Below are 113,271 nucleotides of genomic sequence, written 5' to 3' on the forward strand. Positions count from 1 at the left end.
GGTCGGCCTCGGCGGCCGGGAGCGGGCCTGGCCGGGCGAGCTGTCCGGCGGCGAGGCGCAGCGCGCCGCGCTCGCCCGCTCCCTGGTCCGCGAGCCCGAACTGCTCCTCGCCGACGAGCCGTTCGGCGCGCTCGACGCGCTCACCCGCATCAAGATGCACCACCTGCTGCGCGAGCTGTGGCAGCGGCACCGGCCGTCCGTGCTGCTCGTCACCCACGACGTCGACGAGGCGATCGTCCTCGCCGACCGCGTCCTGGTCCTGGAGAACGGCCGGATCGGCCTCGACCTGACCGTCGACCGCGGCCGGCCGAGCGCCCTCTACCGGAAACAGCTGCTCACCGCCCTCGGTGTCACGGAGGACCCCGCATGACCCGCCCGCTCCACCTCAACGCCTTCCTGATGAACACCGGCCACCACGAGGCCTCCTGGCGCCTCCCGGAGAGCGACCCCTACGCCCACACCGACCTCGCGCACTACGTCCGGCTGGCCAGGACCGCCGAGCGCGGCACCTTCGACTCACTGTTCCTCGCCGACGGCCCGCACCTGTGGGGCAGTGTCGAGCAGCGGCCCTCCGGGGCGCTGGAACCCCTCACCCTGCTGACCGCGTTGGCGACCGCCACCGAGCACATCGGCCTGATCGCCACCGCCTCCACCTCCTACAACTCGCCCTACAACCTGGCCCGCAGGTTCGCCTCCCTCGACATCGTCAGCGGCGGCCGGGCGGGCTGGAACATCGTCACCACGGCGGGGGCGGAGGCGGCCCGCAACTTCGGTCTGGACGCGGAGCCCGCGCACGCCGAGCGGTACGCCCGGGCCGCCGACTTCCTCGACGTGGCGCTCAAGCTCTGGGACAGCTGGGAGGACGACGCGATCGTCGCCGACAAGGCGGCCGGCGTCTGGGGCGACGACGCGAAGATCCACCCGCCCCGCCACCAGGGGCCGTACTTCAGCGTCGAGGGCGCCCTCAACGTGCCGCGCTCCCCGCAGGGTTACCCGCTGCTGGTGCAGGCGGGGTCCAGCGAGGACGGCAAGGCGTTCGCGGCCCGGTACGCGGAGGCGGTGTTCACCGCGCAGCAGACCATCGAGGACGCCCGCGCCTTCTACGCCGACCTCAAGGCCCGCACGGCCGCGGCCGGCCGGGACCCGGACCACATCAAGGTGCTGCCGGGCATCGTCCCGGTGATCGGCTCGACGGAGGCAGAGGCTCAGGCCAACGAGCGGCTCCTGGAGGACCACATCGTGCACCGGCACGGTGTCGACCGCCTGGAGCGGCTCCTGCAACTGGCCCCCGGCACCCTGGAGCTGGACGCGCGGCTGCCGGCCGACCTGCCGTCCGAGGACGCCGTCGAAGGGGCCAAGAGCCGCTACACGCTCGTCGTCGAGCTGGCCCGCCGCGAGCGGCTCACCGTACGGCAGCTGATCGGCCGGCTCGGCGGCGGCCGCGGCCATCTGACCTTCGCCGGGACACCCGAGCAGATCGCCGACGCGATCGAGACCTGGTTCACCCAGGGCGCCGCCGACGGCTTCAACATCATGCCGCCGGTGCTGCCCTCCGGCCTGGAGGCCTTCGTCGACCACGTCGTACCGATCCTGCGCGCCCGCGGCCTGCTGCGCAGGGAGTACGGCCCCCGCCGGACCCTGCGGGAGCGCTACGGCCTCCCCCGCCCCGCCAACCAGTACGTCGGTCCCGTGCTCGTCTGAAGCTCATCCGAAAGGAACCGCGATGTCCCTCGAGATCACCAAGATCACCGCGAACATCGGCGCCCGGATCTCCGGTGTCGACATCTCCCGGCCGCTCGGCGCCGAGACCGCCGCCGCGATCCGCGAGGCCCTCAGCACGCACAAGGCGCTCGTCTTCGACGACGTGAACCTCGACGACGACACCCAGCAGGCCTTCGTCCGGCACTTCGGCGAGGTCACCACCGCCCATCCGACGGTCTCCTCGATCGCCGGCGTCCCGAACGTCCTCCCGGTCGACAGCGAGCGCGGCCGGGCCGCCAACCACTGGCACACGGACGTGACCTTCGTCCTCAACCCGCCGCAGGCCACCACCCTGCGCTCGGTCACCGTCCCGCCGTACGGCGGCGAGACCCTGATCGCCAGCTCGGCCGCCGCCTACCGCCAGCTCCCCGAGCCCCTGCGCCGGCTGGCGGACACCCTGTGGGCGGAGCACACCAACGACTACGACTACGCCGTACCCGACGAGGAGATCGACGAGGAACAGGCCGCCCAGCGCGCCCAGTTCACCTCGATCACCTACCGCACGGTCCACCCGGTGGTCCGCGTCCACCCGCTGACCGGCGAACGCGGCCTGTTCATCGGCGGCTTCGCGCAGCGGATCGCGGGCCTCTCGCCGTCCGAGTCCCGCAAGATCCTCGACCTGCTCCAGGCGTACGTCACCCGGCCGGAGAACATCCTGCGCCACCGCTGGTCGCCGAACCAGCTGGTGATCTTCGACAACCGGATCACCCAGCACTACGCCATCGACAACTACGACGGCCTGCCGCGCCGGCTGCACCGGGTGACCCTCGCCGGTGACGTCCCGGTGGGCACCGAGGGCAAGGAGAGCTACTCGATCGCGGGCGACGCCTCGCACTACACGACCGTGGCCGCGTGACCGCGGTGCGTTAGCGGGTCGTCCGGATGGTGGGCGGCCGCTCCCCGCCAGTGGAGCGGCCGCCTGGCGCGGGAGACCGCGCGGCGGCCGGTCGTCCGGATGTGGGCGTTCCCGTGTCTGACGTGGCCGGCGCGCCGGCCGGCATGACGGCGGTCTTCGTCCTGGTGGCCCGTGAGGCGGACACCCGGGTGCAGCTGTACTACACGGGCGGGATGGCCGCGGTGCTCGCGGCGCTGGGCTACGTCCGGCAGCGGCGGCGCGCCGGCGCCTGACGCCCCGTTCCCTCCCCCGAGGCCCTCACGTGACGACACGTGGGGGCCTTGTCTGTTGCCCGCGCCCGGCTTCTTGTTGCTAACGTGTAGTTGCAAGTTATTTGCAACAAGAGGTCCGGAGGGGACTCACGCCCATGCCCGTCTACACGCTCCCTGAACTGCCCTACGACTACTCCGCGCTCGCGCCCGTGATCAGCCCCGAGATCATCGAGCTGCACCACGACAAGCACCACGCCGCCTACGTCAAGGGCGCCAACGACACGCTGGAGCAGCTCGCGGAGGCACGGGACAAGGACAGCTGGGGCTCGGTCAACGGCCTGGAGAAGAACCTGGCGTTCCACCTGTCCGGCCACATCCTGCACAGCATCTACTGGCAGAACATGACCGGACCGAAGGACGGCGGCGGCGAGCCGCTGGCCGCCGACGGCGTGGGCGAACTGGCCGACGCGATCGCCGAGTCCTTCGGCTCCTTCGCCGGCTTCAAGGCCCAGCTCACCAAGGCCGCCGCCACCACCCAGGGCTCCGGCTGGGGCGTCCTCGCCCTCGAGCCGCTCAGCGGCCGGCTGATCGTCGAGCAGGTCTACGACCACCAGGGCAACGTCGGCCAGGGCTCCACCCCGATCCTGGTCTTCGACGCCTGGGAGCACGCCTTCTACCTCCAGTACCGGAACCAGAAGGTCGACTTCATCGACGCCATGTGGGCCGTAGTCAACTGGCAGGACGTGGCCCGCCGTCACGAGGCGGCGAAGTCCCGCGCGGATGTGCTGCTGCCGGCTCCCTGAGCCACCGATACGCCCTGCCTCGTGATCGTCTTCTCACCGCTCACGGGGGCGGGCGGAAAAAGAAGGCCCCCGCGAGGACGTGACTCGCGGGGGCCTTCCCGTAGGGGTTCGTCAGGGCGTGCGCCCGCGACCTGATCGGGTCTACAGGTTGCTGAAGTCGGGGCCCTTGGTGCGGGTCCGCTTGATCTCGTAGAAGCCGGGGACGGAGGCGACCGCGAGGGTGCCGTCCCACAGGCGGGCCGCCTCCTCGCCCTTGGGGGCGGGGGTGACGACCGGGCCGAAGAAGGCGATCTGCTCGCCGTCCGGGCCGGGGACCGCGATGACCGGGGTGCCGACGTCCTGGCCGACCTTGTCGATGCCCTCCTTGTGGGAGGCGCGCAGCTCCGCGTCGAACTCGAAGTCCTCCTGCTCGGCGTAGTCGATCAGGTCGGCCGGCAGACCGACGTCCGCGAGCGCGCCCGCGACGGCCTCCACGGTCGGGCCCTCGCCGTTGTTGTGGATACGGGTGCCGAGCGCGGTGTACAGCGGGCCGAGGACGTCGGCGCCGTGCTTCTGCCAGGCCGCGGTGACCACGCGGATCGGCTTCCACGCCTTGGTCTCCAGCAGCTCGCGGTACTCCTCGGGCAGCTCGTCGAGCCTGGGCTCGTTGAGCACCGCGAGGCTCATGATGTGCCAGCGGACCTCGATGTCGCGGACCTTCTCCACTTCCAGGACCCACCGGGAGGTCATCCAGGCCCAGGGACACAGCGGGTCGAACCAGAAGTCGACGGGGGTCTTGCCGGAACTCGTCACGCTCTCGGACATGGTTCTCCTCGGAATACGGTCCTTTTCCAGCCGCAACACCGACACCGGCCACCCCATTCCCGGGTGCCCGCGGTCAGGTGCGCATGGGAGGATCGGTGCTGTTCCGGCGTACCGACAACCATGAGGGAGTGCCGCCCGTGCCCGGTGAGAATCTGTCCCGCGACGAGGCCCGCGAGCGGGCCGCCCTGCTGTCGGTGGACGGCTACGACGTGTCGCTGGACGTGCGGTCGGCCGTCGGCGAGGGCCAGGGCGAACCGCGCACCTTCCGCTCGGTGACCACGATCCGCTTCCGCTGCAACGAGCCGGGCGCGGCGAGCTTCGCCGACCTGATCGCACCGGGCGTGACCGCGGTGACACTGAACGGCAAGGACCTGGACCCGGGCGAGGTCTTCGACGGCACCCGGATCCTCCTGGAGGACCTGGCCGCGGAGAACGAGCTGGTGGTGGACGCCCGGTGCGCCTACTCCCGCACCGGCGAGGGCCTGCACCGCTTCGTCGACCCCGAGGACGGCGAGGTCTACCTCTACACGCAGTACGAGCCGGCCGACTCCCGCCGGGTCTTCGCCAACTTCGAGCAGCCGGACCTCAAGGCGCCGTTCCGCTTCGAGGTGCGGGCGCCCGAGGAGTGGACGGTGTGGAGCAACGGGGCCGGTGAACTCGCCGACGGGGTGTGGCGGTTCGCGGAGACGAAGCCGATCTCGACGTACATCACGTGCGTGGTGGCGGGTCCGTACCACTACGTGACGGACGCGTACGCGCGCACGCTCCCCGACGGGACGACGCTGGAGATCCCGCTCGGCGCGATGTGCCGCAAGGGTCTGGCCCCCTACTTCGACGCGGACGACGTCTTCCTCGTCACCAAGCAGGGCCTGGACTTCTTCCACGACCACTTCGACTACCCGTACCCGTTCGGGAAGTACGACCAGGCGTTCGTGCCCGAGTACAACCTCGGCGCGATGGAGAACCCGGGTCTGGTGACGTTCCGGGAGGAGTACATCTTCCGGGGCAAGGTGACCCAGGCGTCCTACGAGGCGCGCGCCAACGTCATCCTGCACGAGATGGCGCACATGTGGTTCGGCGACCTGGTCACCATGGTGTGGTGGGACGACCTGTGGCTGAAGGAGTCCTTCGCGGACTTCATGGGCACCTTCGCGAACGTCAACGCGACCCGTTTCACCAACGCCTGGACCACCTTCGCCAACCGCCGCAAGGCCTGGGCCTACCGCGCCGACCAGCTGCCGTCCACGCACCCGATCACCGCCGACATCCGCGACCTGCAGGACGCCAAGCTCAACTTCGACGGCATCACCTACGCCAAGGGCGCCTCCGTCCTCAAGCAGCTGGTGGCCTACGTCGGCCAGGACGCCTTCCTGGAGGGCGCCCGCCGCTACTTCAAGCGCAACGCGTACGGCAACACCCGCCTCGGTGACCTGCTGTCGGTCCTCGAGGAGACCAGCGGCCGGGACATGAGCGCCTGGGCCGGGAAGTGGCTGCAGACGGCGGGGGTGAACGCGCTGACCCCACAGGTGCTGCTGGACGGGGACGGCAGGGTGGCCGAGCTGGCGGTCATCCAGGAGGCCGCCGAGTCCCATCCCGAGCTGCGCCCGCACCGGGTCGCGATCGGCCTCTACCGCCGCACGGCCGAGGGCACGCTGGAGCGGTACGCGCGCGCGGAGACCGACGTCGACGGCCCGCGCACGGTGATCGCCGACCTGGCCGGCGCCGAGGCCCCGGAGCTGGTCCTGGTCAACGACGACGACCTCACCTACTGCAAGATCCGCTTCGACGACACCTCGCTGGCGACGCTCAGGGACCACCTGGGCGCCCTGACCGACCCGCTCGCCCGCGCCCTGTGCTGGTCGGCGCTGTGGAACCTGACCCGGGACGCGCTGCTGCCGGCCCGGGACTTCGTCGACCTGGTGCTGCGGTTCGCGAGCCGCGAGTCGGACATCGGGGTGCTGCAGATGCTGCACGCGTGGGCGAACTCGGCGCTGGTGAACTACGTGGCGCCCGAGTGGCGGGAGACCGCCGGGCGGCGGCTCGCGGAGGGTGCCCTGCGGGAGCTGCGGCAGGCCGAGCCGGGCAGCGAGCACCAGCTGGCCTGGGCGCGGTTCTTCGCGTCGACGGCGGCGGACGGGGCCGACTTCCAGCTGCTCCAGGAGCTGCTGTCGGGCACCGCCACGATCGACGGCCTGGACGTCGACCAGGAGCTGCGCTGGGCGTTCCTCGAACCCCTCGCCGCGCACGGCGTGGCCGACGACTCCGCGCTGGCGGCCGAACTGACCCGCGACGACACCGCGTCCGGCAAGCGCCACCAGGTGCGCTGCCTGGCCGCCCGGCCCTCGGCGGCCGTGAAGGCGCAGGCCTGGGCGCAGGTCGTGGAGTCGGAGGCGCTGTCCAACGCGCTGGTGGAGGCGACGATCGCGGGCTTCGCCCAGTCGTCGCAGCGGGACCTGCTGGCGCCCTACGCGGAGAAGTACTTCGAGGTCATCGCGCGGATCTGGGAGGACCGTTCGATCCAGATCGGCATGGACGTGGTCCGGGGTCTGTACCCCTCGCTCCAGGACCGTCCGGAGACGCTGGAGGCGACGGACGCCTGGCTGACGGCGCACGCGGACGCGCCGCCCGCGCTGCGCCGGCTGGTCCTGGAGGCCCGCGACGACCTGGCCCGGACGCTGCACGGACAGGAGTGCGACGCGCGGGCCGTGACCGGCTGACCTTTGGCCTTGGGTTTCCCGCCGCGTGACCGTTACGGAATTCAGTCAATCATGACCGTAACCCCTGGTCCGCACCCGATCGGACCAGGGGTTTTCGTCTCCTACTCGGCACTCGAACACCTGACCTTTAGCACCGTCTTGTCCGCATTCTTCAACAGGAACGTAACAGCGGTTAAGGGTCAGACCGGACAAGGGAATCTCCGGTCCATGACCCACAACACCCCGCTCTCCCCCCGCCCCCTCCGCCACCTCTCCGACGTCCACCGCCGGGTGCTGACGACGGCTCAGCTCCGTTCCCACGGCGTCCCGGCCACCGAGATCGCCGAGCAGTGCCGGGCGGACGGCCCCTGGCAGCAGCTGCTCCCCGGGGTGATCCTGCTCCACCCCGGCCCGCCGACCAGCGAGGAACGCCTGCACGGAGCGCTGCTGTTCGCCGCCCGTGAGCCGGCCCCCGGCGTCCCGGTCCAGCCGGGCGCCGACGCCCCGCACCGCACGGTCTACCCGGAGGCGATGATCACGGGTCTGGCGGCGCTGACCCTCCACGGCTTCTCCGCCACCCCGCCGCTCCTCTCCCTGGACCACGTGGACGTGCTGGTCCCGCGCCTGCGCCGGATCCGCTCCACCTCCTACGTCCGGGTGCTCCGCACCTCGGCCCTGCCGACCCCCGAGCCGGTGACCGGCCTGCCCGTCGCCCCGGTCCCCCGCGCCCTCGCGGACGCGGTGGCGGACCTGACCGACGGGGAGGCGGTACGACGGCTGCTGACGGAGGCGGTCCGCGGCCACCACTGCGAACCGGCCGCGGTGGTAAGGGCGTTGAACGAGGCGAAGCTGCTGTCCCGACCGCATGTGGTGGACGCCGTCGACTCGCTGGTCGCCGAGGGCCGGGCCATCGCCGAGGACCGCCTCTACCGGATGGTCCACGAGTACGGCCTGCCCGACCCGGTGTGGAACGTGGACCTGCGTCTGCCCGGCGGCCCGCACCTGGGCGGTCTGGACGCCTACTGGCCCGAGCAGGCGGTGGCGCTCGAACTGGACACCCGCGCCCCGCGCCAGAGCGATCGGCAGGAGGAGGACGCCCTGTGGTCCGAATACGCCTGCAAGCGCGAGCACCTGGAGCGGCTGGGCATCACCGTCGTCCACCTCACCCCGAAGAAGCTCCGCGACGCGATGGAGCAGCAGGCGGCGGTGGTCCGTACGGCACTGATGGCGGCCGACGACCGGGACCCGGCCGCGCATGTCGTGGTGCTGCCCCGGTAGCGAGGGGGGTCGCCGCCAGGAGGGGAGAGGAGGGGCCGCCGGTCGGAGGGGGACCGGCGGCCCCTCCTCACGTCGCGGCGGCCCCCCAACCGGCGCGCTCTCCTACTGCCCGCTGACGCCTGGGCGCAGTTCGTCGCGCACGTCGCCGACGACGCGGTCGAGCAGGTCGGCGTACGCGGCGATCATCCGGGTACGGCTGAACCGCTCGCGGCTCGCCAGCAGCGCCGGTGCGAACGCGTCCCGCTCGGCCACCGCCGCCGACCACGCGAAGGCGATGGCGTCGGGGTCGAAGGGCGTCACGAGACCGTGCCCCGCCACGATCGACGCGCTGTCGCCGACGTCGGTCGTCACCGGTACGGCGCCGCACATCATGCCCTCGATCAGGCAGAGCGGTGCCGCCTCGCCGGAGACGGAGGTGAGGGCGACGACGTCGGAGCCGGCGTAGACGGCCTCCATGTCGTGCCGCACGCCCAACAGGTGCACGCGGTCGCCGAGGGCGGCCCGGTCGGCGCCGAAGGCGATCTCCATGTCGGCCCAGAGCGCGGGGTTGTCCTCGGTCATCCCGGCTCCGCACATGACCACGTGACCACCGCCCTCACGGGCCAGCCACGCCCGGGCCGCCCGCAGGAAGAGCGGCACGTTCTTCATGCCCGCGTACCGGGCGGCGAAGACGACGACGGGAGCGGTGGCCGGGATCCCGGCGGACTCGCGGAAGGCGAGGCGCACCGCGGCGTCCGGGCGGAAGCGGAGCAGGTCGACCCCGTTCGGGATGACGTGCAGCAGCTCACCGGGGATGCCGGCGGCCTGGTACGCGTCCCGCGTCGACTCGGCGCAGCACACGCAGGCGACCACCGTGCCGTCCGCGATGGCGGCCTTCAGCTCGTCCAGCGCCGGGCCCTGGTTCTCCGGGTCGGACCGGTGCAGGCAGACGACGACGGGGCGACGGGGCAGCCCGGCCTGGTTGAGGAGCGCGAGCGGCTGCTCCTTCAGGGAGAGGATGACGTCCGCGCCGGCCATCGCCCGCGCGGTATCGGCCAGCTCGGGCCCGCTGAAAACCGACGCCGCGACGGTGCCGTCGACGAGGCCCGCGGTACGGCCGAGGGAGGTGACGTCGATGCCGCCGGCGGTGAGCGCGCGGTAGCAGGCATCGTCCTCCATCCGTTGCGTGGTGGCTTCCCGGTGGACCTCACCGTGCAGACTCAACACGCGATGCCACTGCTGACCGCCCTCGACGAGGCCCAGCAGCACATCACTGTGCACGATCCGGGCTCCCCCGGAGAAAAAACCCTCGTAGACCGAGAGCACACGAAGTCCGAGCCGAGCGCCCACACGATCACCAACCTTGCACCATATCGAGCCATCCCCGGGAACCGCGGGTTAGCCGATATGAGGCGGTACGGACGTTTCATTCGGATGAACGGTATGTCTCGTATCGGAGTCCGATTCATTTACACGGCGGGTACCGGGACCGTCACTCCCGGCATCGTCCGACGCCCCGCGTCGCCACCCCTCTGACCTGCGGTTTTACGGGACCTTGTCGGGGCGGTGGGAGGCACGGGACCGACCCGGGCGACGGCAAAAAAATCGGCAAGCGCGCCACCCGAACGTACGACGGTGTCAGTGACGGCCGCGGTGGGCGTTGAGCCGGGCGGCCTGACGGGTCAGGTGGTCGCGTTCGGCGAGGTGGGTCGCCTTCCGGGCCGCCTCGGCGTACAGCCGGGCCGCGGTCGGCAGGTCGCCGTCGCGCTCGTGGAGGTAGGCGGCGACCGCGGTGTGCCGGGGCAGGGCGGCGTCGAGCACCGCGAGCGCGGCGAGGCCGGCGCGGGGTCCGTCGGCCTCGCCCACGGCGACCGCGCGGTTGAGCCGGACGACCGGGCTGTCGGTCAGGCGCGCGAGTTCGTCGTACCACTCGACGATCTGCACCCAGTCGGTCTCCCCGGCGGTGGGCGCGTCCGCGTGCAGGGCGGCGATCGCGGCCTGGGCCTGGAACTCGCCGAGGCGGTCGCGGGCGAGGGCCGCCTGGAGGATCACGACGCCCTCGGCGATCAGGCGGGTGTCCCAGCGGCTCCGGTCCTGCTCGGCGAGCGGCACCAGACTGCCGTCGGGCGCGGTGCGGGCGGCACGGCGGGCGTGGTGGAGCAGCATGAGGGCGAGCAGGCCGGCCACCTCGGGGTGGTCGATCGAGGCGGCGAGTTGCCGGGTGAGCCGGATGGCTTCGGCGGCGAGGTCGACGTCGCCCGAGTAGCCCTCGTTGAAGACGAGGTAGAGGACGCGCAGCACGGTGGCGACATCGCCGGGCTGGTCGAAGCGCACGCCGGAGACGGTGCGCTTGGCCCGGCTGATGCGCTGGGCCATCGTCGCCTCCGGCACCAGGTAGGCCTGGGCGATCTGCCGGGTGGTGAGCCCGCCGACGGCGCGCAGTGTGAGCGCGACCGCCGACGACGGGGTCAGCGACGGGTGGGCGCACAGGAAGTACAGCTGGAGTGTGTCGTCCACCGCGGGCGCCGGCCCGGGGGCCGGTTCCTCGTCGACGAGGTCCTCGCGCCGGCGGCGGGCGGTGTCCGCCCGGGTGGCGTCGAGGAACCTGCGCCAGGCCACGGTGACCAGCCAGCCCTTCGCGTCCCGCGGCGGGTCGGCGGGCCAGACCCGGACCGCCTCGACGAGCGCGTCCTGCACGGCGTCCTCGGCCGCCGCGAAATCGGCTCCGCGGCGGACCAGGATCCCGAGCACGCTCGGCGTGAGGCTCCGGAGCAGAGCCTCGGTCACCTCGGAGGTCATTCCGTGATCGTGGGCCGCACGCCGTAGAACGGGCGCAGCTCCAGCCACTCGTGGATCGGCCTGCCCCCGGCCCCGGGGGCGGCCGACAGCTCCCCCGCCAGCTCGACGGCGCGCTCGTAGCTGTCGACGTCGATGATCATCCAGCCGGCGATGAGGTCCTTGGTCTCCGCGAACGGTCCGTCGGTGACCGGCGGACGCCCCTCACCGCCGTACTGGACGAACGTCCCCTCCGGAGCCAGCGCCTGGCTGTCGACGAACTCGCCGCTCTTCTCCAGCCGCGCCGCGAAGTCGTTCATGTACTGCAGGTGGGCCGAGATCTCCTCGGGCGTCCACTGGTCCATGGGCACGTCGTTGACCGATGCCGGGGCGCCTCGGTAGTGCTTCAGCAGCAGGTACTTGGCCATGGTGGTTCTCCTCGGTGCTCGTGCGACCCATTGTGGCCGCGCTCGCCCCTGGGACGGAGCCGGCCGCGCGTTCTCGACATCGCCGCGGGATTTTTTTCCGGCGCCCGCGGAAGGCGCTCAGTTCCCGCAGAACTCCGCGTCCAGGACCGGGCCCGGGTCGCCCGTCCAGTCGCCGTTGAAGTTCACGGCCAGGGCGTGCCGGCCGTCGGCGGTGGTGCCCGCCGTGGAGGTGGAGCCGTGGATGCCGCCGTCGTGGCCCCAGACGTGGACGCCGCAGGAGAGGGTGTGCTCGATCAGGCCGAGGCCGTAGGTGCTGTTGGGGTCGCCGGGGACGGGGACCGTGCTCTTCATCTCCTTCAGCTGGTGCGCGGGGAGGAGGCGGCCGCGCAGCAGGGCCTCGTAGAAGCGGGTCAGGTCGGCGGAGGTGGAGATCATCTCGCCGGCCGAGGAGGCCATCGAGGGGTTGAGGGTGGTGACGTCGTAGGTGGGGCCGGCCGGGTCGGTCAGTTTCGAGTAGGCGCGGCTGCTCGGGCGCGGGAGGGTGGTGCGGATGCCGGGGAGGGACGTGCCGGTCAGGTGGAGCGGCTCGATGACCCGGTTCGTGATCTCCTGAGCGTACGAGTGGCCCGTCACCGCCTTGATCACCATGCCGGCCAGGACGTAGTTCGTGTTGGAGTAGGACCAGCTCGTCCCCGGTGCGAACCCGGGCTTGTGCTTCATCGCGATGCCCACCAGTCCGGCGGGTGTCAGGGTGTCGTAGCGGTGCTGGAAGAAGCCGTCCTTGAGGAAGTAGGCGCGGCCGAAGTCCTCGTCCGCCGTGTAGTTGAAGATGCCGCTGGTGTGGTCGAGGAGCTGGCGGACGGTGACGCGGCGGCCGTCGTTGCCGTGGCCGCGGACCACTCCGGGCAGCCACTTGTCCACCGTGTCGTCCAGGGACAGGCGGCCCTCCGCCTCCAGTTGGAGCAGGACCGTGGAGACGAAGGTCTTCGTGAGGCTGCCGACCCGGTAGTGGTCGGAGGCGGAACGCGGGGCGCCGGTCCGGGTGTCGCCCACCCCGGCCGTCGTCGACCAGGTGCCGTGCGGGTCACGGGCCGTGGCCGTCACCCCGGGCACGCCGGCCGCGACCGCGGCCCGCACCGCCTTGCGGGTGGCCTGGTGGCCGGCGGCGGGTGCCGCCACCGCCGGTGCCACCAGTGCCGCCGACAGGGCCAGTGCCGTGGCCGCCACCAGTGTCGTTCGTACGTGCATGTCTCTCCCCAGTTGGTCACGGTCGAGTCGAGGCGTCGTCGCACTCGGTCGGGGGAAGGGACACCGCCGTGATCGGGCGGGTTGCCCGACTGTGGGCCGGTTGGGTGAGTTTCAGCCCTTCTTGAGGACCAGCTCCGTGTTCCGGTCCGCCGGGTTGCCGCCCAGGACCTTGCTGGAACCGGGGGCGTTGAAGGCCAGTTCCCGGTAGAGGGCCGCGAGGCCGGTCTGGGAGAGGTCGGAGAAGTCCGTGCGGTGGGGTGCGGCGGACTCGATCAGGGTGGTGAAGAGGGAGACCGTGCCGTCCTTGTTGTCCGCCAGCTCCACGACCCGGGCCAGCTGCGGGTAGTCCACGTGCGAGGCGGTGGTGATCTCCCAGAAGGAGTTGCCGTTCGAGGCCTTGTGCGGGGTGATGAGGTTGCGGTGGATGTGGCCGTTCACCCAGGCGAGCACATTGGCGTGCCGGTTGAGGAGGGTGACCAGCTCGGCGCCCGAGTGGCGGCGGTCGCCCGGGTGGGCCGGGTCGGGGCGGGTGTTGGTCATCGTCTGGCTGGTGTGGTGGCTGAAGACGACGGCGTAGGAGTCCTTGTTCTCCCTCAGGGTCTTCTCCAGCCAGGCCAGCTGGGCCGTTCCGATCGATCCGTCGTAGTGGCCGCCGGCGTCCGTCGTGTCGAGGCTGATGCCGATGACGTCGTCGGAGATACGGAAGACGTAGTACTGGGTGCCCGCGGCCACGTTCGCGCTCGAGTAGCCGTGGCCGACCGGACCGAGGCCCTGGTAGGCCGGGTCCAGGTGGGCCTTGAGGTAGTCCGAGGCCGTGTAGGGGGCGCGCTTCTCGTCCGCCGTGACCGAGCGCGCCGACCGGGCGTGGGCCTTCAGGAAGTCGCGGTAGCCGCTGCCCTTGGGGTCCCGGGCGTTGCGGATGGAGTCCTGGAGCTTCCTGGCCTCGGCGTCGGTCACCGTCATCAGCTTCTTGCCGGCGATGGCGGCCGCCGCCAGGTAGGGGTCGGCGTGGGAGCCGAAGCAGCCGAGCGGCAGCGCGTCGTGGTTGCCGACGGTGGAGTACCAGGGGAGGTTGAGACCGGGGCTGTTCACCTCGCGGATCGCGGCGGCGAGGAAGCCCGCCAGGTGCGGGAAGCCGAGTGCCTTGTCGCCGTCGCGGACGGTGGAGCTCGCCTGCCAGTACAGCTTCAGGCCGCTGTTCTGCACACCCTCGTAGTGCTTGGGGTCACCGCTGTTGGGGGTGATCCGGCCGCCGCTCATCACCTTCATGAACCACTCCAGCTCGGAGTGGGCGTTGTTGTCGGTGTTGTCGCCGGTCGTCATCACGAAGTGCAGCGCGGAGCCGGTGACGGGGGCGCCGCGCAGCGCGTTCACGCGCTCGACGAGGGAGATGGCGCCGGGCACGGTGAGCGCCTCGTGGGGGCGCCAGGCGTGCGGGTCGTGGGCGCGCAGGTACTCCAGGCGCAGCGGGTGCTGGACGTCCATCAGATGCAGGTCGGTGAACTGCACGAACGCGGCCAGGGCGGTGCGGCGGCTCGCCCGGCCGGACTTGGCGGCGGCCAGGTCGGAGCGGAGCACGCGCGACCACCCGGCGCCGTCGCCGAGCCGCCGGTAGCCGGAGCCGGTGCGGGGCGCGGCGACGGAGGCGACGGTGGTGCCCTTGGTGTACGGCGCGAGGGGCGCCGCGGCGGCCTTTCGGCCCTCGGCGACCGGCTGCGGCTCGTCGGCCGCGGCGGGCGCGGCCTGGCTGTCGGTGGGGCGCAGGGCGTAGCCGACGCCCGCGGAGAGCGAGACGGCTCCGGCGGCGGCGAGCACGGTACGACGGTTGATCTCCAGTGCCTCGCGGCCCTTCTGGGCCGCGGAGGTGGCGACTGAGCGTATGCGCGGCATGGCGCGGTCTCCCCGAGTGCGAACGCGTCCGACAGTGGTCGCGGGCGATCGCTTCCGCGAACTTCCCGCTCACTCTGGATCGTTGGCACCGGGGATGGCCTGTGCGTGAACGCGGCGGCAACGTGCAACGCCGATCACCGTACGTGGATCAGGTGAGGTGGGGACCGGTCATGGAGCGGATTGCGGGCGGCCGGGGGCCGGTTACTCCGCGTTCATCTGCCGGGGAAGGGGAGGGTCTTTGGCGCTTACGACTGCGACGAATGCTCTGACGCGAAACGTCCCGCCGCCGGCCGCTCCCGCCACAGCCGCAGGGCGACGTCGACCAGCCGGATGCGCCTCAGGCCCGGTACGGCGTCGAGGTCGTGCCAGGCGGCCATGTCGGTGGAGCCGTTCACCTCGTTGCGCAGCTCGCCGCCGGCGATCTCACCGGTGTAGACGATCCGCACGCCGTGGTGGTCGGTGGGGAGGCGCAGCGGGCCCTCGGCGGTGAAGCGGTGCCGGAAGGAGTCGATACCCAGCAGGCCGGTCACCTCGATGTGGTAGCCGGTCTCCTCCAGGAGTTCACGGCGGACCGTGTCGTAGGGGTCCTCGCCGTGCTCCATGCCACCGCCGGGCAGGACCCACTCGGGGGTGCCGTCGTCGGCGGGTGACCGGGCGAGCAGGATCTGTCCGTCACGGACGCACACGGCGTAGGCCGCCACCCTCAGCTTCTCGCGCACATCCGCACGTTAGAGGCGCCGGGCGGCGACGGCCAACAGGATTTCCGCGCACAGCAAGGACACAGATAGGGGGTTTTCCCCATACGTTCATATCGATTCGGTCAACGTTCCCAAAAGGCGGTTCCCTTGGGTAAAGCTGTGCGCCTGCGTGCCGGTTCTTGACCAGGTTCCGGCCGCTCCATGCTCGTTCCTTTACCTACAAGGGATGCAGATGACCCTCAGCCCCCAGCACGACCCGATACCGGGCCACAGACGCATGGGCCGCATAGCCCTGGCCGTCAGTGTCGTGGCCGCGCTCTCCGCCGCCGGGCCGATACCCCTGGCCGCCGCCGCGACGCCGACCCCGGCCGCCACCGCCACCGCGGACGCCAAGTCGGCCCACGACAAGCTCGGTTCGGACGACGCCGAACTGCTCGCCGAGGCCAAGGCCGACGGCACCAAGAACGTCACGATGATGATCGCGACCGCACCGGGGCAGACCGCGCAGGTCGCCCGGGAGCTGGACGGCGTCAAGGGCGGCTCGGTGGGCCGTACGTACGACAAGCTCGGCTATGTCCGCGCCACCGTCCCCACCGGCCGGGCGGACTCGGCGATCGCCGCCGCCGCGAAGCTGTCCTCGGTGCACGCGATCGACCTGCGCCAGGAGATCCAGCTCGACGACCCGACGGTGTCGGACACCGCCAGGTCGGCCAAGGCCGCGAAGACCTACCCGGCGCCGGGGAAGAACACCCCCGCCGAGAACCCCTACAACCCCTCCTTCGAGACGGGCGCCGTCGACTTCGTCAAGGACCACCCGAAGGCGGACGGCCGGGGCATCACGATCGGCATCCTGGACTCCGGTGTCGACCTCGGCCACCCGGCGCTGCAGAAGACCACCACGGGCGAGCGGAAGATCGTCGACTGGGTGACCTCGACCGACCCGATCGTCGACAGCGACCAGACCTGGCGGCCCATGGTCACGGCCGTGTCCGGGCCGAGCTTCGGCTACGCGGGCAAGACCTGGACGGCGCCCGCCGGGTCGTACCAGGTCAGCACCTTCAAGGAGTCGTACACCACGGGTGGCGACGCGGCCGGTGACGCCAACCGGGACGGGGACACCACCGACAGCTGGGGCGTGCTCTACGACCCGGCGGCCGGCACGGTCACCGTCGACCTGAACAACAACAACGACTTCTCCGACGACACGCCGATGAAGCCGTACAAGGACGGCTACCAGGTCGGCTACTTCGGCACCGACAACCCGGCGACCGACGTCGTCGAGCGGCAGCCGTTCGTCGTGCAGATCCGCAAGGACGTCCCCATGGACCCGTTCGGCGGGGACTGGGTCGGCAAGACGGCCGACTTCGTCAACATCGGGGTCATCGAGTCCGAGCACGGCACCCACGTCGCCGGCATCACCGCCGCCAACGGCCTGTTCGGCGGCAAGATGAACGGCGCGGCTCCCGGCGCGAAGATCGTCTCCTCCCGGGCCTGCACCTGGACCGGCGGCTGCACCAACGTCGCGCTCACCGAGGGCATGATCGACCTGGTCGCCAACCGGGGCGTCGACATCGTCAACATGTCGATCGGCGGCCTCCCGGCCCTGAACGACGGCAACAACGCGCGCGCCGAGCTGTACACCCGGCTCATCGACACCTACGGCGTGCAGCTGGTGATCTCCGCGGGCAACTCCGGCCCGGGCGCGAACACCATCGGTGATCCGGGACTCGCCGACAAGGTCATCTCGGTCGGCGCGGGCATCTCCAGGGACACCTGGGCCGCCAACTACGGCTCCCAGGTGACCACGAAGTACCAGCTGCTGCCGTTCTCCTCGCGCGGTCCGCGTGAGGACGGCGGCTTCACGCCGACGCTGGTCGCCCCCGGCGCCGCGATCAACACCACCCAGACCTGGCTGCCGGGCTCGCCGGTCGCCGAGTCGGGCTACTCGCTGCCGGCCGGCTACTCCATGCTCCAGGGCACCTCGATGGCCTCCCCGCAGGCCGCGGGAGCCTCCGCCCTGCTGCTGTCGGCGGCGAAGGAGAAGGGGATCAGCCTCTCCCCCGCCGACCTGCGCACGGCCCTCACCTCGACCGCCGACCACATCAAGGACGTGCAGGCGTACGAGGAGGGCGCGGGCCGCATCGACATCGTCGACGCGTGGGACGCCATCCGTGACCACGCCACCGCGCACGATTACACCGTGAAGGCGCCGGTCGACACCGCGATCGACTACGCGCTGAAGACCCCGGGCTACGGCACCGGCCTGTACGACCGTGAGGGCGGCCTGAAGGCCGGGGAGAAGAAGACGTACGACGTCACCATCACCCGGACCTCCGGCGCGGACAAGGCGGTCCGGCACGAGCTGCACTTCGAGAACAACGCCGGGCACACCTTCAAGATCCTCGGCTCGGACGAGGTGAAGCTGCCGCTGAACCAGCCGGTGACGGTCAAGGTGCAGGCGCGGGCGAAGAGTTCGGGCATCAAGTCGGCGATCCTGGAGGTCGACGACCCGAAGACCGAGGGCGTCGACAAGCAGATCCTGACGACGGTCGTGGTGTCGGCGCCCGTCGACTACACCTGGGCCACGTCCGGTTCGGTGCAGCGCAACAGCTCCACGTCGTACTTCGTGACCGTGCCCGAGGGCGCCAAGTCGCTGGAGGTCGCGATCAGCGGGCTGGCCGCCAAGAGCCAGACGCGGTTCATCTCCATCCACCCGTACGGCGTCCCGGTCGAAAACACCGGCACCCCGTACTGCTACAACAACTACCTCGACGGCAACGGCTGCAAGCCGGACGTCCGCTCCTACGCCGACCCGCAGGCCGGGGTCTGGGAGATCGAGGTCGAGGCGCGCCGCACCTCGCCGCTGCTCGACAACCCCTACCGCCTGGACGCCACCGTGCTCGGCGCGGCCTTCGACCCGGAGACCGTGACCCTGCCCGAGGCCAAGGCCGGCGTCCCGGCCGACGCCTCCTGGAAGGTGACCAACAAGTTCGCCGCGCTCGACGGCAAGCTGGTCGGCGGCCCGCTCGGCTCGTCGAAGACGACCCGTCCCTCGATCAAGGAGGGCGAGGTCCAGAGCACCACGGTGACCGTGCCGGCGGGTGCGCAGTCGCTGGACGTGGCCATCGGCGGCGTCTCCGACACGGCCGCCGACCTCGACCTGGCGGTGTTCGACGCGTCCGGCAAGCAGGTCGCGCAGTCCGCCGACGGCGACTCGGAGGAGGCGGTGTCCATCGCCTCGCCGGCCGCCGGCACGTACACCGTCAAGGTCACCGGTTACTCGGTCCCGTCGGGCACCACCGACTACGACTACCGGGACGTGTTCTTCTCCGCCGCGCTCGGCACGGTCTCGGTCGACGGGTCGACGCCGGTCAAGCTCGGCACGGGTGCCTCGGCCACGGTGACCGGCCGGGTCACGGCGGCCACGGCGGCCCCCGAGGGACGTGAGTTCTTCGGCCGGGTCCAGCTGGTCGACGCACGCGGCACGGTCGCGGGCATCGGCAGCGTGAAGATCGAGAAGGTCACGCAGTAGCGGCAACGGCCGCGGTTCCGGGGCGGGCGTCCTGCGGGGCGCCCGCCCCCTTCCCATTTCCGGTTCTCACTTCCGGCAGCTCAGGGTGCGCGACTCGGGCAGGTCGTGGACGATCCAGGACCGCTCCGGGGCGATCTCCGCCTCGCCGACCGCGTACCGGTCGGGCTCCTGCTGTCCGGCCGTGACGCCGACGAGGAGGCGGACGCCGGTGCGGATCCGGGGGTCGGCGCCGGCCCTGAAGAGGACGTCGACCTCCTCACCGGTCTTCGCCGGTTTGTAGGCGTGGGTCACCTCGAGGGTGACGCGTTCGCCGCCGCCCTGCGGGAGCCGGCGCACACCGGTCACCGTGCCCTCGACGACCAGCCGGGCGCAGGCCAGGTAGCGGGCGCCGCCCAGGGCCTTTTTGCCCGGCGCGCCCACCGCCGCGCTACCGGCCGCGCTGTCGGCGCTGCTGCCGGACGCCTTGTCGTCGACGCCGTTCGCCGTGAGCCAGCCGATACCGAACACGGCCGAGACGAACGCGGCGGCGAGCGCACCGACCAGGCCGAACGAGCGGACCTGGGGGTGCTGCCAGGGGCGGCGGCGCGGCCGGGGCTTCGGGCCGGGCCGGGGTTCCGGGCGCGGCGGCTCGGCCAGGGCGTCCGCGATGCTCCCGAGCTGCGCACGCAACAACGCCACGTCGGCGGCGGCGGCCCTGTGCTCGGCCATGAAGCCGGGGTCGGCACGCTGCCCGTCGGAGAGCGGCTCGTCCAGGAGAACGGCGAGCAGGGCGTCGGCGTCGCCGGCGGCACCGGAGAACCCGTCCTGCGTCTCGCCCCGGCCGTACCCGTCGCGGCGGCCGTGGTCGCCGTCCCGGATCTCGCCGTCGTGGCCGTCGTGTTCGGCGGGCATGGTCACACCACCTCGTCCTCGTGCAGGCGGGCGCGCAGGGCGCGTACCGCCGTGTGCAGCCGGCTCTTGACCGTGCCCTCGGGGATGCCGAGTTCCTCGGCTATGCCGCGCACCGGCAGGTCGGCGTAGAAGCGCAGGACGAGGACCTGGCGCTGGGCGTCCGGCAGTTCGTCCAGGCCGCGGGCGACGGCGACGGAGAGCACGCTGCTGTCCTCGCCGGAGGTGTGGTCGGGGATGCGGAGAGCGGCCAGGCGTTCGCCGAGGCGTTCCTGGCGGCGCTTGGCGCGATGCCAGTCCATGGCGAGGTTGGAGGCGACCACCGCCGCCCACGCCGAGACGTCCCGCGGTGCCTCCCGGCCGCTCGCGGCCCGCTCCAGCAGCCGCAGGCGTACCTGCTGTACCCCGTCCAGCAGGTCCGCCTGCGGTACGCCGCCCAGCGCGAGCACCGCCCGTACCCGACGCTCCTGGTCCGCGTCCAGAGGATCACCGTGCTGGTCCCCCTGGGCCCGGCGGGCCTTTCTGCGCAGCACAACCCACCCCCCTCACCGCGTTTCCCCTACGACGCCGCGGCCCCCGGAAACGTTCGGACGGCTCCCGGAAATCTTTTCCGAGGCGTACGTCACACCGGCGCGCCACGCAGCACAGCTTGCGGCACGAAGGCCACGGAGAGGTAATTTCTGCAGCTCAGCGGGGGTGCCGACGGGAGTTCCACGGGCCGTGAGGTCCGCTCGGCGAGCATGGCGGGCAAAGAATTGGACAGGCTGACCCGGGTCGGCCGCATGATGGAAAGGCCGAAGTCACACGTCAACGTCTGCAGAGGGAGTCACCGTGAGGGTCGGAATCGTCGGAGCCACCGGTCAGGTCGGCACGGTCATGCGCAGGATCCTCACGGAGCGCGACTTCCCCGTCACCGAGCTGCGGCTGTTCGCCTCGGCCCGCTCCGCCGGGACCGTGCTGGACGGCGTGACCGTGGAGGACGCGGCGACCGCCGACTACACCGGCCTGGACATCGTGCTGTTCTCGGCGGGCGGGGCCACCTCCAGGGCGCTCGCGGAGCAGGTCGCCGCCCAGGGTGCCGTCGTCATCGACAACTCCTCCGCCTGGCGCAAGGACCCCGCGGTCCCGCTGGTCGTCTCCGAGGTCAACCCGCACGCGATCGCCGACCGCCCCAAGGGCATCATCGCCAACCCGAACTGCACCACGATGGCCGCGATGCCGGTCCTGAAGGCGCTGGACGCGGAGGCGGGCCTTCAGGCGCTGGTCGCCACCACCTACCAGGCGGTGTCCGGCTCCGGTCTGGCGGGCGTCGCGGAGCTGCACGGGCAGGTGCAGAAGGTCGCCGCCGACGCGGACAAGCTCACCCACGACGGCGCGGCGGTCGACTTCCCCGAGCCGCAGGTCTACAAGCGGCCCATCGCCTTCAACGTCCTCCCCTTCGCCGGCAACCTCGTCGACGACGGTCTGAACGAGACCGACGAGGAGCAGAAGCTGCGCCACGAGTCCCGCAAGATCCTGGAACTTCCCGAGCTGAAGGTCTCCGGCACCTGCGTCCGCGTCCCGGTGTTCTCCGGCCACTCCCTCCAGGTCAACGCCCGGTTCGCCCGCCCGATCAGCCCCGAGCGCGCCACCGAGCTGCTCGCGGACGCCCCGGGCGTCGAGCTCTCCGACATCCCGACCCCGCTGCAGGCGGCCGGCCAGGACCCGTCGTACGTCGGCCGGATCCGCCGCGACGAGACGGTGGACAACGGGCTCGCGCTGTTCATCTCCAACGACAACCTCCGCAAGGGGGCCGCGCTGAACGCCGTGCAGATCGCGGAGCTGGTGGCGGAAGAGCTGTCCGCGAAGTAGGGGGGCCGGGCGCCTCAGGGGGTGCCGCGTCGTGCCGTCGCGCGGGTGCGGCGCCGTCCTGGCCGGTCGCGCAGTTCCCCGCGCCCCTTCGGGCGCGTTGCAGCAAGGTTCGTCATCGAAGGGGAACCCCGACACCATGAGTAAGAGTCAGCCGTCATGTGACAGGTCGCTTGTCCTCGACGGCAAGGTCGCCATGATCACCGGGGCGTCCAGCGGGATCGGGGCGGCCGCCGCGCGGCTGTTCGCGCGGGAGGGTGCGGCCGTCGTGCTGACGGCCCGGCGCGCGGACCGGCTGCGGGCGCTGGCCGAGGAGATCGGCGCCGGCGGCGGCCGGGCCCTGGCCGTACCGGCGGACGTGGCGTCCGCCGAGGACGTCGAGCGGGTCGTCCGTACGGCCGTAGCCGCCTTCGGCCGCCTGGACTGCGCCTTCAACAACGCCGGGTTCGGCACCGCCGGCACCGAGCTGCACGAGACCGGCCAGGACGTCTACGAGCAGACCATGGACGTCAACGTGCGCGGGGTCTGGAACTGCCTGCGCTTCCAGATCCCCGAGATGCTCGGGTCCGGCGGCGGCACGATCGTCAACACGTCGAGTGTCGCGGGGCAGCGGGCGACCGGGGCGTCGGCGGCGTACGTGGCCGCCAAGCACGCCGTCCTCGGGCTCACCCGGGCCGCCGCGGCCGAGTACGCGCAGCGCGGTATCCGCGTCAACGCGCTGGTGGTGGGCAGCACCCGCACCGAGATGATGGACCGGGCCGTGCGGACGCTGCCGGAGCTGCGGGAGCGGTTCGAGGGCGAGACCCTGCAGAAGCGGATGGCCGGCCCGGCCGAGGTCGCCGAGGCCGCGCTGTGGCTGTGCAGCGACCGTTCCTCCTTCGTCACCGGCGCGGCGATGCCGGTCGACGGCGGCACGACCGCCGCCTGACGCCCCCCGTCCGGGCGATCTCTGGGGTTTTCCCTCGTCGCCCGGGGCCGGGCCGCCGTGGAAGGATGGCGCAACCCACACATAACGAGGAGATGACCGCGTGCCTGGCACAAACCTGACTCGCGAAGAGGCACAGCAGCGGGCGAAGCTGCTCACCGTTGACTCGTACGAGATCGATCTCGACCTCTCCGGCGCGCAGGAGGGCGGTACCTACCGGTCCGTGACCACGGTGCGCTTCGACGTCGCCGAAGCAGGCGCCGCTTCCTTCATCGACCTGGTGGCCCCGGCCGTCCACGAGGTCACCCTGAACGGCGACCCGCTCGAGGCCGCCGAGGTCTTCGAGGACTCCCGGATCGCGCTGCCGGGCCTGCTGGCGGGCCGTAACGTCCTGCGGGTCGTCGCCGACTGCGCGTACACCAACACGGGCGAGGGCCTGCACCGGTTCGTCGACCCGGTCGACGAGCAGGCCTACCTCTACACCCAGTTCGAGGTGCCGGACGCGCGCCGCGTGTTCGCCAGCTTCGAGCAGCCGGACCTCAAGGCGACCTTCCAGTTCACGGTGAAGGCGCCGAGCGGCTGGACCGTCATCTCCAACTCGCCGACGCCCGAGCCCAAGGACGACGTCTGGGTCTTCGAGCCGACGCCGCGCATCTCGTCGTACATCACCGCGCTGATCGTCGGCCCGTACCACTCCGTGCACAGCGTGTACGAGAAGGACGGGCAGAGCGTGCCGCTCGGCATCTACTGCCGGCCCTCGCTCGCCGAGTTCCTGGACTCGGACGCGATCTTCGAGGTGACCCGGCAGGGCTTCGACTGGTTCCAGGAGAAGTTCGACTACGCGTACCCGTTCAAGAAGTACGACCAGCTGTTCGTGCCGGAGTTCAACGCGGGCGCGATGGAGAACGCGGGCGCGGTGACCATCCGCGACCAGTACGTCTTCCGGTCCAAGGTGACCGACGCGGCGTACGAGACGCGGGCCGAGACCATCCTGCACGAGCTGGCCCACATGTGGTTCGGCGACCTGGTCACCATGGAGTGGTGGAACGACCTGTGGCTGAACGAGTCGTTCGCCACCTACACCTCCATCGCCTGCCAGGCGTACGCGCCCGGCTCGCGCTGGCCGCACTCGTGGACGACGTTCGCCAACTCCATGAAGACCTGGGCGTACCGGCAGGACCAGCTGCCCTCCACGCACCCGATCATGGCCGAGATCCGCGACCTGGACGACGTCCTCGTCAACTTCGACGGCATCACCTACGCCAAGGGCGCGTCCGTCCTGAAGCAGCTCGTCGCCTACGTCGGCATGGACGAGTTCTTCAAGGGCGTGCAGGCGTACTTCAAGCGGCACGCGTTCGGCAACACGCGCCTGTCCGACCTGCTGGGCGCCCTGGAGGAGACCTCCGGGCGTGACCTGAGCACCTGGTCGCAGAAGTGGCTGCAGACCGCCGGGATCAACATCCTGCGGCCGGAGATCGAGACAGACGGCGAAGGAGGGGCCGGTGTCGTCACCTCCTTCGCGATCCGCCAGGAGGCCCCGGCGCTGCCCGCCGGCGCCAAGGGCGAGCCGATCCTGCGCCCGCACCGGATCGCGATCGGCCTGTACGACCTGGACGAGACGAGCGGCAAGCTGGTCCGCACCGACCGGATCGAGCTGGACGTGGACGGCGAGCTGACCGCCGTACCGCAGCTGACCGGCCGCCGCCGTCCGGCGGTGTTCCTGCTCAACGACGACGACCTGTCGTACGCGAAGGTCCGCCTGGACGAGCGGTCGCTGCAGTTCGTGACGGAGCACCTGGGCGACTTCGAGGCCTCCCTGCCCCGCGCGCTGTGCTGGGCGTCGGCCTGGGACATGACCCGCGACGCCGAACTGCCCGCCCGGGAGTACCTGTCCCTGGTGCTGGCCGGGATCGGCAAGGAGTCGGACATCGGTGTCGTGCAGTCGCTGCACCGCCAGGTGAAGCTGGCCGTCGAGCTGTACGCCGACCCGACCGCCCGCGAGGCCCTGCTCACCCGCTGGACCGACGCCACCCTCGCCCACCTGCGGTCCGCCGCCCCGGGGAGCGACCACCAGCTGGCCTGGGCCCGCGCGTTCGCGGCGACCGCCCGCACCCCGGAGCAGCTGGACCTCCTGGACAGCCTGCTGGAGGGCACCCACACGATCGAGGGCCTGGCCGTCGACACCGACCTGCGCTGGGCGTTCGTGGAGCGGCTGGCCGCGGTCGGCCGGTTCGACGAGGCGGAGATCGCGGGCGAGTACGAGCGGGACAAGACGGCCGCCGGCGAGCGCCACGCGGCCACCGCCCGGGCCGCCCGTCCGACCGAGGAGGCGAAGGCCGAGGCGTGGGCGTCGGTCATCGACTCCGACAAGCTGCCGAACGCCGTACAGGAGGCGGTGATCGGCGGCTTCGTCCAGACCGACCAGCGTGAGCTGCTGGCGCCGTACACGGACCGGTACTTCGAGGTCCTGAAGTCGGTGTGGGACACCCGCTCCCACGAGATCGCCCAGCAGATCGCGATCGGCCTCTACCCGGCCCTCCAGGTCTCCGAGGAGACCGTCACCAAGACGGACACCTGGCTGAACGCGGCCCAGCCGAACGCGGCCCTGGCCCGGCTCGTCTCGGAGTCCCGCGCGGGCGTCGAGCGCGCCCTGCGGGCCCAGGCGGCGGACGCGGCGGCCGAGTAGCCGACGGTACGACGAAGGGGGCGCCCGGGGCCGAGGCTTCGGGCGCCCCCTTCGTCATGCCCCCCTGTCGGCCCTTGGGTGGCAGGGCCGCCGGGAGGACGGTGTCCGCACACCGGTCTCCGGTCAGGTGCCGTTGGCGTTGCTGTCCCCGGTGGTCTCCTTCTTGTCCAGCGGGCGGATCTCGATCTTGGTCGGCATTTCAACTCCCTTTTCGGCAAGGACGTTGAGCGTCCCCATGGGAACTCCCGGCGCAAGGACTGTCAAGGGTGCCCCCGGGTCGCCTACTCCCCATCACCTAGCCGGAGTTGAGTACCCGTGCTCACGCCCGGGGTGGCCGCGGGTTGCGAGCATCGGTGCAACGGCGCGGCACAGAGCGCCGGTTCGGCCAGTCGAGGCACTTCTCAGTTACGGAGAAACCGTCATGTCCCGTCGTATCGCTCTGTCCATCGCCGCCGGTGTCGTCGTCCTCGGAGGCGCCGGGGCCTTCGCCCTCGCTTACGCGGGGGACCAGCCGCCCGCCTTCGCGCACAGCACCGCCCGCTACACCGCGCCCGACGGCGGCCGGGACGGTTCGGTCACCTTCTCCACCGAGGTCACCGCGTCCTCCGGGGTGAAGAGCCTCAAGGTGCTGGCCTGGCCGGAGAAGTCCCAGTTCGCGAAGAAGCCGCTGACCGCCAAGGACATGGCCGGGGTGGAGTCGGCGACCTGCGCGGCGGCCGAGAAGGACACCACGCGGTGCGTGTACAAGGCCGTGGTGCCCGCCGCCGACGCCGCGTCGACCCCGCACGGCACCTGGCACATCGCCGTACTCGCCACCGCCAGGGACGGCCGCACCACCCTGGACACCAAGGTCACCGACTTCACCGTCGGCTGATCCGGTCCGCCGCCGATGACGTCCGTTCAGCCGACGTGCGCGGCCAGCGCCGACCCGATGTCCGCGGCCCGGGCGCCCTCCGCCGCCCAGGCCGCGTACCCGTCGGGCCGCACGAGCAGCGTCGTACCGCGGTCGCTCGCCCAGTGCGCCACCGCCAGCCGGTCCGCGCGCCCCTCGCCCGCGTCGTACGCATCCGGGGTCACCAGGACGAACCGGCCGCCGCGCAGGGCCTCGTAGAGCCGGCCGCCGCCGGCCAGGGGGAGGTCGGGAACGCGCGCGCCGGTGAGGGGGTGGGCGCCCCTCGGGGCCGGGTACCGGTAGCCGACGCCGGTGATCCGGCCCATGATCCTGGCGCGGACGGGGGCCAGCCGGTCGAGGGCGGTCACGAGCACGGAACGCACCGGCAGCTGCCAGCCCTTGGCCATCGCCAGGCGGACGATCGCGCCGCTGCTGCGCAGTACCGACCTGCCGACCGGGTGCCGTTCGGTCTGGTAGGTGTCGAGCAGGTCGGGGGTGGCGTGGCCGTGCAGCACGGCGGCGAGCTTCCAGCTCAGGTTGGCCGCGTCCTGCAGACCGGTGTTCATTCCCTGCCCGCCGGCCGGGGTGTGCACATGCGCCGCGTCGCCGGCCAGGAAGACCCGGCCCACCCGGTAGCCGGGCGCCTGCCGCTCGTCGCTGTGGAAGCGGGACATCCAGCGGGCCTCGCGCATCCCGTAGTCCCGGCCCAGGGCCAGCCGGGTGATCTCCCTGACCTCGTCGAGGTCGACCGGCTCGTGGTCGGGGACGTCACGGCCGCGGTGCCAGCAGATGACACGGTGGTAGCCGTCGCCGAAGGGCGCGAGGAAGGCGAACGCGTCGCCGACCGCGGCGGCCGTGATCAGCGTCTCGGGCTTCTCGTCGAGCAGCACGTCGGCGAGGACGACGGACCGGATGGCCGACCTCCCCGGGAACGGCAGCCCGATCGCCTCCCGCACGGCACTGCGCATCCCGTCGGCGCCCACGACGTACCCGGCGCGCAGCTCCGCGGCGCCCCTGACGTGCACGGTGACCCCGTCGGCGTCCTGCGTCAGTCCCGTCACCTCGGACTCGTAACGGAAGTCGACGCCCGCCTCGACCGCGCGGCGCTCCAGCACCTTCTCCACCTCGTACTGCGGGATCACCAGCACATGCCGGAAACGGGAGGGGAGGCCGCCGAGGTCGAGGGTGAGCCCGTCGAAGAGGTTGAGCCGGGCGAGCGGCTTGCCGACGGCCTCCAGTTCGTCGGCGACGGCGCGGGCGTCGAGCTGCTCCAGGGCGCGGGCGTGCAGGACGAAGGCGCGGGAGAGGTTGCTGATCCGGTGGGGCCGCTTCTCCAGGAGGGTGACCGGGACGCCGGCGACGGCGAGGTCACCGGCCAGGAGCAGGCCGGTGGGACCGGAGCCGACGACGATCACGCGGGAGTTTTCGGGGGCGGGGGTCTTGCCGTTCATGGGGGGCCTCCTCTGGATGCCTTCACGCGTTGGCCAACATCCGTTGACCAGCTGGCTCGGGCCAACAGCTGTTGGCCAACGCTTGTTGACAACGGTAGGCCGGGGTTGTCGCGCGCGTCAACACCCGTTGGCCTACATCTGTTGGCCTACGTTCGTCGGCATACGCTTGTTGGCCCACATTTGCTGGCGCACACCTGCTGGCACACACCCGTGGGCACACACCTGTTGACCAACAGACGTTGGCCCACACTTGTTGGCCCACGCATGTTGGCCTACGCTCGTTGACATGACCGGCACCCCCAGTAGAAGCACGGAGCCCACGACCGGCTCGGCGACGCGCCGTTCCGACGCCAGCCGCTCCGCCATCCTGGCCGCGGCCCGCGAGCGCTTCGCCACCGACGGCTACGAGCGCGCCACCATCCGCGCCATCGCCAAGGACGCGCGTATCGACCCGTCCATGGTCATGCGCTACTTCGGCAACAAGGACGGCCTGTTCGCGGCGGCCGTCGCGCTCGACCTGCGGATGCCCGACGTGTCCGAGGTGCCGCGCACCGAGGTCGGGCGGGCGCTGGTGGCCCACTTCCTGACCATCTGGGAGGCGAACGAGGAGCTCACCGCGGTGCTGCGGGTCGGCATCACCAACAAGGCGGGGGCCGAACGGCTGCAGGGCATCTTCCGGGACCAGGTGGTACCGGTGGCCCAGCGGGTGTGCCCCGACCCCGAGCAGGTGCAGACACGGGCGGGGCTGTGCGCCGCGCAGCTGATAGGGCTCGCACTCACCCGTTACGTGCTGCGGTTGCCGCCGGTGGTGGCGCTGGCGCGGGAGGAGGTCCTGGCGTGGCTGGGGCCGACCCTGCAGCGGTATCTGACCGCGCCGAGCCCCTGAGCGACGCACCGAGGGCGCCGGTCAGCTCCCGTACGCCCCGTCTCGGGTCTACGGAAGGCGACCGGCGCCCTCGGTGGAGAAGCGGAGGTCAGGCCTTCGCCTTGGCCTTCGTCGTGCCCGGCTTGGTGACCCGGATCTTGGACTTGTCCAGCACCATGACCAGGCCCGCGATGACCGCGAACAGCACGAGCGGGATCAGGACGTAGAGACCCAGCGTCTCGATGACGCTCAGGCCCTTGCCGGGGTCGTCGCCGTCGTCACGCGTGAGCGCGAGGGCAGGGGACGACAGGAGCAGCATCATCAGCGTCGTACCGGCAGCCAGGGCGCCGGCGCGCAGGGCGTTCTTCTTGTCCACGCTGCCCAAGTTAGCGGGCCGACTTGAGGGGCGCGCGTCCGGGGTACCTCTACGGCCCGCCGCACACTGCCGTGACCGCCCCCCGAGAGCTGCCGGCCCCCGGAAGGCGCTACCGGTCTCACACCCCGGACGGGCTGGATTCTCACGCCCCGGACGGGCTGAGTCTCACGCCCCGGACGGGCTGGAAAGGGATACCGAGCGGCCGTCGTCCTCCGGGTCGGGCGGGTTGTCCGGCCGCAGTACCTCCAGGAGCGCCCGCACCCTCGCCGACGTCATCAGCTCCTCCAGGGTCACCGGGCGGCCCGTCGCGTCGGCGATCGGGAGGCGCCAGTTCGGGTACTGGTCCCAGGTGCCGGGGAGGTTCTGGGGACGGCGGTCGCCGACCGTGTCGGGGAGCCAGACGCCGACCATGCGGGCCGGGGTGCGGAGCAGGAAACGGTGGACGGCCCGGATCTCGGCCTCCTCGTCACCGGCGTCGGACGCGGCCAGCAGGCCCAGCCGGGTCAGCAGGGCCAGCCACTCCGCCGTGTCGGCCGCCGCGTCCGCCCGCTCCTCGGACAGCGGGCGGGTCAGCAGGCCCAGCCGGTCGCGGAGCTCGACGTGTTCGCCGGTGAGGCGGGCCGCGGTGGGCGGCAGGTCGTGGGTGGTGGCGGTGGCGAGGCAGTCGGCGCGCCAGCTCTCCGGGGGGAGCGGGCGGCCGTCGCCGTCCCAGTCCCGTTCGAACCAGAGCACCGACGTGCCGAGCACTCCGTGCCGCTGGAGCGTCTCGCGGACCCCCGGCTCCACGGTCCCCAGGTCCTCCCCGATCACCACCGCGCCCGCCCGGGTCGCCTCCAGGGCCAGCAGGGCCAGCATCGCCTCGGCGTCGTAGCGGACGTAGGTGCCCTCCGTGGGCGGCCGGCCCTCCGGGACCCACCACAGCCGGAACAGGCCCATCACGTGGTCGATGCGCAGGGCGCCGGCGTAGCGGAAGAGGGCGCGCAGCAGCTGGCGGTAGGGGGCGTGGCCGGAGGCGGCGAGGCGGTCGGGGCGCCAGGGCGGCAGGCCCCAGTCCTGGCCGCGGGCGTTGAAGGCGTCGGGCGGGGCGCCGACGGACATCCCGGCGGCGAAGAACGCGCGCTGCGCCCAGGCGTCCGCGCCCGCGGGGTGCACGCCGACGGCGAGGTCGTGGACGATCCCGACCGGCATTCCGGCCTCGCGGGCGGTGCGCTGGGCGGCGGTGAGCTGGGTGTCGGTGAGCCAGGCGAGCCGGGAGTGGAAGGCGACCCGGTCGCTCAGCGCGGCGCGGGCGCGGGCGGTCTCCGCCGAGCGGGGGTCGCGCAGGGCCTCGGGCCACCGGTGCCAGTCGGAACCGTGCTGCTCGGCGAGCGCGTACCAGGTGGCGTGGTCCTCCAGGGCCTGGCCCTGTTCGGTGCGGAAGGCGTCGTAGGCGGCCTGCCGGGCGGCGGTGAGCGGTACGGCGGCCAGCGCCTCCAGTGCCTCCCGCTTCAGCTCCCAGACCGCGTCCCGGTCGATGTGGGCGTCCTGGTCGAGGACGGCGGCGCGCAGCCGTCCGGCGCGTTCGGCGAGCGCGGGGTCCGGGACGTACTCGGGGACGGACTCCAGCCGCAGATGCACCGGGTCCGGGAAGCGGCGGGAGGAGGGGCGGTACGGGGAGGGGTCGGTCGGGGGTCCGGGCACGGCCGCGTGCAACGGGTTGACCTGGACGAATCCGGCGCCCGCGGTGCGCCCGGCCCAGTCGGCCAGTGCGGCGAGGTCACCGAGGTCGCCCATGCCCCAGGAGCGTTGGGACAGGAGCGAGTACAGCTGGACGAGAAGTCCGTGCGAGCGGCCGGCGGGGGTGGGCAGCCGGTCGGGGGCGACGATCAGGTGGGCGCGGGCGGTACGGCCGTCGGGCGCGGCGGCGGTCAGCAGGTGCACGCCGGTCGGCAGGTCCCGTACGTCGTCCAGGGTCTGCCCGTCCTCCGTCCGCACCTCCACCCGGGTGCCGGCGGGCAGGCCGAGGGCGGGGGCGCCGGAGCCGGCCCAGTGCACGACCGTCGGCGGCAGCAGCCGTTCGGCGAGGTCCCGTTCCCGTTCGGCGAGGGCGGTGCGAACGGCTTCCGGGCCGCTCGCGTCGACGCCCAGGGCGGCCAGCGCGGCGGTCACGGCACCGGCCGAGGCCGCGACCGTACGGTCCGGGGAGGGGCTGTAGGAGGTGGCGACGCCGTGCAGCTCGGCGAGCCGGCACAGCCCCCGGTCCAGGCCTTCGCTCATCTACAACCCCGGCTCACTGGTCAGCGGGGCCAGGTCGGCGAGCGGGGGTTCGCTGGTCAGGGGCTCGGCGTCGGGCAGCGGCGGCTCGCTGGTCAGCGGCGCCTGCGCGCAGACGGTCTCGGCGCTGAACACGCACAGCCGGGACTCCTCCCCGGTCGGCACCGGGGGTTTGAACTGGGCCGGGATCGGATGGTGAACCGTTGCGGCCACGGTGGCCTCCTTGTCTGACGTCGGGTACGGCGGCGGAAGCCGCGTCCTGGCAGGCCTACCCCGTCGTGGCGAGCGCACTCCCCACGGCCGTCCCCGCACCGGGTGAACCGACCGCGTCCGGGTGATCGATAAAGAGGCTGTGAGACTGTTCCGCCCCATGGGGGGCCACCGGGATAACGACGAGACGGCCGGCGGGGACGCGGCGCTGCTGCGGGCCGTGGCGGCCGGCGACGGCTCGGCGCTGGCCGTCCTGTACGACCGGCACGCGGGCTGGCTGTACGCCCGCCTGACCCGGCGCTGTGCCGACCCCGAGGTGGTGCGGGAGGTGCTGCAGGACACCTTCGTCGCGGTGTGGCGGTCGGCGGCCGGGCATCGCGGGCAGGAGGCCGGCGGCTGGCTGTGGACGATCGCCGCCCGCCGGCTGGTGGACGCCCGTCGGGTGCAGGAACGGGCCGCACGGGTGGAGCCCCTGCCCGACCCCGCCGTCACGCCCTCCGCGGAGGACCGGGTGCTCGCCGGCCTGGAGTACGGCGATGTCGGCACCGCGCTGGACCGGATCTCCCCCGAGCTGCGCGAGGTGCTGCGGGCGACGGTCGTGGACGGCCTGTCCACCCGGGAGACCGCGCGGCTGCTCGGCATACCGGAGGGCACGGTCAAGTCCCGCGCACTCCGGGCACGGGCCGAACTTCGCGCCGCCCTGGCCCAGTTGAACCCTTCGCCGGCGGGAGGCGCGGCATGACGACACCCTGGCACGCCTCCGAGGACCTCACCCTGCGGTACGCCGACGGCTCCCTGCCGGAGGCGGACGCGTGGTCCCTGGAGAAGCACCTGGAGGGCTGCCCCGACTGTGCGACCCGGGTGTCGGCGGCGGTACGGGAGACAGCGGCGGGACCGGTCCTCGAAGAGGTACGGGACTTGGTGCTGGCAGCCGCGCCACCCGCCTCGGGGGCGCGCGGCTCCGACCTGTGCGGCGCCGCCGCGTGGGCGCGACCGGCCCCCGCCGGCCGGCACCTGACGCGCCGCCTCCAACCCGCCCTCTGGACCCTGGGGCCCGCCCTGCGCGGCACCTGGCTCCTCGCCCTGCTCACAGTCGTCGTCGGCGCCCTCCTCCTCGACCACGCCGCCGGCTACGAAGCCACCCGCACCCTTCTCCTCACCATCGCCCCGGTCGTCCCCGTGGCCGGCGTGGCCCTCTCCTACGGGCCGCATGCCGACCCCCTGCACGAGATCACGGCGGCCACCCCCTCCGGCGGCCTGCGCCTCGCGCTCACCCGCACCGCCGCCGTCCTCGCCGTGAGCCTCCCCGCGCTGACCGTCACCGGCGCCGCGCTGCCCGCCTCTGGTGCCCCCGGTGCCGCCGCCTGGCTGCTGCCGGGCCTCGCGCTGACCCTCGGCTCCCTGGCGCTCACGTCCTACGCCGGTTGCCGTACCGCGACCGCGGTGACCGGCGGCTGCTGGCTGGCCGCCGTCCTCGTCCCGGCCGTCGCCGCCCACGGCGGCCCGTTCACCGCACGGCTGGCGGGACAGCTGTCCGCCCGCTTCGACGGCACCCAGGCCGGCTGGGCCGCGGCCGCCGTGGCGTGCGCCGCGTTCCTGGCCGTCCGCCGGGGCGCCTACGACCACCTGGAGAACCGTTGAGCATAAGAGTGGCCGGCCTGTGTGTCCGGCACCGCCGGACCGTCGCCCTGGACTCGGTCGACCTCGCGCTCGGCACGGGTGTGCACGGGCTGCTGGGCCCGAACGGTGCCGGGAAGACGTCCCTGATCAGAGTGCTGGCGACGGTCGCCAGGCCGGCCGCGGGCCGGGTGGAGCTGCTCGGCCGGGACACCGCCGGGCATCGCGCCCTCGGCGAGGTCCGCGCCCGGCTGGGCTATCTGCCGCAGGAGTTCGGCTATTACCCGGGGTTCACGGTGCGGGAGTTCGTGGCGTACGTGGCCTGGCTGAAGGAGATGCCGGCCGCCGAGGTCCCGGCGGCCGTGGAGCGGGCGGTGGCCCGGGTCGGGCTCGCCGGGCGGGCCGACGCGAAGATCCGGACGCTGTCGGGGGGCATGGTCCGCCGGGTCGGCATCGCCCAGGCCGTCGTCAACGAGCCGCAGGTCCTGCTGCTCGACGAGCCGACCGCCGGACTGGATCCCGAACAGCGGGTGGAGTTCCGGGAGTTGCTGCGCGAGCTGGGTGCCTCGGCGACCGTGGTCGTCTCCACCCACCTGGTGGAGGACGTGGCGGCGGCCTGTACGGAGGTCACCCTGCTGGACAGGGGCCGGGTCGCCTACCGGGGCACTCCCGAAGCGCTGGCCGCCCTGGGCGAGGTGTCCGGCGGCCCCGGGGACCATCCGATCGAGCGCGGCTACACGACGGCCCTGCGCACCCACCGCACCGTCCAGGAGGCATCGCGATGAGCGTCGTGACGGCGGCGAAGGCCCCGCTGTTCGCGGAGGCGCGCCGGGGCTTCGCCCCCTGGGCCGGGCTGACCGTGCTGCTGACGCTGGGCGTGACGCTCGCCGCGTCCGCCGGCAGATGGCAGGGCGGCTGGGCGGAGACCGCCGCACAGCTGCACAACGCCGTGCTGATCACGGTTCCGGCGGCCGCGGCGGCGGGCTGCTGGCAGGGCGGGCGGGAGCGGCGGCGGCGTACCCGGGAGCTGTGGGGGACGGTCGTACGGCCGCCGCTGGTCCGGTTCCTGGTGTCGGCGCTGCCGACGGCGCTCTGGGTGGCCGCCGGGTACGCGGGTGCGGCGGGTCTGGCGCTGCTCGCGACCTGGCCGTACGCCTTGGGAGACGGCCCGCGGCTGACCCTGCTGCCCACCGACGGTTTCGTGTCGGGGGCCGCGGTGCTGGTCGGTCATGCGGTGGGGCGGCTGGTGCCCTCGCGGCTCGCGGCTCCGCTGCTGGCGACGGCCGGGTATGTCGGGCTGGGGGTGACGGCGGCGGCGCATGAGGGGTCCGGGCGGTATCTGAACCCCGCGTTCTCGATCACGGAGACCTGGGTGCCGGTGTGGTGGCAGCCGGCGGCGATGGCGGTCTGGACCGGGGGCCTGGCGGGGGCGGCCGTACTGGCGTACGCGGCCCGGCGCCGGTGGACCGCGCTGCTGCCGCTGGCCGCCGCGACGGCCGCCGCCGTGCTGCTCACGCAGACCGGGGACGGACTGTGGCGCACCGACCCGCTCGTCCGCCGGCAGGTGTGCGACACGTCCGTCACCCCGGCGGTGTGCGTGAACGCCCGGTACGCGGGTGCGTTGCCGCAGCTCACCGAGGCGCTGTCGGGTGTCACGGGCAAGCTGAAGGGCGTCCGGAACCTACCGGTGCGCTGGTCGGACCGGTACGGCGGGCCGCGTGCCGGCGAGGCCGGCCTGCCGTCGCTGACGCCGCTCGGCTGGTCGTTCGTGCGGGGGCGGCTGACCGATCCGGAGCAGTTCGCGTCGGAGGCGGTGGGGGCGCTGCGGCTGCGCGGCGACTGCCCGGACGACACGGTTTCCACGGCCGACGACGCTGTCGAGAACTACCTCTCGCCCCAGCCCGCGCAGGAGGACTTCGACCGCCTGGACGCCCACGGGGACGCGCGGGCCCGGGCCGCGCTGGCCGGGCGGCGCGCCGCCCGGGCCCGGCTGGCGGCGATGGGCGGCGCGGAACGCCGGACCTGGCTCTCGGCGTACTTCGCGGCCCGGGCGGCGTGCGATGCGAAGGAGGTGCCGGCCCTGTGACCTCCGTCCGAAAGCCGCTCGTGCTCTACGCCCGCTCCCGCACCGTCCCCGCCACCCTGGCCGCGCTCGCCGTCACCACCGCCTTCGCCGTCTGGGCGGCGGCCCGCCTGGACGGTTTCCTGGACCCCGACCGCCGGGTCCCGGTGGTCGCGCTGGCCCCGCTGCTGGCGGCCGCGGTGATCGGGGTGAGCCTGTACTCGCCCTGCGACGAACTGGACCGTACGGCGGTACGGCCGTGGTGGCCGCGCCGGCTGGCCCAGCTGGCCGGGCTCACCGCGCTCGCGGCCGTGCTGCTGCCGCTGGCGGTGCTGGGGCATCCGGAGACCTTCGGGCCGCCGGCCGTCATACGCAACACGCTGGGCTGTACGGGAGTGACGGCCGCGGCGGCGGTGCTGCTCGGCGCCCGGCTGAGCTGGCTGCCGGCCTTCGGTTACGTCAGTGCCGTGTACCTGGGCTCGGTGGGGGCGCACGGAAGCGCGGCGACGGTGTGGGCGTGGCCCGTGCAACCGGGCGCGCAACCGGGCGCCTGGGCGGCGGCGCTGGGGGCGTTCACGGTGGGCGGCGCGCTGTATGTCGTACGCGGTGCGCGTGCCGAAGGGCCCCGTGGCTGAGGCGGACAGCCACGGGGTATGCGAAAGCCCGGATCGTCAGGCGGAGATGCCGTCGATCCGGGCCAGGGCGTCATCCGCGCCGTACGGTTGCAAGTACGGCAGCCAGCGCGGGTCCCTGTGGCCGGTCCCGATGATGCGCCAGGCCAGGCCGGTGGGCGGGGCTGGTTTGTGCCGCAGCCGCCAGCCGATCTCGAAGAGGTGGCGGTCGGCCTTGACGTGGTTGCAGCGCCGGCACGACGCCACCACGTTGTCCCAGACGTGTTGACCCCCGCGACTGCGCGGGATGACGTGGTCGACGCTGGTTGCGACGCCACCGCAGTACATGCACCGGCCCCCGTCGCGCGCGAAGAGCGCCCTGCGGGTGAGAGGAACGGGCCCCCGGTAGGGAACCCGTACGAATCGCTTGAGCCGGACCACGCTGGGTGCGGAGACTGTGACGGTTGCGCTGTGCATATAGGCGCCGGATTCCTCCAAGGCGACTGCCTTGTTCTCCAGGACGAGGACGAGCGCGCGGCGGAGCGGTACGACGCCGAGCGGCTCGTACGACGCGTTGAGGACCAGGACATGCGGCACGGGGGCCTCCTTGGGCGTCGGCGGCGCGTGGCTCGCGCCGGGACGATCTGTGGCCAGTCTCCCCTCTTGCCTGGTGGACGCGCCACCATGTCCGCGTAACGGCCTGGGAGTGTTTTCGACCACAACGCATTCATCCCCCGGATACCCCCCTTTTCAAGCGAGCCTGTTCAACCGGGAGGCCCGCGAAGTGAGCACGGTCTCTCCTTCTCGTACTGGTCGGGTGCACACGCGATGCCCCGTTAGTGTGGTGATCCTGCCCGTCCGGTGACCTTTTCGTGACCTTGAACGCCGTACGTGACCGTGAACGCCGTGCCGGAGGGCAGTACCGCACCGCCTGGAGGTACCCGCCGTGTCCTTGCCCGCCGTCCTACTGGCCGCCGGTCCGTCGCCGTCGCCGACCCCCTCGGGGTCGTCCACTCCGGCGGTGCCCACGCTCCAGGACGCCCAGGAGAGCGCCACGAACGCCGCGAGCTGGGTCGAGCAGAACTGGTCGACCTGGCTGGCGATAGGTCTGAAGGTGCTGCTGATCCTGGTGATCGCGGTGGTCCTCAGAAGGGTCGTGCTGCGGGCGATAACCAAGCTCATCGACCGTATGAACCGGACCGTCGAGTCGGCGGAGGGCACCACCCTCGGCGGACTGCTGGTCAACGCCGAGCGGCGGCGGCAGCGCTCGCAGGCGATCGGGTCGGTGCTGCGGTCGGTCGCGAGCTTCGTGATCCTGGGCACGGCCGCGCTGACGGTGCTGTCCGCCTTCCAGATCAACCTGGCGCCGCTGCTGGCGTCGGCCGGTGTGGCCGGTGTGGCGATCGGTTTCGGCGCCCGCAACCTGGTCACGGACTTCCTGTCCGGCGTCTTCATGATCCTGGAGGACCAGTACGGCGTCGGCGACTCGATCGACGCGGGGGTCGCAGCCGGTGAGGTGGTCGAGGTCGGCCTGCGGGTGACCAAGCTGCGCGGTGACAGCGGCGAGATCTGGTACGTCCGCAACGGCGAGATCAAGCGCATCGGCAACCTCTCGCAGGGCTGGGCCACGGCCGGTGTCGACGTCACCCTCCGGCCCAGCGAGGACCTGGACCGGGTCCGGGCCACCCTGGACGAGGTCGCCGAGAAGATGGCCAAGGAGGAGCCCTGGAACGAGTTGCTGTGGGGCCCGATCCAGATCCTCGGCCTGGACTCCGTCCTCATCGACTCGATGGTGGTCCGCCTCTCCGCCAAGACCATGCCGGGCAAGGCGCTGACCGTGGAGCGCGAGCTGCGCTGGCGGATCAAGCGGGCCTTCGACGAGGCGGACATCAGGATCGTCGGCGGCGCCCCCGTCGCGCTCTCGGAGGACGAGGCCCCGGACCCGACGGCGGCCGTGGCGGCACCGTCGGCGTTCGCCAACGCGGATTCCCCGCAGGTGGCGGCGACGACACCGATCGCCGCGCAGCGGCCGACGACGGCGGGGAAGTAGCGGAACGGTTCAGCACACTCGTTCGAGCGAACAGGCGGGGCATTCCGGCGCCGGACGGGCGCTGGGTGCCCCGTCGTTCTGTCGGGGCGCCCGGCGCGGTGGCCTACTACCAGACCGACGAGAAGGTGAGCCTCGGCGACCCGCTCCCCCTCCCGGCGCCCTACCCCACCCTCGACACGGTCCCCTTCCTCGGCGACTGAGCGGCCCTCGGCTCAACGGGCTTCGAGCGTACGCACGACCTGGCAGAGCGCGATGAAAACGGCGCCCCGGAGGAGGACGGCATCGCCCCCGAGCCCTTTGCCGGCGCGGACCTCGACGCGAGCCTGATCTGTGGACTCGTCGTAGGCGACCGTCCCGTCGGCCGACGCCCGCGCCCGGAACGGACGCCACCGGAACCAGACCGGGTTGCCGCCGCCGACCTCCAACGCCCTCGGGGCCGTGCCCAGGGCGGCACGGACGTGGGAGAGCGTGACACCGGTGAGGGTGTGTGTCTGGATGCCGTCGAGGGCGTTCCCGGAGACCTCTACGTCCAGCCCGCGTGCCACCCGCACCAGCGAGCGGGTCCGCCAGGCCGCCCACAACAGGGCGAGCAGCCACCACGTCAGAGCGAGCAGCGCCGCCTCGCCCACGGCCGACCAGGTGATGCCGTCGTCGACGAAGGCGAGGACCCACATCACCAGCAGCGGGGGTACGAAGTCGATGAACGTGCTCCACAGCAGCCGCAGGAACAACCCTTTCAAAGGGGTCATGTCTCAGCCGCCGCTCTCCTGGTCGGTATCGGGATACAGGAGCAGGAAGCCGCACCCGGGGCCCGCTTGACCAGAGACGACGAAGATCGTGACGGAGTCGTGATCGCGGAGCGGGAGCGGGAGCGGGACCGGGCCGTACCCGGATGCCCTTCACAGGTCCCCCGCATTCTCCGCGCGTCGCACGGTGATCTAGGGTCGCTCCACCACGGGTCCTTGATCTGGAGCGCGAAGCCGCCCGGGGACCCGTTGCGAATGTGGGGACACATGAGAAAGCTCGCCATAGGCGCCGCCCTGTCCGGCGCCCTGGCCCTGGCCGGTCTCGCGGCGCCCGCCGCCTCCGCGGCCCCGAGCACGCCCGACCTGAAGTTCACCGGCATCAAGGTGAACAACGGCAAGGCGATCGTGGTCGGCACCACCAAGACGGTGAGCGTGCCGGTGACGTACACCCTGACCCGGCCCGTGGACGTGGACGTGGACGGCGACTCGTCGTTCGCCGGCGTGATCCTCTACCGCGGCACCCTGAGGTCGGTGCAGAACATGGTCGGCCCCGACGACCTGCCCACCTGCACGACGACGGCGACGACGGACACGACCGTCACCGCGAGCTGCTCCGAGAAGATCGTCATCGCCGAGGGCGACCTGTTCGAGGCCGCTGACGCCACCACCTGGAAGGCCGGCGGCTTCTACAGCTACGTCGACGGCACCGTCTCGGACGACTTCCTCAGCTCCAACTCGGGCACCGCGATCTGGGGCAACCTCGGCACGGCCAAGGTGCAGCGCGCGGCCAGGCTGACCGCCGACGCCTCCCCGGAGCCGGTGGCCAAGGGCAGGACGATCACCGTCAAGGGCAAGCTGACCCGGGCGGACTGGGACGCCTTCGCGTACAAGGGCTACCAGGGGCAGAAGGCCGTCCTGCAGTTCCGCCCCGAGGGCACCAAGACGTACACGAACGTCAAGGGCATCACCTCCGGCACCGGCGGCGCCCTGTCCACCACGGTGAAGGCGTCGAAGAGCGGCTACTACCGCTACGTCTTCGCGGGTACGACGACCACCGCGGCGGCGACGGCCACGGGCGACTTCATCAAGGTCAAGTAGCACCTGCGGTCGCCTCACCACAAGGGCCCGTCCGGTCTTCCGGACGGGCCCTTCGCGCGTCCGAGCCCAGGTAACGAGTGGGTTGCCGCGCAGTCGGGCTATTGACGCTCTCCTTCCGGCGGCCTACGTTTTCCAGCCAACAGGAAACTTTCCTAACAGTGATCATGGGTGAGCGGTCCCGGGGCGGTTGACCCCCGTGCGTGATCCCGAAGCGTCACCCGGGGTGGACCGATCACCCGGGTCACTGGGAAACTGAGCGGCTGGAAAGGCAGGTGTCGAACCGCATGGCAGGAACCGCCGGTACGCCGGGCACCCCGCGCGTACTCCGCGCCATGAACGACCGCGCCGCACTGGACCTGCTGCTGGAGCACGGCCCGCTGTCGCGGACCCGGATCGGCAAGCTCACCGGCCTCTCCAAGCCGACCGCCTCCCAGCTGCTGGCCCGCCTGGAGGCGGCCGGGCTGGTGCTGGCGACCGGCACCAGCGAGGGCCGGCCGGGTCCCAACGCCCAGCTGTACTCGGTGAATCCGGGCGCCGCCTACGCCGCGGGACTCGACGTCAACCCGGCCCGGATCCGGGCCGCCGTCGCCGACGTCACCGGCCGTACCGTCGGCGAGTTCGAACTGCCCACCCCGGGGCGGCGGTCGGCCCAGTCCGTCGTACGGCAGGTCACCGACGCCCTCGACGGTGCCGTGAAGGCGGCCGGGCTGGCCCGGGACGACGTCCGCCGGCTGGTCATCGGCACGCCCGGCGCCTTCGACCCCAACACCGGCCGGCTGCGCTACGCCTCGCACCTGCCCGGCTGGCACTCCCCGGCGCTGCTCGACGACCTCGCCGCCGCGCTGCCGATGCCCGTCGAGTACGAGAACGACGTCAACCTCGTCGCGATCGCCGAACAGCGGCTCGGCGCGGCCCGCGGCCACGGCGACTTCGTGCTGCTGTGGAACGAGGAGGGCCTCGGCGCCGCCCTGGTCCTCGGCGGCCGGCTGCACCGCGGCTGGACCGGCGGCGCCGGGGAGGTCGGCTTCCTGCCGGTGCCGGGCACCCCGCTGGTCCGCCAGGTCATCAAGGCCAACAGCGGCGGTTACCAGGAACTCGCCGGCGCGCAGTCACTGCCCAGGCTGGCCGGCGCGCTCGGCATCGGGGACCTGCCGGCCGGCTCGCACTCCGAGGTGGCCGCCGCGCTCGTCGCCCGCGCCGCCGACCACGGCAGTGGCCCGCACCACGAACTCCTGCGGACCTACGCGACCCGGGTCGCCACCGGTCTCGCCTCCCTCGTCTCCGTCCTCGACCCCGAACTCGTCGTCCTCAGCGGCACCGTCCTGACCTCCGGCGGCGAAGTGCTGCGCGCCCTGGTCCAGGCCGAGCTGGAGGAACTGGCGGCAGCCAGGCCACGGCTCGTCGTCGGCGACGTCCAGGAACACCCCGTGCTGCGCGGCGCGCTGGAGAGCGCGCTCGCGACCACCCGCGACGAGGTCTTCGACACCTCGCGCTGACCCGCCCCAGCCCCGCACCAGCCCCTTTCAGCCCCCGCACCGGCCCCTTCCCTCACCGCCCGTCCTTGGGAGACCTTGCCATGCCCATACCTTCCGCTGCCCGAAAGACGGCTTTTGCCCTGACCGCCCTGACCAGTTCGCTCGCCCTTCTCACCGCCTGTACCGGCCAGTCCTCCTCCGGCGCCACCGACGACGCCTCCGCGAACACCACCATCAACTTCTGGCACGCCTGGAGCGCGCCGAGCGAGGTCAAGGCCGTCAACGCGCTGATCGCCGGCTTCGAGAAGGCGCACCCCAACATCCACGTCAACGTCGTCGGCAACATGACCGACGACAAGATGAACCAGGCGCTGCGCACCGGCGGCGACAAGGCCCCGGACGTCATCTCGTCCTTCACCACCAACAGTGTCGGCAAGTTCTGCGACTCGGGCGCGCTGGTCGACCTCAACCCCTTCTTCAAGAAGTCGGGCGTCGACCCGCAGACGACGTTCCCGAAGGCGATGAACGAGTACACCCAGTTCGACGGCAACCGCTGCTCGGTGCCGCTGCTCGGGGACGCGTACGGGCTCTACTACAACAAGACGGCGTTCGCGAAGGCCGGCATCACCACTCCGCCGAAGACCTGGTCCGAATTCAAGGCCGACGCCAAGAAACTGACGATCACCCAGGGTGACAGCTACCAGCAGCTCGGTTTCATGCCGGACTACCACGGCTGGGAGACCACGACCGAGCACTACCTCGGGCAGTTCTCGCCGACGTACTTCGACAGCGAGGGCAAGTCGAACGTCGCCAAGGACCCGGCCTTCGAGAAGTCCTTCACGCTCCAGAAGGACCTCGTCGACACGCTCGGCGGCTACAAGAAGCTGGAGACGTTCCGCGCCACGCTCGGCGACGAGTGGGGCCCCAAGCACCCCTTCCAGACCGGCCAGGTCGCCATGCAGCTCGACGGTGAGTGGCGCCTCGGCATGGCCCTGGACGCCAAGCCGAAGTTCGACATAGGCGTCGCCCCGATGCCGGTCCCCGACGACCAGGCCGCCCAGTACGGCAAGGGCTACATCACCGGCACCATCGCCGGCATCGCCGCCACCAGCAAGAAGCAGAACGCGGCCTGGGAGTTCGTGAAGTACATCAGCACCGACACGGACGCGGTGGTGAACTTCTCCAACGCCATCCACAACGTGCCGTCCACGCTGGCCGCCCTGAAGTCGCCGAAGCTGAAGTACGACCCGCGGTTCAAGACGTTCCTGGACATCGCCGCGAACCCGGACTCCACGACGGCACCCGCCTCCGTCAACGGCGGTGTGTACCTGGTGACGATCCAGCAGCTCGGCTACGACTACGAGAGCGGCAAGGTCACCGACCTGAAGGCGGGCCTGAAGCAGGCCGCCGCGCAGATCGACACGGACATCGCGCAGGCGAAGTGACGATGAGCACCATCACCTTGGCGTCGGAGCGCCGCCGGTCCGGCCTTGTGGCGAAGCGCAGGAAACAAGCACTTCGGACGCTCGCCTTCATGTCGCCCTGGCTGATCGGCTTCGCGGTCTTCTTCGCGTATCCGCTGATCTCGACGGTCTACTTCTCGTTCATGCACTACGACGGTTTCAAGCCGCCGACGTGGAGCGGCACGAAGAACTGGACGTACGTCTTCGAGCACTATCCCTACTTCTGGCCCGCGATGCGCAACACCCTGTGGCTCGTGGTCGTGATGGTCTCGCTCCGGGTCGTCTTCGGCCTCGGCATCGGCATGCTCATCACGAAGATCAAGACGGGCACGGGCGTCTTCCGCACCCTCTTCTATCTGCCCTACCTGGCCCCGCCGGTCGCGGCCACCATGGCCTTCGCCTTCCTCCTCAACCCCGGTACCGGCCCGGTCAACTCGATCCTGGAGAAAATCGGCATCCCGGCTCCGGGCTGGTTCAACGACCCCACCTGGTCCAAGCCGGCGCTGACCCTGCTGGCGCTGTGGGGCATCGGCGACCTGATGGTCATCTTCATGGCCGCGCTGCTCGACGTGCCGGCGGAGCAGTACGAGGCGGCGGAGCTGGACGGCGCGTCGGCGTGGCAGCGCTTCCGGTACGTGACGCTGCCGAACATCTCGCCGATCGTGATGTTCGCAGTCGTCACGGGTGTCATCCAGACGATGCAGTACTACACCCAGCCGCTCATCGCCGGGAAGGTCGCCTCGGGGGTCATCCAGGGGGCGGGCACCCAGTTCGAGCCCGGGTATCCGGAGAAGTCGACGCTCACCCTGCCCCAGCTCGTCTACAACCTCGGTTTCCAGCGCTTCGACTACGGCTCCGCGTGTGTCGTCGCCCTCGTCCTCTTCGTCCTGTCCATGGTGTTCACGTCGTTCCTGATGCGGCGCCGGGGCGGTCTCATCCAGGCAGGTGACTGAACATGGCCCAGGTACTGGACCGGCCGGTGGACGTGACCCCGCAGCCGATGACCTCGGCCCAACGCACCGCCCGCCGCAAGGCGTTGCTGAACTGGGTGGCGGTCCACTCCCTCGGCGTCGCCGCCGCCCTCTTCTTCACCCTCCCGTTCGTGTTCGTCTTCCTGACCTCGCTGATGAGCGACAGCCAGGCGCTCAGCCGGGACCTGATCCCGCACACCTGGGAGTGGGGCAACTACCGGAAGGTCTTCGACACCCCCGGCTTCCTGACCTGGTGGCGGAACACGCTGTTCTACGCCGGTCTGGGCACCGTCCTGACGGTCGTCTCCTCGCTGCCGGTGGCGTACGCGCTCGCGAAGTTCCGCTTCCGGGGCCGCAACCTCTCACTCATGCTGGTGATCTCGATGATGATGCTGCCACCGCAGGTGGTCATCATCCCGATGTACCTGTTCTGGGCGAAGCAGCTCGGCCTCTCCGGCACCCTGTGGCCGCTGATCGTGCCGATGGCGTTCGGCGACGCGTTCTCCATCTTCCTGCTGCGCCAGTTCCTGACGACGATCCCGAACGAGTACCTGGACGCGGCGAAGGTGGACGGCTGCGGGGACCTGCGGACCCTGCTGCGGGTGGTGATCCCGATGGCGAAACCGGGTATCGCCGCCGTCGCGCTCTTCCAGTTCTTCTACGCCTGGAACGACTACTTCGGACCCCAGATCTACGCCTCGGAGAACCCGGGCGCCTGGACGCTGTCCTACGGCCTGGAGTCGTTCAAGGGCATGCACCACACCGACTGGAATCTCACCATGGCCGCGACCGTACTGGTCATGGCCCCCGTGATCCTCGTGTTCTTCTTCGCCCAGAAGGCGTTCGTCGAGGGCGTCACGCTCACCGGAGTGAAGGGTTAACCACGTATGAAACTCACCGTGGTCGGCGGAGGCTCGACCTACACCCCCGAACTCATCGACGGCTTCGCGCGGCTCAGGGACACCCTGCCCATCGAGGAACTGGTCCTGGTGGACCCGGCCGCCGAACGCCTGGAACTGGTGGGCGGACTGGCCCGCCGGATCTTCGCCAAGCAGGGCCACAGCGGCCGTATCGTCACCACCTCCGACCTGGACGCCGGCGTGGAGGGTGCCGACGCGGTGCTGCTCCAGCTGCGCGTCGGTGGCCAGGCGGCCCGGCAGCAGGACGAGACCTGGCCGCTGGAGTGCGGCTGCATCGGCCAGGAGACCACCGGCGCCGGCGGCCTCGCCAAGGCGCTGCGGACCGTCCCCGTCGTCCTGGACATCGCCGAACGCGTCCGCCGGGCCAACCCGAACGCCTGGATCATCGACTTCACCAACCCGGTGGGGATCGTCACCCGCGCCCTGCTGCAGGCCGGGCACCGGGCGGTCGGACTGTGTAACGTGGCGATCGGCTTCCAGCGGAAGTTCGCGAACCTGCTCGGTGTCATGCCCGCCGAGGTCCACCTGGACCACCTCGGCCTCAACCACCTCACCTGGGAGACGGCGGTCCGCCTCGGCGGCCCCGAGGGCGAGAACGTGCTGCCCAAGCTGCTCGGGGAACACGGCGACACCATCGCCGCCGACCTGAAGCTGCCGACGGCCCTCCTCGACCGACTGGGGGGCGTGATCCCCTCCTACTACCTGCGCTACTACTACGCGCACGACGAGGTCGTGCGGGAGCTGCGCACCAAACCGTCGCGCGCCTCCGAAGTGGCCGCGATGGAACAGCGGTTGCTGGAGATGTACGGCGACCCGGCGCTCGACGAGAAGCCCGGGCTGCTCGCCAAGCGGGGCGGCGCGTACTACTCGGAGGCGGCCGTGGACCTGGCGGCGGCGCTGCTCGGCGGCGGGGGCAACCCCTACCAGGTGGTGAACACCTACAACGGCGGCACCCTCCCCTTCCTCCCCGACGACGCGGTGATCGAGGTGCAGGCGGCGCTCGGCAAGGGCGGACCCGTGCCGCTGTCCGTCCCGGACGTCGACCCGCTCTTCGCCGGCCTGGTGGCGAACGTGACGGCGTACGAGGAACTGGCCCTGGAGGCGGCGCTGCGCGGCGGCCGTGACCGCGTCTACAAGGCCCTTCTCTCGCATCCCCTCGTCGGCCAGTACGAGTACGCCGAGGCCCTGACCGACCGACTGATCGCGCACAACCGGGAGCACCTCGCGTGGGCCTGACCGCAAGTGTCCTCGCCATCGACGCGGGCAACAGCAAGACCGACGTCGCGGTGGTGGCGGCGGACGGCGAGGTCCTCGCCACGGCCCGCGGCGGCGGCTTCCGGCCGCCGGTGGTGGGCGTGGAGCAGGCCGTGGACGAGGTGGCGTCGGCGGTCGCCGAGGCGTACACCGCCGCCGGCGTCACCTCGGTCGCCCATGTCTCCGCCTGCCTCGCCAACGCCGACCTGCCGGTGGAGGAGGAGCAGTTGGCCGCCGCGCTGGCCGCCCGCGACTGGGGCGGTTCGGTGACCGTCCGCAACGACACCTTCGCGATCCTGCGGGCGGGCGTGGCCGAGCCCCGGGGTGTCGCCGTGGTGTGCGGGGCGGGCATCAACTGCGTCGGCATGCGCCCCGACGGCCGCACCGCCCGTTTCCCCGCCATAGGGCGCATCTCCGGTGACTGGGGCGGCGGTTGGGGACTGGCCGAGGAGGCCCTCTGGCACGCGGCGCGGGCGGAGGACGGGCGCGGCGAGCCGACGGCCCTGGTCCGCACCCTCCCGGCGCACTTCGGGCTGACGTCCATGTACGCGCTGATCGAGGCGCTGCACCTGGAGCACGTCGAGTACGGCCGCCGGCACGAGCTGACGCCGGTGCTGTTCGCGACGGCGGCCGACGGTGACCCGATCGCCCGCTCGGTGGTGGACCGGCTGGCCCAGGAGGTCGCGACGATGGCCACGGTCGCCCTGACCCGCCTCGACCTGCTGGACGAGGAGACGCCGGTGCTGCTGGGGGGCGGCGTGCTGACGGGCGGTCACCCGCTGCTGGACGACGGCGTACGGGAGCTGCTGGCGGCGCGTGCGCCCAAGGCGGTGCCGAGGGTGGTGACGGCGCGTCCGGTGCTGGGGGCGGCGCTGTTGGGGCTGGATGTGGTGGGGGCGGGGGTGTCCGTGCAGGAGAGGGTGCGGGCGTACTTCGAGGGGTGACCCGGGACGGGGGCTCGCGGCGGGTGGGGACGCTGACCGGCGCTTGCAGGGTGCCGCCCGCGCCCACCCGTGCCGCCCGGGGGTCCCCCCAGGCCTTTCGGGCTCTGGGGAGGCACGACTGCCCGCGGCTACGACGAGCCCCGTCAGGGGCGCGGGGAACTGCGCGACCAGCCCCCACCGGCCCGCGCCCCGAACACCATCGATTCACCCCTCCGGAACCGAACCGATTCCCCCGGCGTATTCATGGGCAGGGGTTCCGCTGCGATCGGATCAAGATCCAGTGACGGCCGGTGCCGAATGTCAGTCCGGGCGGCGATACTGGGCGGCGACCGGATGACCATGGGGGAGGTCAAGTGACACACCCGCCGACGAAGAGCGCGGCACCGCCAGGCGCAGGCACCGTCCTGCCCGCACAGCGGACCGGCTCCCCCACACCCGAGACAACGCCCCCGCGCCGCAGCGCCTTCGCGGAGGGCGTCGAGCAGGTGCGCGCCGCCGTCACCACCGAGCCCGGCCGGCTCCGGCTCATCGGCGCCGTCCTGGCCGTGCTGATCGTCGCCTTCGGTGCCGTCACCGCCTGGCAGATGACCGACCGCGCGGCCGCCGCCGACGACGTGCTGCACCGCAGCCAGCCGCTCAGCTCGGGCGCGGCCGACATCTACCGTTCGCTGGCGGACGCCAACACCGCGGCCTCCAGCGGCTTCCTGGCGGGTGGTCAGGAGACCGCGGCCTCCCGCGCGCGGTACGAGACGGACATCCGGACGGCCGCCGCCAGGCTCGTCACCGCCGCCGCCAACTCCGAGCCCGGCTCCCCCTCCGAGGCGGCCGTGGCGAAGCTGAACAAGCTGCTCCCGGAGTACAAGGGGCTCGTCGAGCGGGCCAGCGTCTACAACCGGCAGGGCTACCCGGTCGGCGGCGCCTACCTGCGGTACGCGAACGAGAAGATGCAGAAGGAGATGCTCCCGGCGGCGGAGGATCTCTACACCAAGGAGAACGCGCGGCTGTCGTCCGACTACGCGGACGCGACCCCGTACCCGTGGGCGGCGATAGTCCTCGGCCTGCTCGCCCTCGCCGGGCTCGCCTGGGCCCAGTTGCGCCACTACCGCCGTACCAACCGCGTGCTCAACCACGGCCTGGTCGCGGCCTCCGCGGCCACCGTCGTCACGCTGCTGTGGCTGGTCGTCGGCCACACCTTCGCCCGTGCCGGCCTGGACGGCTCGTACGACCACGGCGTCCGCTCGCTGAACGTGCTGCACGACGCCCGGATCGCGTCCCTGAAGGCCCGGGGGAACGAGAACCTCAGCCTGGTCGCGCGGGGCGCGGAGACGGTCACGGTCGACGGTGAGACCTACGACGCGTACTACTACGACTTCGACCAGGACATGGCCGCCCTCGGCAAGGGACTCACCCAGGCCGCGGCGCTCGCGGACGACTCGGCGGGCAGCAAGCCCGTGCAGGCGGCCGAGGGGAACATGAAGGTGTGGAAGGAGCGGCACGCCGACGCCCGCACCGAGGACGAGAACGGCGACTACCAGGCGGCGCTGGACAAGGTGATAGGCGCCAAGGGCGCGACCGCCGAGTGCTTCGACAGCGTCGACGCGAACCTGAAGAACGCTCTCGCCCACGAGGAGACCGAGTTCCAGGAGCGGGCCACCGACGGGCGGGACGCGATGTCCGGGCTGCCGATCGGTGCCGCCATGCTGGGCGTTGCGGCGGCGTCGGGCGCCCTGTTCGGTATCGGGCGCAGGCTTTCGGAGTACCGGTGAGAGGGGGCGTGGCGGTGTTCGCGCAGAGGATGCGGGCCTCCCTGCGGGGCTGGGGCGGAGTGGGCGCGATGGCGGTCGGCTGCGCTCTGGCGCTGGCGTTCGTCCTGCTGCTGCCCCTCACCCAGTCCGCCGGGGGGAGCGACACGGACGAGGGGCTCGGCGGTCCGGGGCTGGCCACGGCCGGCCCGGCGAGGGCCGACAGCTGTGTCGACTCCCAGGCCCAGAACGAGACATGGTCGCCGTCGAGCGCGGACGGCCCGACGATCGACGCCATCAAGGCCCGTACGGGCGCCAAGCGGAAGCTGATCGTCGGCATCGACCAGAACAGCTACCGCTGGGGCTACCGCAACCCGAACAACGCGGGCGCGGAGCTGGAGGGTTTCGACATCGACCTGGTGCACCGGATCGCCCAGGACATCCTCGGCGACCCCGACGCCGTGCAGTTCAAGGCGATTCCGACCAGCCAGCGGATACCGGCGATCCAGGACGGCCGGGTCGACATGGTCGTCCGCACCATGACCATCAACTGCGACCGGCTGAAGGACGTGGCGTTCTCCGCGCCGTACTTCAAGACCGGCCAGCAGGTGCTGGCGCCCAAGTCGTCGCCGATCACCGGCTACAACGGCACGCTGGCGCACAAGAGGATCTGCACGGCGGCCGGTTCGACGGCGTACGCCAAGCTGGACGCGGACCGGAAGGCAGGGAAGCCGGCCGCCTCGGCCGACATCTCCACCACCGTGCCCAACCAACTCGACTGCCTGGTGCGGCTGCAGCTCGGTGAGGTGGACGCGGTGGTCACCGACGGCGCGCTGGCCGCCAGCCAGGCCGCGCAGGACCCGACGGTCGAGCTGAAGGGCGCCGCCTTCACGACCGAGTACTACGGCGTGGCGATGAAACAGGGTGCGACCGATCTGGTACGCCGGGTCAATCAGATCCTGGTCGGTTACCGGGCCGACGGCTGGCAGGCGTCGTACGACAAGTGGCTGTCGGCGACACTGGGAGCGGACTCGGCGGCGTCGAAACCGTCGGCGCCGCAGTACCTGCGCACGAGCTGACCCGCATCCGCAGGGCCGGTCCCGACAAGCAAGCGAGAGGTGATCGATGGGCGTCACGGACCCCGCCGGGCCGGTGATGGACCGGGACGAGGTGGACCGTGCGCTGGCGCGGCTCGGCGCGGAGCACGAGGCGATCGAGACCTCGCTGCTCGCCCTGCAGGACCACGCGGGCCGCAGGCTCCTGGAGGGCGCCGAGCTCACCGGGACGACCCGGGACCGGTGGACGTCCGCCGACGCCTCGATCACCCTGCTGTGGGCGTACTTCGACGCCTACACGGACACGCTGCGCTCGGCCCGGGAGATCCGGGCCCGGCGCCGCTGGTCCAGCCGTGAGGACCTGGTGGAGCTGACCGAGCTGCTGCGCGGCGAGTCGGTGACGGTGGCGGGCAGCGCCACCGCGACGGCGAACGCGCCGACGCTGCTGTCCGCGGCCGGCCGGCTCAGCGAGCGCTTCTCGCTGGTGACCCTGGTCGACCGGATGAACGAGCTGTACGCGACCTCGCTGGACATGGTCGTCACCGCCGACGCGGTGTGGTCGGCGCTGCCCGCGCGGATCGATTTACTCGCCGCCGAGCTGCAGCGCACCCGCAAGCTGGCGCACTCCGTCGGGGTGCGCCCCGGCGAGCACCCGGCGGGCGACGACCTGGAGCGGATCACCCGCATACTGACGAAGCTGCGCGAGGACGTCGTCTCGGATCCGCTGGGCTTCTGGGTTCCGGCGCAGGGGAGTTCGGCGCCGGGCGGCGGCCGGCCGGACACCACGGTGTACGACCGGGAGGCGCGGGCGCTGGAGGAGGTGCGGCGGGAGATCGACGCCGTGCTGACGGTCCGGCAGGACGCGGAGACCCGGCTGATCAAGCTGCGGGACGTGCTCTCCCGGGCGGACCGCACCCTCGCCGAGGCGCGCACCGCGCGCGGTGAGGTGCTGGCGAAGATCGCGGCGACCGAGGTGCCGGTGGTCAGCGGCCCGCCGACCGCGCTGCAGGAGCAGCTGGCGACGGCCGCCGAGTACCGCAGAATGGCCCAGTGGCACCGGCTGTCGCCGCTCCTGGAGTCCCTGGAGCAGAAGGCGGAGGACGAACTGCTGCGCGCCCGTGAGTCGTTGACGGCGGTCACCGCGCCGCTGGCGGTACGCGCGGAACTGCGCGGCCGGCTGGACGCCTACAAGGCGAAGGTGGCCCGCCATGGCCTGGCCGAGGACCCGTTCCTGATCGAGCGGTACGACGCGGCCCGGCGGATGCTGTGGAGCGCGCCCTGCGACCTGCGGGTCGCGGAGCAGGCGGTGCTCCGCTACCAGCAGGCGGCGGCCGAGGCGCTGGGCGCGCCGCGGGTGCCGCAGCAGAGCGGTCCCGAGGACCGGAGAGGGCCCGGAGCGTGAGCGACAAGGGGGATGCGGCGGCGATGAGTCAGGCGGGACAGACGTGCCAGCGGCCGGACTGCGAGGGGACGTACGAGGACGTCGGCGACGGTGAGCTGTACTGCGACACCTGCGGTCTGGCCCCGGTCGTCTCGGCGAGCGGGCTGGTCGGTTCGCCGCCCACCGGGATCACGGCCGGCGGCCGTTCCTCGTCGAGCGGCGGGAGTTCGCGCTCCAGCAGCCGCAGTTCGCGTACGTCCTCGCAGTCGTCGAAGTCGCGGCGCTCGGTCTCCGGGCGGCTCTCACGGTCCCTGTCGGGCAAGTCGACGGGCCGTTCGGTGTCGGTGCGCAGCTCCGGTTCGTCGACGAGCGGGTCGGGGCGCAGCCGGCTGGGCGCGGGGCTGGTCGCGGTCCCGCAGGTACCCAGGCCGGACCCGCGCGAGATGGTCCTCGAGAACCCGGAGGTGCCCGAGCGGAAGCGGTTCTGCTCCCGCTCGGACTGCGGGGCGCCGGTCGGGCGGGCCCGCGGGGACCGGCCGGGCCGGACCGAGGGGTTCTGCACCAAGTGCGGCAACCCGTACTCGTTCGTGCCCAAGCTGAAGGCCGGGGACGTCGTGCACGGCCAGTACGAGGTCGTGGGCTGTATCGCGCACGGTGGCCTGGGCTGGATCTACCTGGCCGTGGACCGCGCGGTGTCCGACCGCTGGGTGGTGCTCAAGGGCCTGCTGGACACCGGCGACCAGGACGCGATGGCCGCCGCCATCTCCGAGCGGCGCTTCCTCGCGGAGATCGAGCACGCCAACATCGTGCGGATCTACAACTTCGTGGAGCATCTGGACCAGCGCACCGGCTCGCTCGACGGCTACATCGTCATGGAGTACGTCGGCGGCAAGTCCCTCAAGGAGATCGCCAACGACCGGCGTACCCCGGAGGGCCGCCGCGACCCGCTGCCGGTGGAGCAGGCCTGCGCGTACGGCATCGAGGCGCTGGAGGCCCTCGGCCACCTGCACAGCCGCAACCTCCTCTACTGCGACTTCAAGGTCGACAACGCCATCCAGACCGAGGACCAGCTCAAGCTGATCGACATGGGCGCGGTGCGCCGCATGGACGACGACGAGTCGGCGATCTACGGCACGGTCGGCTACCAGGCCCCGGAGGTCGCCGAGGTCGGCCCGTCGGTCGCCTCCGACCTGTACACGGTCGGCCGCACCCTCGCGGTCCTCACCTTCGACTTCCAGGGCTACACGACCGTCTTCGTGGACTCGCTGCCCGACCCGGACAACATCGAGGTGTTCCGGCAGTACGAGTCCTTCTACCGGCTGCTGGTCCGGGCCACCGATCCCGACCCGGCTCGCCGGTTCGCCTCCGCGCAGGAGATGACCGAGCAGCTGACAGGGGTGCTGCGCGAGGTCGTTTCGGTGCAGACCGGCAGGGCCCGGCCCGCCCTGTCGACGCTGTTCGGGCCCGAGGTGAAGGTCACGGACACGGAGCTGTTCCCGAAGCTGGCCGGGGACGTGTCCCGGCTGGGGGCGCGGGCGGTGGCCTCCAGAACGCTCGCCCTCGAACCAACGGGAGCGGCCGGAGCCCCGGCCGGCGACGGCCGCCCGGCGGGCGCCCAGGCCGGCGCGGCGGCCCCGGTCTCCCCCGCCTTGGTGCGGCCCGTTCCCACCCCGGCAGCCGCGCTCGCCCTGCCGGTCCCGATGGTCGACCCGAACGACCCGAACGCCGGATTCCTGGCGGGGCTCACGACCTCGGGGGCGGGCGAGGTCAGCCTGCTCAGCGCCCTGGCCTCGGCACCGACGCAGACGGTCGAGACCCGGCTGCGCCAGATCCGCGCCCGGCTGGAGAACGGCGACTTCGAGGCCGCGCTGGTGACCCTCGGCGAGCTGGAGGACGAGCAGCCCGACGACTGGCGGGTGGTCTGGTACCGGGGCGTGACCGCCCTGGTCACCGGGGACTTCGAGGGTGCGGCGCTGTCCTTCGACGCGATCTACGACGCCTTCCCGGGCGAGACCACGCCCAAGCTGGCGCTCGGCCTGTGCGCGGAGGTGCTCGGCCAGCTGGACAACGCGGCCGAGTACTACCGGCTGGTGTGGGCGACCGACCCGAGCTTCGTCAGCTCCGCCTTCGGTCTGGCCCGGGTGCAACTGGCGGCCGGGGACCGGCGCGGTGCGGTGCGTACTCTGGAATCGGTGCCGGAGGCGTCGATCCACTACACGGCGGCCCGGGTGGCGGCCGTACGGGCGCGGCTGCGGCACCGGACCGGGACGCCCGACGACACGCCGTTCCTGGACGATCTGACGGCCGCCGCCGGGCAGATCGAGGCGCTGGACGCGTACGGTCTGGATCCGGCACGGCGCGAGCAGTTGTCGGCGGAAGTCCTCGGCTGCGCGCTGGACTGGATACTCTCCGGAGGCCAGGACTCCCAGCCCGTCGTCGGCGGCCGGGTGCTGCTCGGCAGCGGTCTGGACGAGCGGGGCCTCCGTTTCGGCCTGGAGCGCTCGTACCGCACGCTGGCCAGACTGGCGACCGGCGGTGAGGAGAGGATCGACCTGGTGGAACGGGCCAACCGTTACCGCCCCCGGACGTGGGTGTAGTTGATGTCGCAGATGCCCCAGCAGGCCGCACCGGCGAAGTGCCCGAGCTGCGCGGAGCCGCTCGAATCGGGTGACCTGTTCTGCGGTGCGTGCGGGTACGACCTGTCGGCCGTGCCCGCCGCGCCGCAGGACCACCCGACCCTCACCATGGGCGCCTCCGGCGTGGCCTGGCCACCGCCCGAGCCGGACAGCTCCGGGCCACCGTCGGCCCCGCATCTGCCGACGGACCTGCCCGGCACGGACTCGGGCGGCAAGCCGCTGCCGGGTTCGCCGCCGCACGGTTCGCCGGGCTCGCCGGGTTCGCCGCCGCACGGTTCGCCGGTGTCGCCGGCCTCCGGGGTGCGGTTCGACCGGCCGCCGGAGCCCGACGACGACTACGCGCTGCAGGCGCCGGACCCGCGGTTGGCCGCCTCCGCCGCGGAGAACACCGAGACGACCGGGAGCGCCGAGACCACGGAGCTGCCGAAGGTGTGCGTGGCCTGCCGGGCGGGCCGGGTCGACGACGACGGCTACTGCGAGAACTGCGGGCACGCCCAGCCGCGCGAGCGCGACCACATGGAGCAGGAGGTGGGCCCGGTGGCCGCCGTCAGCGACCGCGGGCTGCGCCACCACCGCAACGAGGACGCGTTCACCGTCGGCCGCACCGCGCTGCCGGACGGCACCCCGGCGCTGCTCGCGGTGGTCTGCGACGGCGTCTCCTCGGCGACCCGCCCCGACGAGGCCTCGCTGGCCGCCTCCCGGGCCGCGAGCGAGGCGCTGCTGGCCGCGCTGCCGCAGGGCACGCATCCGCAAGCGGCGATGCACGAGGCGATCGTCGTCGCCTCCCAGGCCGTCAACGCCCTCGCCGAGGAGCCGCCGACGGCCCGCGAGCACAGCCCGCACCAGAACGCCCCGGCGTGCACGCTCGTCGCCTCGATCGTCACCGCGGGCCTGCTGGTGGTCGGCTGGGTCGGCGACAGCCGCGCCTACTGGGTGCCGGTGGACCGCGGCGCACCGCCGGCCCGCCTCACCGAGGACGACTCCTGGGCGGCACAGATGGTGGCCGCGGGGCTGATGAGCGAGGCCGAGGCGTACGCCGACGAACGGGCCCACGCGATCACCGGCTGGCTCGGCGCGGACGCGTACGAACTGGAGCCGCACACCGCTTCCTTCAAGCCGGACCGGCCTGGTGTGGTGGTGGTGTGCACGGACGGCCTGTGGAACTACGCGGAGTCGGCCGAGGAGATGTGCGAGGTCGTTCCCGCCGACGCGGCCCTGCGGCCGCTGCACGCGGCCCGGGTCCTGCTCGGCCACGCCCTGGACGGCGGGGGCCACGACAACGTAACAGTGGCGCTGCTCCCGTTCCCGGCGCCGCCGCAGGGGGCAGGATCCGCCTGAGGCCGCGCAAAACGGCCGTAAACGGAGGGTCAGGAGCGGGGCACGGGGCAGCACAGGGAAACACCGGCGGACCGGAGGGGACCGGTCCGCACACCGTCAGCACCCACCACGCGTGGGGTGGAGGGGGACCAGAGCAGTCATGGCCAATTTCTCGAAGTCGAACGTGCCGCAGTTCTCGGTGGACGTCTACCAGAACGAGTACCTGCCGGACGGCGGCCGCGAGGTCAACGCGATCGTCACGGTGACGTCGACCGGCGGCGGCACCGTCGGGAGCGTGGCCGGGACGTCGTACGCGCCCGGGCAGGCGCCGGCCGCCGGGGTGGCGATCATGGTCGACTGCTCGGGCTCGATGGACTACCCGCCGACCAAGATGCGCAACGCCCGGGACGCCACGGCGGCCGCGATCGACACCCTGCGCGACGGCACCCACTTCGCCGTGATCGGCGGTACGCACGTCGCCAAGGAGGTCTACCCGGGCGGCGGCCGGCTCGCGGTGGCCGACCGCACCACCCGGGACCAGGCCAAGCAGGCGCTGCGCAGACTGAGCGCGGGCGGCGGTACGGCGATCGGGACCTGGCTGCGGCTGGCCGACCGGCTGCTGTCCTCGGCGGACGTCGCGATCCGGCACGGCATCCTGCTCACCGACGGCCGCAACGAGCACGAGTCGCCGGAGGACCTCAGGGCCGCCCTGGACTCCTGCGCCGGACGGTTCACCTGTGACGCCCGCGGCGTGGGCACCGACTGGGAAGTGAAAGAAGTCACAGGGATAGCCTCCTCGCTCCTCGGCACCGCCGACATCGTCGCCGACCCCGCGGGTCTGGCCGCCGACTTCACGCAGATGATGGAGACGGCGATGGGCAAGGAGGTCGCGGACGTCGCGCTGCGGCTGTGGACCCCGGTCGGCACGACCATCAAGTTCGTCAAGCAAGTGGCGCCCACGGTCGAGGACTTGACCGGCCGCCGCACCGAGGCCGGGCCGCGCGCCGGGGACTATCCGACCGGCTCCTGGGGCGACGAGTCCCGGGACTACCACGTCTGCGTGGAGGTCCCCACGGCCGGTCTCGGCCAGGAGATGCTCGCCGCCCGGGTGTCGTTGGTGGTCCCGCAGTCCGACGGCAGCGTCCAGAACCTGGGCGCGCAGGGACTGGTCAGGGCGGTGTGGACGGACGACATGGTCGCCTCGACCTCCATCAACCCCCAAGTCGCCCACTACACCGGGCAGGCCGAACTGGCACAAGCCATCCAACAAGGGCTCGATCTCCGCAAAGCGGGCGATATGGATGGAGCAACAGCCAAACTGGGCCGGGCCGTTCAGCTCGCCAGCGCCTCCGGGAACGCGGATACTGCGAAACTGCTTGCGAAGGTGGTGGACGTGGTCGACGCCGCGACAGGTACTGTGCGATTGAAAGCGAAGGTTGCGGAGGCCGACGAGATGACTCTCGAAACACGGTCCACAAAGACTGTTCGTGTAAAGAAGTGACCTGGCAGCACACGGTGACCCGGCGGCACACGCAGGACACCCAGACAGGCTCAGGACGAACCTGACAGAGAGGGAACCACCGACATGCCGACCTGCCCGAACGGACACCAGTCGGGTTCCGACGACTGGTGCGAGGTGTGCGGTCACCGCATGGCCGGTGCCGTGCCCCCGCCTCCGCCCCCGCCGACCGCCGGCGGCTACGGTTTCCCGCCGCCCGCGCCCGGCGCCCCGGCCGGCGGTCCCGCCGGTGGCCGGCATCTGTCGGCCGTGCCGAACGCCCACGAGCCGGAGCTGTGCCCGCAGTGCCGTACGCCCCGGGAGGGCGGTGCGCCGTTCTGCGAGGAGTGCCGCTGGAACTTCCTGACCAACACGGCCACCTCGTACACCCCGGCCGCCCCGCGCCCGCCCGCGGGCGGCGGCCCGGCCGCGCCGACCTTCCGGCCGCCCACCCCGCCGTCGTACGGCGGGAACACCGACTCGTACGAGTACCAGGGCTCGCGTCCCTCCCAGATGAATCGTCCGGCCGAGCCGATCCCCTCCTTCGGCAGCGAGCCCTCGGGCCCGACTCCGTTCGCGAACGAGCGCGGCGGCGGCCCGTCGGGTCCGCCGGCCCCTCCGGCCTTCGGCGGCGACCGCGGCCAGTCCGGACCGCCCGCCTTCGGCAACGACCGCGGCCAGTCCGGGCCCCCCGCGTTCGGCGGCGACCGCGACCCCGCCGCCCCGCCCGCTCCCCCGGCCTTCGGCAACGACCGGAACCCTTCCGGCCCGCCCGCGTTCGGCGGCGACCGCGACCCCGCCGCCCCGCCCGCTCCCCCGGCCTTCGGCAACGACCGGAACCCTTCCGGCCCGCCCGCCTTCGGCGGCGAACGCGGCCAGTCCGGGCCTTCCGGGTTCGGCGGCGAGCGGGGGCAGTCCGGGCCGCCGCCCTTCGGTGGTGAGCGCGGCCAGTCCGGACCCCCGCGTGGCCAGTCCGGCCCGCCCGCCTTCGGTGGTGAGCGTGGTCCCTCGGCTCCGCCCCCGTCGTTCGGTACTGCTCCGGGCCAGAACTCCGGCGGCCCGTCCGCCTTCGGCAGCGCCCCCGGCGCCGGCCCGGCCTCCGGGCCGTTCACCCGCGACCCCTCCGGTGGCCCGGCCGCCGGTCCCTTCGGTGGCGGGGACCCGTCCCGGCCGCCGGTTCCGCCGCCGCCCGGCGGTGGCGCTCCCGGGGCCTTCCAGCAGTCGGCTCCGCCCGCGCCGCCCGGCTTCCCGCAGGAGACCGGCAGGCCCCCGGCCGGCGGCCCGTCCTTCGGCGGCGCCGACGACGACTGGGTGATCTCCCCGCCGGCGGCCGGCCCCGGCGCGCCCCCCGCCCCCGCCCAGGGCGCCCCTCCCGGTGGCTACGGTTACCCGCAGCCCGGTGCCCCGGCCGGTCCCGGCTTCCCGCAGGCCCCCCAGGGCCCGGCGACCTGGACGGCGACGATAGGCCCGGACCGCGACTACTTCATGGCGATGATGCAGCGCTCGGGCCCGGAGGCGGCCGGCCTCAACCTGCCCGCGTACTCCCCCGAGCAGCAGCGCACGCTCGCCGGCAACCAGGTGACCATCGGCCGCCGTCGGCACTCCACCGGTGACACCCCCGACATCGACCTGTCGGTGCCGCCGGAGGACCCGGGCGTCTCGCACCAGCACGCGGTCCTGGTCCAGCAGCCGGACGGCAGCTGGGCGGTCGTCGACCAGAACTCGACGAACGGCACGACGGTGAACGGCGGCGAGGAGCCGATCCAGCCGTTCGTCCCGGTGCCGCTGCAGGACGGGGACCGGGTGCACGTAGGCGCCTGGACAACGATCACCGTTCGACGGGGCTGAGCCTTGGCGCCCCCGTCAGGGGCGCCGGGCGGTATCGATCCGCGGCTGCCGTCGCGCGGGCGCGCGCAACCCCCGTCCGCGGCTGCCGTCGCGCGGGCGCGCGTAACCCCCGTCCGCGGCTGCCGCCGCGCGGGCGCGCGGGCGCGCGCAATCCGCACCGGCCCGCAGCCGAGAACAGCGCTCAGACCGGGAGAGGCCAGACCCAGGGCCCCTCCCGGTCGTCCAGCCACACCCACTCCCCGTCTTCCGCCACCGTGACCCCGTACCGCTCCCGCCCGGGCATCCCCGCCCGTTCCCACACCTCGTGGGCCTCCCGAGGGCTGAGCACCCCCTGGGTCAGCTCCATCATGAACTGGAACAGCTCGTCCTCGAGGGCCCGGGACGGCACCCCGCTCACATCCCCCGCGCCGGCCCGCTCCACCCCGCGCAGCGGCACGAAGAACGCCGCCGAGGGCAGGAACCGGCCCTCGGCGCGTCCCTCGCCCCACACGGTCAGCGCCAGCAGCCCGGTGGCGACGGGCGCGAGAATCCGTGCGCCCGGCGCGCTCTGTGTGATCCACGCCCGCGGCACACTCGGCAGCGCGCAGGTCGCGATGATCCGGTCGTACGGCGCACGCTCGGGCACCCCGCGCGCCCCGTCACCGGTGACGACGGCCGGCCGATGCCCGGCCGCGGCCAGATGCAGCCGCGCCGACTCGGTGATCTCCGGATCGACATCCACCGTGGTGACGAGATCGTCGTCGCCGAGCCGATGGGCCAGCAGCGCGGCGTTGTACCCGGTCCCGGCGCCGATCTCCAGCACCCGGTCGCCGTCGGCCACCCGCAGCTCGACCAGCATCCGCGCCATCAGCGAGGGCTGGCTGCTGGAGGACAGCAGCTCGCCGTCGCGCAGCCGGGTGGCCAGCGGAACGTCCTCGTAGGCACCCCGCACCCAGCGTTCCCGGGCCCCGGGATCGGCGCTCTCGCCCCACCGGCGCTCATAGCCGCGCGCCCCGGCGACGTAGTAGTACGGCACGAACAGATGCCGGGGCACGGCCTGGAAGGCCTCCCGCCACACCGGCTCCGCCGCCCAGACCCCCTCGGCGTCGATCTCCCGCACCAGCTCGGCCCGTGCCACCGCGGCCAGCCCCTCGATGTCCGAGATCTCCGCGTCGTGGGCGCCCATGCGTCCACCCTAGAGCCCCGCCTCCGTACCGGGTCCTAAGCCTCGGGTCCTCGGTCACCGCGTCTGAGACCATGTAGGGGTGAGAGAGATTCGGCGCGGCACGCTTCAGGAGAAGACCTTCTACGAGCAGGTCGGCGGGGAGGAGACCTTCCGGCGGCTGGTGCACCGTTTCTACGAGGGCGTCGCCGGGGACCCGCTCCTCAAGCCGATGTACCCGGAGGAGGACCTGGGTCCGGCCGAGGAGCGGCTCACGCTGTTCCTCATCCAGTACTGGGGCGGCCCGACGACGTACAGCGACAACCGCGGTCACCCCCGGCTGCGGATGCGGCACGCCCCGTTCACCGTGGACCGGGCGGCGCACGACGCCTGGCTGCGGCACATGCGGGTGGCCGTGGACGAGCTGGGCCTCTCCGAGGAGCACCGGGAGACCCTCTGGAACTACCTCACCTACGCGGCCGCCTCGATGGTGAACACCCCGGACTGACCCCCGACCGGCCGCGGGCGCCGGCTCAGCGGACGCTGACGTCCAGCGCCCCGAGTCCCGCCCGCCGTACGGCGATCGACCCGAACGGCGTGCGCAGCCGCAGCCACGCCCCCGCGGAGAGCAGTACGGCCTCGTCGGCCGGGCGCAGGAAGCGCAGCGACTGGGCCGCGTGCACGGCCCGTACCGGAAGGCCGGTGCCGCCCACGGTCCGGGACCAGATGTCCCGCCCGATCCGGTCGAGTTCGGCCCGGGTACGGCCCTCCGGCGCCAACTCCGCCGTACGGGACCGGAATTCACCCACCGCGGCCGCCACCGTGGCCTGCAGCGCCCGCGGCGCGGGCAGTCCCGGCTCGGGCAGCCAGCCACCGCGTGGCGGCAGCACGCCCGCCCACGGCGGCCCGGTGACCGCCCCCGGCACTCCGGCCGTGGCGGCCTGCTCGTCCACCGACTCCAGCAACTCCCCCGCGGAGACGGTCACATCGAGCGTGACGTCGAGACCCCGCTCGTACGGCTTGGCGAGCCGCACCGCGCGGATCGCCAGTACCTCGAAGGACGGCGGCCGCCCGAAGACGGCCAGCGCGGTGCCGGCCGCCTGGAGGCGTACCGCGGCCGAACGGTCGTAGTGGAGCAGCCGGGAGAGGAAGGCCGCGAGATACGCCGCCTCCCCGTCGTCCGCGAGGTGGAGCACCGTCATGCGGCGACGGCCTCCTCCTTGTCGTCCCGGTACTCCTCCAGGAAGTCCCGTTCGTCGGCGGTGATCCGGCGCGGCCGGCCCGTCTCGAAGTCGAAGGGCACGACCACCGTGGAGGCCCGTACGTAGACCAGGTCGTCGTCCTTCACCTCGTAGGTGATGGTGAAGGACGCGGCCCGGATCTCGGTGATCCACAGCTCGATGTCCACCGGGTGGTGCCGGTGGACGAGCTGCCGTTTGTAGTCGATCTCGTGGCGGGCCACCACCGACCCCTGCTTGAAATCCTTTTCCGGCCGGAACAGGAAGTCGATGCGGGCTTCCTCCAGGTAGCGGATGAAGACCGCGTTGTTGACATGGCCGTAGGCGTCCATGTCGGACCAGCGCAGGGGGCAGCGGTAGTGATGACGCAAGTCGGATCAGCCCCGGGTCAGCTTCTTGTAGGTGGCGCGGTGCGGACGGGCGGCGTCCGGTCCGAGCCGCTCGATCTTGTTCTTCTCGTACGACTCGAAGTTGCCCTCGAACCAGAACCACTTGGACTCGCCCTCGTAGGCGAGGATGTGGGTGGCGACCCGGTCCAGGAACCAGCGGTCGTGGGAGACGACCACGGCGCATCCCGGGAACTCCAGCAGGGCGTTCTCCAGGCTGCTGAGGGTCTCCACGTCGAGGTCGTTGGTCGGCTCGTCGAGGAGCAGCAGGTTGCCGCCCTGCTTCAGGGTGAGCGCGAGGTTGAGACGGTTGCGCTCACCACCGGAGAGGACACCGGTCGGCTTCTGCTGGTCCGGGCCCTTGAACCCGAACGCGGACACGTACGCCCGGCTCGGCATCTCGACCTGGCCGACGTTGATGTAGTCGAGCCCGTCGGACACGACCTCCCACAGCGTCTTCTTCGGGTCGAGGTTGGAGCGGCCCTGGTCGACGTAGGAGATCTTGACGGTCTCGCCGACCTTGATGTCACCGCCGTCCGGCGTCTCCAGGCCCTGGATCATCTTGAAGAGGGTGGTCTTGCCGGCGCCGTTCGGGCCGATCACGCCGACGATGCCGTTGCGCGGCAGTGTGAAGCTCAGCCCGTCGACCAGGACCTTCTCACCGAAGGCCTTGTTGAGCTTGTCGACCTCCACGACCACGCTGCCCAGGCGCGGGCCCGGCGGGATCTGGATCTCCTCGAAGTCCAGCTTCCGCATCTTGTCGGCCTCGGCGGCCATCTCCTCGTACCGCGCGAGACGGGCCTTCGACTTGGCCTGCCGCCCCTTGGCGTTGGAGCGCACCCACTCCAGCTCCTCCTTGAGGCGCTTCTGCCGCTTGGCGTCCTTCTGACCCTCGACCTTGAGACGGGTGGCCTTGGTCTCCAGGTAGGTGGAGTAGTTGCCCTCGTACGGGTAGGCGCGGCCGCGGTCGAGCTCGAGAATCCACTCGGCGACGTTGTCCAGGAAGTACCGGTCGTGGGTGATCGCGACCACGGTTCCCGCGTACTTGGCGAGGTGCTGCTCCAGCCAGTTCACCGACTCGGCGTCGAGGTGGTTGGTGGGCTCGTCGAGGAGCAGCAGGTCGGGGGCCTCCAGCAGCAGCTTGCACAGCGCCACGCGGCGCCGCTCGCCACCGGAGAGGGTGGTGACGGGCCAGTCGCCGGGCGGGCACCCGAGCGCGTCCATGGCCTGCTCCAGCTGGGCGTCGAGGTCCCAGGCGTTGGCGTGGTCCAGCTCCTCCTGGAGCTTGCCCATCTCGTCGAGCAGCGCGTCCGAGTAGTCGGTCGCCATCAGCTCGGCGATCTCGTTGAACCGGTCGAGCTTGCCCTTGATCTCGGCGACACCCTCCTGGACGTTCTCCAGGACGGTCTTGTCCTCGCTGAGCGTGGGCTCCTGCATGAGGATGCCGACGCTGTAACCGGGCGAGATGAAGGCGTCGCCGTTGGACGGCTGCTCCAGACCCGCCATGATCTTCAGCACGGTCGACTTACCGGCGCCGTTCGGACCGACGACGCCGATCTTCGCCCCCGGCAGGAAGCTCAGGGTGACGTCGTCGAGGATCACCTTGTCGCCGTGCGCTTTGCGCGCCTTGCGCATGGTGTAAATGAACTCAGCCAAGAGAAACCGTCCGGCAGCTTGAATCTGGCAGTGGGCAGATACACCCCATCTTGCCTGACGTCCAGCCTTGGGTGTTAACCCGTTTGGTCCGGGGGCTGTGACCTGGGGGTTCGCTGGTGGTGGCGGTGGCAGCGGTGGCCTGTCTGTCACTGCCGGTCGCTGTCGAGTGGCCTCGGGGAACCTCGGACGACCCAGGGACGGCCCAGAGGTGATCACTCGACAGAGAGCTCACTGATGCGGTCGGCACGGAGGAAGGGGGGGCGCATGCCACGTCGGCGGCAGTCGCGCAGCAGGTCAGCCCACGACTCAGTGGACTCCCGCAGGCCCTCGGCCAGGGCGATGAGCTCTTTGGCGCCGTCCAGCCGCACGCCGAGCAGGACCAGCACGCACGAGTGGGCCTGCACGAGTCGGACCTTGGGGTGCACGCCGTCGGCCCAGACGTAGACGTAGTCGCGGTCGGACAGGTCACGGGCCTGGAAGGCGGCGTGGTCGTCGCTCCACTGCTTGGTCAGCCGGGTGACGGTGGCGGGCGACAGGCCTGCGGTGCCGCCGAGGAACTGCTCCAGGGCGGGGACGAAGTCCCCGGACGACAGGCCGTGCAGGTAGAGCAGCGGCAGCACCTCGGAGATCTTCGGTGACTTGCGGCACCACGGCGCGAGGATCTTGGAGGAGAACCGCTTACGCTCGCCGGTGGCGCCGTCGACGCGTCGGTCGTTCACGGTGCCCGTGCTCGTCGGTCTCGGCAGTCAACTCGGCTGTGTACTGGTTGACTTCCGCCTCCAGCGCGGCGGCCGGCATCCGGCGAGCCCCCTCCCGGACGATCTCGTCGATCAGGGAGCCGGACTGAGTGGAGCCGTCGTCGGTGACTACGCTGAGCACGGGCGCGCCTTCCCGACCCGCGCTGGAACGCGGGCCTACTCGGAAACCATACGGATCATTCGGGAAGACACGCGGTCCGCATGCCCTCCCGGAACCGATCAGCAAGTCCTGAGCATTGCTCCCGTTAGTCTCCTTCGGGCAAGCCACCGGACTTGTCCGTGCGCATGAGGATTCCGGGACAGTCTGGATCGACTTCGCCCGTGTAGTGGTTTGGCCAGAAGTAGCGACTGGTGCGCGGCAGCGGCACCTCCACAAGTCGGCCGTCGTGCATCATCCACAAGCCAAAGCAGTCATCTTCCTCGTCGTGGATCAGCACCTGCACGGAGTGCGGGGACGGCCAAGGCTGAGACTCCAGGTGTTCCAGGAGTCCGACCCAGTTGCTCCGTCGTGTGAACTCAATGGCCCAGCCACCGAACATGCCATGCCCGATATTTGCGAATTGGCCATGCCACTTTCGGGTGGGATCCGGCTGCGTCAGCGGTTCCATGACCTCTTCGGCGCTGCTGGCCAACACGATGACCTCGGCGAATCTGCTCATGGCTGAGTATCGCCGGAGTCATGGGAGGAACTGCAATCGAGTTCCGTCTCTGGAATCGACACCCGCGATCCGAGGGCGACGATGGCGAGATGGTTGGCTCCGAGACTTTGGGCTGGAACTGCCATGAGGCGAGTGATCACGGCCCCGTAAGCTTCTGGCGAGTCGGGCAGTCAGTGGACCTGCAACGACGAGAGCCACCACGACGACCCCGCGCACCACGACGCGCCACAACGAGAACGTGCCGCCGGCGCTCGCACAGCTGTGCAGGGGCGCTACCGGGCGTGCCGCGTTGCTGATGATGCGGCGTACCTCAGCGGAGGGTGGCCACGACTCCGTGTCGGGCGGAAGGCAGGAGGTCGACGGCGAGGTGGAAGCACAGCTCGGCGCTCAGGGCGAACAGGGCCATCAGCAGTGAGTTGAGGGTCTTGCCGTTGGCGAGAAAGCTCCCGCCGAAGGCCGCGGCGCCGATGACCAGGAGCGCCCCGAGCACGGTCCAGAACGCGACCGCGCGGCGGCGGAGCAGCACGGCGCGCGCTGCCGTGACGATCGACAGCAGGACGAGCGTGAGGCCGAGCGCCGTGTGCACGGCGAGGGCGAGGGAGCCGTGCCCGACCGCCCAGGTGAAGCTCTCGTAGGTCCTGATGCGATGGGGCTCCGCCGGAGATCCCCGATGGTGAACCGGAAAGAGGCCGTAGAGATTGATGACCAAGCCGACCCCCGCCTGCACAAGCACCAGAAAGCCGGTGGCGAGCAGGAGGCGGCGGACGGCACTGGAAGCGCCCATGAGGAGACCATACACAGAGTAGTCAGCGGATGCGGACAGTGACGATCCGGCATCCGCCGCGCTGCCGGCGCCGTCGATCAGGGCAAGCCGCTGCGGTCGGCCCGTTTGGACCGCGTCAGCGGAGGCCGGGGGAAGGCTTCTGGAGTGTTCGGTGGAGCAGGAGGGCGGTTGCCGCCGCCGTGCCCACGACTCCGGCCGCGCGGAGGGCGTGGGAGGAACGCCAGGAGAGGACCGCCCAGCGGGACTGGGCCGACAGGAGGGATCCTGTGCTCAGCCACGAGCCTGCCGAGACAACGGACAGCGCCGAGCCGATCGAGCCGGCCGAGAGGGCGCTGCCGATCGAGCCGACGGACAGGGCCGAGCCGACCGACCCGATGGACAGGACGGATCCCACCGAGCCGATCGAGAGGACCGAGTCCTGCGACCACAGCGACAGCACCGAGTCGGAGGAGGTGGCGCGGGGTGACTTGGTCATGGGGTCATACTGCCCTGCGGGGCCCCTCCGCGGGGGTCAGTCGCCCGTCGGGTTCTCGCGGCGGCGGAGGATCACCAGGACCGCGCCGCCGATCACCACCAGGCCGATGGCGACGCCCGTGATCACGCCGGTCGCCGAGTCGCCACCGGTGGCGGCGAGGTTGACGTCGGAGGCGGCGCCACCGACCGACGCGGGGCTGGGCTCGCTGAGGGTCTGGGTGGTGAGCCCGCTCTCCACGGCCTGGGTCCTGCAGTCGAAGACGCCGGTGAAGCGCCGTTCGAGGCTGTTGGCGCCGGTGATCGTGAAGTCGTAGACCTGGTCCTCCTGGAGCGGGATGGTCACCGTCCGCGAGGTGTTCGCGGGGATGGTGTGCTCGGTGCCCATCAGCTCGAAGGTGAACGGCTGGTCGCCGGTGTTGGCCGCGGTGATGTCCACGCCGCCCGCGGCGCAGTTCTTCTCGGCCGACAGTGCCGGTATCGCGCCCTGCTCGGCCCAGGTCGCGTTCGCGCTCGCGGCCACCGTGGACTCGCTGGAGCCGGCCAGGATCTGCGTCTGGCTGCGGCTCTCGGAGGTGAAGGCGCGGCCGACCGGGACGGTGGTCGACGCCTGGACGGTGAGTTCGGCGGACGCGTCCGTGGCGTCGTCGGGGACCTTGAAGTACAGCTCGCTGCCGTTCTGCGCCGCGGTGACCGGCTGTCCGCTCTTGTCGGTGATCCGTACGCCGGTCAGGGCCGCGTCGGCGGGCGGGATCACGGTGACGGTGCGCGCGTTGGTGTGGACCTTGACCGGGCCCAGCAGGCCGCCCGGCCGGCCGGAGACCGCGGGCGGGTCCAGGGTCAGCGAGGCCTGCGGTTCCGACTGGCCGCGGGCGCTCTTCTCCAGGTAGTCGGCGAGCTTCTCGGCCTGCGGGTCGACGGCGTCGACGTCCGCGCCGTCGGAGTAGCGCCAGATCGCCACCTGGGTGCCGGCCGCCGCGTCCTGCTCGGTGAGGGTGCCGGCGCCGGCCTCGCGGGCGAGCGCGGCGAGATCGTTGACCTGCGGGTAGGAGTTCTGCAGGATCCAGCGGATCTTGCCGGCGTTCCTGTTGGCGCCCAGCGAGGTGCCGCTCCAGGCCGTCTCGTGGTACTTGGCGTCCCGCTGGGTGGGGTTGTGGAGGTCGACGCAGTACGTCTGGAGCATGCCGCCGCCGTCCACGGACATCTCGAACAGGCCCGCGGCCACCTGCTCGTCGCCGCTGTCGCCGTGCACGACGGCCTCGCCGTAGGTCTTCAGGCCGCCTATCGTCGCCGTCGCCCCGCTCTGACTCTGGCCGGTCCCGTCGTCGGCCGCGGCCCGGCCGGCGCCGGTCAGCACGGCGGCTGCCGCCAGCCCGGCCGCCAGTGCCGCGGCGGCGAGGCGGGACACGCCTCTCGCGGACACGGGCGTACCGGAGTGCCTGGCGGACGCGCCGGGCGCCGAGGGACCAGAGAACGCAGCGAGCACAGAATTCCCCTTCGAGCAGGACCCCTTGAACGCGGGGGGTGGTCCCACCAGCAGAATCAGCGACCCCAGGGGCCACGCCCGGCATCCTATGGATCAGCCGGACCGCCCATTCCCGGTGAGATGGTCGGATGAGCGATCCGATCCGTAATCGTTATCGCGGAGCCCCGAACAAGCAGCCCTTGTCGACAAATCCACCTGACCGTCACGGCGGCCACTTCGGAGCGCATTCGCCGATAGACCGTCAAGGGGCGTTCAACGGGCCGTAGTTCCGGCAGTCCGTGACGAACGACGTGGTGCGCGGGGCGACTTCACGGCACCGTCGGCGGTTCCGGTTCACGTCACGGCCAGCGGTTCCGGTTCATGTCACCGCCACAGCCAGCGGTTCCGGTCACGTCACGTCACCGCCACCGCCACCGCCACCGCCACCGGTTCCGGTCACGTCACCGCCATCGGTTCCGGTTGCTGTTGTGCGGGGGTGTCGGGGGACTCCGCCGGTGTCTCCCAGTTCGGTTCCGGGCGAGGCGGTGCCGGTGCCACCGACTCCGGCTTCCCGGCCCGCCGGAAGGCCGCCGTACCGCGGGCGAGGTCGTGGCCGATCGCCACCGCGTCGATGTCGGCGGAGGTCCACTGCTGGCCCTCCCGGGTCTCGGTGCGCACCTTCAGCCGCCCCTGCACGACGACCGGGTCGCCTACGGACAGCGAGGCCGCCGCGTTGGTGGCGAGCTGCCGGTTGGCCCACACCGTGAAGAAGTTGGTGTGGCCGTCCGTCCAGGTGCTCTTCTCGCGGTCCCAGTAGCGCGAGGTCACCGCCAGCCGGAACCGCGCCGACGGTCCCGCCGCCAGCTCCCGGTAGACCGGCTGCGTCGCCACGTTGCCGACCGCGCAGACCAACGTCTCGTTCATCACGAACCCCTCCCTCACCCGGCCGTCGGGGCCGGGCCGGATCCGCGTACGGGCCCGTCCCGTACGGCTGTGTCCATCGCGGCGGCCGCCCTCGTGGCGATCGCCGCGGGACCAGACTGCCGCCGCCGGACCGGACCCGCCGAGCGCTGTGGACCACCGCCGGCCTGTGGAAAAACCCAGCACCCGGACGAGTGATCCGGGCCCCCCGACGGGCCTCACCCCGCCCCGGCGGCGGCACGTCGCCCCACCCCGCCGGCGTCACACCACGCCGGCCCCCGTCCGCGTCACCCTGCCGTACTGCTCCCGTACCTCCCGGTAGCGCAGCAGTTCCGCCGCCACCGGGTCCAGCACCCGGGCCCGGCCGCATCCGGCCGCCGCCTCCCGCAGTCGGCGTTCCGCCTCCAGGCCGTACCGCCGGGCCGGTCCCCGGGCCGCCATCCGGCAGCCCCATTCGACCAGCGGGCCGCCGACGATCCCGGCGACCATCAGGAGCACCGGCACGCCCAGGTTGGGCGCCACCACCCCGGCGATCTGCCCGACCAGCCACAGCCCGCCGACCACCTGGAGGAGCGTCATGGCGGCCTGGGCGAGCACCGCCACCGGCCACCAGCCCGGCCGGGGCGGCCGCCCCGGTGGCAGCCCTGCCTGTGCGGCCAGGTCGTCGAGGGCCTCCGACAGGCCCTGCGAGCCGCGTACGGCCGCCTCCCGCACCGCCTGCGCCCAGGGCGCGGGCAGTCCGGCCGAGGCCCGGTCGGAGACCGTGCGCACCGCCTGCTCGACACGCTGCCGCGCGGTGGCCTCCTCCTCCGGCTGGGCCTGCTGCAGACGCCCCGTGGGCGGCTCGCCGCGCCCCTGGTACCAGCGCCACAGCCGCAGCCAGGGGGTGCCGCAGGCCCGGTTGGCATTGCGCAGCCAGGCGCGTTCGGCGGCCTCGCCGGCGGCGGTGGCACCCACCGCGTCGGCCAGCCGCGCGGCGAAGTCGTCGCGCGCCTCCTCGCTGAGCCCGGCGCGGCGCCCGGTGGCGTACACGGGCCGCAGCCGGGCCGCGGCGGCGTCCACGTCGGCGGCGACCCGGCGGGCCGCCGCGCCCCGCTCGGAGACGAACTGGCCGAGGCTCTCGCGCAGTTCACCGACGCCGTCCCCGGTGAGCGCGGACAGCGCGAGCACCGTGGCGCCCGGTTCGCCGTACTCGCCGAGCGCGACCCCGTCCTCGTCGAGCACCCGGCGCAGATCGTCGAGGACCAGGTCGGCGGCCTCGCCGGGGAGCCGGTCGGTCTGGTTGAGGACGATGAACATGACCTCCGCGTGACCGGACAGGGGTCGCAGATAACGCTCGTGGAGCACCGCGTCGGCGTACTTCTCGGGGTCGACGACCCAGATCACCGCGTCCACCAGCTTCAGGATCCGGTCGACGTGTTCGCGGTGCTGGACCACGGCCGAGTCGTGGTCGGGCAGGTCGATCAGGATCAGCCCGCGCAGCTGCGCGTCCGCCTCCGGGTTGTGCACGGGGCGGCGGCGCAGCCGGCCCGGGATGCCGAGCCGGTCGATGAGGGCCGCGCTGCCGTCGCTCCAGCTGCACGCGATGGGCGCGGCGGTGGTGGGGCGCCGTACGCCGGTCTCGGAGATGGCGACTCCGGCGAGCGCGTTGAACAGCTGTGACTTGCCGCTTCCGGTGGCGCCGGCGATGGCGACCACGGTGTGCTGGCCGGAGAGCCGGCGCCGGGCGGCGGCCTCGTCCAGGACCCGGCCGGCCTCGGAGAGGGTCTGGCTGTCGAGCCGGGTGCGGGACTGGCCGACGAGTTCGCGCAGCGCGTCGAGGCGGGAGCGCAGCTGGCCGTCGTAGGCCAGCGGGGCGGGGGGCGGGGCGCCCGGGCCCCGGGTCTCTGGGACGGGGGCGGTCGGTTTGGCGGACTCGGTGACCCGGCGGGCGATGAGGCCGTCGTCCCAGACGTCGTCGTCGGCGGCGGCGGCCGGGGCGTCGTCGCCCGACTCACGCTGCTCACGCTGAGCGCCCGGCTCACGAGTCTCGCGCTGATCGTCTGACTCACGAGTCTCGCGCCGATCGCCCGACTCACGCTTCTCACGCTGATCGCCTGGCTCACGCTGCCCCCGTACGCGCGCGTGCGGCACGGTCTCGGTGTCCGCGGCGCCCTCGGCCGGGTACGCGGGCTCCACTCCGGCCCCGTCCCGCCGGTCCTCGGACCCGTCCGGTACGGAGTCCTTCGCGGTGGCGTCCCTCGGGCCCGGCCCGGGGTCCTTCCCCGAGCCCCCCGCCGAGTCCCTCCCCAGGCCCTTCCCCGGGTCCCTCTCCGAATCCCTGACCGACTCCATCACGGTGCCCTTCGCGGTGTCCTTCTCAGAGGCCTTCACCGAGGCCGTCACCGAGGCCTTCATCGGGTCCGGCCCGGGGTCGCGGACCGGCTCCGGCTCGGACTCCCGTCCAGGGTCCCGCCCGGACTCCCGTCGAGGCTCTCGCCCCGGCTCCCGGCCGGACTCCCGACCCTCCTCTCGTCCCGGGTCCCGTCCGGGCTGCCAACGCGCCTCTCCTTCCGGCGCCCGTCCCGCCTGCCGACCCGTCTCTCGTCCCGGCTGCCGTCTCGGCTCCCGACCCGCGTCCGGCGCGGGGTCCGTCGCGCTCGGGCCGCTCTCGAAGTCACCCGTGTACTCACCGATGGGGTCACCGATGGGGTCACTCGGGCGGTCACCTGTGTGATCCATGCGTTCCATGTGATCCGTGTGGTCGTGGTCAGTGACGGCGGTCACCGGTCACCTCTCCTTCTGGAGGACGGACAGGGCGGCGATGAGTTCGGCCTGGGGTTCGGGGTGGACGTCCAGGGCGTCCAACGGGGCGAGCCGGCGTTCGCGTTCGATGTGCATGACGCGGTCCACGTGCTCCCCGAGCAGCCGTCCCGCCCGGTCGCGCAGCCGCAGCGCGCCGTGGGCGCCGATGCGTTCGGCGAGCCGCTCCCCCGCCACCCGGGTGCGGCGCCCCCCGAGCAGCGCGGTGGCCACCAGGGCGGCGACCGCCTCGGAGTCCGGCGCGACGCTGCGGTCGAGCTCGCGCACCTCGTCGTCGGCGTACTCCTCCAGCTCGCGCCGCCAGCGCCGGACGGCGATGCCGATGCGGTGCTCGGCGCTCTCCAGGGAGGGATCGCGGTCGGTGAGTCCCGAGGCGGCGGAGGCGGGTTCGCGGCGCCAGGAGTCGTCGACGCGTTCGTCGGCGGCGGTGACGGCGCACAGCAGCAGCGCGGCAAGGCTCTCCACCAGGGCGTCCAGGAGTTCGCCGGGGCTGCAGTCGACGGGAAAGGCGCGCCAGCGCTTGAGGGCGTCGCCGGCGAGGACGGCGCCGTTCTGCAACCGGCCGCGCACGCGCGCGTGCTCGCTGTCGTAGGCGGTCTCGACGGCGGAGGTCAGGCGCAGGGCCGCGGCGTACTGGGCGGCGGCCGCGGCGGCCAGCTCGGGCATCCGGGCCTTGAGGGAGTCGAGGACGCCGTGGGCGGTGCGGGCCAGGGTGTGCCGGCGGGCGCCGGGGTCCTGGGCCTGCTGCAGGAGCCAGGCGCGCAGCGGGGCGACGGCGGTGGCCGGGAGCAGTCCGCCGCCCCACGCGGACTCGGGCAGCTCGGGCACCGTGAACCGGGGTACCTCGCCGAGCCCGGCCTTGGTGAGGAGGGCGCCGTACTGCCGGGAGACCTCGGAGACGACCGTGTGCGGGACCCGGTCGAGGACGGTCACCAGAGTGGCGTCGTACTCCTTGGCGGTGCGCAGCAGATGCCAGGGGACGGCGTCGGCGTAGCGCGCGGCCGTGGTGACCATCACCCAGATGTCGGCGGCGCAGATGAGTTCGGCGGCGAGGACACGGTTGTCCACGACCAGGGAGTCGATGTCGGGGGCGTCGAGGAGGGCGAGACCGCGCGGGAGGCTGTCGACGGTCTCGACGCGGAGCGCGCGCGGGGGGTTCTCGCCGGGGAGGAGGGGGTCGTCGCCGGATTCCTGGTGCGGTACCCACAGGCGCGTGAGGTCGGGCAGCACGCGCATGCCGCTGAACCAGTGATGGTCTTCCGGATGGCAGACCAGGACCGGTGTGCGGGTGGTCGGCCGCAGCACGCCCGCCTCGCTCACCCGGCGGCCCACCAGAGAATTGACGAGGGTCGACTTGCCGGCACCGGTCGATCCGCCCACGACGGCCAGAAGCGGCGCTTCGGGTTCTTTGAGCCGGGGCACCAGATAGTCGTCGAGCTGGGCGAGCAGTTCGTCGCGATTGGCACACGCGCGTGCGGCCCCGGCCAGGGGCAACGGAAAGCGTGCGGCGGCGACACGGTCGCGCAGAGCGGAGAGTGTGTCGAGCAGCTGAGGCCGTACGTCCAAGGTCACCACATGCGAAGAATGCCCAATTTTAGGGGAATTCTGAAGCATATAGACATGTCTGCGCGCCGACAGAACACAACGGGCGGAAGGGACGACTGGGACGGAGGCACAGTCCAGGCATAACGAGTGCACAACACCCGGTGCGTCAGGCGCCAAAAGCGATGCACGATTCGTACCTGCCTGCGATTATCAGGACCGCTTCACCGAACCTCCACATTGAGCCACGGAGGCGAAGCAACCGGGACGAGGACCGGGGAGTTCTATCCTTGTCCCCGGAAACGTCACGGACCGGCCCGACCGGGGCAGTACGTACGAGGTCAGCACAGCCGGCCCCCGTAGCTCAGTGGATAGAGCAGGCGCCTTCTAAGCGCTTGGCCGCAGGTTCGAGTCCTGCCGGGGGCGCCATGCCCGAGACGGCACCCTTACCTGCGTTTTCGCAGGTAAGGGTGGCTTTCGAGTGCATCTTCCAGTGAGCCCGGCCACGCGGTCTCAAGCGTCCGAGTCCGGCTGGTGCCGGGTAAATCCGGCTCACTACGGGAGTCTGTCCCCCATGCGTCCCCCGTTCTCCCGCTGAGAAGGCCACGCCAAAGCGGTGGGGCCCCCACCCTGGCGGGGCCCACACCGTCTCGGTGACGGACAGCGTCCCGTCCACGACCACCTACACCTACGACACCACTGTCGACCCTCGGGGCCTCGCCACCTCGGTCTCCGACTCCGTGGCGGGCACGTTCTCGGCACGCTACGACGCCGACGGCGGTGTCATCAGCCAGACCATGCCCGGCGGTTACACCATGACCCAGACCGCCGATAGGGAGCGCCGGTCAGCCGGGTCTACACCCGTACCTCCGACGGCACGGTCCTGGTCTCCGACAGCGTCACGCTCACCGTGCACGGCCAGCGGGCCACGCACACCGGCACACCCGGTGTCACCGCGTCCCAGGCGTACACCTATGACGCGGCGGGCCGTCTCACCCAGGTCCAGGACAGCACCACCGACGCGTTCTGCACGACCCGTTCCTACACCTACGACAAGAACAGCGACCGCAAGACCCTGGCGACGGCGACCGGCGCGGTGGGCGCCGACTGCACGACGAGCGGCGCGACCACCACGTCGTACAGCTACGACACCGCCGACCGTCTGGTGAACACCGGCTACGTGTACGACGCATTCGGCCGCACCACCAGCAGACCGGGGGTGACGCTCGCCTACTACGCCGACGATCTGATCCAGCAGCAGACCGTCGGCACGAAGCGCCAGACCTGGAACCTGGACGCGACCCTGCGCCTGCGGTCCTGGACGACCGAGAGCAACTCCTCGGGCACCTGGACGCAGACCGCCGCCAAGGTCAACCACTACGACACGGACGAACCTCTACAACGTCGGCAACTGGCTCTACACCCACCACTACTTGTGGTGACAGCCGCCGCAACACGATGATCTGACCGTCGGCAAGCCGGGCGGCGGTCTCCCCTCCGTTCGGGGACCGCGCCCGGACGCACCCCCCATTCATCGAGGATCACCTTGTCCCCCGCATCCCCGTCCGCGGCCACCCGCCTCGGACTCGCGGCCGCACTTCTGCTGCCGACCGCCTTCTTCCTCGGCGCGTGTTCCGTCATCGGCGGGGAGACCTGCGACGGCACGAAGGACGAGCTCAGGCGACTGGCCGCGCAGCCGCTGCTCGACGCGGCGCCCGCACGCGCCACGGCACCCTCCAACTATCGCGACGTGGGCATAACCAGCGGCTGCGACGACGACAGCAGCGGACAGCCCTGGCTGCACGCCGACCGGCTGTACGCCTATCCCGGCACCATCGAGGAGGTCATGAAGCACTACTCCGAGGAGGCGAAGGCGGCCGGCTGGCAGTTCGAGCACGACCCGAGCCCCGACGCGGCGCCCGTCGCTGTGGAGGGGGCGTGCTGGACCCGGACCGAGAAGGGCCGGCACCTGCTGCTCAACGTCGACACCCGCGTCGAGGCATACTCACCCCGGCCCGAGGCGGGCGGCGGAATCGCCTACGAGGTGTCGATCGGCACCACGCGGGACGGGAACAACGACGACAACGAAGCCACCTGCTGGCACTAGGGACTGTTCCCGGTTCGGATCAATTGAGGACGAGGAACGTCGACGCCCCGGACAGCCCCCGCCCCGCGCCGTCGGTCAGGACAGCGGGCCCTGTTCGCAGACCCGGCGGGCGACCTCGCGGAGCTTGATGTTGTTCTCCTGCGAGTAGCGGCGCAGCACGTCGAAGGCCTGTTCCTCGGAGAGGTGGTGGCAGCCCATCAGGATGCCCATGGCCTCGCCGATCACGTGACGGGTGGCGACGGCCTGTTCCAGCTGGGCCTGGGTGCGGGCGCTGGAGAAGGCGACCGCCGCATGGGAGGCCAGCAGCCAGCCGGCCAGTTCACTGGCCTCGGTGAAGGCGCCGGGCCGGCGGGAGTAGACGTTCAGCGCGCCGAGTTCCTCGTCCTCGGTGTAGAGCAGGAAGCCCATCATGCTGCCGACGCCCAGCCGGTGGGCCCTGGGGGCGAATTCCGGCCAGCTGGGCTGCTCCTGGGTGAAGTCCCGGATGCGGTACACCCGCTCCCCGTTCCCGGCGTGGGCGACGTCGAAGCACGGGCCCTCGCCGAGCCGCTCCTGGAGCCGGTCGCTGTCGACGACCAGCTGCTCCGTGGGGGCGAGTGTCCGCACCTCCTTGCCGCGCAGCACCAGGATGCCGGCCGCGTCGCAGCCCTCCACCAGCTCCGTGGCCGAATCGGTGATCCGGGCCAGGGTGGCGTCGACCGACTCCTGCGCCAGCAGGTCCCGCGCCAACGACGCCAGCCGCTGCGCGAACCGCGCCCAGTCCATCGCGTCCGCCGCCTCTCGCTGCCTCCCGGCCCGTCCCGCTCTCAGCATGTCACGCGGCGGACGCCGGGCTCGGAGGAACCGACGGACGACAAAGGATGACATCGTTGTCAGAAGTCGGCGAAAATCTGTAAAAGTCTGTGAAAGTCTGCATAAGCCGCCGGAGGCCGCTCCCGGGCCGATGGGCCGAGATGCCGGACATCTCGCGCTCAACGGCACAGGAGCCTGGTGGCGGCCACCGGGGAGGCTCAGGTCCGGTCGACCAAGTCGCTCAGGGTCGCGGCCAGTTCGCCCACCGACTGCTCGCGCAGCAGGTGGTGGGCGGGCACCGGGATGTTCAGGGCCGACTCCAGGGTGCGCTGGAGGGTCAGGGCCGTGAGGGAGTCGATGCCCTGGGTGTAGAGGGGGCGGTTGCGGGCGATGCGGTGGGCCGGGGGGATGTCCAGGTGCTGGGCCAGATTCCGGCAGAGGAAGGTCTCGAACGCGCGCCGGCGGTCGTCGCCGGGAGTCTCGCGCAGGGCGCCCAGGTCGAGCGCGGTGGTCGGTGTGCCTGACACGGTCTCATCGTCCTTTCGTCTGGCGTGGGCGTGGCTGGGAACTGCGCAGTGCACGGGGGTCGAGACCGGGGCGCGGGCCGGCCCCGTCGGACCACATCAGGTGGAAGCGCCAGCGGCTGAGCCGCCAGCCGTCCGGGGTGCGGACCGCCTCGCCCTCGCTGTGGCCGCCGATGTCGAAGCGGCCGTCCGGGTCCGGACCGTCGTCGTGGTGCACATGGGACGCGATGAGGTGGATCCGGATCCGGGCGGTGTCCCCGTCGACCCGGATGCCGTAGTTGGCGGCCAGGTGGTGGGTACGGGCGAAGCGGGACTTGCGGTCGTAGTGGAAGGCGGCGGCCTGGTCGCGGCCCTCGACCGTGCCGACCGGGAACTCCAGCCGGCAGTCCGGGGTGAAGACCGTGGCCGGCCAGGCGGGGTCGAAGCCGTGTTCGTCCTGGGTGTCGAGGAGGGTGATGTAGCGGTCGATCAGTTCGGCGACGGCCGCGCGGTCCGCGAGTACGGCGAACTCTGCGCGCAGGGCGTCGAGTTCGGCACGCAGTTCGAGGACCGTGCCGGCGCGGTCGAGGGACGGGGACGTCATGGGGTCCGTGACTCCAATTCGGGTGAGGGGGCCGGTCAGGCCGCGGGGCTGCCCGCGAGGCGCCAGCCGCGGGGGTCCCGGTGCGCCGCGAGGCGTTCCGGACGGCGCCAGCCGGCCACCGGACGGGACTCCAGCGGGCACGGGTCCGCCGCGGCCAGGGCGGCCGCGCGGGCCAGCAGGACGGTGGTCAGCGCGGCCAGCTCGGCGGGGCTCGCCGCGCCCTTCACGACCCGGATGACCAGGGCACCGTCCGTGCCACCGCCGCGGTCCGTGCCGCCGGTGGCGTCCGTGCCGCCGGTGGCGTCCAGGCCGCGAGTGCCGCCCGAGCCGCCGGAAACGCCCGAGCCGCCCGAGCCTCCGGAACCGCCCGAGCCGACAGATGCGTCCAGGCCGCCGGAACCGCCCGAGCCGCCGGCACCGCCCGAGCCGCCCGAGCCGCCACAAGCGTCCAAGCCGCCCGAGCCGCCGGCACCGCCCGAGCCGCCACAAGCGTCCAGGCCGCCGGTGCCGCCCGCACCGCCGATACGGCCGGCACCGCCGATACGGCCCGCACCGCCGATACTGCCCGTGCCGTCCAGGCCGGTCACGGCCTCCGCCGCGCTCACTGCGGCGGGTTGCCGTGCTTGCGGCACGGCAGGTCGGCCTGCTTGCTGCGGAGCATCGCAAGGGCGCGGATCAGGGTGCTACGGGTCTGCCGCGGGTCGATGACGTCGTCGATCAGTCCGCGTTCGGCCGCGTAGTAGGGGTGCATCAGCTCCGCCTGGTACTCCTTGATCTTCTGCGCGCGGGTGGACTCGGGGTCGTCCGCGGCCGCGATCTCCCGGCGGAAGATGACGTTCGCCGCGCCCTCGGCGCCCATCACGGCGATCTCGTTGGACGGCCAGGCCAGCGCCAGGTCGGTGCCGATGGAGCGGGAGTCCATGACGATGTACGCGCCGCCGTACGCCTTGCGCAGCACCAGGGAGATCCGGGGCACGGTCGCGTTGCAGTAGGCGTAGAGCAGCTTCGCGCCGCGCCGGATGATGCCGTTGTGCTCCTGGTCCACGCCCGGCAGGAACCCCGGTACGTCGATCAGGGTGACCAGCGGGATGTTGAAGGCGTCGCAGAACTGGACGAACCGCGCCGCCTTCTCGCTGGCGTCGATGTCCAGGACACCGGCGAAGGAGGCCGGCTGGCTGGCCACGATGCCGACGACCTCGCCGTCCAGCCGGGACAGCGCGCACACCACGTTGGTCGCCCAGCCGGGCTGGACCTCGAAGTAGTCGCCGTGGTCGACGATCTCCTCGATGACGGACCGGATGTCGTAGACCCGGCCCGGGTCCTCCGGGACCAGCTCCAGGAGGTGGTCGGTGCGCCGGTCGGCGGGGTCGTCGGTGGGCACCCGGGGCGGCAGGTCGCGGTTGTTGGACGGCAGCAGCGACAGCAGGTGCCGCACGTCCTCCATGCAGCTGCGTACGTCGTCGTAGGCGAAGTGGGCCACGCCGGAGGCGGTGGCGTGCACGTCGGCGCCACCGAGGTCGTTCTGGGTGATCTCCTCGCCCGTCACCGCCTTGACCACGTCCGGTCCGGTGATGAACATCTGGGAGATGTCCCGGACCATGAAGACGAAGTCGGTCAGGGCCGGTGAGTAGGCCGCGCCGCCCGCGCACGGGCCGAGCATCACGCTGATCTGCGGGATCACGCCGGAGGCGCGGGTGTTGCGCTGGAAGATGCCGCCGTAGCCGGCGAGGGCCGAGACGCCCTCCTGGATCCGGGCGCCGGCACCGTCGTTGAGGGACACCAGCGGGGCGCCCGCCGAGACGGCCATGTCCATGATCTTGTGGATCTTCTGGGCATGGGCCTCGCCGAGGGCGCCGCCGAAGATGCGGAAGTCGTGCGCGTAGACGAAGACGGTACGGCCGTGGACCGTGCCCCAGCCGGTGATCACACCGTCGGTGTACGGGCGCTTCTTCTCCAGGCCGAAGCCGGTGGCCCGGTGCCGGCGGAGCATCTCGACCTCGTTGAACGACCCCTCGTCGAGCAGGAGTTCGATACGTTCGTACGCGGTGAGCTTGCCCTTGGCGTGCTGGCGCTCGGTGGCCAGCGGATCGCCGTGCCGGGCGGCCTCCTTCATGAGGCCGAGTTCCTCGATCCGCTCGGCGGCGCTCCACTGGCCGCGATGCTCACGGTCGTGGAGGCTCGGGCGGCCGGATTTCTGTTCGAGTGACATTGGTGGGTCACGCTCCCCAGTCGGATACTCCGGTGGTCGTGCCTTCGGCGCCCCGGTGCACGGGCACGCCCACGGTGCCGTCGGCGTCCAGGTCGACCGTCTGTCCCGCGTACAGCGCGACCGGCGGCACCCAGCGCACGGTGACCTGCTCCGGCGCCCCGCCGCGCACCGCGACGGCCGCGTTGTGCCGGGGCCCCGACGGCAGGTCGAGCAGCGTCCACCCGGCCGGCCTGCGGTACGGGTCGGCGCCCAGGTAGTCGTGGCCGGGGTCGCGGGACAGACCGGTGCCCAGCGCCTTGAGATAGGCCTCCTTGCGGGTCCACAGCCGCCCGAACGCGGCGCGCCGCTGCCCGGCGTCGTCGAACGCCGCCAGCTCCGCCTGCTCCCCCGGGTGCAGCGCCGGCGTGCACACCTCGACGGTCTCGGCCCGCGGCAGCCGCTCCACGTCGGCGCCCACGACCGTACGGGAGACGGCCACCACGGCCATGCCGTGGCTGTGCGCCAGCGAGAAGTGCAGCGGCGGGTCGGGGTGGGCGACGGCCGGGCGGCCGTGCGGCTCGGCGCAGCCCGGGCAGGGCTCCCGCACGAACGGCACGTCCTGCGGGGCCAGCCCCAGGTAGGCCCCGAGCAGCCGGCGCAGGGCGACATGCGCGGAGGCGTACGTCACCCCGTCCGTGGGCCGGACGAAGGACGCGGTCCGCCTGCGCTCCGCCTCGCTCAGCTCGGTCAGGTCGAGCAGCTCGGCCGCGGTCTCCAGCTGCGCCCGGCGGACCATCCAGACGTCCAGCTGCCCGGCCGCCGGCAGCCTGGGCGCGGCCGCGAGGGTGGCCGCGCCGAACTCCAGGACCGGCATCTGCCCGATCACCTCGGGCTCGGCACGTCGTGCGCGACCAGGTGGTACTCGTCCTTCCCGGCGTGCTTGTGCGGGCTGTCCTCCGGGCCGAGCTGTCCGGCCAGGCACTCGACCAGCTCGGCGGCGCTGTTGGCGCGCAGCAGCCGGTTGAGGTTGACGTCGACGCGCAGCGCGGCCTCCATGCGGCGCTGCAGCTCCAGGCCGTTGATGGACCCGATGCCCAGGCTGTTCATCGGGCGGCCCACGGTGTCGATGCTCTCGGGTGACACCCGCAGCACCCGGGCGAGTTCGCCGCGCACGTACGCGTCGATGATCCGGGTGCGCTCGGCGAGGCCGACGGAGGCGAGGTGCACGAGGCTGGGCGGCGCCACCTCGACGATCTGGTCGCGCTCGAACTCGTAGTCCAAGTCGTCCAGTGCGTCCTCCAGGTCGTCGAAGACCCAGGTCTGCGTTGTCTGGTCCATGGTCATTCCCCGTCGTGGAGTGAGGAGGGTGGGGTTCGGATCAGGCCGGTGAGGCCGACGAGCAGGCCCAGGAAACCGAGGACGGCGACCAGGGTCAGCGCGGGCCGGCAGGCGGCGGCCGCCGCGGCCGGGCCCGGGGCGGGTGCGTATGCGGCGAGCAGGGCGGCGACGAGCGCGACCGTGACGACCGCGGCGAGCTGTACGGCCGTCTGGTACAGGCCACTGCCGGTGAGCCTGTCGGCGGGGGCGAGGCGGGACATCGCCTGCATGTTCAGCGCGGCGAAGGACAGCACGAAGCCGGCGCCGACCAGCAGGAGCGTGGGCAGCATCCGGCCCGGGTAGTCCAACGGCCACGGATCCGGACGCAGTTGGAGCAGGTAGCCCGCGAACGCGCAGGCGGCGCCGGCCACGATGAGACGGGGGGCGCCGAACTTGGCGACCAGGCGGCCGGAGGCCAGGGCGGTGAGCGCCGGGGGTGCGGCGGCCGGGGTGAGGGCGACGGCGGCGCGGAGGGGGGACCAGCCGGCCAGCGTCTGGGTCTGGTACGTCAGGACGAACAGGAGGCCCAGGTAGGAGCCGTTGAGACAGGCGGCGCCGGCCGCGGAGCGGAGCAGGGCCGGGTTGCTGCGCAGCGCGGGGCCGACTTTGAGCAGGGGGTCGGCCGATCTGTGCTCGATCTGCGCGAACGCGATCAGCAGCAGGGCTGCGGCGCAGAGCGGCCCGACGGCTCTCGGGTCGCTCCAGCGGTGGGTGGCGAGTTGGGTGACGCCTTGGACGAGGGCCAGCAGGGCGCCCAGGAGGGTAAGGGCGCCCGGGATGTCGTAGCGCTGCAACGTCGTCGTTCGGGTGCGGCTCGGTGGGGGCTGGTCGCGCCCACGCGGCGGTAGCCGCACATCCAATACAGCCCCGCGCCCCTTTGGGGCGCCTGGAATCAGCCTCAGTCCAAAGGCGAACAGCACCAGCACCACCGGCGCCGGAAAGGCGAACGCCCAGCGCCAGGATGCTTCCGTCAGCCAGCCGGAGAGGATCAGGCCTGCTGTGAAGCCGCCCGCGCCGAAGAGGGTGTAGACCGAGACCGCCCTGCTGCGGGGCCTGCCCTCGGGGAAGGTGCTGGTGATGATCGCGAGGCCGGTGGGGGCTGTGAGGGCCGCGCAGAAGCCCTTGATCAGGCGGGTGGTGAGAAGCAGCCACGGGTCCTGGGCGAGGGCGCTGAGTGCGGAGGCGGCGGCGAAGGCGAGGAGGGCGGCGAGGTAGACGCGGCGGCGACCGAGAAGGGTCACCACGCGGGCGCCGAACAGGAGGAGGCCGCCGAAGCCGGCGGCGAAGCCGGTCATCGCCCACTGGGTGACGGTGGGCGCCGCTCCCAGGTCCGTGCCGATGGCGGGCAGCGCCACCACCGCCACGGACACCTCCAGCGCGTCGATGAGCATGTTGCCCGCGAGGACGAGCAGCAGGCCCCACAGCCGGGGGCCGAACCGCTCGTCCGGGCCGGCGGCGACCGGTGACGGAAGGGTCCTGGTCACCGCGTCACCCGAGGAGCGTGCCGCCGCTCGCGTCGACGAAGGAGCCGGTGACCCAGCGGGCGTCGTCGGAGACGAGGAAGGCGATCACGTCGGCGACGTCCTGCGGTTCGCCGACCCGGTTGAAGGTGGACAGCGCCGACATGGCCTCGACGGCCTCGGGGATGCCGAACACCGGGTTGCCGTTGCGGGTGATGCCGGGAGCGACACTGTTCACGGTGATGCCGCGCGGGCCGAGCAGCTTGGCGTAGTGCAGGGCGAGTTGCTCCACCGCGCCCTTGCTCATGGCGTACGCGATCTCGTCCGGGTTGGCGAACCGGGTCAGCCCCGAGGAGATGTTCACGATCCGGCCGCCGTCGGGCATGTTGACCAGGGCGCGCTGGATGACGAAGAACGGCGCCCGGGCGTTGACCGCGAAGATCCGGTCGAACTGCTCCGGGGTGGTGTCCTCGGCCTTGACCCCGCCCATCACACCGGCGTTGTTGACCAGGATGTTCAGCTCGGTCTCGCCGGTGCGCTCCTTCAGCCCCGCTTCCAGGGCGAGGAACAGCTCGTGGACGTCGCCGGGGGTGCCGAGTTCGGCGCGTACCGCGAACGCCCGGCCGCCGTCCCTCTCGATGCCGGCGACCACCTCGGCGGCGGCCTCCTCGCTGGTGCCGTAGTGCACGGCGACCAGCGCGCCGTCGGCGGCGAGCCGCTCGGCGGTGGCCCGGCCCATGCCCCGGCTGGCGCCGGTGACAAGGGCGGTCTTTCCGGTCAGGTTGCCCATCTTCCTTCTCCTGCCAGTCAGTTGTGATGATCGGACGGCGGCACGCGTGGTGGGCGCGGTGCGCGCGAACCAGCGGCCCAGGGCCTCGCGCAGCCCGTCCGCCGAGCCGCCGGCCCAGGCGACGTAACCGTCGGGTCGTACGAGCACGGCCCCCGAGGAGAGCGGGCCGGTGTCCAGGGGCCGTGCGGTGACCGTGTCGACGGAGGCCGACCAGTCGTCGGCCGCCCCGGCCAGCGACTCGTCCGTCACGAGCAGCAAACCCCGTGCCGAGTGCAGCAGTTCGGCGGTGGTCGCCCCCGAGTCGAGCCGCAGCTCGGGCAGCCGCGCTCCGACGAGCCCGGGCTGCTCGTCGCCGTACGGAGCGTCGCCGTACCGCACGTCGAGACCGCTGATCATCCCGGCGAGGTGCGCCCGGACCCGCTCGTACGAGGTGAGTTCGCCGACGACCGAGCGCACCGGGTCCACCTCGGGGCCGCCGAGCAGCAGCCGGGCCTGGGCGCGGATGTTGGACAGGACGCGGCGCCCGACCGCGTGCCGTTCGTCGTGATAGGTGTCCAGCAGCCCCGCCGGGGCCCGGCCGAGGACGGTGGCCGCGAGCTTCCAGCCCAGGTTGACGGCGTCCTGGAGGCCGAGGTTGAGGGCCTGGCCGCCGATCGGCATCTGCTGGTGGGCCGCGTCGCCGGCGAGCAGCACCCGGCCCGCGCGGTAGCGCTCGGCCTGCCGGGAGGCGTCGCCGAACGAGTTGACCCACAGCGGGGTGCCGTGCGCGATGTCCTCGCCGGTGACGTCCCGCCAGGCGGTCACGATGTCGGCGAACTCCGCCTCGCCCGAGCCGCGGGGCGGGGTGCCGAACCGGTGGACCATCACCCGGGTGACGCCGTCGCCGCGCCGGGCCGCGATGGCGAGCCCGGCCGGCAGCCGCTGGAACCGCCGGTTCGGGATGTCGATGCCGTCGACGTCGGCGCGGATCAGCTCCCGGCCGGCGTCGTTGCCGGGGAAGGGGATGCCGGCGAGCCGTCGTACGACGGAGTGCTCGCCGTCGCAGCCGACGACGTACCCCGCCGTGAACTCACGTCTCCGGGCGCCGTGTTCGGCGACGACGACCACCCGGTCCCGGTCCTCCCGCAGGGCGACGACCTCGTGGCCGCGCAGCACCCGCGCCCCGAGCCGCTCCGCCCAGGCGCCGAGGAGTTCCTCGGTGCGGGTCTGCGGGACCTTCCACTGCCCGGGGTGGCTGCTGGGCAGGGTGAGGTCGAGCGGGAGGCCGCCGAAGTGGCCGCGGGGTTCGTGGGGCGGTGGCTCGGGGTCGCCGAAGCCGCCGGGCCCGTCGAGCAGACCGCGCTGCCGCAGCAGTTCCATGGTGCGGGCGTGCAGGGTGGACGCCCGTGACTCCGTCGTCGGGGCGTCCAGCCGTTCCAGTACGGTCACTTCGGCGCCGCCGAGCCGCAGTTCTCCGGCGAGCATCAGCCCGACGGGTCCGGCGCCGACCACCACGACGTGCGTCTCGACAGCGTCGGCACCGGCCATGGGTCAGCGCCTCGCTTCGGCGTACGCCTTGGCGTGGTTCAGGGTGGCGCGGCTGTTGGTGCTGAGCGCGCCCTGGACGTACGCGCGGGCCTCGGCGACCCCCGCGTCCGGTCCGAGGATCTTCTCGATGTTCTCGGGGCGCAGCACGACGGTGTGCTGTGAGGAGGCGAAGGTGCCCGCGTCGGTCTCGCGGAACGTCCAGTAGCCGGTGTGCAGGTTCATCAGGGCCGGCAGGGTGGTCTGCTTGTAGGCGATCTTCCGGCCGTCCAGGCAGACCCGGTACGACTTGGTGGTGTGCGTCGAGCCGTCCTTGGCGCGGGTGTCCATCTCCAGGGTCTGCAGGCCCGGGGTGTCCTCGGTGAGGCGGACGGTCGCCACGTGCGGCAGCCGCTCGGACCAGCGGTCGGCCTCGTTGACGAAGTCGTAGAGGTCCTTGGCGGAGCCGTCGACCTCGACGGTGTCCTCGAAGGAGAAGGTCAGTTCCTCGGAGGCGGTGGCGAGTTCGACGTTGGTCTTCAGTGCCGCCAGCTCGGAACGGGAGTTGCGGTCGACGGCCTCGTCGATCCAGGCGAGCCCGGCCGGGTCGTCGTCGACGGCGGTGTAGTCGTGCAGCAGCCGGATCCGGGCGGTGCCGTCGTCGAGCGGCTCGATGATCCAGGTGCCGCCCATGCTCGCGACGGGCGGGGTGGAGACCGTCTGCCGGAAGGTGATCCGCAGACCGTCGGGGTCCAGCACCCGGCGCGAAGTCCAGTTCTTTGCCTCGCCGTTGGCGGTGGCCCAGATCCCGATGAGCTCCTCGTGGCCGGAGCGCTCCAGGTGGTCGACGTAGATGGTCGGCGGGAAGATCCGCGGCCAGTTGGCCACGTCGGCGATCAGCCGGTAGACCTCGGCGGCCGGCGCCGAGACGGTGATCTCGTGCTCGACTTCCTTGGACTCGGACATGGGTGAACTCCTAGAAGATGCCGGGGTTTTCAGAAGTTGCCGAGGCCGCCGCAGACGTTGAGGGCCTGGGCGGTGATCGAGGCGGCGGTGTCGGAGGCGAGGTAGCCGACGAGTCCGGCGACCTCTTCGGGGGTGGAGTAGCGGCCGAGCGGGATCTTCGCCGTGAACTTGTCGAGGATGGCCTCCTCGGAGGTGGCGTAGGCGGACGCGTAGCCGGCACGGACGCGCTGGGCCATGGGGGTCTCGACATAACCCGGGCAGACGGCGTTGACGGTGATGCCGGTGGGGGCCAGCTCGTTGCCCAGGGCCTTGGTGAAGCCCACCACCCCGTGCTTGGAGGCGGAGTACGGCGCCCCCAGCACCACGCCCTGCTTGCCCGCCGTCGAGGCGATGTTGATGATCCGCCCACGGCTCTTGTCCCGCATGCCGCCGGTGGTGAGGGCGGCGCGGGTGAGGCGGAAGACGCTGTTGAGGTTGGTCTCGACGACGTCGTACCAGAGCTCGTCGTCGATGTCGGCGGTCACCCCGCCGCCGGACCGGCCGGCGTTGTTGACCAGGACGTCGACGGTGCCGTACCGGTCGACGGCCGCCTGGACGAAGTTCGCGATGGACAGCGCGGACCGGACGTCGAGGGTGGTCCCGTCGACCTCCAGTCCCTCCGCGCGCAGTTCCTTGACGGTCCGCTCCACGTTCGCGGCGTCCCGGGAGCCGATGAAGACGCGGTGGCCCTGCTGGGCCAGCAGCCGCGCCGAGGCGAGGCCGATTCCGCTGGTGGCCCCGGAGACCAGGGCGACCTTCTGCTGCTGTTCGGACATGTCTGCCGCTCCCTTTCAGGGCGTTCAGGTGCTTCAGGGCATGGGGATGCCGCCGGCGCCCGGAACGAAGGGGGGCGGGCGCCGGCGGCCGGGGGGATGGAAAGAGGTCAGGCCGCGGAGGCGGCGACGTCGCCGAGCTGCGTGTTGACGAGGGCGAGCAGCTCGCGGGGGGTCTTCGCCTCGGTCACGACGGTGTCGTCGAGCGTGATGTCGTACTCCCGCTCGATACGTCCGCAGGTCTCCAGGATGGCGAGCGACTCGTAGCTGAGCTCCTCGAAGTCGGTGTCGAGGATGTCCCCGTCGAGGTCGATGCTCTCGTCGGCGCCGGCGGCCTCCAGCAGGATCCGCTTGAGGTCGTCGAGGGTGAAGGACTGGGTGGCCACGGTGATCTTCCTTTCGGTTGTGCGAATCGGTTCCAGGAACGGGAACACCCGCCCTTCCGGCCCGGCGTGGGAGAGAGTGGTGGGCCGGAAGGGCGGGTGTGTCTTGGGGGGCGAGGGTCGGTGGGGGCGGGGGGCCGAGGGGGGGGGACGCTTACCGGCGCTTGCAGGGTGGCGCTGCCGGGTGGCTGAAGAGGAGCCGGCTGGGCAGCGCCCCGTCAGGGGCACGGGGAACTGCGCGAGCAACCACGACGGGCCCGCGGGCGCCCCCCCCCCCCCGACGCACGCCCCTACGGATTTCGGCCTACGCCCGCACGACCATCGCCGAGTTGAACCCGGCGTAGCCCCGCGCCAGCACCAGCGCCGTCCGTACCTCGGTCAGCCGCGGCTCCCCCACCACCAGGTCGAGGTCATAACTCGCCTCCGGCGAGACATGCACCGTCGCCGGCACGACCCCGTCCCTGATGGCGAGCAGCGCCGTCGCCACGTCCAGCGGCGCCGCCCCCGAGTAGAGCCGCCCGGTCATCGTCTTGGGCGCCGTCACCGGCACCCCGTGCGGCCCGAACACGTCGCTCAACGCGTCCGCCTCCACCCGGTCCAGCTCCGGCACGGCCGCCGCGTCGGCGAACACGACGTCCACGTCGGCCGCGTCCACGCCCGCGTCCGCGAGGGCCAGTTCGATCGCCTTGCGCAGCCCCGGCGGCCGCTCGCTCCCCGGCGCCGGATCGAACGTCGCGCCGTATCCCGCGATCTCCCCGTACACCCGGGCGTCCCGCCGCGCGGCCGTCTCCTCGGCCTCCAGGATCAGGATCGCCCCGCCCTCGCCGGCCACATGCCCGGCCGCGGCCGCATCGAACGGCAGGTAGGACCGCTCGGGCTCCTCCGAGGTGGACAGCCGGGCGCTGGCCAGCTGCGCCACCCACCCCCACGGGCAGATGGACGCGTCGATCGCCCCGGAGACGATGAGCCGCGTCCCCTTCCGGATCTGCCGGCGCGCATGGGCCAGTGCCTCGAGGCCGCCCGCCTGGTCCGACACGACGACCCCGCTCGGCCCCTTCATCCCGTTGCGGATGGAGATCTGGCCGCTGTTGACGGCGTAGAACCAGGCGAACGACTGGTATGCCGAGACGAACTGACTGCCCTGGCTCCACAGCTTCTGCAGCTCGCCCTGGCCGAACTCGAAACCGCCCGACGAGCTGGCGGTGACCACGCCCATGTCGTACGCGGGCAGGTCGGCCGGGCTGACGTCCGCGTCGGCCAGCGCCCAGTCCGTCGCGACGAGCGCGAGCCGGGTCATGTGGTCGGTCTGGGCGAGCAGCCGGCTCGGCAGATGCTCCCCGGCGCTGAACCCGGGGACCTCCCCGGCCAGTTTCGCCGGGTATCCGGACGGGTCGAACCGGGTGACCCGGGCGATCCCGCTCTTGCCGGCGCGGGCCGCCGCCCAGTAGTCGGCGGTACCGAGGCCGTTGGGCGCGGCGATGCCGAGCCCGGTCACAACCGTGCGCGTGCTCATGCTGCCGCGCTCCTCTCCGGTCGGGCGAGCACCATCGCGCTCTGGAAGCCGCCGAACCCGCTGCCCACGGTGAGCACCGCGTCGGTGCGGTGCTCACGGGCGGTGAGCGGCACGTAGTCCAGGTCGCACTCGGGGTCGGGGGTGTGCAGGTTCGCCGTCGGGGGCACGACGTTGTGCTCCATGGCGAGGACGGACGCGGCGATCTCGATGGAGCCGATCGCGCCGAGCGAGTGCCCGACCATCGACTTGATGGAGGACACCGGGGTCCGGTAGGCGTGGTCGCCGAGGCTCTTCTTGAACGCGGCGGTCTCGTGACGGTCGTTCTGCTTGGTGCCGGAGCCGTGCGCGTTGATGTAGTCGATGGCGTCGGGGTTGAGACGTGCCTCGCCCAAAGCGACCGTGATCGCCTCGGCCATCTCGGCGCCGTCCGGGCGCAGTCCGGTCATGTGGAAGGCGTTGCAGCGGGAGGCGTACCCGGCGATCTCGGCGTAGATGTGCGCCCCCCGGCTGCGCGCCGCCTCGAGTTCCTCGAGGACGAAGACGGCCGAACCCTCACCCAGCACGAACCCGTTGCGGGTGCCGTCGAAGGGACGGGAGGCGTGCTCGGGGTCGTCGTTGCGCGGGGTGGTGGCCTTGATGGCGTCGAAGCAGGCGAGGGTGATCGGGGAGATCGGCGCGTCGGTGGCGCCGGCGATCATCGCGCAGGCGGAGCCCTCCCGGATCAGCTCGACGGCGTGCCCGACGGAGTCAAGACCCGAGGTGCAGCCGGTGGACACGACGGTGGCCGCGCCCTCGGCACCCACCGACCAGGCCACCTCGGCGGCGAAGGAGCTGGGCACCAGGTAGTTGTAGAGGTGCGGGACGGCGTAGGTGTGGTCGACCAGGTCGAGCCGGCCGCCGTCGCTGACCACCCGGTACTCCTGGTCGAGGCCCATGGTCGCGCCGACCGCGCTGCCGATGGTGACCCCGATCCGGTGCGGGTCGGCGCCGGACAGGTCGAGTCCGCTGTCGGCGAGCGCCTCGCGGGCGCTGACGACGGCCAGCTGGGCCGCGCGGTCCATCCGGCGTATCTCCTGCGGGCTGAGCCCGTGGTCCTCCGGGTCGAAGTCGACCTCGGCGGCGACCCGGGACCGGAAGGAGGAGGGGTCGAAGAAGGTGATGCCGCGGGTCGCGGTACGGCCCTCGCTGAGCAGGTTCCAGAAGTTCTTCGTGCCGACACCACCGGGGGCGATGACCCCGACCCCGGTGATGACCACTCGCCTGGCGTTCACGCCCGGCCCTCCCAGTCGTAGAAGCGCGTGGCGACCGCGTCGGCGGGAGACCGCCAGGTGGCGGGGTCGTACGCCTGGATGAACGGCTTGAGGTCCTCGCTGATCCGCACGAACCGCGGGTCGGTCTTGGCCGACTCGATCAGCTCACCGCCGTTGTCGGTGTCGAAGTGCTGGAGGTGGAAGTACAGCCCGCGGTAGGCGAACAGCTCACGCCGCCGGGTGCCCATGAGATGCGGCATCTCGGTCTCGTCGAACTCCTTGAACAACCGCGCGACTTCCTGACTGTGAGCCGGCTCCATACGAGCGACGATCAGGGTGCTGTGCATGAAAACTCCTCAAGGAAAGCGCCTCGAAGGGGGCGCGGGGCTGCATTGATTTGCGGCTGCCGCCGCGTGGGCGCGACAAGCCACGACGGCGGGGCAGCCGCAAGACGACGAACACGCGGCACTGCCTCACCGCCCAGGCCCGAACCACCGCTCAAGAGCCATCGGCAGATCCGCGTGACTGCCCGGCGCCACCCAGGCCACGTAACCGTCGGGCCGCACCAGCACGGCCGTGGTACCCGCGAGCGGGCTGTCGGCCGGCAGCTCCGCCACCGCCGTCACCACGTCCACCCGGTCCCGCCAGGCCCAGGCGCGTTCCCGCAACCTCGCGTTGTCGGCGAGGTCGAGCAGGACGCCCCGCCCGGAGCGCAGCGCCTCCGTGCTGGAGGCCACCCTCTTGTGGCCGGCCAGCGGCACGTTCGGCAGCCGTCGGCCCAGCAGCGCGCCCGCGCCCCCGTCGAGGTCGTAGTGGATCTCCAGGCCGGAGACCATCGCCGCCAGGTGCTTGCTGACCTCGGGATAGCGGATCAGCTCGTTCAGCACGTCGCGCAGCGGCTGCACCTCGGGCCCGGACAGGAACAGCAGGCCCTGGGCCCGGGTGTTCATCATCAGCCGCTGCCCGACCGGGTGCCGTTCGTCGTGGTACGTGTCGAGCAGCGCCTCCGGCGCCCGGCCGCGCACCACCGCGCCCAGCTTCCAGCCCAGGTTCACGGCGTCCTGGATGCTGGTGTTCATGCCCTGGCCGCCGGCCGGCAGATGGATGTGCGCGGAGTCCCCGGCGAGCAGGATCCGGCCGCGCCGGTACTCGGTGACCAGGCGCGTCCCGTCGCCGAAGGACGAGACCCACACCGCCTCGGCGTGCGAGATGTCGTCGCCGGTCAGCCGCTGCCAGGCCGCCGCGGCCTCCGCCCAGGTGGGCGGCTTCTCCCGGCGCTGCGGCGGGGTGCCGCGCTCGCAGATGATCAGCCGGGTGATGCCGCCGGGCAGCGGGCCGACCATGACCATGCCGCCGGGCAGGGTCTCCCCGATCATCCGGGGCTCCAGCTCGATACCGCGCACGTCGGCGAGGTACATCTCCAGCGTCGACGGCGTGCCCGGGAAGTCGAAGCCGGCGGCCTTGCGGATGGTGGACCGGCCGCCGTCGCAGCCCACCAGGTACTCGGCGCGCAGCCGGTGCACGCCCTCGGGGCCGCGCACCTCGACCTCGACGCTGTCCTCCTTCTCCTTGACGGACAGCACCTCGTGCCGGCGCCGGATGTCCGCGCCGAGCCGGCCGGCCCACTCCTCCAGGACGGTCTCGGTGACCGACTGAGGGATCGTTTTGGCAGCCTGGTGGGCACCGTCGAGGACACCGAAGTCGACCGGCAGGCCGCCGAAGTGGCCCACGTTGCTGACCTCGATGTCCCCGAAGCGGGGCAGCAGTCCGCGCTGGTCGAAGACCTCCATGGTGCGGGCGGTGAAGCCGAGGCCGCGTGACTCTCCGGTGCGCGCGGGCAGCTTCTCCAGAACGATGACGTCGGCGCCCGCGAGCCGTAGCTCGCCCGCGAGCATCATGCCGGCCGGCCCGGCGCCCACGACGATGACTTGTGCGTCCATGACACTCCTCGGGAACGGGTAACGGTCCGTACGGTCCGGTCTGCGGGACCGTCGAAGACGATCTGTCAGCGGTGCAGGAGGCGCCCGATGGCCCGGTTCGCCACCTGCGCGGCCGCCGCGTGCCGCGGATCGGGCGCCCACGCCTCGTGCCGTACGGCCACTTCGGCGAGTTTGATGGCGTGCTCGTCGCCGATCTGAACGGCCTCGGCGAAGAGACCGGCCACGTCGGGGGCGTCCGGCAGCGGGACCGAGGGCCGGGGCACGGCGTGGAACCAGTCGAGCATCGTGCGGCTGACAGCCCGCGCGACCTGGTACGACGGCCACCGCTGCGCCTCGGGGAGGTGATCCACCACCAGGCGTACGGCGGCGGGCCCGGTGACCGAGTGGATCAGCGGGATCGGATGGTCGAGGGAGAGCGTGGCGTAGATCCCGGAGAACTCGGCGACGAGCTCGTCCAGGGCCCCTGCGGCATCACCGCCGCCGTCCTCGCCGGGGTGCTCCTCGACGACGACCCCGCCCTCCGAGTAGCGAGCCGCCCAGTAGCCCAGCCCCTGGGCGAGTTCGGCCAGTTGCAGCCGGTGGTCGGGGCCCGCGGTCACCACGGCACGGACCGCGTGCGCGGTGCGGATGACCCCGTGCGTGAGCACCCCGGACATGCCGGGCAGCAGCCGGGGCCACCAGCGGGCCAGGACGTCGGTCCACCGGCCCTCGGCCAGCTCCCGTTCGAACAGGGCGGTCCAGTCGGCGACCCGGCCGAAGTCGCCGAGCGCCTGCCGCCAGTCGGCCTCGTCCGCCGGGTCGATGGTGAACCGCCGCTCGGGCACGTCGTGGAAGGAGTGGCTGCGCAGATGCCCCTCCACCCAGCCGGGCACCTCGTCGGCGTATCCCATGTGCGCCAGGGCCTCGGCGGCCATCGGGGCGTGGTTGACGAAGCTGCGCCCGTGCTCGTACCCCACGGAAGTCAGCCGCTCCAGCGCTCCGTTCATGGCGTCGGTGTAGGTGAGGTGTGCCACGTCGACCAGTCCTCGATCCGTCCGCTGCTTCAGTCCTTGATGTCGCACACGGCCGCACCCGCGGCGAGGGCCTGTCCCACCTCGGCGGCGATCGCGGTCACGGTGCCGGAGCGGTGCGCGGTGAGCGGCTGCTCCATCTTCATGGCCTCGATGACGACGACCAGGTCGCCCTTCTCGACGGTCTGCCCGTCGGCGACCGCGACCTTGACGACGGTGCCCTGCATCGGCGAGGTGAGCGTGTCCCCGGACGCGGCCGGCGCGGAGCCGGACGCGGTACGGCGGCGGGCCCGGGGCGCGGCCGACCCGGCCAGGCTCGGCACCCGGTCCGGAACCCGTCCGAGCACCGCCGGCAGCGAGACCTCCAGCCGGTGTCCGCCGACCTCGACGACCACGGTCTCGCGACCGCTCTCGGCCGTCCCGGCGTCGGGGGCGGGCGTGCAGAAGGGCTCGATCCGGTTGTCGAACTCGGTCTCGATCCACCGGGTGTGGACGGTGAACGGGCCGTCCTGCGGGGCGAACGCCGGGTCCCTGACCACGGCCCGGTGGAAGGGGATCGCCGTGGCCATGCCCTCGACCCGGAACTCGTCCAGGGCACGCGCGGCCCGCTGAAGCGCCTCCTCGCGGGTCCGGCCGGTCACGATCAGCTTGGCCAGCAGCGAGTCCCAGGCGGGACCGATCACGCTGCCCGACTCCACGCCCGCGTCCAGCCGTACGCCCGGACCCGTCGGCGGGTCGAAACGGGTGACCGTGCCCGGGGCGGGCAGGAAGTTGCGGCCCGGGTCCTCGCCGTTGATCCGGAACTCGAACGAATGACCACGCAGTTCGGGGTCGTCGTAGCCGAGCTCCTCGCCGTCGGCGATCCGGAACATCTCGCGGACCAGGTCGATGCCGGCGACCTCCTCGGTCACCGGGTGCTCGACCTGGAGGCGGGTGTTGACCTCCAGGAAGGAGACCGTGCCGTCCTGCCCGACCAGGAACTCGCAGGTCCCCGCGCCGACATACCCGGCCTCCCGCAGGATCGCCTTGGAGGCGCGGTACAGCTCGGCGGTCTGCTCCGCCGTCAGGAACGGCGCCGGAGCCTCCTCCACCAGCTTCTGGTGCCGACGCTGCAGCGAGCAGTCACGCGTCGATACGACGACCACGTGGCCGTACCGGTCCGCGAGGCACTGGGTCTCCACGTGCCGCGGCCGGTCCAGGTAGCGCTCCACGAAGCATTCCCCGCGCCCGAAGGCGGCCACCGCCTCCCGCACCGCCGACTCATAGAGCTCCGGCACCTCCTCCAGCGTCCGGGCGACCTTCAGTCCGCGCCCGCCACCGCCGAACGCGGCCTTGATCGCGATCGGCAGGCCGTGTTCCTCGGCGAACGCCACGACCTCGTCGGCACCCGAGACCGGGTCCGGGGTACCGGCGACCAGCGGGGCGCCGGCGCGCTGGGCGATGTGCCGGGCGGCCACCTTGTCGCCGAGGTCGCGGATGGCCTGCGGCGGCGGACCGATCCAGGTCAGGCCGGCGTCCAGGACCGCCTGGGCGAACTCGGCGTTCTCGGAGAGGAAGCCGTAGCCCGGGTGGACGGCGTCCGCGCCGGTCTCCCGGGCGGCCCGCAGGACCTTGTCGATGTCCAGGTAGCTGGTGGCCGGAGTGTCACCGCCCAGGGCGTAGGCCGCGTCGGCGACCCGGACGTGCAGGGCGTCCCGGTCCGGGTCCGCGTAGACGGCGACGCTCGCGATCCCGGCGTCCCGGCAGGCCCGGGCGACACGCACGGCTATCTCGCCACGGTTGGCGATGAGCACCCGGCGCATGTCAGGACGCCTGTTCGGTGTGGTGGAAGCGGTCCGTGCCCGACCGCAGCGGGGCGAGCGAGCCGTCGAAGAAGACCAGCGGCTCCAGGCCGTGCTCGGGCACGCCCAGGTCCACCACCTCGCCGATGACGATGTCGTGGTCGCCGGCCGTGTGGATGTCTACCGTGGTGCAGGTCAGGTAGGCGAGGGCCTCGCTGAGCACGGGCAGCCCGTCCTCGGTGAAGTGGTGCGGGACCCCCTCGAAGGCGGTGGGCCGGCGCCCGGCGAAGTGCCGGGCCAGCGGCTGCTGGCGCCCGGACAGGAAGTTGACGGTGAACCCGCCGCTCTGCTCCAGGAGCGTGTGCAGCCGGGACTGCTGGTGCAGACAGAACAGCACCAGCGGCGGTTCCAGCGAGACGGACGTGAACGAGTTGACGGTGGTGCCGTCCGCGTCGCCGTCGGGGCCGGTGGTGATGACCGTGACGCCGGTCGTGAACAGGCCGCACACGCGGCGCAGACTCGTCGGCTCGACCGGCCGGGTCTGCTCGGCGGTCCGGGTCTCCTGGGCGCGGGTCAGCGACCGCGCTGCTGCGGACATGCGCATCCCTTTCTGGGGTGTGGGTCGAGGGGGGTGCCGCGCGGGTCAGAGAAGCTTGCGGACCTTCGCCCCGGCCTTGACGATGCCGAGCAGGAACTCGCGGCCGACGCTGTTCATCTCGGGCGGGGCCTGGACCGAGGCCCAGTACAGGAAGCGGGCCATCGTCGCCACGGACGGGTAGATGAAGCGCCGTTCCTCGTCCTTCCAGCCGAAGACCGGGTTGACGACCGGGGACTCCTTGAGCAGCCCGAAGACGATGTCGGCGGCCTCGTCGCCGCTCAGCGCGCCCGCCTCGTACTTCTCGCAGGTCTCGGCGGTGGCCTCCAGGATCCTCTTGAACGAGTCGCTCTGCGGCCACCACAGGCCCGGGTACGGCACCTGCTCCAGCTCGTCGAAGTGCCGGACGTCGCGGTCCTTGAAGTGCTTGAGGCGGGCTCGGGTGAGCCGCATGGTGCCGGGGGTGATGAAGGAACCCCAGACCCGGAAGACCGCGTTCCACAGCCGGAAGTGGGAGAAGGCGATGAAGGAGCTGTTGACCAGGTCGTCGTTGTACTGGAGCAGGCCCTGCTCGACCTGCTCGACGTAGGCGAAGCGCTCGGCGGAGAAGTCGCCGTCCCTGAGGGCGGGGATCAGCCGGGAGGTCAGGGCGTCGACGACCTCCATGGTGTTGGACAGGCCCCGGGAGAACAGCGGGTCGAGGAAACCGGCCGCGTGGGACATCAGGCACCAGCGGTCGCCGATGGTCTGCTTCGAGGAGTACTGCAGCCGGTCGGTGGAGATCCACTCGCGGACCCGGGTGGCGCCGGCGAACTGACGCTTGACCGCCGGGTACTTGTCGAGGAAGAGCTGGAACTCCTGCTCCGGGGTGAGGTCCTTGGGCTTGGGGTAGGTGCGCTCGTCCATGGTCAGGCCGATGCTGCACAGCGGGTTGCGGGAGTCGGGGTGGTTGTCGAACGGGATGATCCAGAACCAGCCGCGCTCGATGAGGTGGTGCATGGTGCCGGTGTGCCAGTCGGCCGGCGGCCGCAGGTCCTGCGGGTGGCCGCTGACGTCGTCGAACCGCTTGATGCCGACGTAGTGCGTGAACATCGAGCGGGAGTGGTGCTTGAAGCGGGCGGTGGGCTTGTCGCGCAGGTCGAACTTGTCGGCGAGCGGCGAGCGGAAACCGGAGGCGTCCACCAGGTACCTGGCCCGGTAGCGCTCCGTCTCGGCGCCCGGGGCGGCGCTCTTCCCGGTGACGGTGACGCCGTCGTCGTCGAAATCGACTTCGTTGGCGCGCCAGTTCTGCCGGGGGGTGCAGCCGTATTTGATCGCCACGTGGAACATGAAGGCGTCGCTGTCCTGCCGGAACATGTGGCTGTTCTGGTGGAATATCTTCGGCAGGGCGAGCTGGGTGGCCTCACGCGGGTCGGGCTCTTTTCCGACCTCGTGCTTCATGAAGCCGAAGTGCGCCTTGGTCCCGAAGGTCGGACCGATGTCGCGGGTGGAGGCCTGGACACTGGACAGGCTCTTCAGCTCGGGGATGTCGTGGCGCTCGGAGAGGATGTGGATCCATTCCACGAGCTGCGGGGTCATGGACTCGCCGATGGCGAAGCGCGGGTGTGCGGCCGCGTCGACCAGCAGCACCTTGGCGCCGTGCTTGGCGAGGATGGTGCCGGTGACGGAGCCGGCGAGGCCCGAGCCGAGGATGATGACGTCGTAGGTCATGTCCTCGGGTATGCGCGCCGGTTCGGGCGAGCCGTCGGTCTTCTGCGCGACCATGACTGTCTCCTTCGTCGAGGGGCGGTGCGCAACGGGAATTCCGCATGGAGCGGGAATTCCGCATGAAAAAAGGCCCCTCGTGGCCCTTCCGGAAAGATTCGGAAGGGCGCTTCGAAGAGCCTGGAAACGTTACGAAGAGCCTGTAGAGAAGAGCCTGGAAAAAGGCGCGGCGCAGCCGCTGGATAAAGCGTGACAGCCTTTGGCCGGAGGGTCAACCCCTGGCGGAAACAGATGACTTGGCGTTCTCGGAGAATGCGGGTCCGGAATGGGTCGGGGCGAGGAGTTTCAGCAGCAGCTCACGCAGGTCCTGCTCGCCGCCGGGGCCGAGCATGGCGGAGACGTCCCCGGCGAGTTCCGCGACGGCCCGGGCCACCACGGCGAGCTGCTCACGGCCGAGTTCGGTCACCTCCAGGGCGTACCGGCGCCGGTCGTGCGGATCGCGGCCGCGGCGCACCAGGCCCAGCTTGACGAGTTCGTCGACCAGTTGGGAGGCGGCCGGCCCGGTGATGGCGAGCAGCTCGGCGAGCCGCTGCTGGGAGATGGCCCCGAGGACGTCGAGAGCGGACAGCGGGCCGTAGTGGCGCACCCTGAGCCCGGTGCCGGCCAGCTTGTCGTCGCCGTGCTTGCGCAGCCGGTGATGGGCCTGCGCAACCAGGTACTCGGTGCCCTGCACGAGCGGCTGCGCGGACTCCGGCAGCAGCCGGGCGAGCAGTTCGTCGAGCCGGGCGGTCTCCTCGGGGGTCAGTACGGCGGTGAGCCGGGCGTCCCGCTCGGCGACCGCCCGCCGCCTGGCCTCCACGGCCTCCCGTCCCCGGTCGGTCAGGGAGAGCACGTACTGGCGCCGGTTGTCGGGGTTGCGGGTGCGCCGGACCTCGTCGCGGTCCTCCAGCCGGTCGATGACGCCGACCATGATGGTGCGGTTGATGCCGAGCCGCTCCGCGAGGTCGAGCTGGGACTCCCAGTCGTGGCCGGTGAGCGCGTCGAGGACCAGGAAGTCGCGGGAGTCGCTGTCTCCGCCGTCGCCGCTGGCGGCGAACTGCGCGTAGACCCGGCGCAGGAGGTAGCCGATGAAGCCGGTGAGCGCATCCGGGAGGACTCCGGGGATCTCCGCGGTCTCCTCGGTCCGGGTCACCGGACCCGGCTCCGCATCGCCTGAACGCCGCAAGACAGCACCTCCTTCCCGAGTATATGCACCTGGTCGCACACCGTTCGGCCCGCTGCACCGCCCCGGGAACGCCCGGGGTGGCCCGGCGGCACGGAGGGGTCAGCGCGCTCGATCGTCGCGTACCAGTTCGATCAGGGAGCGGACGGCGGACGCCTGGCCGCTCGCCCGGTACACCCCGGCCACCGCGAGACCGGCCTGCGCGGCGAGTTGCTCCAGCTCGTCCAGGGAGCGTTCGACGCCGCCGAAGTAGGCCATCATCCGCAGGTCCATGCCGGTCTCGGCGCCGTCGCCGGTCTCCTCGACGACGAGCACCCGCCCGTCCTCGGCGACGGCGTCGGCGCAGCGCCGCAGGATCTGCAGGGCCTCCTTGTCCGTCCAGTTGTGCAGGACGGAGGAGAGCACGTAGGCGCCGCCGCCCGCGGGCAGTTCCTCGAAGAAGCTGCCGGGGACGACGTCGGCGCGGCCGTCCAGGCCGGCGGCCCGGAAGTGCTCCTCGGCGCGGGCCGCCGTGCCGGGCAGGTCGACGACCGTGCCGCGCAGCGTCGGGTGGGCGGCGAGCAGACCGGTGAGCAGCACCCCGCTGCCGCCGCCGACGTCGTAGACATGGCCGCGCGCGGACCAGTCGTAGGCGGCGGCGATCGAGGGGACGTCACGGGACAGGTTGTCGGCCATCACCGCGTCGAAGGACTCGGCGAGCGCGCGGTCGGTGTCCAGGTCGTCCCAGAAGGCGATCTGGTAGCGGACCGGGTAGGCGGGCTCGCCGGTGCGGACGGTGTGCGGCAGGTCCACCAGGCTGAGGTCACCGCGGCCGATCGCGCCCTCGGTGTCGATCAGCCGGACCTGGGCGCCGGGGTGGTCGGAGCGCAGCTGCTCGCCGAGTTCCGTGAGCCCGTAGGTCTCGCGGTCCTCGGCGCGGGTGAGGACGCCGACGGTGACCAGGTGGCGCAGCACCCGGTCGAGGGACTCGGCGTGCAGCCGCTCGGCCTGGGCGATGCCGACGGCGGTGGCGGTGCCGGCGGCGATGTGGTCGGCGACCCGGTAGGTGGCGGCCACCCGCACGGCCATGGGGGTGACCAGGTCGGCCAGCTCCCACAGGGCGAGGGAACGCCGCTGTCCCGGGACTTCGCTCCGGTCGGTCATGTCAGCCTCCTGGCAGTCGTGGGGGGAGAGGTCGGAGGGGGGTGCCGGCGGCCCCGCCCGGGTGGACAGGGCGGGGCCGCCGGGCCGGGTCACAGGGCGGCGGGAGCGGGCTCGCCGTCCTGGTGGGGCTGGGGGGCCGTGCTCGGCAGGGTGATCAGGGCCACGATCAGGGCCAGCAGGTACAGGCCACCGCCGAACAGGAACCCGTACGAGTAGCCGGTGGTCAGGGCGTGCGGGACGCTGCCCGGCAGCTCGTGGTCGGTGATGGCGGTGGCCGCCGCGGCCAGCGCGGCCAGGCCGATGGCGCCGCCGATCTGCTGGGCGGTGTTGACCAGGCCGGAGGCCGCGCCGGTGGCCTGCGGGGCGACCCCGCGGACACTGACGATGGTGACGGCCACGAAGACCATGCCGAGGCCGAGACCGGCGACCAGCTGGGCCGGCAGCAGGGCCGCCCACGGGTTCTGGCCGGGCTCGATGAAGCTGAACCAGACCATGCCCGCGACGCCGATCAGCAGACCGAGGGCGACGACGTTGCGCTCGGGCATCTTGGCGAGCAGCTGCGGGCCGAGACCGCCGGCCGCGATGCCCATGCCGAGGGCGAAGGGCAGGTAGGCGACGCCGGTGACCATCGGGGCGTAGCCCTTGACGATCTGCATGTAGAGGGTCAGGAAGTAGAAGGTGGCGAGCATGCCCGCGCCGACCAGGAACATGATCAGGTTGGCGCCGACCCGGCCCTTGTCGGCCAGCACGCCGCTCGGGATCATCGGCGCCCGGCTGGAGCGCTGGATGGCGACGAAGGCGATGATCAGGACGAGTGCGACAGCCAGGCCGATCAGGGTGACGCCGTCGCCGAAGCCCTTGTCGCCGGCGCGGTTGATGGCGTAGACGAGCGAGCCGAAGCCGAGGGTCGCGGTGAGCGCGCCGGGCACGTCGACCTTGCCGCGCTCGCGCTCGCCCTCGACGAGGACGCTGGTGCCGAACAGGACGGCCAGGGCGATCGGGACGTTCACGAACATCACCCAGCGCCAGCTGAGGTACTCGGTGAGCGCGCCGCCGAGCAGCAGACCCACGACCGAGCCGAGGCCGCCCATCGCGCCGTAGACGCCGAGCGCCTTGTTGCGGGCCGGGCCCGCGGGGAAGGTGGTGGCGAGCAGGGAGAGGGCGGTGGGGGCGGCGATCGCGGCGCCCGCGCCCTGGATCACCCGGGCCACGATCAGGAGTTCACCGCTCTGGGCCAGGCCGCCGAGCAGCGAGGCGGCGGTGAACAGGATCAGGCCGGTGCGGAAGACCCGGCGGCGGCCGAAGAGGTCACCGGCGCGGCCGCCTGCCAGCAGCAGACCGCCGAAGGCGAGCGCGTAGGCGGTGACGATCCAGCCGAGGCTGGACTCGCTCAGCCCCAGGGCGTTCTGCATGCTCGGCAGGGCGACGGCGACGATCGTGTTGTCGAGGACGAGCATGAGCTGGGCCGTGGCGATCACGAGTAACGCGAGTCCGAGCTTGCCGTCCTGCTGCGGCGGAGCCGCGGCCTTGGGGACGGCCTGAGTGCGGTCTTGCAGCGACATGGGATGTCTCCGTGTCTGTCTCAGGGTTGGGGGGTGTCGAGCGGAACCTTCGGGATCCGGTCAGCGGGTGGTGGAGGCGGTCTTGGGGGTCCAGATGTCGAGGTCCTCGTAGGCCTGGCGCCAGTCGTTCTCGTAGGCGTTGCGCAGCGGTGCGGGCATCTTGCCGATGATGTTCGCGACCTTGACGGCGCCGATGTCGTCGAGCAGCCAGGGCAGGTAACGGGAGGAGTCGTCGCCGATCCGGGTGCGCTGCTCGGCGCTGAAGGCCTGCCACTGCTCCTGGGAGAGCGTGATGTCCATCAGTGCCAGGGCGTCCCGCTCCTCGTGGTCGAGGTGGCCGCCGAGCCGGGTGTAGAGGGTGTCGGTCAGGCCGGTCAGGCGCTCCAGGCCCGAGTCGCGGTCGGCGAGGGCCGCGTCGATGTCGGCGAGCAGCGGGTCGATGACGCCGTGCTCGGCCTCCATGTCGGCGAGCAGGGCCAGTTCGGCGTCCTGGCCGGCCAGGGCCGCTTCCATGACCGGCCAGACCATGTCGTCCTCGGAGGTGTGGTGGACGGTCAGGAACTTCTTGAACAGCTCCCAGCCGACCGCGGTGCTCAGCACGTGCCGGGGGTCCTCGTCGACCCGCGCGGTGATCCGGGCGATCCGCTCCAGTTCGCGTCGCAGGGCGTCGTGGATCGCGAACATCATCGTCATGTCGAGGTTCTTGAATTCCTGGCTCATCACTCTCTCCCTCACTGCTGCGTCGTCGTACTGCGAGAGTATCGTCAACCCGCTTATCTATCAAGCTTCCAACTAGCAGTCTTCCAACCATCAGGGCTTGAACTATGCGCCGGATCCGGGCTGACGCCGCTGCCGCTCCCGAAGGCGCAGGTCAGCGCGTACTCGTGGGCTGCAGAGCGGGTTCGTCCTGGTCGATTCCGGCCGGTTCCTGTCCCTGCTCCTCGTCGGCCCCCTTGCGGATACGGGTCAGCGCGGGGGTGGTCATGGCGGTGGTGAGCAGGGCCATCAGCACCAGGACGGTGAACAGCTCGGGGCCGATGACACCGAGACCCAGCCCGATGTTGAGCACGATCAGCTCGGTCAGACCGCGGCAGTTCATCAGCGCGCCCAGCGACATGGAGTCCCGCCAGTCACGGCCGGAGAGCCGGGCCGCGAGGGTGCCGCCGCCCCACTTGCCGACCACGGCGACGGCGAGCACGGCGCCCGCCCACAGCCACTGGGTGGCGTTGCCGCCGAGCAGCCCCACATCGGTCTTGAGCCCGGTGCTGACGAAGAACAGCGGCAGCAGCACCGGCACGGCGAAGGACCGCATCCGAGCCGCGGCGACCTCGATCCGCCGGCTGCCGCGCGGGGCGATCACGCCGAACAGGAAGGCGCCGAACAGCGCGTGCACACCGATCCGGTCGGTGGCGTACGCGGACAGGCTCAGCCCGCCGAACAGCACCACCAGCACGACACCGTCGGCGTACCGCCGCTCGGCCCGCGCCGCCCACCGGGCGAGCAGCGGTCGTACGACCACGAACATCACGGCCGCGAAGCCGACCGCGTAGCCCGCGGTGACCAGCGCGTCCGTGGGCGAGCCGCTCTTCGTCACCGCGACGACGGCGGCCAGCAGGCACCAGGCGGTGACGTCGTCCACCGCCGCGCTGGCCATCGCGAGCACGCCGACCCGGGTCCGGTACAGGCCCCGGTCGGTCAGGATGCGGGCCAGCACGGGGAACGCGGTGATGCTCATCGACACGGCGATGAACAGCACGAACGGCAGCTTTCCGATGCCGTCCGGGGCGAACCGGCTGTACATGCCGAGCGCCAGCAGTACGCCCAGCACCAGCGGCAGCGCGATCCCGGCCTGCGAGACGGCGACGGCGGTTCTGCTGTTGCCGCGCAGGGACTTGAGGTCGAGCTCCAGACCTACGAGGAACATGAACACGAGCAGCCCGATGTTCCCGAGCACGCCGATGTAGGGCAGCGCCGAGGCGGGGAACAGCCAGCCCTGCGCGTCCGGCCAGAGCCAGCCCAGCAGCGAGGGACCGAGCAGTATGCCGACGAGGATCTCGCCGACGACCGGGGGTTGCCCGAGCCGCTTGAGAAGCTGAGCCCCGGCCCGGCAGGCAAGGATCACCACGGGCACGGCGACGAGTAGAGGAGTGAGCGGATCGGGGGCGGCGGCAGTTGCCATGACGTTCTCCTGTGAAGAGGGGTCAAGGGGAACGCCCCTTCTTTCGGGGGCGCGGGGAACTGCGCGACAAGCCACGACGGTGCGGCGGTCGTTCACCGGCCCTCCGTGGCACTGCGTTTCGCAGAAGGTGCCGCGATCCGTTGTCGGGCGTCCGCAGGTCCGTCGCGGCTGTTCGCGCCCGCGCGGCGGCAGCCGCACATCGATGCGGCCCCGCACCCCTGACGGGGCGCGTTGTCGGAGCCGGAACTTTCACGTGCCGTAGGGACGAAGAGCCTTGGCCTCGCGCAACGCGGCCGCCCACCAGAGCAGCTGGTCGAGCATCAGCTTGGCCGCGGTCTCGGCCCCCTCCGGCTCCGCCGGGAAGTTGCCGTCCGCGTCGTAGTGCTCCAGCACCCGCGGGAACGTCACCACGTCCTTCATCCCCACGCAGTGGAACTCCGCGAAGATCTGCCGCAGATGCTCGATCGCCCGCACCCCGCCGGCCATGCCGAGCCCGTAGCCGACGAAACCGACCGGCTTGGCCTCCCACTCCGACTGGAAACTGTCGATGAGGGTCTTCAGCGGACCGGGGACACTGCGGTTGTACTCCGGTACGACCACGACGTACGCCTCCGCCCCGGCCAGCCGGGGCCGCAGCGCCGCCGTGCGGGGGTCGTCCGCGTCGAGGCTCGCCGGCAGCGGGTGCTCGGCGACGTCGACGACGTCCAGGACGAGGTCGTCCCGGCGCGCGGTCACCCGCGCGAACCAGCCCGCGACGTCCGGCGCGAGCCGCCCGTCGCGGGCCGAGCCGACCAGCAGCGCCACCCGCAGCGGGCGGGTGACCTGGCCGACGGCGGTCATGTCCGGCCCGCCGGTACCTGCGCGGGCGCCGGGACCGGGGTCAGCGCGATGAACTCGGTGGCCTCGACCCGGGAGAGGATCCGCCGGGTCAGGGCGGGCATCTTCGTCGTACCGTCGTCGCTGAAGACGACCGGGTTGCCGACCTGGATGCGGCGGCCCCGCGTGGTGATCTCGCAGCCGCCCGCCGCCAGGACGTTCTTGACCCAGTCGGAGCCGGGTCCGTACGGCAGCGTGATGACGATGTCGGCGCCGCGCCGGAACAGCTTGACGGGCGTGGCGAACTCCCGGCCGGACTTGCGGCCGCGGTGGTGGACCTTCCCGAACCCGGGCAGCCGGCTGAACAGCGGCCCGACGAGATGGTTGGCGAACCGCCGGTTGAAGCGGGCGACTTTCCTGTCGATCGGCATGTCTCAAGTCCCTTGCTCCGTCGGGCACGTCGATTCCGTGGCGGTGCGGCCCGGCCCCCGCCGCCGTCAGCGGGGGCCGGGCGCACGGCCGGTCGCGGCTCAGGCCGCGGGCTTGCCCGCCGGGGTCAGCGGGCCGACCGGCTTGCCGCCGGACTGGAGGAACTTCTGCAGCGAGAAGTTGTCGACGATGCCCCAGCGCTCGGCGATCTTGTCGCCCTCGAAGCGGAACCAGATGATCGCCTGGTGCTGCACCTGGAGGCCGGTCGGCTTGATGCCGATGAAGGGACCGGTGTGCTTGCCGTGCATGACCCAGCGGATGGCGGCCTTGTCGCCCATCGAGATGAAGTCGAGGATCTCGTACTTGATCCCGCTGAACGCGGACTGCTGGATCCTGATGGTGTGCTTGAACGCCTCCGGGCCGCGCATGGAGTCGTCGTGGCTGCCGTTGTTGCGGAAGTCGGCGGTGAGGTAGCGGTCGGCGGCCGACAGGTCGCCCAGGTCCAGGCCCTCGTGGAAGACCTTCTCGATCAGTTCCTTCTGCTGGTCCGCGGTGAGCGTGGTGGGCATGGGAGGGTTCTCCTCTGCTGAAGTGGCTGAAGTGGCTGAAGTGACCGTGTTTCCCCGGGTGTCGAGGGTCTTTCGGTCGACCTGGGTCACTCCCCTGGGCACGGCGCCGGTGGTCCACACGATCCGCAGCCGCAGCCGGTCGAAGCGCCAGCCCTCGGGGGTGCGCCGGGCGGTGCCGGTGAAACGGCCGCCGAGCTGGAAGTACTGGGTGGGGTCCGGGGGGAGCGGTGAGCCGTGGTGCACGTGGGAGGCGATCAGGCTCCAGCTGAGCCGGGCCGTGTCGCCGTCCACCTCCACCTGGCTCTCCGAGCCGTGGTGGTGGGTACGGCCCCAGCGCGCCATGATCTCGGTGGTGAAGCCGGCCACCCCGGCCAGGCCCTGGTGGCTGCCCACCGGGAACGTCATCTCGATGTCCTCGGTGAACAGGGAACGCGCCCAGGTCTCGTCGAAGCCGCCCTCGTCGAGGCCCGCCAGATAGCGCCCGGCCAGGTCCCGCAGGCTCAGCACGTCGGTGAGCCGGGCGACTTCGGCCGTCATGACACCCGGCGCGCTTCGGTCTGGGCGTCCGTCGCGTAGATCACGACGTCGTCGGGGCCGTGCACGACGGCCTTGCCCTCGCCGGTGAGCGCACCGTCCTCGTGCCGGGCGGTGATGTCGATCTGTATGTACGCGGCCCGGTGGCCGTTGGGGCTGATCTGGGTGACGTCGAGGTTGAAGTCCTCGCGCAGGGAGAACTCCACGGAGTCGTCGCCGGTGACGGTCCAGGAGCCGGTGCCGGTGCTCTTCTGCGTGGTGACCGAGAGCGAGCCGTCCGGGGCGAAGGCGACGGTGTACTGGTCGACCTCGCCGTCGTGCGTGACCGTACCCGTCCATTGACCGACGGGTGTCCAGGTGGAAACAGGCATCGACCACACTTCCTCAAGTCGGGGCGGGAGAGAAACAAAAAATCCGCGCCCCGAACGGGACACGGATTTCGAGAAGAAAGCCACGGGCTCGCCAGAAAGGAGCCCGGGTGAAGCGCCACCGCCGTCAGGGCATGGAGGCGCCGAAAAGAGTGTGACACCTCCGTTCGGGTGCGTCAACTTCCCTTTTAGTGAAGCGAGTTGATAGTCAGGCAACCAAAGCAGCCCCCGCGGCAGGGGGATGGGCCGCGGGGGCTGCTTCGCACCGGATCCCCGCACGGATCCGGTTTCTAGCGGGTGCTGGTCGGTAAATTTCGCGTGTCGGCGAAGGCTTACTCGAATTCACGTTGATTACAGGGTCTCGCGCCGCCTATTCGGTCTCGCCCCTGCGGGCCAGTGCGAACAGTTCGTCGAGGTCGTACTCGGCACGGCGCGGACCGCCGTGCCGGGTGATCTTGCCGCGGCTGGCCCATTTGCGGATGGTCGCCTGGGTGACGCCCATCGCGAGGGCCGCCAGCTCCGTCGGCACCCGGCGCGGCTTCGCCGCCCCGCCCGCCGGCCGTGTCGGCTCGGTCATGCCGTTCACCTCCTTTCGTCGGGCCGCCGCCCCGTCAGGCCGCTTCCCGTATCCGGTGCGCGACCAGCAGCCACTGGCGCGGGGGCAGCGCGTGGCCGTCGTCGCAGGTGACGTGGCTCGGCACCCGGTCGCCGCCGTCCGCCGGCAGTACGCCGTAGAGCGTTCCGGCGCACTCCGCCCGGGTGCACGGGCCGAGCGCGAACCGGCGCACCGGGCCCGGGCCGAGCAGGGCGCGGAGGTCGCCGAGCAGTTCGGCGAGTTCCTCGTCGAAGTCCGGTCCCGCCGGGTGCCCGGCGAGCCAGGGCAGCTGCCGGCGCAGGAACCGCACCAGCGCGCCCATCTGGCGGTCGGCGGGCCGGGTGCCGGTGCGCTCGTCCACGACGAGCCGCGCCCACAACGTCATCACCTCGGTGGTCCGGCTGCGCAGCGCGAGGGCCCGTTCGTCGAGCACGATGCCGACGGTGGCGCGGCTGCCGCTCACCCGCTCGCGCAGCACCGGACCGCCGGGCACCAGCGCCTGGTCGCTCTCCCGGTACAGGTCGAGGAGGGTACGCAGGGCGCCGTCGATCCGGTCCAGACAGCGGACGCAGATCCGTCCGCAGCGCCGGCCGCAGTCGCGGCTGCGATGGTCCTCCGTGAGTCGCTCGAACTCTTCCATTCGGATCCCCCGAATCCTTGGCCCTTGCGGAACTGCCACCAGTCTCACGAGGGTCGCCGGGCCGTTCAACGCACGGCGGTTCAGGGTTCCCACAATCCTGCGCAGCTCTGTCAGCGGAGTGTCAAACCAGTGTCAAGTGGCCGGATATGATCACTGTTACAAACAGACCTGTCTGATTGAGGATCAACTCGGATCGTCTCCCCCTGCGCATGTTTCTGGACAACCACCCTTGCCGCCTGGGACGTTCGGATTCTGTGGAGATCGTGCGGAGGTAGGACCATGCCGGGGTCCTTCCAGGAAACAGGCATGGTTGTATGATTCTCACCATCATTGACATCGGTGTCCGCGAGCAGTGCGCGCACCGGGCACACTGTTGGCAGGGAAGGCGGGTACGACCTGATGCAGGCGCGATCCGAGCAGACGCGTCAGGCTCTCCTCCATGCCACCGCCGAGCTCATCGCGGACGGCCGGCTGTCCGACGCGGGGCTGGTCAACATCTGCCGCCGGGCCGGCGTCAGCCGGGGGGCGCTCTACCACCACTTCTCCTCCACCACGGCCCTGACGGCCGCCGTGTACGAGGAGGCCCGGCAGCGGGTCGAGGCGCTGACCGAGGAAGCGTTCTCGGGTTCGGCGGCGGACGCGCCGAAGCGCTTTCTGTTCGCGCTCGGCGAGGCCATGCGCACCGAGAAGATCGTCCGGGCGGGCATGCAGCTGGCCGCGGACGGCTCGGCCGGGCCGCCCCGGCTCCGCGACGACATGCTGGCCGCAGTCCACGAGCGGGTCACCGAGGCTCACAAGGAGGCCGAGGAGCCGGCCGATGATCTCGCGGACCTGGCCGTGGTGATGGCCGCGGGCATCGAGACCCTGGGGCACACCGACCCGAGCTGGTGGGACGGCGAGATCAGCCAGCGACTGTGGCGGCTGCTGCGCCCGCTGTTCGACCGCGACCGGCCCAACCGGGGCGGGGAGCGCCGGATCTGACCCGCCGCCGGACCACCGTCGCGCGCACCCGGGCATCCATGCGCCCGCGCACCCGTGTGCCCTGCACCCGCCGCCGGTCCGCCCCCGAGGGGCGGCCGGGGAACCGGTTGGTAGGGCCAGTCAGTCCGTCGGCGGTGTCGTGCGCAGCCGGCCGACCAGACCGGGCGTGGCGAGCCCGGGCAGCAGGAACTTCCAGAAGACGCTGGTGCGTTCGGGCAGGTCGGCGCGGCCGGAGTAGGCCTGGGACATGATCTGCAGGCCGGTGAAGGAGCCGACGATGAGCGAGGCGACCTCGCGCACATCCACCCCGGGGAGGATCTCGTCCCCTTTCTCGGCCTCCTGCAGCAGCGTCAGGATGGTTTCCATGGACTGTTCGTAGGTGGTCTTCGGCGGGCAGTCGAACGAGGTCTGCTCTATGGTCAGCCGCACGCTCGCGCGCAGCACCGCGTCGTGCTGGAGGCGCCGGGCGAACTCCAGGGTCAGGTCGATCACCGACTGCAGCCTGACCGGCCGTTCGGGCACTTGCAAGGCCTCGGCGTGCGCCTGCACCAGCGCCAGCGCGATGGCTTCCTTGGAGGGGAAGTGATGGTAGAGGGAACCGCGGGTGAGTCCGGTGCGGGCCAGGATCTCGTTGGTGCTGGCGGCGTCGTAACCGCGCTCGTCGAAGACCTGGGCCGCCGCCTCCAGGATCGACCGCCGTGACCGCTTGCCGCGTTCTTGCTGAGCCATGCCAGATCCCTACGCTCTCCCACTGAATTCAACAGACTTGTCTGTATCGTAAGCCGCATACACGGCCCACGGTCAGTACCGCGGCGGGAGTTCTCAGAAAGCGGTTCCGTCGCCGGACGCCGGAACGGGGCATGACCTCGGGGAACGCGCGGGAGCGCTAGGGGGAGCCGATCCGGAAACCGACCCCCCGGACGGTGACGATCCAGGCACTGGAGCCCAGTTTGCCGCGCAGGGTGCCGACATGGGTGTCGACCGTGCGGCCGCGCGGGGACCACGCGTCGTCCCACACCTGAGCCATGATCTGGCGCCGTGGGATCACCGTGCTGGGCTGCGAGGCCAGCAGGTGCAGGAGGTCGAACTCCTTGCGCGTCAGGTCCAGCGGCCGTCCGTCGAGGGTGGCCGTCCGGGCGCCCGGGTCGACGCGCAGCGGCCCGTGGGTGACGACCCGGCCGGCGGCCGGCTGGGCCGTCGGCCGCACCTGCGCGCGCCGCAGCACCGCCTCCATCCGGGCCAGTAACTCCCGGAACCCGTACGGCTTGACGAGGTAGTCGTCCGAGCCGGCCTGCAGGCAGAGCACACAGTCGAGCTCCGAGCCGCGCGCGGTGACGGAGATGATCGGCAGATCGCTGACCGCCCGGATGCCGCGGCACACCTCGAGACCGTCCAGGTCGGGCAGGTCGAGGTCGAGCAGCACCAGGTCGGCCTCGCGGTGCCCGCGCAGCGCCTGGGCGCCGGTGGTCGCGCCGTGGGTGGCGTACCCGTGCCGGACCAGACCCTGCCGGAGGGTGTCGGAGGCCCGTGGGTCGTTCTCGACGACCAGGATGTTCAGGACCCCCGCCCGGGGCGCGCCCTGCGCGGGAGCCGGGCGGCCCGGATGCCCGCCCGGGGCGAGCGGGACGAGCGGGCCGTGCGAGCGGTGGCGCCGCGCCGACGGCGCCACGAGATCCGCGTACTGGCGGTTCATCTGTTCCCCCTGAGGCACATCCACGTCATCTCGGACTGCGGGTTCACGACCAGACCGTACCAAACAGACTTGTCTGATTGTCAACTGGCGAGGTGACACGGCGCGGCGCTCCGGCCCCGCCTGACCCGCGCCGCGATGAGCTGCGATTTCATCGGATTACCGGACAAGTGGGAGGTGGGACTCCACTCAGGAGGCTCCAGGAAAGACTTGACCAAGGACTATGCCTCTTCAATAAACCATACAAGGTTGTACGTTTCGCGGATGCAATTCCGGCATAACGGTCAGTCGTTCGCGACGGTCGGACGGGCGGAGTTCCGGACTCCCCCAAGAAATCGACTGGCCTCTTGCAGAACCGGACCGACCTGTCTGTATCTTGTGGCTAGAACGTCGGCCACGGGGGGTGACAGCCGGCGTACGGCTTGTTGCCCCCTCCCCGTCACACCGACACAGGAGCGCTGCACATGCCGCACCTCACCGAACGGATCCTCGCCCACAAGCCCCTGCTCCCCGTGCTGACCACCACCGTGCCGCGTGAGTACGTCCATCGCGCGGCGGTCTCCGAGGTCCTCCTCACCGGCTGGGAGCCCGACGAGTCCCCCGCCGCCGACGGTCCCGGCGCCGCGGCCGGTTTCGTCGTCCGGGCCCAATGGCCGCGCTGCCACGCCCTGTTCGCCCCCGACCGGGGCTACCAGGACCCCATGCTGCTGATCGAGTCCGTCCGTCAGGTCGGCTCCCTGCTCGCCCACGCCGAGTTCGACGTCCCGTTCGGCCACCAGTTCCTCATGTCTGACATGTCCGTGACCACCGAGCCGGAACTGCTCGTCGCGGACGCGGTCCCCACCGATGTCGAGATGCACACGGTCTGCCGCGACGTCGTCCGCCGCGCGGGCCGGCTGCGGGAGATGCGTTACGACGTCACGGTGGTCCGCGAGAACGGCGCCCGGGCCACCGCCTCGGCCGCGTTCCGCTGCATGAGCCCGGACGTGTACCGGCGGATGCGCGGAGAGCGCCCCACCACCGGCCGCACCCCGCCACCGGCCCTCGACCCGGCCGCGGTGGGCCACGCCGGCCCCCGGCACGTCGTCCTCGGCGAGCCCGCGCCGGGCACCCGCGGCCGATGGGAACTGCGGGTGGACACCGCGCACCCGACCTACTTCGACCACCCTGTTGACCACATACCCGGCATGTTCCTCCTGGAGGCCGCCCGGCAGGCCGCGCACGCCCGCACCGGGGTGCCCGGCGCCCTCCTGCTCGGCCTGCGCAGCGAGTTCGTGCGGTACGCCGAACTCGACGCGCCCTGCTGGATCACGGCCGACCCCGAGCCGTACGGCGGCGCGGGCGACCTGCTGGTACGGGTGCGCGGCAGCCAGCGGCAGGAGACGGTCTTCACCGCGGAACTCGTCCTGCGGCCACGTGTCCGCTGACCCCGACCGCCTTCCGGGAGAGTCCCCGTGTCCACCATCCTCATCACCGGCGCGTCCGGGTTCGTCGGGGCGCACGTGACACACGAGGCGCGACTGCGGCGCGCCGAGCTCAGGCTCATGACCCACCGCAGGTCCCTGCCCCGGGCCTGCCCCGGGGTGCGGACCGTGTCCGCGGATCTGACCGATCCCGGCTCGCTGCGCGGGGTCTGCGACGGGGTCGACGTCCTGCTGCACTGCGCTTCGCAGATCGGCGGGAGCGCGGCGGCCAACGAGGCCGTCAACGCACGTGGTACGGCGGCGCTGGTCGCCGAGGCCCGGCGCGCGGGGGTACGCCGGATCGTCCAGCTCAGCACCGCCTCCGTCTACGGCCGCGGCACCTTCCGCGGCTCCCGCCCCGAGGAGCTCACCCGCAACCCGGGCTCCGTCACCTCCCGCACCCGCGCGGCGGCCGAGGACGCGGTCCTCGCCGCCGGCGGTGTGGTGCTCCGCCCCCATCTGGTCTTCGGCGAAGGGGACCTGTGGGTCGGGCCCAACCTGGCCCGGCTGCTGCGCGCCCTGCCGGGTGTGGTGGCCGGCTGGCCGGCGCGGGCGTCGGTGATCACCGCGCCGGACCTGGCCCGGCTGCTGGTGGCCACGGCGCTCGCGCCGGAGGCGGCACTGACCTCGCGGGTGTACCACGCGGCGCATCCCGTGCCGGTCACCGTGGGCAGTGCGCTGCGGGCGGTCGCCGAGTGCGCCGGGATCGCCTGGCCGCACGACAACCTCACCGTCGAGGGGGCCAAGGCGATCCTCGCCGCGAAGGGCGTCCCGCCGGGCACGCTCGACATCCTGACCACGGACCACTTCTTCGCGGCGGACGCGCTCTGGTCCGACCTCGGCGAGTCGCCGGCCGCGGGTTTCGCGAGCTGCTTCCGCCGTGCGGAACGGTGGTACCGGTCGACGCTGGCGGGGGTCTGACCGCCGGCCCCGCGGACGCCGCGGGGGGCTGAGGCGCCCACGAGGGTGCCGCGCCGGACGGTGGGCGGCTGCGGCTGTGCGGGGGCCGGCGCGCCCACACGGCGGCAGCCGCGTCCCGAAGACAGCCCCGCGCCCCCTCGGGTGCGCAGATGGCCGCGTCCCGAAGACAGCCCCGCGCCCCCTCGCGCTGATGGCCGCGTCTCCTACGCCAACTGCACGACGTGGCACGGCCGGGCCGGGCAGAACATCCGGCCCTTCCTGGCGGGGTTCGCGGTACGACGGCTGCCCCGACTCGGGCCCTTGGAGTGATCGTCCGGTGATCGGCGTGACCAGCCGCAGGTCGGAGCGTTGAACGGGGAGTGCGGCGGCTGGTCCTGCCGCCGCACTCCCCCAGCAACAAGAAGGAGAACGTGATGTCTCGCATCGCGAAGGCCGCCGCCGTCGCCCTGGGCACCGGCGCTGTGGTGATCGGCGGGGCCGGCCTGGCCCTGGCCGACGCGGGTGCCAACGGCGCGGCCGTCGCCTCGCCCGGCGTGCTGTCCGGCAACGTCATCGAGGTCCCGGTCAACATCCCGGTCAACGTGTGCGGCGACACCGTCGACGTGATCGGTCTGCTGAACCCGGCGTTCGGCAACACCTGCGCCAACGAAGGCCACCTCAAGGCCGGCGACAGCAAGGGCGGCGACAGCAAGAACGGCGGCTACGGCAACTGAGCCACCGCCTGCGGAAGAGCCCCGGCACCTCGGTGCCGGGGCTCTTCCCGTGTCCGGGGCGCCTCAGGCGTACCGGTAGATCCGGCTCAGGTCCTCCAGCGACCCGGGGGTGACGTTCCACGGCGGGAGCTTCTCGCCGCGGGCGACCACCCGTCGGTGCTGCCGGTCGCCGCGGCCGGGCGGTCTGGCCGGCAGATAGCGCTGCCTTCGGTGCCGGGCCTTCCAGCGCTCCCACTGCAGGTCGACGAAGGCGTGGTGGAACCAGAAGACGGGGTCGTTGACGGAGGCGCCACCGAGCATCGCCCCGCCGACCCAGCGGTGCACCCGGTTGTGGTTGCGCCAGGACGTGCTGCCGCTGCCGGCCCCCCAGCCCTCCAGCTTGTTGCGGAAGCCCCGGCTGACGGTCGAGTCCCAGGGGGCGACGTCGTACACCGGGTCGTCCAGCGCCTGGGCGAGCTGGGCCTTGGTGGGCAGGGCGATCGGGTCGCGGGCCCGGCCCAGGTCCCGGGCGAGGAACTCGCCGTCGGTGACGCCCTCCTTGATGGTCCAGTGCCCCGCCGAGTAGGCGAACGGCCCGGTCATCACCTGCTGGTCCCGGGGCCGGCCGTTCCCGCCGAGCAGGTCCCTGGTCCACGGGACGGAGGACGCCGTACGGTCCCTGGTCCAGTCCCAGTACGGCACGGTCACCGACCCGTCCACGCGGCGCAGGGCACGCTCCAGGTCCAGCAGGAACCGGCGGTGCCAGGGCAGGAAGGAGGGGGCCATGTGCGCGGTGCGCAGGCCCTTCTCGCCGTCGGCGGTGTAGTGGTCGATGTGCATCCGCACGAACTCGTCGTACTCGCCCCGCCGTTTGACCTCCAGGAAGGCGTTGACGAGCCGTTTGCGCTCGCCGGCCGTCAGCCTGCTGACGTTCTTACGCACGTACGCCATGGCCGCCCCCCATGTGCTGATGCCCCCCGCCCATCGGTCCCGGGGCCAGGTCGCGCAGCCGCTGCCCGGGCCCGATCTCGTCGACGGCCGCCCGGGCCGCCTGCAGCGGGGTCGGGTACGAGCTGTAGTGGTCGACCATGCTCAGCCAGGTGCCGTCGGCCCGCCGCATCAGATGCAGCGGCCGGCCCGCCACGGTGACCTGCCACTCGCCCGCGTCGCCGGCCCGGCCCGCCGCCGGCACCAGGACACCCTGGATACGGCGGCCCCGGTAGGTCTCGTCGAAGGAGGTGCCCACCGGCCCGTCCGTCTGGGGTACCGGGCGGGAGGCGGCGACGACCGGGACAAGCGCCAGGGCGGCCACGGAGGCGAGCAGCCCCCGGGTCGCCTCGCGCCGCGTCGGTCCGCCCACCCCGGCTCTGTCCGGCCGCCCCGCCTCCGGTTCCGCGCCCATCGCTACACCGCCCACTCCGACGACCATGCTCACTCCTCGTACGGTTCACCGATCGCTGTCGGTACCGGTAACCGTCCGAGGGGCCGCCCGGTCACCGCCACGCCGCCATCCGGCCGCACGGCGGGACCGGAAAGCGGCCGACGCGGCCGTACTCGGCGGCGGGTCAGCGGCCGGGGCCGGCGCCCAGGTCGCCGCCGACGACCGTCCGCAGGGCCGGGGCGAGCACGCCGGCGTCGGGCATCTGCGGGGCCGGCATGCCGAGGCGCCCCGGGTCGGGCGCGGTGAGCGGGGCGACCAGCGCCAGGCCGGGAGTGAGTGCGCGCAGGCCGGAGGCCGGGGTGCCGACGTTGATGTGGTCGTAGCCGTCGCCGAGGACGTGCGGCAGCGGCGCCCTGAGGCCGACGCCCGGCAGCCCGCCGTTGAGCGGCACCTGGGGCAGCGTCCGGTCCGGGAAGAGCCGGCCCTCGGTGAAGCGCGGCCCCTCGGGCGCGCCGGGGATCAGCAGCGGCAGCTCCATGCCGAGCTTGGGCACCTCCATGCCGAGGGACTTCTCCACGCCGTCCATCGGCACGGGGACAGGGACCGTCGGGGTCGCGGCGGCGGGCGTGGCGGCGGCGCCCACGGCGACCGCGACGCCCGTGACGACGGCGGCAACGGTTCCTCGGGTGGTCGGCTTCATGTCGGGTACGGGCCCTTTCAGGAGGCGGGGAGATCGAGGTCCGTACCGGGTAACGAGCCGGAAAACGGCATCAGTTCACAATTCGCCCGGGTGCAGCATTAGTCGGCTGTTCACTCATCAGCTCGTCCCGAAGTCCACTGTTCAGCTCGTCCAGAAGTCCCACCAGCGGGTCAGGATCAGCATGCCGACGACCCCGATGTGCAG

103 protein-coding genes, 1 tRNA gene and 2 pseudogenes (2 of these 106 cut by a window edge) are annotated in these 113,271 nt (G+C 72.0%); 42 read left to right on the forward strand and 64 right to left on the reverse strand.

Going from position 1 to position 113,271, the window contains the following annotated elements; all coding sequences use genetic code 11:
• The 5 genes and pseudogenes from ACZ4N4_RS04905 to ACZ4N4_RS04925 form a co-directional block, all read left to right on the forward strand.
• On the forward strand, positions 1 to 370 hold the 3' portion of the coding sequence (locus ACZ4N4_RS04905) for an ABC transporter ATP-binding protein (RefSeq protein WP_453575901.1). 344 nt of this gene lie to the left of the window's left edge; 370 of the gene's 714 nt are visible here — the last part of the coding sequence; its start codon lies off the left edge, out of view; it ends in the stop codon at positions 368 to 370.
• Complete coding sequence (locus tag ACZ4N4_RS04910; protein ID WP_453575898.1) at positions 367 to 1,701, forward strand: LLM class flavin-dependent oxidoreductase; 1,335 nt, start codon at positions 367 to 369, stop codon at positions 1,699 to 1,701. Before ACZ4N4_RS04905 ends, ACZ4N4_RS04910 begins: the two co-directional genes overlap by 4 nt.
• Before the next feature lie 22 nt (positions 1,702 to 1,723).
• Complete coding sequence (locus ACZ4N4_RS04915; protein ID WP_453575895.1) at positions 1,724 to 2,617, forward strand: TauD/TfdA dioxygenase family protein; 894 nt, start codon at positions 1,724 to 1,726, stop codon at positions 2,615 to 2,617.
• A 60-nt stretch (positions 2,618 to 2,677) separates the two neighbouring features.
• Positions 2,678 to 2,889, forward strand: a pseudogene (locus ACZ4N4_RS04920) (amino acid transporter); the annotation flags it as partial.
• 134 nt (positions 2,890 to 3,023) lie between these two features.
• Positions 3,024 to 3,671: a superoxide dismutase gene (locus ACZ4N4_RS04925; protein ID WP_467584450.1), complete on the forward strand. Its 648-nt coding sequence runs from the start codon at positions 3,024 to 3,026 to the stop codon at positions 3,669 to 3,671.
• A gap of 141 nt (positions 3,672 to 3,812) precedes the next feature.
• On the opposite strand, the gene ACZ4N4_RS04930 is transcribed toward ACZ4N4_RS04925, so the two are convergent.
• A complete protein-coding gene (locus ACZ4N4_RS04930; RefSeq protein ID WP_450755699.1) occupies positions 3,813 to 4,475 on the reverse strand; it encodes a mycothiol-dependent nitroreductase Rv2466c family protein in 663 nt (220 codons plus the stop codon).
• A 137-nt stretch (positions 4,476 to 4,612) separates the two neighbouring features.
• On the opposite strand from ACZ4N4_RS04930, the gene pepN (ACZ4N4_RS04935) reads away from it, so the two are divergent.
• On the forward strand, positions 4,613 to 7,192 hold the full coding sequence (gene pepN / locus ACZ4N4_RS04935; RefSeq protein WP_453575890.1) for an aminopeptidase N: 2,580 nt from the start codon (positions 4,613 to 4,615) through the stop codon (positions 7,190 to 7,192).
• A 207-nt stretch (positions 7,193 to 7,399) separates the two neighbouring features.
• On the forward strand, positions 7,400 to 8,449 hold the full coding sequence (locus ACZ4N4_RS04940; protein WP_453575888.1) for a hypothetical protein: 1,050 nt from the start codon (positions 7,400 to 7,402) through the stop codon (positions 8,447 to 8,449).
• Positions 8,450 to 8,551: 102 nt separating this feature from the next.
• Here the strand turns inward: ACZ4N4_RS04940 and ACZ4N4_RS04945 are convergent, their stop codons facing one another.
• The 6 genes from ACZ4N4_RS04945 to ACZ4N4_RS04970 form a co-directional block, all read right to left on the reverse strand.
• Positions 8,552 to 9,754, reverse strand: coding sequence for a glycosyltransferase (locus ACZ4N4_RS04945; RefSeq protein WP_453576012.1), 1,203 nt, complete (start codon positions 9,752 to 9,754; stop codon positions 8,552 to 8,554).
• Between the two features lie 312 nt (positions 9,755 to 10,066).
• Positions 10,067 to 11,215, reverse strand: coding sequence for an RNA polymerase sigma factor (locus tag ACZ4N4_RS04950; RefSeq protein WP_467585329.1), 1,149 nt, complete (start codon positions 11,213 to 11,215; stop codon positions 10,067 to 10,069).
• Between the two features lie 8 nt (positions 11,216 to 11,223).
• Positions 11,224 to 11,631 (reverse strand): YciI family protein, encoded by a 408-nt coding sequence (locus ACZ4N4_RS04955; RefSeq protein ID WP_360483786.1) that lies wholly within the window; start codon positions 11,629 to 11,631, stop codon positions 11,224 to 11,226.
• Between the two features lie 117 nt (positions 11,632 to 11,748).
• Positions 11,749 to 12,879 (reverse strand): serine hydrolase domain-containing protein, encoded by a 1,131-nt coding sequence (locus ACZ4N4_RS04960; protein WP_467584454.1) that lies wholly within the window; start codon positions 12,877 to 12,879, stop codon positions 11,749 to 11,751.
• A gap of 111 nt (positions 12,880 to 12,990) precedes the next feature.
• The gene (locus ACZ4N4_RS04965; RefSeq protein ID WP_467584457.1) at positions 12,991 to 14,769 is read right to left on the reverse strand and encodes a TIGR03767 family metallophosphoesterase; all 1,779 of its coding nucleotides are present in this window, start codon (positions 14,767 to 14,769) and stop codon (positions 12,991 to 12,993) included.
• A 245-nt stretch (positions 14,770 to 15,014) separates the two neighbouring features.
• Entirely contained in the window at positions 15,015 to 15,488 is a 474-nt protein-coding gene (locus ACZ4N4_RS04970) for an NUDIX hydrolase (protein ID WP_467584458.1), read from the reverse strand.
• A 211-nt stretch (positions 15,489 to 15,699) separates the two neighbouring features.
• Between ACZ4N4_RS04970 and ACZ4N4_RS04975 the strand changes: the two genes are divergently transcribed.
• Positions 15,700 to 18,999: a S8 family serine peptidase gene (locus ACZ4N4_RS04975; protein WP_467584460.1), complete on the forward strand. Its 3,300-nt coding sequence runs from the start codon at positions 15,700 to 15,702 to the stop codon at positions 18,997 to 18,999.
• 66 nt (positions 19,000 to 19,065) lie between these two features.
• Here ACZ4N4_RS04975 and ACZ4N4_RS04980 read toward each other — a convergent pair whose 3' ends face one another.
• Positions 19,066 to 19,890, reverse strand: coding sequence for a hypothetical protein (locus tag ACZ4N4_RS04980; protein WP_467584463.1), 825 nt, complete (start codon positions 19,888 to 19,890; stop codon positions 19,066 to 19,068).
• Between the two features lie 2 nt (positions 19,891 to 19,892).
• The gene (locus tag ACZ4N4_RS04985) at positions 19,893 to 20,420 is read right to left on the reverse strand and encodes an RNA polymerase sigma factor (RefSeq protein WP_450755717.1); all 528 of its coding nucleotides are present in this window, start codon (positions 20,418 to 20,420) and stop codon (positions 19,893 to 19,895) included.
• Positions 20,421 to 20,718: 298 nt separating this feature from the next.
• On the opposite strand from ACZ4N4_RS04985, the gene ACZ4N4_RS04990 reads away from it, so the two are divergent.
• The 4 genes from ACZ4N4_RS04990 to ACZ4N4_RS05005 all read left to right on the forward strand — a co-directional run bounded on the left by ACZ4N4_RS04990 (position 20,719) and on the right by ACZ4N4_RS05005 (position 26,220).
• Complete coding sequence (locus tag ACZ4N4_RS04990; RefSeq protein ID WP_467584466.1) at positions 20,719 to 21,738, forward strand: aspartate-semialdehyde dehydrogenase; 1,020 nt, start codon at positions 20,719 to 20,721, stop codon at positions 21,736 to 21,738.
• A gap of 136 nt (positions 21,739 to 21,874) precedes the next feature.
• Positions 21,875 to 22,663, forward strand: coding sequence for an SDR family NAD(P)-dependent oxidoreductase (locus tag ACZ4N4_RS04995; RefSeq protein ID WP_467584469.1), 789 nt, complete (start codon positions 21,875 to 21,877; stop codon positions 22,661 to 22,663).
• Positions 22,664 to 22,763: 100 nt separating this feature from the next.
• Positions 22,764 to 25,346, forward strand: coding sequence for an aminopeptidase N (gene pepN, locus ACZ4N4_RS05000; protein WP_467584472.1), 2,583 nt, complete (start codon positions 22,764 to 22,766; stop codon positions 25,344 to 25,346).
• A gap of 421 nt (positions 25,347 to 25,767) precedes the next feature.
• Positions 25,768 to 26,220 carry a DUF5707 domain-containing protein gene (locus ACZ4N4_RS05005; RefSeq protein ID WP_453575864.1) on the forward strand — a complete coding sequence of 151 codons (453 nt, stop codon included), beginning with the start codon at positions 25,768 to 25,770 and terminating at the stop codon, positions 26,218 to 26,220.
• Between the two features lie 26 nt (positions 26,221 to 26,246).
• On the opposite strand, the gene ACZ4N4_RS05010 is transcribed toward ACZ4N4_RS05005, so the two are convergent.
• Complete coding sequence (locus tag ACZ4N4_RS05010; RefSeq protein WP_467584474.1) at positions 26,247 to 27,689, reverse strand: FAD-dependent monooxygenase; 1,443 nt, start codon at positions 27,687 to 27,689, stop codon at positions 26,247 to 26,249.
• Between the two features lie 286 nt (positions 27,690 to 27,975).
• Here ACZ4N4_RS05010 and ACZ4N4_RS05015 point away from each other — a divergent pair, with 286 nt between their 5' ends.
• Complete coding sequence (locus ACZ4N4_RS05015; protein WP_467584478.1) at positions 27,976 to 28,575, forward strand: TetR/AcrR family transcriptional regulator; 600 nt, start codon at positions 27,976 to 27,978, stop codon at positions 28,573 to 28,575.
• Between the two features lie 88 nt (positions 28,576 to 28,663).
• Here the strand turns inward: ACZ4N4_RS05015 and ACZ4N4_RS05020 are convergent, their stop codons facing one another.
• The 3 genes from ACZ4N4_RS05020 to ACZ4N4_RS05030 all read right to left on the reverse strand — a co-directional run bounded on the left by ACZ4N4_RS05020 (position 28,664) and on the right by ACZ4N4_RS05030 (position 31,372).
• Positions 28,664 to 28,930, reverse strand: coding sequence for a hypothetical protein (locus ACZ4N4_RS05020; RefSeq protein ID WP_360483747.1), 267 nt, complete (start codon positions 28,928 to 28,930; stop codon positions 28,664 to 28,666).
• Positions 28,931 to 29,095: 165 nt separating this feature from the next.
• Positions 29,096 to 31,186, reverse strand: coding sequence for a 4-alpha-glucanotransferase (gene malQ / locus ACZ4N4_RS05025; RefSeq protein ID WP_467584481.1), 2,091 nt, complete (start codon positions 31,184 to 31,186; stop codon positions 29,096 to 29,098).
• The gene (locus tag ACZ4N4_RS05030; protein WP_453576007.1) at positions 31,187 to 31,372 is read right to left on the reverse strand and encodes a hypothetical protein; all 186 of its coding nucleotides are present in this window, start codon (positions 31,370 to 31,372) and stop codon (positions 31,187 to 31,189) included.
• Positions 31,373 to 31,553: 181 nt separating this feature from the next.
• Between ACZ4N4_RS05030 and ACZ4N4_RS05035 the strand changes: the two genes are divergently transcribed.
• From ACZ4N4_RS05035 to ACZ4N4_RS05055, 5 genes are read left to right on the forward strand one after another with little or no spacing between them, the layout of a single operon-like run.
• On the forward strand, positions 31,554 to 32,135 hold the full coding sequence (locus ACZ4N4_RS05035) for an RNA polymerase sigma factor (protein ID WP_467584484.1): 582 nt from the start codon (positions 31,554 to 31,556) through the stop codon (positions 32,133 to 32,135).
• Positions 32,132 to 33,034 carry a zf-HC2 domain-containing protein gene (locus tag ACZ4N4_RS05040; RefSeq protein WP_467584486.1) on the forward strand — a complete coding sequence of 301 codons (903 nt, stop codon included), beginning with the start codon at positions 32,132 to 32,134 and terminating at the stop codon, positions 33,032 to 33,034. The genes ACZ4N4_RS05035 and ACZ4N4_RS05040 overlap by 4 nt, the downstream gene beginning before the upstream one ends.
• Before the next feature lie 8 nt (positions 33,035 to 33,042).
• A complete protein-coding gene (locus ACZ4N4_RS05045; protein WP_467585333.1) occupies positions 33,043 to 33,795 on the forward strand; it encodes an ABC transporter ATP-binding protein in 753 nt (250 codons plus the stop codon).
• Positions 33,792 to 35,096 (forward strand): hypothetical protein, encoded by a 1,305-nt coding sequence (locus ACZ4N4_RS05050; RefSeq protein ID WP_467584489.1) that lies wholly within the window; start codon positions 33,792 to 33,794, stop codon positions 35,094 to 35,096. The genes ACZ4N4_RS05045 and ACZ4N4_RS05050 overlap by 4 nt, the downstream gene beginning before the upstream one ends.
• Positions 35,093 to 35,707, forward strand: a complete 615-nt coding sequence (locus tag ACZ4N4_RS05055) for a hypothetical protein (RefSeq protein ID WP_467584492.1) — start codon at positions 35,093 to 35,095, stop codon at positions 35,705 to 35,707. The genes ACZ4N4_RS05050 and ACZ4N4_RS05055 overlap by 4 nt, the downstream gene beginning before the upstream one ends.
• Positions 35,708 to 35,743: 36 nt before the next feature.
• Here ACZ4N4_RS05055 and ACZ4N4_RS05060 read toward each other — a convergent pair whose 3' ends face one another.
• Positions 35,744 to 36,280 carry an HNH endonuclease gene (locus tag ACZ4N4_RS05060; RefSeq protein ID WP_089107458.1) on the reverse strand — a complete coding sequence of 179 codons (537 nt, stop codon included), beginning with the start codon at positions 36,278 to 36,280 and terminating at the stop codon, positions 35,744 to 35,746.
• Between the two features lie 349 nt (positions 36,281 to 36,629).
• Between ACZ4N4_RS05060 and ACZ4N4_RS05065 the strand changes: the two genes are divergently transcribed.
• Positions 36,630 to 37,733 carry a mechanosensitive ion channel family protein gene (locus ACZ4N4_RS05065; protein ID WP_453575845.1) on the forward strand — a complete coding sequence of 368 codons (1,104 nt, stop codon included), beginning with the start codon at positions 36,630 to 36,632 and terminating at the stop codon, positions 37,731 to 37,733.
• Between the two features lie 65 nt (positions 37,734 to 37,798).
• Positions 37,799 to 37,933 (forward strand): hypothetical protein, encoded by a 135-nt coding sequence (locus ACZ4N4_RS05070; protein WP_467584496.1) that lies wholly within the window; start codon positions 37,799 to 37,801, stop codon positions 37,931 to 37,933.
• 12 nt (positions 37,934 to 37,945) lie between these two features.
• Here ACZ4N4_RS05070 and ACZ4N4_RS05075 read toward each other — a convergent pair whose 3' ends face one another.
• Positions 37,946 to 38,482, reverse strand: coding sequence for a hypothetical protein (locus ACZ4N4_RS05075; RefSeq protein ID WP_467584500.1), 537 nt, complete (start codon positions 38,480 to 38,482; stop codon positions 37,946 to 37,948).
• Between the two features lie 264 nt (positions 38,483 to 38,746).
• On the opposite strand from ACZ4N4_RS05075, the gene ACZ4N4_RS05080 reads away from it, so the two are divergent.
• From ACZ4N4_RS05080 to ACZ4N4_RS05145, 14 genes are all read left to right on the forward strand, one after another.
• On the forward strand, positions 38,747 to 39,577 hold the full coding sequence (locus tag ACZ4N4_RS05080) for a hypothetical protein (RefSeq protein WP_467584503.1): 831 nt from the start codon (positions 38,747 to 38,749) through the stop codon (positions 39,575 to 39,577).
• A gap of 284 nt (positions 39,578 to 39,861) precedes the next feature.
• Entirely contained in the window at positions 39,862 to 41,073 is a 1,212-nt protein-coding gene (locus ACZ4N4_RS05085) for an ROK family transcriptional regulator (protein WP_467584506.1), read from the forward strand.
• Between the two features lie 80 nt (positions 41,074 to 41,153).
• Positions 41,154 to 42,497: an ABC transporter substrate-binding protein gene (locus tag ACZ4N4_RS05090; protein WP_467584509.1), complete on the forward strand. Its 1,344-nt coding sequence runs from the start codon at positions 41,154 to 41,156 to the stop codon at positions 42,495 to 42,497.
• 2 nt (positions 42,498 to 42,499) lie between these two features.
• The gene (locus tag ACZ4N4_RS05095) at positions 42,500 to 43,468 is read left to right on the forward strand and encodes a carbohydrate ABC transporter permease (protein WP_453575832.1); all 969 of its coding nucleotides are present in this window, start codon (positions 42,500 to 42,502) and stop codon (positions 43,466 to 43,468) included.
• A gap of 2 nt (positions 43,469 to 43,470) precedes the next feature.
• A complete protein-coding gene (locus ACZ4N4_RS05100) occupies positions 43,471 to 44,367 on the forward strand; it encodes a carbohydrate ABC transporter permease (protein ID WP_467584512.1) in 897 nt (298 codons plus the stop codon).
• Positions 44,368 to 44,373: 6 nt separating this feature from the next.
• Positions 44,374 to 45,642 (forward strand): 6-phospho-beta-glucosidase, encoded by a 1,269-nt coding sequence (locus ACZ4N4_RS05105; RefSeq protein WP_467584515.1) that lies wholly within the window; start codon positions 44,374 to 44,376, stop codon positions 45,640 to 45,642.
• Positions 45,633 to 46,604: an N-acetylglucosamine kinase gene (locus tag ACZ4N4_RS05110; protein ID WP_467584518.1), complete on the forward strand. Its 972-nt coding sequence runs from the start codon at positions 45,633 to 45,635 to the stop codon at positions 46,602 to 46,604. The genes ACZ4N4_RS05105 and ACZ4N4_RS05110 overlap by 10 nt, the downstream gene beginning before the upstream one ends.
• 353 nt (positions 46,605 to 46,957) lie before the next feature.
• Positions 46,958 to 48,370 carry a hypothetical protein gene (locus ACZ4N4_RS05115; protein ID WP_467584520.1) on the forward strand — a complete coding sequence of 471 codons (1,413 nt, stop codon included), beginning with the start codon at positions 46,958 to 46,960 and terminating at the stop codon, positions 48,368 to 48,370.
• Positions 48,371 to 48,399: 29 nt separating this feature from the next.
• The gene (locus tag ACZ4N4_RS05120) at positions 48,400 to 49,425 is read left to right on the forward strand and encodes a glutamate ABC transporter substrate-binding protein (RefSeq protein WP_453576001.1); all 1,026 of its coding nucleotides are present in this window, start codon (positions 48,400 to 48,402) and stop codon (positions 49,423 to 49,425) included.
• Between the two features lie 46 nt (positions 49,426 to 49,471).
• A complete protein-coding gene (locus ACZ4N4_RS05125; RefSeq protein WP_467584523.1) occupies positions 49,472 to 50,803 on the forward strand; it encodes a hypothetical protein in 1,332 nt (443 codons plus the stop codon).
• Between the two features lie 23 nt (positions 50,804 to 50,826).
• On the forward strand, positions 50,827 to 53,379 hold the full coding sequence (locus tag ACZ4N4_RS05130) for a serine/threonine-protein kinase (protein WP_467585335.1): 2,553 nt from the start codon (positions 50,827 to 50,829) through the stop codon (positions 53,377 to 53,379).
• A gap of 3 nt (positions 53,380 to 53,382) precedes the next feature.
• Positions 53,383 to 54,756, forward strand: coding sequence for a PP2C family serine/threonine-protein phosphatase (locus ACZ4N4_RS05135; RefSeq protein WP_467584525.1), 1,374 nt, complete (start codon positions 53,383 to 53,385; stop codon positions 54,754 to 54,756).
• Positions 54,757 to 54,895: 139 nt separating this feature from the next.
• Positions 54,896 to 56,236, forward strand: a complete 1,341-nt coding sequence (locus ACZ4N4_RS05140; RefSeq protein WP_467584528.1) for a vWA domain-containing protein — start codon at positions 54,896 to 54,898, stop codon at positions 56,234 to 56,236.
• A gap of 84 nt (positions 56,237 to 56,320) precedes the next feature.
• The gene (locus tag ACZ4N4_RS05145) at positions 56,321 to 58,081 is read left to right on the forward strand and encodes an FHA domain-containing protein (protein WP_467584530.1); all 1,761 of its coding nucleotides are present in this window, start codon (positions 56,321 to 56,323) and stop codon (positions 58,079 to 58,081) included.
• A 181-nt stretch (positions 58,082 to 58,262) separates the two neighbouring features.
• On the opposite strand, the gene ACZ4N4_RS05150 is transcribed toward ACZ4N4_RS05145, so the two are convergent.
• Positions 58,263 to 59,246: a methyltransferase domain-containing protein gene (locus tag ACZ4N4_RS05150; protein WP_467584534.1), complete on the reverse strand. Its 984-nt coding sequence runs from the start codon at positions 59,244 to 59,246 to the stop codon at positions 58,263 to 58,265.
• Positions 59,247 to 59,325: 79 nt separating this feature from the next.
• Here ACZ4N4_RS05150 and ACZ4N4_RS05155 point away from each other — a divergent pair, with 79 nt between their 5' ends.
• On the forward strand, positions 59,326 to 59,730 hold the full coding sequence (locus ACZ4N4_RS05155; RefSeq protein ID WP_351735218.1) for a globin: 405 nt from the start codon (positions 59,326 to 59,328) through the stop codon (positions 59,728 to 59,730).
• A gap of 25 nt (positions 59,731 to 59,755) precedes the next feature.
• Here ACZ4N4_RS05155 and ACZ4N4_RS05160 read toward each other — a convergent pair whose 3' ends face one another.
• The 11 genes and pseudogenes from ACZ4N4_RS05160 to ACZ4N4_RS05210 form a co-directional block, all read right to left on the reverse strand.
• Positions 59,756 to 60,424 carry a DUF8010 domain-containing protein gene (locus tag ACZ4N4_RS05160; protein ID WP_467584537.1) on the reverse strand — a complete coding sequence of 223 codons (669 nt, stop codon included), beginning with the start codon at positions 60,422 to 60,424 and terminating at the stop codon, positions 59,756 to 59,758.
• Complete coding sequence (locus tag ACZ4N4_RS05165) at positions 60,421 to 60,831, reverse strand: acyl-CoA thioesterase (protein WP_450755775.1); 411 nt, start codon at positions 60,829 to 60,831, stop codon at positions 60,421 to 60,423. The genes ACZ4N4_RS05160 and ACZ4N4_RS05165 overlap by 4 nt, the downstream gene beginning before the upstream one ends.
• A gap of 6 nt (positions 60,832 to 60,837) precedes the next feature.
• Positions 60,838 to 62,502 (reverse strand): energy-dependent translational throttle protein EttA, encoded by a 1,665-nt coding sequence (ettA, locus tag ACZ4N4_RS05170; RefSeq protein ID WP_453575799.1) that lies wholly within the window; start codon positions 62,500 to 62,502, stop codon positions 60,838 to 60,840.
• A gap of 248 nt (positions 62,503 to 62,750) precedes the next feature.
• Positions 62,751 to 63,381, reverse strand: a pseudogene (locus ACZ4N4_RS05175) (transposase); the annotation flags it as partial.
• A gap of 124 nt (positions 63,382 to 63,505) precedes the next feature.
• Complete coding sequence (locus ACZ4N4_RS05180; RefSeq protein ID WP_467584541.1) at positions 63,506 to 63,919, reverse strand: hypothetical protein; 414 nt, start codon at positions 63,917 to 63,919, stop codon at positions 63,506 to 63,508.
• A 310-nt stretch (positions 63,920 to 64,229) separates the two neighbouring features.
• Positions 64,230 to 64,703, reverse strand: a complete 474-nt coding sequence (locus ACZ4N4_RS05185; RefSeq protein WP_467584544.1) for a hypothetical protein — start codon at positions 64,701 to 64,703, stop codon at positions 64,230 to 64,232.
• A 115-nt stretch (positions 64,704 to 64,818) separates the two neighbouring features.
• The gene (locus ACZ4N4_RS05190; protein WP_467584547.1) at positions 64,819 to 65,178 is read right to left on the reverse strand and encodes a hypothetical protein; all 360 of its coding nucleotides are present in this window, start codon (positions 65,176 to 65,178) and stop codon (positions 64,819 to 64,821) included.
• A 36-nt stretch (positions 65,179 to 65,214) separates the two neighbouring features.
• Positions 65,215 to 66,597, reverse strand: coding sequence for a Cys-Gln thioester bond-forming surface protein (locus ACZ4N4_RS05195; protein ID WP_467584549.1), 1,383 nt, complete (start codon positions 66,595 to 66,597; stop codon positions 65,215 to 65,217).
• A gap of 498 nt (positions 66,598 to 67,095) precedes the next feature.
• Positions 67,096 to 67,563 (reverse strand): single-stranded DNA-binding protein, encoded by a 468-nt coding sequence (locus ACZ4N4_RS05200; RefSeq protein WP_467584552.1) that lies wholly within the window; start codon positions 67,561 to 67,563, stop codon positions 67,096 to 67,098.
• Between the two features lie 258 nt (positions 67,564 to 67,821).
• Positions 67,822 to 69,945 (reverse strand): YfjP family GTPase, encoded by a 2,124-nt coding sequence (locus ACZ4N4_RS05205; protein ID WP_467584554.1) that lies wholly within the window; start codon positions 69,943 to 69,945, stop codon positions 67,822 to 67,824.
• Between the two features lie 384 nt (positions 69,946 to 70,329).
• Positions 70,330 to 71,937 (reverse strand): dynamin family protein, encoded by a 1,608-nt coding sequence (locus ACZ4N4_RS05210; protein WP_467584557.1) that lies wholly within the window; start codon positions 71,935 to 71,937, stop codon positions 70,330 to 70,332.
• Between the two features lie 320 nt (positions 71,938 to 72,257).
• Between ACZ4N4_RS05210 and ACZ4N4_RS05215 the strand changes: the two genes are divergently transcribed.
• From ACZ4N4_RS05215 to ACZ4N4_RS05225, 3 genes are all read left to right on the forward strand, one after another.
• A tRNA-Arg gene (locus ACZ4N4_RS05215) sits at positions 72,258 to 72,333 on the forward strand.
• A 481-nt stretch (positions 72,334 to 72,814) separates the two neighbouring features.
• Positions 72,815 to 73,366, forward strand: a complete 552-nt coding sequence (locus tag ACZ4N4_RS05220; protein WP_467584560.1) for a hypothetical protein — start codon at positions 72,815 to 72,817, stop codon at positions 73,364 to 73,366.
• An 84-nt stretch (positions 73,367 to 73,450) separates the two neighbouring features.
• A complete protein-coding gene (locus ACZ4N4_RS05225) occupies positions 73,451 to 74,011 on the forward strand; it encodes a hypothetical protein (protein ID WP_467584562.1) in 561 nt (186 codons plus the stop codon).
• A gap of 75 nt (positions 74,012 to 74,086) precedes the next feature.
• On the opposite strand, the gene ACZ4N4_RS05230 is transcribed toward ACZ4N4_RS05225, so the two are convergent.
• From ACZ4N4_RS05230 to ACZ4N4_RS05380, 31 genes are all read right to left on the reverse strand, one after another.
• Positions 74,087 to 74,776 carry a GAF and ANTAR domain-containing protein gene (locus ACZ4N4_RS05230; protein WP_453578564.1) on the reverse strand — a complete coding sequence of 230 codons (690 nt, stop codon included), beginning with the start codon at positions 74,774 to 74,776 and terminating at the stop codon, positions 74,087 to 74,089.
• 245 nt (positions 74,777 to 75,021) lie between these two features.
• Positions 75,022 to 75,330, reverse strand: coding sequence for an acyl carrier protein (locus tag ACZ4N4_RS05235; protein WP_351329174.1), 309 nt, complete (start codon positions 75,328 to 75,330; stop codon positions 75,022 to 75,024).
• Positions 75,331 to 75,334: 4 nt separating this feature from the next.
• Positions 75,335 to 75,910 (reverse strand): nuclear transport factor 2 family protein, encoded by a 576-nt coding sequence (locus ACZ4N4_RS05240; protein ID WP_467584564.1) that lies wholly within the window; start codon positions 75,908 to 75,910, stop codon positions 75,335 to 75,337.
• Between the two features lie 35 nt (positions 75,911 to 75,945).
• Positions 75,946 to 76,515, reverse strand: coding sequence for an acyl-CoA carboxylase subunit epsilon (locus tag ACZ4N4_RS05245; protein ID WP_467584566.1), 570 nt, complete (start codon positions 76,513 to 76,515; stop codon positions 75,946 to 75,948).
• Positions 76,512 to 78,119, reverse strand: a complete 1,608-nt coding sequence (locus ACZ4N4_RS05250) for an acyl-CoA carboxylase subunit beta (RefSeq protein WP_453578533.1) — start codon at positions 78,117 to 78,119, stop codon at positions 76,512 to 76,514. Before ACZ4N4_RS05250 ends, ACZ4N4_RS05245 begins: the two co-directional genes overlap by 4 nt.
• 7 nt (positions 78,120 to 78,126) lie before the next feature.
• Entirely contained in the window at positions 78,127 to 78,972 is an 846-nt protein-coding gene (locus tag ACZ4N4_RS05255; protein ID WP_453578531.1) for a 4'-phosphopantetheinyl transferase family protein, read from the reverse strand.
• Positions 78,973 to 78,980: 8 nt separating this feature from the next.
• Positions 78,981 to 79,436: an acyl carrier protein gene (locus ACZ4N4_RS05260; RefSeq protein ID WP_467584569.1), complete on the reverse strand. Its 456-nt coding sequence runs from the start codon at positions 79,434 to 79,436 to the stop codon at positions 78,981 to 78,983.
• A gap of 2 nt (positions 79,437 to 79,438) precedes the next feature.
• Positions 79,439 to 80,959: an MFS transporter gene (locus tag ACZ4N4_RS05265; RefSeq protein WP_467584570.1), complete on the reverse strand. Its 1,521-nt coding sequence runs from the start codon at positions 80,957 to 80,959 to the stop codon at positions 79,439 to 79,441.
• Positions 80,960 to 80,963: 4 nt separating this feature from the next.
• Positions 80,964 to 83,252 (reverse strand): SDR family oxidoreductase, encoded by a 2,289-nt coding sequence (locus ACZ4N4_RS05270; RefSeq protein WP_467584573.1) that lies wholly within the window; start codon positions 83,250 to 83,252, stop codon positions 80,964 to 80,966.
• Positions 83,253 to 83,255: 3 nt separating this feature from the next.
• A complete protein-coding gene (locus ACZ4N4_RS05275) occupies positions 83,256 to 84,194 on the reverse strand; it encodes an aromatase/cyclase (RefSeq protein WP_467584576.1) in 939 nt (312 codons plus the stop codon).
• Between the two features lie 29 nt (positions 84,195 to 84,223).
• A complete protein-coding gene (gene fabG / locus ACZ4N4_RS05280) occupies positions 84,224 to 85,009 on the reverse strand; it encodes a 3-oxoacyl-ACP reductase FabG (RefSeq protein WP_467584578.1) in 786 nt (261 codons plus the stop codon).
• Positions 85,010 to 85,116: 107 nt separating this feature from the next.
• The gene (locus ACZ4N4_RS05285; protein WP_467584581.1) at positions 85,117 to 85,392 is read right to left on the reverse strand and encodes an acyl carrier protein; all 276 of its coding nucleotides are present in this window, start codon (positions 85,390 to 85,392) and stop codon (positions 85,117 to 85,119) included.
• A 301-nt stretch (positions 85,393 to 85,693) separates the two neighbouring features.
• Complete coding sequence (locus tag ACZ4N4_RS05290) at positions 85,694 to 86,902, reverse strand: ketosynthase chain-length factor (protein ID WP_467584584.1); 1,209 nt, start codon at positions 86,900 to 86,902, stop codon at positions 85,694 to 85,696.
• On the reverse strand, positions 86,899 to 88,173 hold the full coding sequence (locus tag ACZ4N4_RS05295; RefSeq protein ID WP_467584586.1) for a beta-ketoacyl-[acyl-carrier-protein] synthase family protein: 1,275 nt from the start codon (positions 88,171 to 88,173) through the stop codon (positions 86,899 to 86,901). The genes ACZ4N4_RS05290 and ACZ4N4_RS05295 overlap by 4 nt, the downstream gene beginning before the upstream one ends.
• The gene (locus ACZ4N4_RS05300; RefSeq protein WP_217549284.1) at positions 88,170 to 88,499 is read right to left on the reverse strand and encodes a TcmI family type II polyketide cyclase; all 330 of its coding nucleotides are present in this window, start codon (positions 88,497 to 88,499) and stop codon (positions 88,170 to 88,172) included. Before ACZ4N4_RS05300 ends, ACZ4N4_RS05295 begins: the two co-directional genes overlap by 4 nt.
• A 126-nt stretch (positions 88,500 to 88,625) precedes the next feature.
• Positions 88,626 to 90,092, reverse strand: coding sequence for an FAD-dependent monooxygenase (locus ACZ4N4_RS05305; protein WP_467584589.1), 1,467 nt, complete (start codon positions 90,090 to 90,092; stop codon positions 88,626 to 88,628).
• 65 nt (positions 90,093 to 90,157) lie between these two features.
• Entirely contained in the window at positions 90,158 to 91,105 is a 948-nt protein-coding gene (locus ACZ4N4_RS05310; protein WP_467584592.1) for a hypothetical protein, read from the reverse strand.
• A gap of 29 nt (positions 91,106 to 91,134) precedes the next feature.
• On the reverse strand, positions 91,135 to 92,904 hold the full coding sequence (locus ACZ4N4_RS05315; protein WP_467584594.1) for an acetyl/propionyl/methylcrotonyl-CoA carboxylase subunit alpha: 1,770 nt from the start codon (positions 92,902 to 92,904) through the stop codon (positions 91,135 to 91,137).
• Position 92,905: 1 nt separating this feature from the next.
• Positions 92,906 to 93,481: a flavin reductase family protein gene (locus tag ACZ4N4_RS05320; RefSeq protein ID WP_467584597.1), complete on the reverse strand. Its 576-nt coding sequence runs from the start codon at positions 93,479 to 93,481 to the stop codon at positions 92,906 to 92,908.
• Positions 93,482 to 93,526: 45 nt separating this feature from the next.
• A complete protein-coding gene (locus tag ACZ4N4_RS05325) occupies positions 93,527 to 95,242 on the reverse strand; it encodes an NAD(P)/FAD-dependent oxidoreductase (RefSeq protein ID WP_467584599.1) in 1,716 nt (571 codons plus the stop codon).
• 211 nt (positions 95,243 to 95,453) lie between these two features.
• Positions 95,454 to 96,374, reverse strand: coding sequence for a MarR family winged helix-turn-helix transcriptional regulator (locus tag ACZ4N4_RS05330; RefSeq protein ID WP_467584602.1), 921 nt, complete (start codon positions 96,372 to 96,374; stop codon positions 95,454 to 95,456).
• A 132-nt stretch (positions 96,375 to 96,506) separates the two neighbouring features.
• Entirely contained in the window at positions 96,507 to 97,547 is a 1,041-nt protein-coding gene (locus ACZ4N4_RS05335; protein ID WP_467584605.1) for a methyltransferase, read from the reverse strand.
• Between the two features lie 89 nt (positions 97,548 to 97,636).
• Positions 97,637 to 99,109, reverse strand: coding sequence for an MFS transporter (locus tag ACZ4N4_RS05340; RefSeq protein WP_453578489.1), 1,473 nt, complete (start codon positions 99,107 to 99,109; stop codon positions 97,637 to 97,639).
• Positions 99,110 to 99,169: 60 nt separating this feature from the next.
• Positions 99,170 to 99,829: a hemerythrin domain-containing protein gene (locus tag ACZ4N4_RS05345; RefSeq protein WP_467584609.1), complete on the reverse strand. Its 660-nt coding sequence runs from the start codon at positions 99,827 to 99,829 to the stop codon at positions 99,170 to 99,172.
• Between the two features lie 151 nt (positions 99,830 to 99,980).
• Entirely contained in the window at positions 99,981 to 101,288 is a 1,308-nt protein-coding gene (locus ACZ4N4_RS05350; RefSeq protein WP_467584615.1) for a cation:proton antiporter, read from the reverse strand.
• A gap of 249 nt (positions 101,289 to 101,537) precedes the next feature.
• Positions 101,538 to 102,128, reverse strand: coding sequence for an NADPH-dependent FMN reductase (locus tag ACZ4N4_RS05355; protein ID WP_467584617.1), 591 nt, complete (start codon positions 102,126 to 102,128; stop codon positions 101,538 to 101,540).
• Positions 102,125 to 102,535, reverse strand: coding sequence for a nitroreductase family deazaflavin-dependent oxidoreductase (locus ACZ4N4_RS05360; RefSeq protein ID WP_365800852.1), 411 nt, complete (start codon positions 102,533 to 102,535; stop codon positions 102,125 to 102,127). The genes ACZ4N4_RS05355 and ACZ4N4_RS05360 overlap by 4 nt, the downstream gene beginning before the upstream one ends.
• 99 nt (positions 102,536 to 102,634) lie before the next feature.
• Positions 102,635 to 103,639, reverse strand: a complete 1,005-nt coding sequence (locus tag ACZ4N4_RS05365; RefSeq protein ID WP_467584621.1) for an ester cyclase — start codon at positions 103,637 to 103,639, stop codon at positions 102,635 to 102,637.
• The gene (locus ACZ4N4_RS05370; protein ID WP_450755840.1) at positions 103,636 to 104,007 is read right to left on the reverse strand and encodes a dehydrogenase; all 372 of its coding nucleotides are present in this window, start codon (positions 104,005 to 104,007) and stop codon (positions 103,636 to 103,638) included. Before ACZ4N4_RS05370 ends, ACZ4N4_RS05365 begins: the two co-directional genes overlap by 4 nt.
• Positions 104,008 to 104,374: 367 nt before the next feature.
• Entirely contained in the window at positions 104,375 to 104,581 is a 207-nt protein-coding gene (locus ACZ4N4_RS05375) for a hypothetical protein (RefSeq protein WP_360483558.1), read from the reverse strand.
• A 34-nt stretch (positions 104,582 to 104,615) separates the two neighbouring features.
• A complete protein-coding gene (locus ACZ4N4_RS05380; protein ID WP_453578476.1) occupies positions 104,616 to 105,239 on the reverse strand; it encodes an OvmZ protein in 624 nt (207 codons plus the stop codon).
• A 399-nt stretch (positions 105,240 to 105,638) separates the two neighbouring features.
• Here ACZ4N4_RS05380 and ACZ4N4_RS05385 point away from each other — a divergent pair, with 399 nt between their 5' ends.
• On the forward strand, positions 105,639 to 106,220 hold the full coding sequence (locus ACZ4N4_RS05385) for a TetR family transcriptional regulator (protein ID WP_467584626.1): 582 nt from the start codon (positions 105,639 to 105,641) through the stop codon (positions 106,218 to 106,220).
• A gap of 120 nt (positions 106,221 to 106,340) precedes the next feature.
• On the opposite strand, the gene ACZ4N4_RS05390 is transcribed toward ACZ4N4_RS05385, so the two are convergent.
• Entirely contained in the window at positions 106,341 to 106,949 is a 609-nt protein-coding gene (locus ACZ4N4_RS05390) for a ScbR family autoregulator-binding transcription factor (RefSeq protein WP_467584629.1), read from the reverse strand.
• A 157-nt stretch (positions 106,950 to 107,106) separates the two neighbouring features.
• Positions 107,107 to 107,913 (reverse strand): response regulator transcription factor, encoded by an 807-nt coding sequence (locus ACZ4N4_RS05395; protein WP_453578469.1) that lies wholly within the window; start codon positions 107,911 to 107,913, stop codon positions 107,107 to 107,109.
• Between the two features lie 461 nt (positions 107,914 to 108,374).
• On the opposite strand from ACZ4N4_RS05395, the gene ACZ4N4_RS05400 reads away from it, so the two are divergent.
• From ACZ4N4_RS05400 to ACZ4N4_RS05410, 3 genes are all read left to right on the forward strand, one after another.
• Positions 108,375 to 109,337 carry a ScbA/BarX family gamma-butyrolactone biosynthesis protein gene (locus tag ACZ4N4_RS05400; RefSeq protein WP_467584632.1) on the forward strand — a complete coding sequence of 321 codons (963 nt, stop codon included), beginning with the start codon at positions 108,375 to 108,377 and terminating at the stop codon, positions 109,335 to 109,337.
• A gap of 27 nt (positions 109,338 to 109,364) precedes the next feature.
• Complete coding sequence (locus tag ACZ4N4_RS05405) at positions 109,365 to 110,294, forward strand: NAD-dependent epimerase/dehydratase family protein (protein ID WP_467584636.1); 930 nt, start codon at positions 109,365 to 109,367, stop codon at positions 110,292 to 110,294.
• 413 nt (positions 110,295 to 110,707) lie between these two features.
• Entirely contained in the window at positions 110,708 to 111,007 is a 300-nt protein-coding gene (locus tag ACZ4N4_RS05410; RefSeq protein WP_467584638.1) for a chaplin, read from the forward strand.
• A 63-nt stretch (positions 111,008 to 111,070) separates the two neighbouring features.
• On the opposite strand, the gene ACZ4N4_RS05415 is transcribed toward ACZ4N4_RS05410, so the two are convergent.
• From ACZ4N4_RS05415 to ACZ4N4_RS05430, 4 genes are all read right to left on the reverse strand, one after another.
• A complete protein-coding gene (locus ACZ4N4_RS05415) occupies positions 111,071 to 111,937 on the reverse strand; it encodes a tyrosinase family protein (RefSeq protein ID WP_467584641.1) in 867 nt (288 codons plus the stop codon).
• Positions 111,921 to 112,415 carry a tyrosinase family oxidase copper chaperone gene (locus tag ACZ4N4_RS05420; RefSeq protein WP_467584644.1) on the reverse strand — a complete coding sequence of 165 codons (495 nt, stop codon included), beginning with the start codon at positions 112,413 to 112,415 and terminating at the stop codon, positions 111,921 to 111,923. The genes ACZ4N4_RS05415 and ACZ4N4_RS05420 overlap by 17 nt, the downstream gene beginning before the upstream one ends.
• A gap of 136 nt (positions 112,416 to 112,551) precedes the next feature.
• Complete coding sequence (locus tag ACZ4N4_RS05425; RefSeq protein ID WP_467584646.1) at positions 112,552 to 113,067, reverse strand: hypothetical protein; 516 nt, start codon at positions 113,065 to 113,067, stop codon at positions 112,552 to 112,554.
• A 141-nt stretch (positions 113,068 to 113,208) separates the two neighbouring features.
• Positions 113,209 to 113,271 carry the 3' portion of a vitamin K epoxide reductase family protein gene (locus ACZ4N4_RS05430; RefSeq protein ID WP_467584649.1) on the reverse strand. 522 nt of this gene lie beyond the right edge of the window, so only the last 63 of its 585 coding nucleotides appear in the window; the start codon falls outside the window, past its right edge; the stop codon is at positions 113,209 to 113,211.

The sequence above is a fragment of the Streptomyces sp. NPDC026538 genome, assembly GCF_055567535.1.

Excerpts from the sequence above, each read along its gene's own strand:
- ACZ4N4_RS04910 (WP_453575898.1), top strand. The coding sequence starts at position 367 with ATGACCCGCCCGCTCCACCTCAACGCCTTCCTGATGAACACCGGCCAC.
- ACZ4N4_RS04915 (WP_453575895.1), top strand. The coding sequence starts at position 1,724 with ATGTCCCTCGAGATCACCAAGATCACCGCGAACATCGGCGCCCGGATC.
- ACZ4N4_RS04925 (WP_467584450.1), top strand. The coding sequence starts at position 3,024 with ATGCCCGTCTACACGCTCCCTGAACTGCCCTACGACTACTCCGCGCTC.
- ACZ4N4_RS04930 (WP_450755699.1), bottom strand. The coding sequence starts at position 4,475 with ATGTCCGAGAGCGTGACGAGTTCCGGCAAGACCCCCGTCGACTTCTGG.
- ACZ4N4_RS04940 (WP_453575888.1), top strand. The coding sequence starts at position 7,400 with ATGACCCACAACACCCCGCTCTCCCCCCGCCCCCTCCGCCACCTCTCC.
- ACZ4N4_RS04955 (WP_360483786.1), bottom strand. The coding sequence starts at position 11,631 with ATGGCCAAGTACCTGCTGCTGAAGCACTACCGAGGCGCCCCGGCATCG.
- ACZ4N4_RS04960 (WP_467584454.1), bottom strand. The coding sequence starts at position 12,879 with ATGCACGTACGAACGACACTGGTGGCGGCCACGGCACTGGCCCTGTCG.
- ACZ4N4_RS04965 (WP_467584457.1), bottom strand. The coding sequence starts at position 14,769 with ATGCCGCGCATACGCTCAGTCGCCACCTCCGCGGCCCAGAAGGGCCGC.
- ACZ4N4_RS04975 (WP_467584460.1), top strand. The coding sequence starts at position 15,700 with ATGACCCTCAGCCCCCAGCACGACCCGATACCGGGCCACAGACGCATG.
- ACZ4N4_RS04980 (WP_467584463.1), bottom strand. The coding sequence starts at position 19,890 with ATGCCCGCCGAACACGACGGCCACGACGGCGAGATCCGGGACGGCGAC.
- ACZ4N4_RS04995 (WP_467584469.1), top strand. The coding sequence starts at position 21,875 with ATGAGTAAGAGTCAGCCGTCATGTGACAGGTCGCTTGTCCTCGACGGC.
- ACZ4N4_RS05005 (WP_453575864.1), top strand. The coding sequence starts at position 25,768 with ATGTCCCGTCGTATCGCTCTGTCCATCGCCGCCGGTGTCGTCGTCCTC.
- ACZ4N4_RS05010 (WP_467584474.1), bottom strand. The coding sequence starts at position 27,689 with ATGAACGGCAAGACCCCCGCCCCCGAAAACTCCCGCGTGATCGTCGTC.
- ACZ4N4_RS05015 (WP_467584478.1), top strand. The coding sequence starts at position 27,976 with ATGACCGGCACCCCCAGTAGAAGCACGGAGCCCACGACCGGCTCGGCG.
- malQ (WP_467584481.1), bottom strand. The coding sequence starts at position 31,186 with ATGAGCGAAGGCCTGGACCGGGGGCTGTGCCGGCTCGCCGAGCTGCAC.
- ACZ4N4_RS05035 (WP_467584484.1), top strand. The coding sequence starts at position 31,554 with ATGGGGGGCCACCGGGATAACGACGAGACGGCCGGCGGGGACGCGGCG.
- ACZ4N4_RS05040 (WP_467584486.1), top strand. The coding sequence starts at position 32,132 with ATGACGACACCCTGGCACGCCTCCGAGGACCTCACCCTGCGGTACGCC.
- ACZ4N4_RS05050 (WP_467584489.1), top strand. The coding sequence starts at position 33,792 with ATGAGCGTCGTGACGGCGGCGAAGGCCCCGCTGTTCGCGGAGGCGCGC.
- ACZ4N4_RS05075 (WP_467584500.1), bottom strand. The coding sequence starts at position 38,482 with ATGACCCCTTTGAAAGGGTTGTTCCTGCGGCTGCTGTGGAGCACGTTC.
- ACZ4N4_RS05080 (WP_467584503.1), top strand. The coding sequence starts at position 38,747 with ATGAGAAAGCTCGCCATAGGCGCCGCCCTGTCCGGCGCCCTGGCCCTG.
- ACZ4N4_RS05085 (WP_467584506.1), top strand. The coding sequence starts at position 39,862 with ATGGCAGGAACCGCCGGTACGCCGGGCACCCCGCGCGTACTCCGCGCC.
- ACZ4N4_RS05090 (WP_467584509.1), top strand. The coding sequence starts at position 41,154 with ATGCCCATACCTTCCGCTGCCCGAAAGACGGCTTTTGCCCTGACCGCC.
- ACZ4N4_RS05095 (WP_453575832.1), top strand. The coding sequence starts at position 42,500 with ATGAGCACCATCACCTTGGCGTCGGAGCGCCGCCGGTCCGGCCTTGTG.
- ACZ4N4_RS05100 (WP_467584512.1), top strand. The coding sequence starts at position 43,471 with ATGGCCCAGGTACTGGACCGGCCGGTGGACGTGACCCCGCAGCCGATG.
- ACZ4N4_RS05105 (WP_467584515.1), top strand. The coding sequence starts at position 44,374 with ATGAAACTCACCGTGGTCGGCGGAGGCTCGACCTACACCCCCGAACTC.
- ACZ4N4_RS05120 (WP_453576001.1), top strand. The coding sequence starts at position 48,400 with ATGCGGGCCTCCCTGCGGGGCTGGGGCGGAGTGGGCGCGATGGCGGTC.
- ACZ4N4_RS05125 (WP_467584523.1), top strand. The coding sequence starts at position 49,472 with ATGGGCGTCACGGACCCCGCCGGGCCGGTGATGGACCGGGACGAGGTG.
- ACZ4N4_RS05130 (WP_467585335.1), top strand. The coding sequence starts at position 50,827 with ATGAGTCAGGCGGGACAGACGTGCCAGCGGCCGGACTGCGAGGGGACG.
- ACZ4N4_RS05135 (WP_467584525.1), top strand. The coding sequence starts at position 53,383 with ATGTCGCAGATGCCCCAGCAGGCCGCACCGGCGAAGTGCCCGAGCTGC.
- ACZ4N4_RS05140 (WP_467584528.1), top strand. The coding sequence starts at position 54,896 with ATGGCCAATTTCTCGAAGTCGAACGTGCCGCAGTTCTCGGTGGACGTC.
- ACZ4N4_RS05145 (WP_467584530.1), top strand. The coding sequence starts at position 56,321 with ATGCCGACCTGCCCGAACGGACACCAGTCGGGTTCCGACGACTGGTGC.
- ACZ4N4_RS05150 (WP_467584534.1), bottom strand. The coding sequence starts at position 59,246 with ATGGGCGCCCACGACGCGGAGATCTCGGACATCGAGGGGCTGGCCGCG.
- ACZ4N4_RS05160 (WP_467584537.1), bottom strand. The coding sequence starts at position 60,424 with ATGACGGTGCTCCACCTCGCGGACGACGGGGAGGCGGCGTATCTCGCG.
- ACZ4N4_RS05180 (WP_467584541.1), bottom strand. The coding sequence starts at position 63,919 with ATGAGCAGATTCGCCGAGGTCATCGTGTTGGCCAGCAGCGCCGAAGAG.
- ACZ4N4_RS05185 (WP_467584544.1), bottom strand. The coding sequence starts at position 64,703 with ATGGGCGCTTCCAGTGCCGTCCGCCGCCTCCTGCTCGCCACCGGCTTT.
- ACZ4N4_RS05190 (WP_467584547.1), bottom strand. The coding sequence starts at position 65,178 with ATGACCAAGTCACCCCGCGCCACCTCCTCCGACTCGGTGCTGTCGCTG.
- ACZ4N4_RS05200 (WP_467584552.1), bottom strand. The coding sequence starts at position 67,563 with ATGAACGAGACGTTGGTCTGCGCGGTCGGCAACGTGGCGACGCAGCCG.
- ACZ4N4_RS05230 (WP_453578564.1), bottom strand. The coding sequence starts at position 74,776 with ATGGACTGGGCGCGGTTCGCGCAGCGGCTGGCGTCGTTGGCGCGGGAC.
- ACZ4N4_RS05240 (WP_467584564.1), bottom strand. The coding sequence starts at position 75,910 with ATGACGTCCCCGTCCCTCGACCGCGCCGGCACGGTCCTCGAACTGCGT.
- ACZ4N4_RS05250 (WP_453578533.1), bottom strand. The coding sequence starts at position 78,119 with ATGTCACTCGAACAGAAATCCGGCCGCCCGAGCCTCCACGACCGTGAG.
- ACZ4N4_RS05255 (WP_453578531.1), bottom strand. The coding sequence starts at position 78,972 with ATGCCGGTCCTGGAGTTCGGCGCGGCCACCCTCGCGGCCGCGCCCAGG.
- ACZ4N4_RS05260 (WP_467584569.1), bottom strand. The coding sequence starts at position 79,436 with ATGGACCAGACAACGCAGACCTGGGTCTTCGACGACCTGGAGGACGCA.
- ACZ4N4_RS05270 (WP_467584573.1), bottom strand. The coding sequence starts at position 83,252 with ATGGCCGGTGCCGACGCTGTCGAGACGCACGTCGTGGTGGTCGGCGCC.
- ACZ4N4_RS05275 (WP_467584576.1), bottom strand. The coding sequence starts at position 84,194 with ATGTCCGAGTCCAAGGAAGTCGAGCACGAGATCACCGTCTCGGCGCCG.
- fabG (WP_467584578.1), bottom strand. The coding sequence starts at position 85,009 with ATGTCCGAACAGCAGCAGAAGGTCGCCCTGGTCTCCGGGGCCACCAGC.
- ACZ4N4_RS05290 (WP_467584584.1), bottom strand. The coding sequence starts at position 86,902 with ATGAGCACGCGCACGGTTGTGACCGGGCTCGGCATCGCCGCGCCCAAC.
- ACZ4N4_RS05300 (WP_217549284.1), bottom strand. The coding sequence starts at position 88,499 with ATGCACAGCACCCTGATCGTCGCTCGTATGGAGCCGGCTCACAGTCAG.
- ACZ4N4_RS05305 (WP_467584589.1), bottom strand. The coding sequence starts at position 90,092 with ATGGACGCACAAGTCATCGTCGTGGGCGCCGGGCCGGCCGGCATGATG.
- ACZ4N4_RS05315 (WP_467584594.1), bottom strand. The coding sequence starts at position 92,904 with ATGCGCCGGGTGCTCATCGCCAACCGTGGCGAGATAGCCGTGCGTGTC.
- ACZ4N4_RS05320 (WP_467584597.1), bottom strand. The coding sequence starts at position 93,481 with ATGTCCGCAGCAGCGCGGTCGCTGACCCGCGCCCAGGAGACCCGGACC.
- ACZ4N4_RS05325 (WP_467584599.1), bottom strand. The coding sequence starts at position 95,242 with ATGGTCGCGCAGAAGACCGACGGCTCGCCCGAACCGGCGCGCATACCC.
- ACZ4N4_RS05335 (WP_467584605.1), bottom strand. The coding sequence starts at position 97,547 with ATGACCGACCGGAGCGAAGTCCCGGGACAGCGGCGTTCCCTCGCCCTG.
- ACZ4N4_RS05340 (WP_453578489.1), bottom strand. The coding sequence starts at position 99,109 with ATGTCGCTGCAAGACCGCACTCAGGCCGTCCCCAAGGCCGCGGCTCCG.
- ACZ4N4_RS05345 (WP_467584609.1), bottom strand. The coding sequence starts at position 99,829 with ATGAGCCAGGAATTCAAGAACCTCGACATGACGATGATGTTCGCGATC.
- ACZ4N4_RS05350 (WP_467584615.1), bottom strand. The coding sequence starts at position 101,288 with ATGGCAACTGCCGCCGCCCCCGATCCGCTCACTCCTCTACTCGTCGCC.
- ACZ4N4_RS05355 (WP_467584617.1), bottom strand. The coding sequence starts at position 102,128 with ATGACCGCCGTCGGCCAGGTCACCCGCCCGCTGCGGGTGGCGCTGCTG.
- ACZ4N4_RS05360 (WP_365800852.1), bottom strand. The coding sequence starts at position 102,535 with ATGCCGATCGACAGGAAAGTCGCCCGCTTCAACCGGCGGTTCGCCAAC.
- ACZ4N4_RS05365 (WP_467584621.1), bottom strand. The coding sequence starts at position 103,639 with ATGACGGCCGAAGTCGCCCGGCTCACCGACGTGCTGAGCCTGCGGGAC.
- ACZ4N4_RS05370 (WP_450755840.1), bottom strand. The coding sequence starts at position 104,007 with ATGCCTGTTTCCACCTGGACACCCGTCGGTCAATGGACGGGTACGGTC.
- ACZ4N4_RS05375 (WP_360483558.1), bottom strand. The coding sequence starts at position 104,581 with ATGACCGAGCCGACACGGCCGGCGGGCGGGGCGGCGAAGCCGCGCCGG.
- ACZ4N4_RS05380 (WP_453578476.1), bottom strand. The coding sequence starts at position 105,239 with ATGGAAGAGTTCGAGCGACTCACGGAGGACCATCGCAGCCGCGACTGC.
- ACZ4N4_RS05385 (WP_467584626.1), top strand. The coding sequence starts at position 105,639 with ATGCAGGCGCGATCCGAGCAGACGCGTCAGGCTCTCCTCCATGCCACC.
- ACZ4N4_RS05390 (WP_467584629.1), bottom strand. The coding sequence starts at position 106,949 with ATGGCTCAGCAAGAACGCGGCAAGCGGTCACGGCGGTCGATCCTGGAG.
- ACZ4N4_RS05395 (WP_453578469.1), bottom strand. The coding sequence starts at position 107,913 with ATGAACCGCCAGTACGCGGATCTCGTGGCGCCGTCGGCGCGGCGCCAC.
- ACZ4N4_RS05400 (WP_467584632.1), top strand. The coding sequence starts at position 108,375 with ATGCCGCACCTCACCGAACGGATCCTCGCCCACAAGCCCCTGCTCCCC.
- ACZ4N4_RS05410 (WP_467584638.1), top strand. The coding sequence starts at position 110,708 with ATGTCTCGCATCGCGAAGGCCGCCGCCGTCGCCCTGGGCACCGGCGCT.
- ACZ4N4_RS05415 (WP_467584641.1), bottom strand. The coding sequence starts at position 111,937 with ATGGCGTACGTGCGTAAGAACGTCAGCAGGCTGACGGCCGGCGAGCGC.
- ACZ4N4_RS05420 (WP_467584644.1), bottom strand. The coding sequence starts at position 112,415 with ATGGTCGTCGGAGTGGGCGGTGTAGCGATGGGCGCGGAACCGGAGGCG.
- ACZ4N4_RS05425 (WP_467584646.1), bottom strand. The coding sequence starts at position 113,067 with ATGAAGCCGACCACCCGAGGAACCGTTGCCGCCGTCGTCACGGGCGTC.